Here is a 115,343-nt window from a genome sequence, read left to right on the forward strand (position 1 = left end):
TTTGCTTATGGAGCTTGGTATTTACAGGCTCCTGGAAGAGACTCTGGGCATTTTTTCGCTTATCGCCATGGCGTGGTTATGCGCCATTTCTGCGGATCTGTTTGTCAATAAACGGCTCGGGCTCGCCCCACCCGGCATCGAATTCAAGCGTGCTCATCTTTTCGACATCAATCCGGTAGGCGTCGGAACAATGGCCTTGGCAACATTGATTTCACTGATAGCTCACTTCGGGTTTTTTGGAGAAATGGCATCCGCTCTTGCGCCGTTCATAGCTTTGATCGTCGCCTTTGTTGTTTCGCCACTGCTTGCTTGGCAAACCAAAGGAAAATATTATCTGGCTCGCAAACCACGCCAAGCCTGGAAGGCCCTGCCCATGCTTAAATGCTCGATCTGCGAGCATGATTTTGAACCGGAAGATATGGCGTGGTGCCCGGCTTACAGTGCCCCTATTTGCTCACTATGCTGCTCCTTGGATAGTCGCTGCCATGATATGTGCAAACCAAATGCCAATCTGAACGCACAAGTGGCGACTGTTGCCCGCTCCTTTTTGCCGCAACAGATAATTCAGGCGCTTGCCACGCGACTGGGACGCTATGGAACGTCCTTGGTGGTGGCGCTGACGGCCATCGGAACAATCCTGGCAATGATCGCTTATCAGGCCGGTGGGCCTGCCGAAACATCTGGTGTCGTTGACCGGACGCTATTGATCGTTTTCTTTGTGTTCGCCGTGATGACCGGTATTGTCTGCTGGTTCTACGTGCTGGCACACGATAGTCGCGTTGTTGCTGAAGAAGAATCCTCGCGCCAAAACACTTTACTCCTGAAAGAAATAGCCGCTCACAAGAAAACAGATGCAGCGCTTCAGGAAGCAAAAGATACTGCCGAAGCCGCCAACCGCGCCAAAAGCCGTTACGTCGTTGGCCTGAGCCATGAATTGCGTACACCTCTAAACGCCGTACTTGGATACGCTCAAATTCTGGAACGGGATGAAACCATTCCTGCTCCACGACAATCTGCGATCCGCGTTATTAGACGCAGCGCAGATCATCTTTCGGGCCTCATAGATGGCTTGCTCGATATTTCGCGCATTGAAGCCGGTCGTCTGCAAGTCTTCTCTGATGAGATCAATCTCACCGACTTTCTGGACCAGATCGTGCAAATGTTTCAGCCACAGGCCGATGCAAAACAACTTATTTTCAAACACACACGGCCAGACAATTTGCCGACCTACGTCCGGACTGATGAAAAGCGGTTTCGTCAAATTCTGGTAAACCTGCTGTCAAATGCGATCAAATTTACCACCAAAGGCAGCGTCCTTTTCGATTTGGCATATCGCAGCCAAGTTGCGACGTTCACAATCTCAGATACCGGCCGGGGAATTTCTGAAGCCGATCTTCCGCGAATTTTCGAACCCTTTCAACGCGGGGAAGCAGAAAGCATTCGCCCGATGCCAGGCCTTGGGCTTGGCCTGACGATTACGCGTCTTCTAACCGAAACATTGGGTGGCGATATTCAGGTTTCGAGTGTCTACGGGGAGGGGTCTACATTCCGAGTCAGATTGATGCTGTCGACCGTCAACCGCCCATCCATCCAGCAGCCACTGCCACGGAAAATTCACGGCTACGCCGGACGGCGGCGCACCATCGTGGTTGTCGACGACAACGAGGATCATCGCGAACTCGTGCGGCAGGTTCTCGTGCCACTTGATTTCGTCGTGCTGACAGCTGGTAGTGGCCCTGAGTGTCTAACGCTCATCGAGGGTGTCACGCCGGACCTCTTTCTTATCGATATTTCCATGCCCGAAATGGATGGTTGGCAACTGGTAATGCGACTGCGCGAGATTGGTGAGATTTCACCTATCATCATGCTCTCTGCAAATATAGGCGACGCTGCGCCAACAGGCGGCCCCACGGGCCATAATGATACTCTCGCAAAGCCTTTCGACCTTCGACAGCTGCAAAACAAAATTGCTCAGTTGCTGGCGCTCGATTGGATTTACGAGGATGAGAGGCCATCTCCCGCTGCGACATCTTTTGGGAAACTGGTCAGTCCTGGCGAGATGCATGTGCGTGAGCTGATCAGCCTCGGCGAAATTGGATACATACGCGGTATAGAAACCAAGATCGCTGAGATAGCCAAAGAAGAAGATAATCGGGCATTCACAGATGCGCTGGGTCAATTCGTTCGGGCATTTGATCTTGCCGGATATGATAAATTTCTTCGTAGCTTTACAAATGAGGAAGGAACTGATCCCAAGTGAATGATCCGGCCACCCCGCGCGACATTGTCTTGATTGTCGATGACTCGCCACAAGCCCTCGGATTTTTAACCGACGCACTTGAGCAATCTGGATTCTCGGTGTTAATCGCAACGTCTGGGCATGCCGCGCTTAAAGTGGTCGAACGCATAACTCCCGACATCGTTCTGATGGATGCCGTTATGCCGGAGATGGATGGCTTCGAAACCTGTACCCGGATCAAAACAACAGCCTCGGTCACACAAGTACCAGTTATTTTCATGACGGGGCTTTCGGAGACGGAGCATATCATCCACGCACTTGAAGCTGGCGGCGTCGACTATCTGACCAAACCGATCAATATTGACGAGTTGCAAGCGCGCATTAGGGTTCACCTTGCCAATGCCCGCGCCGCTCAAAGCGCTCGTATAGCGTTGGATGCCGCAGGGCGCCACCTGCTTGCTATCGGCAAAGACGGTTATTTACGTTGGTCTACTCCTCAGGCAAACAATCTCATCGAACTCACAATGGGCACAACGAAAGCGGGATACTCAGCAATTTCGACGTCGGTTGCAGAATGGATGAGCGAGCGGGATACGCATAAGGATGGCGCTGCCATTATCATTCCGGGCGACCAAGGCGGATTGCAACTTGGTTACCTCGGCGCCCTTACTGCTGATGAGTATCTTTTTCGGCTGACACTCGCCAATCAAGCCAGCCCCAATGATTTGCTTCGCCAGAACTTTGGCTTAACGACGAGAGAGGCTGAGGTATTGATCTGGATTGCAAAGGGCAAATCCAATCGTGATATCGGCGAAATACTTGGACTAAGTGCTCGAACCGTCAATAAACATCTCGAGCAGGTTTATATTAAGATGGGCGTCGAAAACCGCGCAACGGCGGCCGTCAAAGCTGCAGGCTTGTTGCACGGCATTTGAAAAAGTTCTCAGCTGAGAACTTTTTGGCCTATAACCCACCATCTGAGCCCAGCCATAAGAAAAGTTCTCAGCTGAGAACTTTTGATATGCATCACGTTGCCGTCGCAAGAATAAGCGTACACTAGCTGTTCATCTCGAATACGCTTTAAAACTAGCGGCTAGTTGGATCAACGACCCATGCTGATATATTTTCCAGGCACTGGATCGAAATTCAGGATGTAGCGGAAGCTAACAGGATTTTTACTGCTGTTATGCCGTATGGTTAATGCTTTCTCAACAACTTACTATATATCAGCAGTTGTCCTGTGGCGGCTCTTATTTCCAGATTTGGGCATATACCACGTACTCCCTAAATGTCGATCACAGACACTTCCGCGTGTAACATTCGCTTACTTGCAATCACTGGATGAAAGAGCCATTCTCGCCGGGCAATGCCACCATTGATCGCAGAACGGGCCTTTTTGATGCTTGAAAGACGATCCAACGCTATGTTGATCCGTGAACCCGTAATGGCATCAAGTTTGTCCCTGAATATTCTCAGCCACAATCTCAATAGGGCAGTGCAGCTCGGCATGCGTGGTGCAAGCCGGGGAAAACCACAACACATATGTCAAGGAACAGGACGATGAACCAGTTTCGTTTCAATAGCTTTGCCACTGCATTGGTTGCTGGCGCAGGACTGGCATTTCTAACATTGCCGGTCACCATGACAACTGCGCAAGCGCAATCCACAACGAAGCAATGTAGCACGCAATATCAAGCGGCCAAGGAAGCTGGCACACTTAATGGGCAAAAATGGCCGCAATTTCTTTCGGAGTGCAGTGCAAAGTTGAAGGGCGATGATGACGCCGAGGCCACGGCACCTGCAAAGAAAGCTACAAAAAAGGAAGCTAAAGAAACCCCTGCCAAGCCGAAGAAAACCGAGACAGCGGCAGCCTCAAAAAGTGGCATGTCTGGCAAAGCTGTAACCAAGGAGTGCAGTTCGCAATATCAGGCAGCTAAAGAAGCGGGAACACTAAACGGCCAGAAGTGGCCACAGTTTTTGTCTGAATGCAGCGCCAGTTTAAAAGCAGATAATTCCGATGACGCAACGCCTGATGAGCCAGTCGCTGCTCCCAAGAAAACAACTGCCAGCAAACCTGCGAAAACGCAGACTGTGGCAAAGACGACTTCCGCTGATGGCAAACCTTTGTCCCCGGCACAGATCGCGTTTCGCGCCCGCATCAGCGAGTGCGGTGATCAGTGGCAACAAGCCAAGGCCAGCAACAGGACTGGTGGCAAGACTTGGCCCCAATACTGGAGTGCTTGCAACACGCGTCTCAAATCCGAATAATAACTACGTCTGATATGAGAGATCCCGATGACCGCCCCAGGGTCGTGTTATCGGGGTCTTCGTAATTTCTGTTTCTGGCAGGAAGTGCTAACCGCAGAGTGCCGTGATGATCGGTTAGTCAACGCGCTGCCAAACGGAAGTCTTGCAAAGAAGCCCGCCAAGAATGCATCCCGACAATTCAACGTCCTTATCAGAAAACTTTGCCTTGCCTGAATAGGTTTTGCCGCTTTCGGTATCATAAAGCGAACCCGCATAGGTCGATTCACCTGTCGATTTCAAACTCACGGCCTGTATACCGACAACGGGGCGATCCCTCTTGGAAGCATCCGGATTATTGACGTCATTTACTGGCGTTTTCATCCAGATAACTGTTCCACAAAGACCCGCGCCACAATGCGCCAGTTCAACCTTCGTGCCTCCTGACTTGTTGATATATGTCCCGACTACCTCCTGCACTTGCGCTATCGCGGCCGTCGACAATGTTGCCGCCAGAAAAAGAGGAACGCCAAGTTTTAGATAATTAGCCAAATGGTTTCTCCGCAAGAATAATCCGATCGCGCATGACGCGCGCAAGAATCTGATGTGTTGTTTTGGTGCTTAAATCTGAAATTGGACAAGATTAGGGGCAAGCCGGCTATTTATCTATCTCATTAACAGACGTGCAATTTTCGCTTTCTCTCGATAGCGCTTGCGAATCACATAAGTGTATGCTTATGTATTAGACATGAGCGAAACAGAACTATTCAGGGCACTTGCCGACCCGACGCGACGGGCCGTTTTTGAACGCCTCGCAGACGGTGAGATGAATGCCACGGAATTGCGGCAGGGTTTTGAGATGTCTCAACCCGCCATGTCGCAGCACCTGGCTGTTCTGCGCGGGGCAGGATTGATTGCAGAGCAAAAGCTTGGCCGCAATGTACTATACAGGATCAATCCCGCCGGAGTTGCGCAAATGCATACATGGCTAAGCCGCTACAACGCATTCTGGCCGAAGCGAATCGACGAGCTGAAAAAACTTCTCAGGGAGATGGATCAATGACACACAAAAACGATGAGCGCATCAGTTTGACATATGAACTTGATGCCTCACCAGCCAAGGTGTGGCGTGCATTGACCATTCCTGAATATGTGTCGCAATGGCTGAGCAAGCCTACCGATACAGACAATGACGAGAAGCAAAAGGAAAACACCTTTGAGCTAAGGCTCATATCAGCGGAACCGGGCACTCGCGTGCGTTACAGTATCAGGGACAATGACGCAGTAAGCACTGTCACATTTCAAATCGGTGCAAACAGCAACGGCGGCACCACCTTTCATATTGTACATGAACATTCGATGGTTGCTGCCAACCTCAATATACCGAGGCGGCTTCTAGCCGCCTGACACGACCTTCCGACATCACAAACAGGAGTTCGCCTTATGCGCGACATGATGCAACTTGTCCCTATGGTAGTGGAGCAATCAAGCCGTGGAGAGCGATCCTTTGACATATATTCCCGGCTGTTACGCGAGCGCATCGTTTTTCTTAATGGCCAAGTGGAAGACGGGATGGCAGCACTAATCTGTGCACAGTTGCTGTTCCTTGAATCGGAGAGCCCCACCAAACCAATCTCCATGTATATCAACTCCCCCGGCGGCGTCATTACCAGTGGCCTCGCCATATATGATACAATGCAATTCATCACCTGTCCGGTGGCTACACTGTGCATGGGCACAGCACGATCCATGGGGTCGTTTCTCCTCATGGCGGGAGAACCAGGCCATCGAACCGCTCTGGCAAACTCCAGCCTTCATGTGCACCAACCGCTTGGCGGCTTCCAAGGACAAGCTTCAGATATTTTCATTCATGCCGAAGAGATGCAGCAAACCAAGCATCGCATTACAACGCTTTATGCTCAGCACTGCGGAAGGTCTTTTGAAGATGTCGAGCGCACGTTGGACCGTGATCATTTCATGACTGCTGAAGAAGCAAAAGAATGGGGGCTGGTCGATACAGTACTGTCGAAAAGGGGAGGGCAGCAAGCACTACTTCCGAGCGTAAGTTAGACGAGTGCAAATCCCCTGACATCGCCTGCAAAAACATGTAGACCGTTCTCAACTATAAAGTGAGCCGGAAAGCTGCGGTATGAACAAGACGAAGCGGACGATTTATTTCGTATTGGGCTGGGTGATGGTCGCACTCGGTTTCATTGGCGCGCTTCTACCGGTCATGCCTACAACGATCTTTCTCATTCTTGCGGCCTGGTGTTTTGGGCGTTCCTCGCCGCGGTTTGAAAAATGGCTTCTCGAACACCCGGTGTTCGGGCCTACATTGGTCAAATGGCGCGAACAGGGCGCCATACCGCTCCGCATAAAGGCGATTGCTTGCGGCGGCATGGCTTTCGGCTATGCATCATTCTATTATTTTGCCCGGCCTTCGCCACTGCTGGCTGGGTTCGTTGCTATATTTTTCATCGCGAGCGCGGCTTATGTTCTTAGCCGCCCCAGCATCTAGATTCTCTTTTCCGTGGCCCTGTCAAACACGTGCAAGGCATCGGCATCAATAGCGAAGCGTTGGCTCGTTCCTGCGGTGACTTGTGACCGGGGCGGCAGGCTGGCTGTGAGCCGTTGTTTGCCAACTGTTGCACTGACGACAAGTTCCGGTCCCGTAAGCTCAACCACTTCAATTTTGGCATCTATGGCAAAGCCAGTTTCTTCTTCATTGGAGAGAGTCAGGCCCTCCGGGCGGATTCCGACAGTGATATCGCGGGCCAGGCTGGCAGCCTTATGCAATTCCGGAGGCAGGGGAATACCACTCAATGTCCCATCGATATGGGCGATCCCATCGGCAAAAGTGGCATCCAGCATATTCATGGGTGGGGAACCGACGAAACTGGCGACATAACGCGTGGCTGGCCGATTATAGATTTCGTCTGGCGTGGCAAGCTGTTCGATCTGGCCGTTCCGCATAACAGCAATACGCGTCGCCAAGGTCATGGCTTCAATCTGGTCATGCGTCACATACACAATTGTCGTGCCAAGCATCTGATGCAATCGCTTCAGTTCGGTTCGCATTTCCATCCGCAGTTTCGCGTCCAGATTTGAAAGCGGCTCATTGAACAGGAATATTTGCGGATCGCGTACCAGTGCGCGACCAATGGCTACACGCTGACGCTGGCCACCGGAAAGCTCCGATGGTTTCCGCCCCAGAAGATTCTCGATCTGAAGTATTTTCGCTGTCTTTTGCACGGCGACATTTCGTTCCGCCTCAGCAACTTTGCGCATTTCAAGACCGAAGCCTATATTGCGGGCGACCGACATATTTGGATAAAGCGCATAAGACTGGAACACCATCGCGATATCCCGGTTCTTCGGATGAACTCCGGTTACAGAGCGGTCTCCGATGCGCACATCGCCACCTGTTGCCTCGGCAAGCCCGGCAATGATGTTCAAGAGCGTAGATTTGCCACAACCCGAAGAACCGAGCAGTACAAGAAATTCCCCGTCGGCAAGCGATAGATCAATCCCTTTTAAAGTCTCGACGGTGCCGTAGCGTTTGCGGATATCAACAAGCTCAAGAGCGCTCATTACGCTTTCTCCGACATTACTTTTAAGTCCTCACCGTCATAACGGCGAGGAACAGTTGATATGGCCATGGAGGCAATCCGTACCCCGGCGCGCAGGCTCTCTTCGATGCTCTGTCCGCTGGCTTGCGCCGCGACGAAAGCCGCATTGAAAACATCGCCGGCACCAATAGTGTCAACAACCGCAACCAAAGGAGCTTCCGCCGAGACAATGATATTGTCTGGACCTACGGCAAGAGCCCCTTCCGGACCCCGCTTTACCACCACGATTGCGCCCTCGGGCATCAAGGTCTTGAGCTTATGCGCGGCTTCAACCGGATCGGTGGTGTGGGTCAGGCGTGTCGTCTCAACTTCATTGAACAGAGCAATGTGACAGCGGCTCAGCCAATACCGTGCGCGCGAGCGATTTTCTTCCGTCCACCCATCAATCGGCCAACCGGTGTCCAGAGCGATTTTGATATCATGTGCATCGGCCCAATCGAATAGAGCGTCGTAGTCATTGACCAAGACGTCTGTAAGAAATGCCCCGCAAAGAATGACTATCCCCGTCTTGAGACGTTCAGCGTCAAGCATAGTACGTACTTCAGACCATGAGAGTTGAGCAATGTGCCCCCGTGTCGTGAAGAATGTACGCTCCCCATTCGGGTGAGTTATGCCGACGGAAAGGGTCGTGCCCATTGCCTCTACAGGCCAGTGGGTAGCGTGCACGCCAAAACCCTGCCGCAGCCACTCGCCAAATTGATCATTGCCGACATTGGCCGCGATCTGGAAATCTATGCCCAAGCCCAGCAAGGTCAGTGCTGCATTGCCTGCCGAGCCACCAACCCGAAGTTCATCGTGATCGACCATGATCTCGGTTCCCGGCGTTGGCCATGGATCCGCAGGACCAAGGATAAGATCAACATTTACGTTACCGATAACGGCTAGGGGCCGAAGCGTCATCTCATTCGCTCCGCGTGATCTTGGTTGACCGGACAGGCGTACCGAGATCCGATACGCGTGCCCCCGCAAAGCTGAGCATGAAATGTTGCGCGGCGGGCAAGATAGCGAAGACGGCAGCAATATCGCTGGCGGGTTCAGCATTGACCATCACTGCGCCATCGATTGGCTCTTCACCAGACGCATCGAAAATCACCACCGGCGAACCAGCTTCAAGTGCGGAAACAGCCATACGACTTACGAATTCTGACGTACCATCTTTGGCTCGAAACAACACAACGCCAACATCTGCGCCAAGCATCTCCATCGGCCCATGCCGTAGTTGACCGCCTTCCAGCGAGAAGCAGGGAATACGCGACAGCTCGGTGAGGCCCAGCGCAATGGCTTCTGCAACCCCCTGCATTTGCCGTCCGGATGTGACGACTGCTTTCACTTTGGAAAGGGCGGCAGACGCTTCATTGATGTCTGTATTGCCCGTCCCTCTGAGAATGCGTAGTGCGTCAGCGGTGTCACCTCCCAACGCTCCGATGATTGCAAGATGCAACGCGAAGCTGATCGTTAAACTGCGTGTTGCGGCAAAAGCTTTTTCAGTTCCTCCAGCGCCAACAAGTGAAGGGACTGTGCGGGCAAGCGTCGAGCCTTCTTCCAGCGTAAGACCGAACGTATCTGCCGGAACGCCTGCTTCATCAAACCAGCGCAAAACCTCGGCACTTTCGCCTGATTGTGAGGTAACAAGAATGCTTCTGCCATCTACCGACAAGGGTTGGCCCAGTTGCTCGGACAAGGGAACCGCAATAGCATCGATACCAAGGCTTCTGTAGAACGGCTCAACCGCACGACCGACGGCATGAGAACCACCCATTCCAAGCAGCAGTAATTGACCGGTTTTTCGCAATGATTGTGCAATAGTGAAAGCTCGTCCCGACGCGTTTTCAAATGAGGCAATAGCATCAGCATTCTGCCGGGCCATTTCTTTCTCAATAGCAACAAGTCCGATGGGTTTACTGGTTTCAGATAGCATGTTCATCCTTTAACGCCGCCGCTTGTCAGGCCCGAAATCAGGGCGCGTTGCATAAAAAGACCGATCAGCAGCGGGGGGAGGGCAGCCAGCACGCCCGCTGTTGCGATCAATCCGTAATCCGAAACGCGTCCGCCAGCCAGATCAGCAATTGCTACAGTCAATGTCTTGGCGCGCTGGTCCGAGGTAAACAGCAGCGCATAAAAGAACTCATCCCAAGCAAGCAGAAACGCAAATAGCGCAGCGGTGGCCACGACAGGGGCAGCAAGCGGCAGCGTAATAAGGCGCAATATCTGGTCCAGACGCGCCCCATCCATGACGGCGGCGCTTTCGATCTCGCGCGGGATCGAGTCGAAGCCCGATTTCAGCAACCACGTGGTGAAGGGTGCCAGTATTGTCAGGTAAACCAATGCGAGGCCGAAGACATTGTTGAGCAGGCCGAACCATGCGAGCGCCATGTAGAGCGGAACGGCAAGGGCAACTGGCGGAAGCATGTAAGTCGCAATGACCGCATAAAGCGACCAGCCAACCGAAGGTGTGCGCGAAACAGCCCACGCCGATGGAATTGCCACCGCAATAGCAGCAACTGTCGCCATGCCTGCTACTTTCAAACTGTTGAAAAGCGATGCGACAAAAGCCTCGCCCGCGCTATTGGCTGCCGAGGAAAGTAGCACGCCATATCGCGAAAGATCGACGGTTTCCGGCCACCAATGCAAGGGTTTTGCAATGAGGTCCGGCGTCGACGAAATGCTCATGATGAACAACCATACTACTGGAGCAAGAATGATGATCGCCAGAAGCAAAGCTGCAATGTGAACGAATATGGCTGCTGTTAAACTGCGACGTTCCATTATGACGTTCCTGCCGTTTTTCGAATAAGCGCAGTATAGGCCACAGCAAGCACTGTTACGAGCAAGGTAACGATAAGCGCCAGCGACGCCCCCGATCCGGCACGCTGGAATGAAAAGGCTTCCTGATAGACGAGGATTGAAAGAGTGCGCGTGCTGTTTGCGGGACCACCACGCGTCATCACCCAGATGATATCGAAAACCTTGAATGCCTCGATCGTGCGCAGAACCAGCGCAACCACCAAGGGGCCTGCCAGATAGGGTAAAGTAACGAACCGGAACCGCGACCAGACACCAGCCCCATCCACCATGGAAGCAGCGGTGATATCTCGCGGCACCGCCTGCAACGCAGCAAGTGCAATAAGGGCAACCAAGGGGAAATTTTTCCAGCAATCGGCCAGGATCAACGACGCAAGCGCCGTGCCGGGTTCGCCAAGCCATGACCGATAGGAATCCAGCATTCCAACCTGCACAAGCAGAGCATTCAGGGCACCATATTCCGGATTATATATGAGCCGCCACAAAGTAGCATTGACCACCGTTGGAAGCGCCCAAGGCAAGATCATCAAAGCGCGCAGAACTGAACGGCCATAGAATTTTTGATTGAGAAGTAATGCTGCCAGAACACCGATAACCATCTCAGCAGAGACTGACAGAACCGCAAACCAGAAAGTGGTTACAAGCGACCGCTGGAAACCGGAACCGGAAATGACCTTCACATAATTGTCCAACCCGACAAAACTTCCCTGAGTGCCGACAAGCTTTGCATCCGTGAAGGACAGCCGGATCGTGTCGACCAGCGGCCAACCAATAACCGCGATCATGACGACAAGCAGAGGTAGCATCAACAGCCACGCCCGGGTGGTAATCCAATTGCTCGTCATGAAATATTGCCCACTATACCAACAACAATACAACTATAGTGAAGGAAAGGCGGCAGACAAAGCAGCCGCCTTTTCGATCAAATCATAGCCCGCTATTTTCAGCGGCTGTCTTCAATGCCGCTTCCGGTTCTTCTTGGCCTAGAAGCGACTCCTGAACCGCTTGCTGTAATGCCGTGGACAGTTCCTGATATTTTGGCGTTGTTGGCCGTGGATACATTGCAGCAAGTCCGATCTTGGCTGCCGCAATCAATTCTTCCTGATCCTTGGAAACAGTGGGATCGTCATAGGAAGACGTCCAGATCGGCAGACTCAATTTTGCGTACTGGTTCTGAGTTGCCTGCGACGTCATGAAGGCAATATATTTCCATGCTTCATCCGGGTGTTTGCTCGTTGACGTAATACCGAGGCCCATCGAGCCATTGACTGCTGACACAGTACTTTTTCCATCAACTCCGGGCGCTGGAACCACGCCTACCTTGCCGGCAACCTTGCTGTCCTTCGGGTTGTTGGCCATGTTATACATGTAGGTCCAATTTAAAGCGAAGGCTGCCTCGCCATTCTGGAATACCCGGCGTACGTCCTCTTCAAGAAACTCTTTCGAGTTGGGATTCGTCAGGCCAGACTTATAGCTTTCAACCATATAATTAAGTGCGTCCAGGCCACCACCCGTCTGGAATACCGGTTTACCGTCTTTTATGAAGCTACCGCCATAGGCGCTGACAAGCGTCGTATAATCGCAAATTGCAGCCTCAGCCTGTGACCAGCTCCATGCTATTGGAGTTGCCAGTAAGCCTTTATCCTTGATGGTCTTGGCTTGTTCAGAAAGCTCGGCCCAAGTCTTGGGAGGATTCTTGATGCCTGCTTTTTCAAGGATTTCCTTATTGTAGAACAAATATTTGGTATCCAGAATCCACGGAAGACCATAGCGTTTGCTCTCGTACTCCACAGTTGTCCATGCACCAGGAAGAACGCCTGATTTCATTTCGGGAGTAATCTTGTCCGAAACATCGAGCAGCACTTTGTTCGATGCATATTCGGCAGGCCAGATTACGTCAAACAACACAACATCGTATCCTCCGCCTGACCCTTGCGCCAGGACAGTCTTGTCGTGCAAGCCTTCATAAGGAACAAATTCAAGATTTACCGAAACATCCGGGTTTGCCTTCGTAAATGACTCTGTCATGGCACGTACATCAGCTTCGCTGTAAGCGGCCTGTGCCATAAACAATGCATTAATCTTGGTTTCAGCGTGAGCGGGCGCAGATAGCGCTGCCGCCAGAAGTGTTGCGCTCAGAAGCGCTGTGGTCACGGATTTCAACATTCTTACCTCCTATTTAGCTCTGGCAGTTCTGAACGCCGCCCGTTATGGACAGAGTTCGATGATCGTTACAGATCGAGAGCTTCTGCTCACGTTCCCCTGGAGACGATTTTTCGGCAACTCTTTCGGTTGGCTATTAAATCAATTCTCTTGACTTATTAGTCGATCAATATTCTTCTGCTGTCAAGAGGGCTCACGCATGGATGACAGACCGTCGATACGGGCAAAAAGCGGTACCAATCTTGGTGGCGCAAGCGCGCATAACCGCCGCATCATGATTGATGCGTTGCGGGTCAACGGAGCTTTGTCACGTGCTGACTTGGCGAGGGCAACCGGGCTAACTCCCCAGACGGTATCCAACATCATCGAAGAGCTCGCCGGAGAAGGTCTCGTACGATCGCAGGCAAGTGTTCGTAAGGGCAGGGGACAGCCCGCAACTCCATATCAACTTGTACCCGAGGGTGCCTTTGCGATTGGCCTGCAGATTGACCGTCATGTAACCCGCACCGTTATCGTTAATCTGGTTGGCGACGTATTGGTGCAAATCGAAGCAATCCTGCCGCCGGGCGGACCGGAAACAGGCGTTGTCGTTGTGCTCGAACTTGTGGCAAGAGCAAGGGCAATATTAGCCAAGCAAATCTCCGGTGCGGAAGACCGCCTGGTTGGCTTGGGGATCGCGATGCCGGGACCTTTTGGGATCAACACACTTTATGATGATCCATGGATGATGACCGCATGGCAAAGCTTTCCGCTTGTGGAACGCATTGCAGAAGGTACAAGCCTTGAGGTTGCGCTCCAGAACGATGCATCAGCCGCTGCAACCGCAGAGCGATTGCTCGGTGCAGCCCATGGACTCGATCACGCTATCTGTATCTATTTTGGATACGGATTGGGCACTGGCCTCATTCTCAATGGAGAGCTATACGGCGGCGCTTATTCCAATGCTGGCGAGATCGGCATGATGCTGACTTTGGTGCCGGGCGATGGGGCGGATGTAGAGCCACTGGAACATTATGCTTCGATGGCAGCGCTGTGCAAATTGCTGGAACTCGATCCATCCGCACCTGATCTTTTTGCCATGATCACTGACGCCGTGATACTTGGCGGGCCAAAGCTTGAGCGCTGGATGGATGATGTTGCCGAGCGATTGCGCCGTGCAGTCCAGATGCTCGAACTGGTTTTCGATCCCCAGACAATCATTCTTTGTGGTGGAGCTCCACGCATTTTGATTGACCGTCTTGTGGAGAAGATTGAACCTTTGCTACCGTCAATTGCCGAGCGGGCCAGCCGATATCCACAACCACGACTGCAAGCCGGACTTGCAGATCCTTGGTCCGCGGCTTTAGGCGCCGCTGCCGAACCCATTGCCCGGGCATTTGACCCACGGTTCTCGGCAATTCTCAAGAACGGGTGAGTTATAGAAAAAGCTTGCTATAACTCATATATCGAACGATAGTGAGCTATAGAGAGGCATTCTATAACTCATGACATGGAACTGGCAGCAGGCTGACTGGCCCAACTTTACCTATGACAGCGCAAAACTGGAGCCGCTGGAGCGCGAGTTCCTTTTGCACTCAGGCGAGTTCTTTGGAGCGTTCCGTCACGTCAATGACGATGATCGGGATATGCTGCGGGTCGAACTGATCAGCGACGAGGCATTAAAGACCTCGGAAATAGAAGGTGAATTCCTCAACCGAGACAGTCTGCAGACATCCCTACGCCAGCAATTCGGATTGGCATACGATACTCAAGCCATCCCGGCTGCTGAACGCGGCATCTCTGAAATGATGGTAAACCTCTATCGGTCTTTTGCGGCCCCTCTTGACCACGAAACACTCTTTGCCTGGCATAAAATGCTGATGACAAGCAGCACCGACCGTATCCAGGTTGTTGGTGGATTCCGGACACATAGCGAGCCAATGCGAGTGGTGTCCGGGCGGGTCGAAAAACCAACAATTCACTTTGAGGCACCTCCATCGGTACAAATGAACCGGGAAATGGATTTGTTTTCGCAATGGTTTAACGAGACATCTCCGAATGGGCCAAGACCATTGCCCGCCTTAACCCGTGCCGGTCTGGCACATCTCTATTTTGTCAGCATCCACCCTTTTGAAGACGGTAACGGTCGTATCGGGCGGGCAATTGCGGAAAAATCCCTTGCACAAAATTTGGGGCAGCCAAGCCTTATTGCACTCGCCTATACAATCCAGAGAGCACGCAAGGCGTATTACGACATGCTGGAAATCAGCAATAAATCCAATGAGATTACGGAATGGCTCATTTACTTCGCGCAGACCATACTTGAGGCGCAACGCACCACATTGGAACGTGTGGAATTCTACATAATCAAAGCAAAATTCTACGATCACTTCCGTGGGCAATTGAATCCCCGACAGGAAAAAGTCATCGCACGGGTGTTCCGTGAAGGTATAGGCGGTTTTAAAGGCGGGCTGAGTGCCGAGAACTATATCAGTATTGCCAAGACATCACGCGCGACAGCAACAAGAGACCTGCAAGACCTTGTTGCAAAAGGGGCATTGAGCAAAACCGGCGAGCGTCGCCACACCCGGTATCATCTTGATTTGAAATCACAGATATAGGCGAACCTTTGATTGGTGCCTTTTGCAGATTTCCGGGAATTACTTGTCTTGCCAGAATCCTGATGCTAACTTTTTTCACAATGAGGAAACAAATGCACAGACATGCTGGCATCTTCAGCAGCTAGAGTAGCGTTGTGCAATCCACATCTGGGAGGATGAAATATGGAACGCCGTCAATTTCTTGCTGGTGCAGCAGCGCTTTCCCTGCTTGGCATGTCAACAGTTAAAGCAGGCGCCCAAACAGCTGGTGCATTGGAAAAGACCAGCCTTACCTTGGGCGTCGGCGGCAAACCCCTTCTTTATTATCTCCCACTGACAATTGCCGAGCGAAAAGGCTTTTTCAAGGAAGAGGGCCTCGACGTAACGGTCAACGATTTTGGTGGCGGCGCCAAATCCTTGCAGGCCTTGATTGGCGGCTCTGTTGATGTTGTGACCGGAGCCTACGAGCACACTATTCGTATGCAGGCTAAAGGGCAGGACGTCCGTGCCCTATGTGAACTCGGGCGGTTTCCTGCCATTGTGATTGCAGTTCGTAAGGAACTCTCTGAAAAGGTCAAATCTCCGGCGGATTTCACAGGGTTGAAAATTGGCGTAACAGCACCTGGATCATCGACTGCGCTGACTGCACAATATGCAATGGTCAAAGCCGGTCTCAAAGCCAATGCTGCGCCGCTGATCGGTATCGGTGGTGGGGCCAGTGCCGTGGCTGCCATCAAGCAGGGCCAAGTTGATGTGATCTCCCATCTGGACCCGGTGATCGCCAAGCTTGAGTCAGACGGCGATATCAAGGTGATCATAGATACACGCACTGAGGAGGGGACGCGGGCACTGTTTGGCGGGTCAAATCCAGCAGCAGTCCTCTACGTCAAAAAAGAATTTGCTGACGCAAACCCCAACACATCGAAAGCTTTGGTCAATGCCTTTGTAAAATCATTGAAGTGGCTACACAGTGCCTCCACAGAGGAGATTGCCGATGCCGTTCCGGCAGAATATCAGCTGGGCGACAAACCCCTTTACCTGAAGGCAATTGCCAATTCGCTCCCCACTTACTCGCTCAATGGCGTTTTGACGATGGAGGGTATGCAATCAGTTCTCAACACCCTGAAGGTACTGGACCCGGAGTTTGCCAAAGCCGATATCGATCTTGCTGCCACCTTCGATGATCGTTTCATCAAAGGATAAGCACAGAGCCGATGACCGAACTGAAAATTGAGACAGCCAGCCGCGCAGACGCTGTAGAACTGCAAGGCATTGCAATCGCCTTCCCTGTGGCCAATGGAGCGACTTACGAAGCGGTAGGCACTACCCAGCTAAGTGTTCGCGATCGTGAATTTGTCGCTATCGTAGGACCAACAGGCTGCGGGAAATCCACCTTGTTAAACGCAACGGCCGGGCTGCTCAAACCGGCGCGTGGCCAGATTAAAATATTCGGCAAAACACATAGCGGGATCAATGGGCATGCAGGGTATCTCTTCCAGCAGGACTCGCTCATGCCCTGGAAGACATCCCTCGACAATGTTGCAATAGGGCTCGAGGTAGCAGGTGTTTCGCGGCGAGAAGCCTTGGAATGCGCCCGATTATGGCTCGAAAGAGTCGGCCTGTCTGCCTTTTGCGATCGCTACCCGCACATGCTTTCCGGTGGGCAACGCAAGCGCGTAGGATTGGCCCAGGTTCTTATACGCGACCCGAAAATTATATTGATGGATGAACCTTTCGGGCCTCTTGATGCACAAACCCGCCTTATTATGGGGGATCTGTTGCTCGATTTATGGTCGGCGGACCGCAAGGCAGTGATGTTCGTGACCCACGACCTCGACGAGGCAATCGGGCTTGCGGACCGGGTTGTAATCATGTCGGCAGGGCCGTCGTCACGCATCATCGGCGATTATACAATTCCGCTCGCCCGCCCACGCAACATGGCCGACATCAAATCCGAACCACAATTCCATGAGGTGCATCGGGAAATCTGGAATGCCTTGAAAGAAGAAGTGCTCAAGGGTTACCGGCAGACGGAAAAAACATCATGAATCGAGGCATTCTTTTTCTCCTGCAAATTCTCGTAGCGGTTATTGTTCTCGTCGTCTGGCACATTGCTTCGACAACAACACTTATCGGCAATCCTAAGACCATCAGCTTTTTCTTTGCCGAACCGCTGGCTGTCGGTGCACGTATCGTTGACTGGTTTGCCGATGGATCTATCTGGTATCACCTTGGGATCACGCTAACAGAAGCCGCGCTGGCATTCGTAATTGGCTCGTTAGGTGGCGTGATTATTGGCTTCTGGTTCGCGCGTAAACCCCTGCTTGCAGCGGTGTTTGATCCCTACGTGAAGGCAGCCAATGCTTTGCCGCGTGTTGTCCTTGCTCCAATCTTTGCACTTTGGTTGGGACTTGGCATCTGGTCGAAAGTGGCCCTTGGCGTGACACTCGTTTTCTTTATCGTGTTCTTCAACGTCTATCAGGGTGTCAAAGAAGTCAGCCCTGCTGTCCTGTCCAACGCGCGCATGCTTGGCATGAACGGACGCCAATTATTGCGCCACGTTTATATGCCTTCGGCGTTGTCCTGGATGTTCTCATCACTCCATACTTCGGTTGGCTTTGCTGTAGTCGGCGCAGTGGTTGGAGAATATTTGGGCTCGGCCGCGGGGCTTGGTTATCTGATCCATGAGGCAGAAAGCGTATTTGATGTTACCGGCGTGTTTGCAGGAATGTTTGTGCTGACTTTTTTCGTCATTCTCGTCGATTGGCTGGTAACGCTGGTTGAAAATCGACTGCTCGTCTGGAGACCCAAAAGCGCTGCCTCTTTCTAATCAACGCAGACTTGAGAACCACGCAATAAGTTCGGCACTGTTACGGAGCGCGTGGGCGCGCATGAGGCGTGCGCGATGCGCTTCGACAGTGCGTTTAGACAAGCCGATTTCAAGCGCGATCTGCGCATTGGTCTTACCCTGTGAAACCAAAGTCAGAACCTGTTTCTGTCGGTCGGAAATCAGACCGATATCACCTGCAACCGCACGGTTCGTTGGTTCAAAACAATATAGTGCTTCGGCAAATGGATCAGTCTGATTACGGCTGCGTCCGCGAACACGGCACCAGAAGCTGCTTCCATCCCGGCGGCGCATGAGACGCTCGTCGTAGTACACTTTGCCTCCTCCAAGATTGCCTCGCCACATCTCGCCGGTGCGAACGAAATCCCTTATCTTGGGATAGAGCCGGCTGAAACTCTGGTCCAACAGCTCTGCCCGCTCATAACCGAACATTTCAGCGAATTCGGAATTGCAATCCCTTATGATACGGTGTGTCGCGTAAACCATCGGGACTGGCAGCTCCGTTAACTGGAAGCGTTTGCCGCTTGCAGCATTCACAATGTCGGGACTGGAAAACTCCGGTGCTATCATACCGTATTAATACGACTATCTGTAGTACCGGCACAAGTCCTACCGTTGAGACAGAGGAGTAGACAAATGGGAGACTATTCTTGAAAAAAGTTCAATCAAACGTCAGTGACGCGCTGGCAGGCGTATTGTTCGACGGCATGACAATCATGGCTGGCGGGTTCGGTCTATGCGGTATTCCCGAAGCGCTGATTTACGCCATACGAGATTCCGGCGTCAAAGACCTTACCGTGATATCCAACAACGCCGGTGTCGATGGCATTGGCCTCGGTGTGTTGCTGGAAACCAAGCAAATCCGGAAAATGATCTCGTCTTATGTGGGCGAAAATAAACTCTTTGCGCAACAATATCTTTCGGGTGAGCTGGAACTCGAGTTCAATCCACAGGGCACACTTGCCGAGCGTATCCGTGCAGGGGGTGCGGGCATTCCAGCCTTCTTCACCAAAACCGGCGTCGGCACCATCATTGCTGAAGGCAAAGACGTTCGCGAATTTGATGGCGAATCCTATGTCATGGAACGCGGCCTTTTCGCCGATCTCTCCATCGTCCATGCCTATAAAGGGGATACCGAAGGCAATCTCGTTTATCGGAAAACCGCTCGTAACTTCAATCCGATCATGGCAACGGCTTCAAAGTTCACGGTAGCAGAAGTCGAACATCTGGTAGATGCGGGCACGATTGATGGCGATCATATTCATACGCCCGGCATTTTCGTAAAGCGGATCGTACATGTGCCAAATCCGACCAAACATATTGAACAAAGGACGACCCGACCGCGGCTCGTCGCTGCAAGCGGAGTGAACTGAAATGGCTTGGACACGCGATCAAATGGCTGAGCGGGCAGCACAGGAGCTAGAAGACGGGTTCTACGTCAACCTCGGGATCGGTATTCCCACATTGGTTGCCAATTACATCCCGACTGGCATGAGTGTACAGCTCCAAAGCGAGAATGGCATGCTTGGTATGGGGCCATTTCCTTACGAAGGCGAAGAGGATGCGGACCTCATAAATGCGGGTAAGCAAACGATCACCCAATTGCCTACGACCAGCTATTTTAACGGTGCTGACAGTTTTGGAATGATCCGTGGTGGACACATCGACCTTTCCATCCTTGGCGCGATGCAGGTTGCCCGCAATGGTGATCTGGCAAATTGGATGGTGCCTGGCAAGATGGTCAAGGGCATGGGCGGCGCCATGGACCTGGTCGCAGGCGTCAAGAAAGTCGTTGTGGTTATGGAGCATGAGGCAAAGGGCGAAGCCAAACTGCTTGAAGAATGCACGCTACCCCTGACGGGCCAGCGCGTAACGGACCTTGTTATTACTGATCTTGGTGTTTTCACCATTGAAAGGCGCGGAGCCCCCAAAATGACTTTGATCGAAATTGCACCCGGCGTGACTGTGGAAGAAATTAAAGCAAAAACCCAAGCCACACTCGACGTTTCTGTCTGAATCCAGAGCGGAGATGGCCCGGGAACCGGGCTATCTCGTCCTCTTCACTTTGCAAACCACGTCATCATTGACTGGACGATCCATGCAATTGGCCTCATAGCGAAAGGTGCCGTAATAGACTTGAGCGCAACCAGAAAGCATTGAGGCAAATGTTACAAAGCTAACAATCAAACCTGTGAAATAAATCTGACCAAAAGCCTTCTTTTTCATAGCGTTCTACCTATATATATCGAGCTGCAAGTGACACAGCGGCGTTACAATCCACTGATATTCTTCAGCAATTGGTCAAGTCAACGATCGGCATATTTGTCATCTTACCGAAATTTGGTGCCACTTTAAGGCAAGCTTTCAACATAGTTTTTCGATCACGTTTTATGTGAACAGACATAAAAGGGTTGATCCAGAACGATGGACGTATAAGTTCTGCCTTCCGATTTGTTAACCAAACCATTCACGTTAGGAGCAAAGCGATGAACAAAACCATCGATAACTATTCATTGCCAGAAACGATTACGACGGCGTTAGCCAATGGAATTAATATTGTCAGGGCGTTTCGCGAACAATTCGGGTACTCAATTGAAGATCTGGCCGTTTCGTGCGGTCTGACATCTCTTGAAATCGAGACCATTGAAAGTGGTCAAAATTCCGATCCGAGCAAGCTTGAGCGCATTGCTCACGCGCTCGGTTTGCCGAGCAATGCGATGATAATTGAGGATTCAAAGCGTCTTAGCGCCTGATCCCTCAATTGCAATAAATCGGTAAAAAGGCTGCCAGGATGATATCCCAATCCTGGCAGCCTTTTTGTTAAAGGCAAAGCAGGCTGCGTGTGAGCGGATGATCCGGCTCTGTCAGGCCTTCAATAATATTGGCGTGGTGTTTTTCGGATTCCTCAACTGCATTGATGCTACAATCGAACCCTGACCAAATATTAGCAAGCAATGCGTTCTGCCTGACAAACTCCGGGCGTTCTGCCGCCCCGACCCATGCAGTAACATCAATTCCCTCCTGAGGCTCAAGTAGTGAAGGGCTTTCCAGGCGTGCCTCGATAGCGTCCAGATGAAGAGTCTCGTTCATTTTCGTCTTCATTAAGGGCCGCAGATCAGTAAGGGCCGAAATCGGTACTGTCTTGCGAATGCGCTGCCGGATCGCCTGAGGCAGCGGTGACGTTGCCGTAACCATCCGTGCCACCAGGTGCCCACCTGCCGAATGCCCAGTCAAATGGATTGGCCCGGCTATTTCAGCAGCAGCTCTGCTAATAGCAAGGCCGACTTGCACAGTTATGTCGCTGATGCGGACTTGTGGGCAAAGCACATAGGAAGGAATTGCGACTGCAAAGCCGTGCGCATGAGCGCCTTTTGCCAGATGTGACCACACAGTTTTATCGAAATCCTCTTTCCAATAGCCCCCATGGATAAAAACAACGAGTCCCTGGAGACCACCCCATGGCATGAAAAGATCGAGGCGGTTACGAAGATCAGGGCCATAGGCGATATCGGCTCTCAGCAGGCCTTTATCATCCATTTCCGCTCGGAAATTAGTTGCTTCCTTGCGCCATTTATCCGGATAGCTGGCACCATCCGGAATATAGGCAAAATTTGAATAGGCATCATCCCAGTCGATAGCATCCGTCACGATCGTCCCCCCGATTTGCGGATTACTCCCTTATTTTCTCACGAATCTGACTACTGCCACCTGATTTACGAAGGTTTGGCAGGGCCAGCATCAATAGTACAAAGGCACCTGTAGCGAATTTAAGATCTGCAGGAGCAAGCCCGAGCGTCAAGCAGAACGAAATCAGCTGATAATAAATCAACGAACCAACAACCGGAGCCAGTATCTGGCGCAGGATTGTCTGGCGACCAGTGATGGCTTCACCTATGATAAGCGCCGCAAGGCCGTTGATCAGAATGCCAAATCCCATATTGACGTCCGCAAACCCTTGGGTCTGCACCATGATACTTCCGCCAGTTGCCGAAAGCGCGCTGGCCGCACCAACACCTATGATCGTCGCCGTGCTGACGTTGATACCTTGTGCTTCGGCCATATCCGGACTGGCACCAACCGCCCGCATTGAAGTGCCTTTCTCTGACATAAAGAAGTACAGCATCGCTGCAACAACGAGTGCGATCAAAGCGCCCACAATGGCAATTTTGACCCAAGCAAAATTGGCGGCTGGACCTGCCAGAAGCGTGAACGTCGTATCATAGGTGAAAAGGGGAATATTGGTGCGGCCCATAATGCGCAAATTGATGCTGTAAAGCATCGTCATTACCAAGATACCGGCAAGCAGCGTGTTGATCTTGAAGCGCAAGTGAATGAATGCCGTTGTGCATCCCGCGGCAAATCCACAAAGCAGCGCGACAAAAACCGCCAGGAAGGGGTTTATGCCGGCCGCGATCAATGTACCGCAGACACAACCGCCGAGTGGAAATGCGCCCTCAGAGGTAAGATCGGGAAAGTTCAGTATTCGGAAAGGCAGCATAACGCCAAGTACAACGAAGGATACTATAAGGCTCTGCGCAATCGTGACGGGAATTAGCCCATAGAAACTGTTGAAAACATCCAGCATTTCAGGCCCCTTGCAACGCGATTGCATCAGATTTCGTATGAAACCTGTCTATAAGGCTGGGCACTGTAATGCCCCGCTTTTCTTCCGGGCCTATATCCACGAGGACCTTTCCGGCATCCATCATGATGATCCTGTTGCCGTAGTTGATGGCATGCTCCATGTTGTGCGTGACCATCATTGTCGTGAGCTTCAGTTCATCGACTGCCCGCACGGTCGTATCCATCACGAGCTTGGCTGTGCGCGGGTCCAGAGCAGCGGTATGTTCGTCAAGCAACAGTAACTTGGGATGCGTTGAAACAGCCATCACCAGCGAAAGCGACTGACGCTGCCCTCCAGAAAGCAATCCGACCTGCATATCGAGACGATTCTCCAGCCCAAGATTCAGCTCGGCCAATTGCTGGCTGTATCGCGCACGACGGGCCGCTGTAAGTCCGTAAGAAAACCCTCGCGGTTTCCCTCGCAACTCGGCTAGAAGCATATTCTCACCAATGGTCATGGTAGGCGCCGTGCCTATCATCGGATCCTGAAAGACCCGAGCGATAAATTGGGCGCGGCGATGAGCATTCAGTTTCGTAACATCTTGACCATCAATGGAAATTCTGCCGGAATCCAGCGGTAACTTACCGGAGACGGCATTGAGGAAACTCGACTTTCCTGCCCCATTGCTGCCAATGACGATACAAAAATCACCGGATTTCAGCGTTACGTTCAAACCGTCGAGCGCGCGGCGTTCGTCCTGCGTGCCACGATAGAAGATTTTGGTGCCGTCCTTGACGGAGAGCATATCGGTCATGTGAGCCCCTTGATGCTGAGCCGCTATAATATGATAGTTCCCGCTACTGAAGCGGGAACTATATGCATATGGCGTGCAAGAGAAGGCTTATTTAACGAAACAACCGCAATCCTTGAGACTATCCGGAACTTTTTGACCCGTTTTTGCCAAAACGGCTTCATTTATGGCAGCTGCGTGATCTTCATAAGCCGGCTTGATTGGTGCCAGGCTTTCTGTCGATTTTCCTGCCAGTATCTCAGAAGCAAGTTTCGCTGCATTCTGGCCAACCTTTGTGTACGAAACCTCAAAGGCAGCTGCGACGAGGCCATCCCGCACTGCTTGCGCTGACGCATTTACGACAGGGATATTGATACTGAGCGCTGCAGCAGCAACTGCAGGAACAGCTGGCTGCACCAAATTCGAGCCCGGTACATAGATAACGTCAGCCTTGCCGGCCAGTGAGCCGACGCGGATCGGAATGTCGTTCGTGTTGTCGAGGCCCACCTCAACGAGTTCCATGCCCTGCGCCTTGGTGATTTCCTGCATCAGCTTCAGAACCGCAACGTCATTGTCTTCGCCAGGGTTGTAAAGATAAGCGACGCGCTTTGCATCCGGCAGCAGCTTTTTGATGAAAGTAATTACCGAAGCAACATCCTGTAGATCAGACGCCCCGGTCATGGCTTTGTCGCCCGCTTCCCATGAAGGGGTCAGCTTGGCAGCGACCGGGTCGGTGACGGCAGCAAAAACGACCGGCGTATTGGTACTTCCGACAATCTGGCGTGCACCCTGTGCAACCGGCGTGGTCACAGCAAGAATGAGTTTAGGACTGTTGGATGCAAGCTTTGTCACCATCTGGGGGATCAACGTTGCATCAAAGTTTACCTGCAATTCGTCGTAAACTGCATCAGTCACACCCAGCTTGGTCATTTCGGCCTTGAAGGCTGTAACCGTTTCATCCAGCTGAGGATGCTTGCCGAATTGAGCAATGCCAATGCGTGTTTCCGCTGCCGCAGCGCCCAGTCCCAAAGCCAACCCCAATGCCGTTCCGATAGCCAAACGGGCCAGTTTGTTTGCCGAAATCATCCGATTCTCCCTTTTTTGTATGTTCCGCTCTGTAAAGCTTGAAAATAGTATAACAAACGTGAAATGATATACAATACGAGAATTGTTGACGGCACCACAAAGGGAAATGATGGCCGATAGCGTAAAATCTGATGGCCTATACGCAGTACTCCGATCCCGCATTCTCAATGGGGAACTGCGACCCGGACAGTCACTGCGTTTGCGGACTATCGCCCAAGAACTTGGCACCAGTGCCACACCCATGCGCGAGGCGCTAAATCGCCTTCATGCCGAAAACTTTGTCACAACTGAAGCCAATAAGGGTTTCCGTGTCGCGACAATGACCTTGGAAGAACTGGAGGATCTCGAAACAGCCAGATCTGTGATTGAAACTCAATTACTCACACGCTCCATTGAGGAAGGCAACCGTGATTGGGAAGCAAATCTGGTCAGCGCACATTATCGCCTGACCACCTGCACGACACCAAACTCCTTTTCCCAATCTGAAGCCATTGATGCGTGGGATATGGCCCATGCGGAATTTCATCTGGCATTGATCGCGGGCACATCGTCAAAATGGCTTATGAATTTCGCACAGCAAACGACAGCGCAGCTACAGCGTTATCGTCGCCACATTATCCTACGGATAGATCATCTCAACCGTACCGCCGAGGGACGAGGAGATGGAGAGCAAATCCTTTCCCGCGAAGCGTTGGGGATAGACGCGCACACGGCTTTGCTTGAGGCTGCTCTCGCCCGGGACAAGGCAAAAGCAGAAAGACTAATGATTGATCATGTTCGCCTCGCGAAAGAAGCTTTTTTGAAACTGGCACGCGCAAGTGGAATAACCACCGTCGATACAGCAGCTTGATGGAACAACAATACTCATGAAAAATCCCAAAGCCAATTTGGCTGACCAATCCGATCCGTTGAAGTCATTTCGTGACAGGTTCGAACTGCCAACTGACGTGATTTACCTTGATGGAAATTCACTCGGCGCGCTGCCAAAGAGCGTGAAACAGCGGGTAGCAAAAACCATTAGTGAGGAATGGGGCGAACAACTTATCCGCAGCTGGAACACTGCTGATTGGGTGCATCTTCCACAACGCGTTGGAAATAAGATCGCCCGTCTGGTTGGAGCACCGCAAGACTCGGTCGTTGCCGCTGACAGCACATCCATAAATCTTTTCAAGGTCCTATCAGCTGCGCTCGGTCTTAACCCCGGTCGCGGCAAAATTGTTTCAGAAAAAGAGAACTTTCCAACGGACCTTTACATCGCCGAAGGTGTTGCAAAACAGATCGGTAAAGGTCACCAGTTGGTTCTCATCGACGGGCCGAATGACGTTTTAGACGCGCTTGATCGCGACGTGGCTGTTCTCATGCTAACTCATGTCAATTATCGTACGGGTTATCGCCACGACATGGCAGCGATAACAAAGGCAGCGCACGATAATGGCATTCTCGTGGTGTGGGATCTCGCCCACTCGGCGGGTGCGATGCCTGTCGATCTGAGTGGGGCGGACGCCGATTTTGCTATCGGATGCGGATATAAGTACCTAAATGGGGGGCCCGGTGCTCCGGCTTTTCTATACGTCAATCCACGCCATCAGGGAGCTTTTAACCAGCCGCTATCAGGTTGGTTTGGACACCGTGCACCGTTCAACTTCGAGACGGCATACTCACCATCCAATGGCATAGAACAATATCTCTGTGGCACACCGCAAGTTCTGGGCATGGTTGCCTTGGATGAGGCACTGTCACTATGGGACGATGTCGACATGAACGCTCTGCGCGCCAAATCGGTAGCGCTGTGCGACTATTTCATCGAAGGCATTGATAAATTCGCGGGTGATTATGGCTTGTCGTTGGTCACGCCCCGTGAAGCAGATCAACGTGGCAGTCAGGTTTCTTATTCCTGCCAGAATGGCTATGCCATCATGCAAGCATTGATCGCTCGTGGCGTGATCGGTGATTTCCGGGCACCCGACATTATACGCTTCGGATTTACACCTCTTTATCTGAGCTTTGCCGATGCCGAACAAGCGATCGCTATTCTCGAGGATATTCTGGCGACGCGAAGCTGGGATTCTGACGAGTATCGCGTGCTTGGAGCAGTCACATGACGCGCACTCCCTACGATCCTTCGGGTGAAGGTGCGCAAATGTCATTTGACGGTCGCATGTCCTACGGGGACTATCTGCGGCTCGATACTATTTTGACCGCGCAGGCCCCTCTTTCCGACGCACATGACGAGATGCTCTTTATCGTACAGCATCAGGCATCAGAAATTTGGATGCGCCTCGTTATTCACGAACTGACATCAGTCTGCGATCATATTGCCAAAGACGACCTTGCGCCTTCATTCAAAATGCTTGCCCGCGTTTCGCGCATTCTCGATCAATTGAACTCGGCATGGGACGTGCTCCGCACAATGACGCCCAGCGAATACACGACATTTCGAGAGGCGCTCGGCATGTCCTCGGGGTTTCAGTCGTTCCAATATCGAGCAATCGAATTTTTGGCAGGCAATAAAAACGCAGCGATGATGCGTCCCCATGCACATAAAGCGGACATTCATACCTGGCTTACGGGAATTTTGAATGCACCAAGCATCTACGACCAATCAATCCGATTCTTGGCCAGAAAAGGGTTCTCAATCGATCCATCGGTAGTGACCCGTGATTATTCACTCTCCTACGAGCCAAATGAAAGCGTCCGCACAGCATGGCTAACGATCTACCGCGATCCGGAAGCATATTGGCCGCTTTATGAGCTTGCTGAAAAGCTGGTCGATTTCGAAGATTATTTCCGACGTTGGCGTTTCAATCATGTCACGACCGTCGAGCGTATTATCGGATTTAAAACGGGGACGGGCGGAACGTCCGGGGTAAATTATTTGCGGAAGATGCTGGACGTTGTGCTCTTCCCCGAGCTATGGGCTGTGCGGACTGATCTTTGATCAGGCCGCGTATTTGTCAATCGCAACGCAATCCATCGCCGACTTGGCATGAATATGGTTGCTATGCGTGAAGCCATGCTTTGCAATAGCTGCAAGGTCATCATCGGGCTTGATCGGACGCGACCACCAGTTATCATCAAGCTTCCAGCCATGTGCGGTGGCACTTTCCACCTCAGAACTATCCGGGCGAAGTGTGCAAGCCTCATGCACTATACGGGCAGCGGGCGAGCGTTTACTCATAAGCTCGCGACCCTGTGCAAGAGCGCTCGCTTCATCATCAGCAATAACCAATTGGTGAAACAGATGGCGAGACTGCTTGTATTTTGTCAGATAAGCAAACTTCACTTGATAGGCTGGCACGGCACGCTCCTGCATCAAAGACTCAGTCGTTAACCAATTATTAATATTGGTACTTGACACGTCTTTTGCAAGATTATCGGCCGATTTATACACGCTTAACACAAGCTAGGCGCGAGAATAATCCCCGCCTAACTACCTGTTATTTAAATGAAAGTTTCGCTCGTTACGATAGCGAAATAAAACTTGATCTAATTGCCATAGACGAGCTTGTCTTGACGGGCCCGCAGCTCGACAATCTTGGATCCCGGAACTGGCGCCGCATTGGCACTAGTTATCAGTTCACCTTTCTTGATCGAGGCAGTGACCGTTCCACCTTGCAACAATCCGCAAGGAATCGCGCCAGCTGAGCGAGCTTCCGGTGCAGTCATGATCCAAGCGCGATAGCAATATTCGCCAATGGCATCGAGCTTGTCGCCAGGTCTCAAATCTTTTTTGGCTACAGCACAAACTTCTGCAACAGGTTTTGCCAATGGAACCATATCTGCCTTGCCGTACAAAACCACGCGAGCGCAAGTGAGAGGCACTTCAAGAGAGGTCAGATGATAGGGGCGGTGGAATGTAAAATATGGACCTTTGCCCATCTTCAAATCTTCCATGCGCTCCGATATGCGGGGATGAGACATATCGGCAATAACAAAAACGCCTGGTGCCACTCCCTTACCAATGGAGTAGTCAACGACGCCCACCCGAGACAGTACGCCCCCATCTTTCTCCGGCACGAGCACTTTGGAAAGCTGGTCAAGCGTAGCGGCTGGACCATGCATACCCGGCTTATCCGGCACAAGGCCGGTGGCATTTGCAATCGCTGCCATTTCAACCATAGTCTTTGAGCCATCGACGAACTCGACGAGCATACGCACATTCATATGACGTCGAGCTGCTTCTTCCTCGTAATCATCAGGAATCGCATCAATGTTCAGCGGGTTGTTTTTGCCCTTTCCAGCAGCAACGATAGGGTGCCCCATTGCCGAGACAAACTCGATCAATTCCATGCAAGATGAAGGCTCATCGCCAGCACCGAGCGAATAGGTCACTCCAAGGCGGTCGGCCTCGCTTTTCAGATAGGCCCCAATGGTGACATCAGCTTCGACATTCATCATCACCAGATGCTTGCCATGCTCCATTGCACGCAGGCCGATCTCCGCTCCCACAGCCGGCACACCCGTCGCATCAATAACGACGTCAATCAAACCGTTCTCAAGAATAAGATTCGCGTCATTCGTTACAGCGATCTTTCCTGCTTCCATTGCCTCAGTCAGCGCAGAAGAATTGGAGACTTCGCGGGAATGCCCTTCTTCGCGATAGGCAATATCAACTGCCTTCAAAGCGTTTGGCGTATTCAGTTCGGAAATAGCGCCGATTTCAATACCCGGCATATGGGCAACGCGGGTAACGATATCTGTCCCCATTTCGCCAGAGCCGATCAGACCGATGCGTATAGGGCGACCTGTATCAGCGCGCGCCTGCATGTCCCGCGCCAAACCCGTCAATGCAACATTTGTGCTCATAATTCCTCCAGTGTTCTATAATTGGAATAGGACGAGAACCTGCAGTTGGCAACTGACTACAAAGCTTTGAAGCGGAATTCCGTGGTTTGCCGGTAAATTTCATCCGGCATAAGCAACCCGCTTGGAAAGTTGAGCTGGTTTGGCCCATCTGGAAAATTCTGAGCCTCAAGGCAGAGTCCAGCATGTAAATCGTAATGTACGCCGCCAAGACCTCTGAGAGCAGGGATCATTGCTCCATCGTAAAACTGGAGGCCAGGTTCACTGGTGTGGATTTCCATCGAAAGCCCATTATTTCCGGTGAGCAACGCAGCTTGGCGCAAACCGCTGTTCAAAGGATACGAGAGAACGAAATTATGATCAAAAGTAATTCCTTGCTCGCTCCTTATCTTGCGCTGCTTGCAAAAATCAAACGGGGTTCCAGCAACCAGAGAGATCTCGCCTGTTGGTATGAGATCTGAATCTACCGGTGTATAGGCTTCCGAAAAGATGCGCAGATCATGATCGCGAACATCGCTCGATCCATCCAGGTTGAAATATGAGTGCTGAGCGAAATTTGCTATTGTTGTTGCGTCACTCGTAGCCTCAACCGACACTCTCAAAGTGGCGTCGCCCACAAAGGAGTAGGTGCATTGCACGTCCATATTACCGGGAAACCCTTGATCACCATCGGGTAAGTGGATGCCCAAAGTGACCGACGAGGCATTCCAGTCAACTATCCTCCATAGCTTCTGGGAAACACCTCCACTTCCACCGTGAAGAGTCTGTTTTCCGTTCTCATTTCGGTCAAGCTCTACGGTCTTGCCACCCAATGTGAACTGGCCATTCGATATCCTGTTGGCATAGCGTCCTACAAGTGCTCCAAAATAAGGTGATTTTGTCAAATAGGAATCAAAGTCATCAAAACCGAGCACCACCCGCTGCAAGCTTCCATCCTTCAGTGGTACCTTCAAGTCCCGAATGACAGCACCCCAGTTCAGGATGTTTGCAACCGCGCCCGCTGGTGAGAGTATGGTGGCTTGCAGCACAGGCTGACCTTCAAACGTGCCAAAAGTCTGCGGAGCGGCGAGGGCACGCAAATCAATGATCCTTGGCAGCTACGCCGCCTCGCGAGGCAAGTTTAGCCTGCAGGATCACGACAACCAGCAGAAACAAGCCGCGAATAACAGACTGCCAGTACGCGGACAGGGATATCCAGCCTTTCCCGTTTTCGAAATTCAGGACATTAAACAGAATACCGAGCAACAGCACACCAGCCAATGTCGCACCGACAGAACCCACACCGCCCGTAAGCAGCGTTCCGCCAACAACAACAGCAGCAATCGCAAACAATTCCCAGCCGACGCCCTCAATAGGTTGTCCGGCACCAAACTGCGATGCGAGAATGACACCTGCCATTCCCGCCAGGCCACCACTTGCAAGGTAAACGAGAAATTTGATGCGGTCGGCAGGAAGACCCATGAGACGCGTAGCATCTTCATTTCCGCCTACGGCGAGAACACCGCGACCTGTGCTTGTGAAATTCAATATGACCCAGCCTACAATATAGGCAAACAATGCAATCCAGGCAGGTATGGGAAAACCAAGAAAATTGTCCTGCCCCAGTGTGGTAAAACCACTCTCATAAGAAACGGAAACTGATTGATTGTCTGCAAGGAGCAGGGCTGTGCCGCTTGCAGCCAACATCATCGCTAATGTCGCGACAAACGGCATAATCCGCAATCGCGTAACAAGGATCGCGTTGATGAGCCCAACGCAAAGCCCCGCACCTACACCAGCGCCCAAACCTATCCAGACTCCATGGGGACTGGCCAGTGCGGCAACCACGCTTCCAAGCGCAGCCGTGGACCCCACAGACAGATCAATACCACCTGTCATGATGACAAAGCACATACCGAGTGCGACCAGCGCGAACATTGAATTGTATCGCAGTACGCTTGTAATGTTGAAAAGACCCAAGAAATAATCATAGCGCGCCCAGCCAAACAGGATCAGCAAAAGCAGGGCAATAACAACGCCATAACTTCCGAGTATTTTGATAAGTTTAACTTGGGTCATGCATGTCTGCCTTGCTGCTGTATCCACACGGCAAGTACAATTATTCCTGCTTTGACAACCAGCGCAGCAGCATCCGGTACGCCATTGGAAAGAAGCGTGTAGCGTACCAGCTGAATTGTCATGGCACCCAAGAGTGTGCCGATAATTGTGGCTTTACCCCCGCTGAGAAGGGTACCGCCGACAGCGACGGCAGCAATGGCGTCAAGCTCCATTCCGAGACCAACAAGATTTGCATCACTGGATGAGTTGATTGCTATAACAATCAACCCTGCAATACCTGCGCAAAGACCACTAATGCCGTAAACGATGAGCTTGACTTTCGAGACAGCTATTCCGGACAATTCTGCGGCACGTTCATTGCCACCAATAGCGATGATCTGGCGCCCAAATACCGTGCGTTTTAACACCCACGCGGCAATGATGACGATGATTGCCATCAATATGACTTGCACCGGGACGCCGAGAATTCGTCCAAGTCCAATAAACTGGAATTCCGGCACCCGGAATGTCTGGAGATTGCCATTTGTCATGACCTGCGCGATGCCACGACCTGCTATAAACAGGACCAGCGTGGCAACGATCGGCTGGATTCTGAAACGCGCAATCAGCCAACCATTAAAGAGCCCGAATATACCAGCAATCAACACCGCAATGATCATCGCCGCCGCTACTGCAAGATAGATGTTCCCGATTGGAAGAATCTTTCCCAGAAAGATCATGGGTGCCAAGGCACCGGAAATAGCCATAAGAGAACCGACTGACAAATCAATGCCGCCGGTGCCGATAACCAGCGTCATGCCGACTGCAACGATTACAATCGTACAAACCTGGGTAAGATTGACGTTCACAGTCTGCATTGACGCAAAGTTACGCGTGAAAATCAGATTGAAAACAATCAGTAAGGCCAGAGCAATCAATGTTCCGTAGCGTGCCAGGAATTCGAAAGGATCAAAAAGACGTTGCTTCGGCTGGGCCGTAAGATCGGTCATGCTGGAGTTTCCTCGATCCGAGGAGCACTGCCTTCTGCCATGGCAGACATCAGCGCCTCCTCTGTTGCCTGATCCCGATCAAACTCCGCAACACTTACACCTTCTCTCAACACAAATACCCGATCAGCCCCCTCCGTTACTTCTTCCAGCTCGGAAGAAATCATCAGCACAGCAAGACCCTGATCAGCCAAAGACTTTACAAGAGACTGAATTTCACCCTTAGCGCCAACGTCAATTCCACGCGTGGGTTCATCCAATATGAGCAGCCGCGGATTCATTGCGAGCCAACGTGCCAACAATACCTTCTGCTGGTTTCCACCGGACAATTCACGAACCTTCTGATCCGGCCCGGAACACTTTATACCGAGCTGTCTGATGAATTTTTCAACGATCTCCCGTTGGGCTTTTTCATCAATGATGCCGGATTTCGCCAACTTGGGCATGAGCGCCAGCATCATGTTCTCGGAAACACTCATCTCCGGCACAATACCTTCGCTTTTCCTGTCTTCAGTACAAAAACCCATGCCAGCGGCAATCGCATCCGCAGGTTTTCTCGGGTCATAGGCTTTGCCATTGAATTGCATTGATCCGGCACTTGGGCGGTCAATTCCGAATACCATGCGTGCAGTTTCCGTCCGCCCCGCGCCTAACAATCCGGCAAAACCCGCGATTTCACCGCTGCGGACATTGAATGTCACATCCTGGACGGACTGGTTCACCGCAAGATTATCTGCAGCAAGCAGAACCTTTCCAATGTTCTTTTTGTCTCTGTCACCGAAAGCAGTAGCATGACCGTCAGTTCTTTCAATGGAACGTCCAAGCATTGAAGAAACAAGACTGATCTTGTCGATCTCGTTCATGGCTGCAGTCGTAATGGTTCTGCCATCACGCATGATCGTAACACGATCGCAAACCGCATAGAGCTCATCAAGCTTGTGGCTCACGAATACCACTGACACGCCTTCATTTTTGAGTTGGCGGATGACATCAAAGAGTACGGAGACTTCCCGCTCATCAAGCGATGAAGTCGGCTCGTCCATAATGACAAGCTTCGCCGAAAATCCGATAGCTCGAGCTATTGCCACCATTTGCTGCGTAGCAGTGTTAAATTCCATCAGCGGACGGCGCACGTCCAGACGCACGTTAAAGCGCTGCAGCAAAGCTTCTGCTTCTTTGTGCATCCGTCGCCAATCGAGTAATCCATAGCGGCGAGCTTCCCGGCCAAGACAAATATTTTCTGTTATGGATCGGTAAGGGACGAGATTGATTTCCTGATAAATTGTACTAATTCCACTGGCCTGCGCCTGCTGCGGCGAGGAAACCTCAAACGGCTTGCCCTCAAATGTAACCTCCCCGGAATCGCGTTTGTGATAGCCGGTAAGCACTTTGATAAGAGTTGATTTTCCTGCACCGTTCTGACCGATCAACGCGTGCACTTCACCGTGTTGTACAGAAAAACTGGCTTCGGAAAGCGCAGGAATTCCGGCGAAACGTTTATCAATGCCGGTCATCGACAGAAGGGCAGTCATGTCAAATGATCTCCAAGCGCAAGGAACGCCAGCGCCCTCAATTAGAGCGCTGGCTGAAGGGCAATATCAATAGGCCGTGCCAAGTAGTTCTTTTGCGTTCTTGGAATCGTAGAACTGATCCGGGTTAATGATCTTCTCCGGAATTTTATCGCCATTCGCGTAAGCGACTGCCGTGTCAAAAGCCTTAGGTCCGAAACGAGGATTACACTCGACGACCGCTGCAATCTTGCCGTCCACTACACCTTGCACAGCTTCTTTGCCGCCATCGATTGAAAGTACAAGAATATCCTTGCCTGGCACCTTGCCGGCAGCCTCAATCGCGGAAATCGCACCGATCGCCATTTCATCATTGTGGGCGTAGATCACGTCTGCATCCGGATGCGCCTGAAGCAGTGTTTCGGCAACCTGGCGCCCTTTATCACGAGCAAAATCACCCGTCTGCGACGCCAGTATTTTGAAATCAGAGTGTTTTGCAATCACATCATCAAAGCCCTTCTTGCGATCATTTGCGGGCGATGATCCCGTGCTGCCTTCCAGCTCGATGATTTTGGTTTTTCCGTTGCCATTGGCCACGAGCCAGTCAGCGACCCGTTGACCTTCTTCAATAAAGTCAGAGCCAATGAAGGTCACATAATCTTCACCCGCCTTCGCAAGCGAAGGATCAACACTACGGTCAAGCAGGATCACCGGAATACCGGCATTTTTCGCGGCCTTGATAGCCGGGATCAATGGCTTTTCCTCGCGCGGCGCCAAGAAAATGAGATCCACTCCCTGAGCGATCATCGAGTTTACGTCAGCGACCTGCTTGGCAGCAGAACTTGCAGCATCCGTATAGACGAGCTGCCAGCCACGTTTCTTGGCTTCTTCCTGCATGCTGGCGGTCTGCGCCAACCGCCATGGATTGTTGCTCTCAGTTTGAGCAAAGCCAACCTTGTATGTGTCTTTCTTTTTGAGCGGTGGTGACGCAGCAAATGCGCTGCCCGCAACCATTGTCGCGGCTAGTCCGATAGCCGACGTCAATAACAGTGTGCGACGGGTAACATTCATTGAAATTTCCTCCCAGAAATTTAGAGCAAGTTTAAGCTCGTGGCGATCCCACTACAACGATCATCGTCATTTATAAAAATTAGTCAATAATTATTTATGTTGATTAGTCGAACAATCTCCTCCTACTATCGGCACGTAGAATTTGATCCTGTTTATGCAGAGGCGGTGTTGCAGATGAATAATACAGTGGAGAAAAAGACCACTGGAAAACCCGAGCGCGCAAACGATGCGAAACGGCGTAAACGCATTGGTAAACGCGTTACGATGACAGATATTGCACGCGTCGCTGGATGCTCTCAAGCGACAGTCTCTTTTGTTCTTAACAAGACGCCCGGCATCAAACTGGCCGCCGAGACGCGTGAGCGCGTTATTGAAGCAGCTCGTTCACTCGGTTATGCAGCTCCCAATTTTGCGCATCTCGATATAGTCAATGCATCTGCACCAACGACAGACGGGAAAATAGGGTTTGTTGTCGACCAGTTGGCTACGAGCCCTGAGGCCGTCGTTGCCATAGAGGGTGCCCGTCAAGCCTCATGGAGTGCTGGCAATATCATTCTGGTCGCCCAAACGCTCAATGATCCCGAGATGGAACCGCGTACAATTCGGGCTCTTGCAGAACAGGGCATATCTGCTCTCATCTACATGGCAATCTTCACGCGCGAAGTAACGTTGCCTCAGGCCGTTTACGACCTTGATGTGCCGGTCATTCTGTTGAACTGCTACAGCACAGATCACGCATTTCCTGCAGTTGTCCCGAGTGAAATTGCAGGAGGGCAACATTCGACCCGCCATCTAATTCAGCACGGCCATCGCCGTATAGGTACGATCACTGGTGAACCTTGGATGGAAGCTGCAAAGGATCGTTTGAAAGGCTATCGTCGCGCTCTGGCAACCGCTGACATTCCTTTCGATCCAACCTTGGTCATAGAAGGAGATTGGTCTGCAAGTGCGGGATACGAAGCGACAAAAAAACTACTCATGTTGAAAGAACGGCCAACAGCCATTTTTTGCCAGAACGACCGGACAGCGATTGGTTGCTATGAAGCGTTGAAGGAAGCCGGAATGCGTATTCCGGAAGATATTTCAGTCATTGGTTATGATGACGAAGAAATTTCCCGGCACCTTCATCCGCAACTGACAACCTCCGTTCTCCCGCATCGCGCTATGGGACGCTGGGCAATTGAACAGCTCGAAAGTCCCATAAACTTCACGGGGGCACGCCATTCGATCACCAAGCTGGAATGTCCATTGGTTGAGCGTCTTTCAGTAAGTGCATGCACTGATCCGATAGCGCGTTTCGCGTAATATTCTTACTTGTCTGCAACATAGTCTGAACGATCGATGCCATGGCGCTGCAGTTTGTCGTAAAAGGTTTTGCGGGGAATCCCCAGCGCTTCGATTGTCGAACGCACATCCCCGTTGGTTGCCGACAGTGCACCACGGATAAGCTTTGCTTCATATTGTTCCATAGCTTTTGGCAAGCTGGACGTATCATTTAACGGGTTTTCATCAGGCTGCGTTATCTCGACTGTTTGTAACCCCAAAGCTGTACGTTCGGCAAAATGCGACAACTCCCGCACGTTACCTGGCCAGTCATGCTCAACAAGATAGGCGCGGAGTGCTGCCGTAATCGCAGGTGGCTCCGATTTGAACCGTGCGGCGGCACGGTGCAAAAAATGGGTGAACAGGAGCATTATGTCATCGCGGCGCTCGCGGAGGGGAGGGATTGAAACAGTAACAACGTTAAGCCGGTAAAAAAGATCTTCCCTAAAATTGGCACGCTGCTCCGCGCTGCCCAAGTCAACCTTCGCTGCAGCAACGACACGCAGATCTACTTGCCGGTGATCGTTGGTTCCCAGCGGTGTAATTTCGCGAGTCTCCAAAACCCGAAGAAGCTTTACCTGTGTGGAAAGCGGCATGCTCTCGATTTCATCGAGGAACAAGGTGCCACCACTTGCATGCTCGATCCGGCCTACACGCTTCTTTTGAGCACCTGTAAATGCACCGGCCTCATGCCCGAAAAGCTCACTTTCGATGACAGTTTCAGGCAATGCTCCACAATTAAGGGCAACAAAGTTTCCTGTTTTGCGCCTGCTCCACTCATGCAAGAGACCAGCCACCACTTCTTTGCCTGTACCTGTCTCACCGGCAATCAAAACATCTACATCGGCGCTTGCCACGTGGCGTAATGTTTTCCGAAGATTCTGCATGACAGGCGTCTGACCGATCAGCGGCAAGGTTTCGTCAGAGCTCTCCATTGCCAGCCTCAACTCGCGATTTTCCATGACAAGCCGACGTTTTTCCAACGCTCGCAATATGCTTTGTACGAGTCGATCCGCCGGATAAGGCTTGGCGATAAAGTCGTAGGCACCTTTATGGATCGCTTCCACGGCCATATCGATATCGCCGTGTCCGGTGATAAGAATGATGGGCAAATCCGAGTCTGTTTCTCGTAAACGGCGGAAAAATTCGAGCCCGTCAATGTGGGGCATCCTGACATCGGTAACGACCACACCCGGAAACTCCGGCGTTAAAGCCCGCAACGCAGCGATCGCATCTGAAAATGGGTGTACCGTAAAACCTGCAAGCTCGAGCGTTTGGCAATTTGCAGTACGAAGATCGTTATCGTCATCAACAAAGGCAACATGATTTACATCCATTTTCAGACCACCTTTCTCAGATGCACTGTAAACTCCGCTCCAGCAGAACTGCTTTCAACTTCAATGTGCCCTCCATATTCGGCAACAATGTCATGGCATATCACCAACCCAAGCCCCAATCCCCGGTCTTTCGATGTATTGAACGGTGTGAAAAGCATCTGCATGATCGAATCCGGTATTCCCGGTCCGTTATCAGCAATGGTCAACCGCACTTCCTCATCATCAATCGCGCAACGCACGCTGATCCTGCTCGCGGGACCACCCTCTGTAGCCTCAAGGGCGTTCTGCATCAGGTTGATCAAAACCTGCTCAAGCCGAATACGATTGCCATAAACCTTGACATCGGCAGGCGGCATTTCGGTCAGTATTTGTCCCGCACGCTGGCGAAATCTGCTCCCTAAAAGCAGCATTGCGCCTTCAATGATGTCTACCACATTAACTGGCCCTGACTCTCCCGTGCCTTTGCGTGAAAACGTTCTAAGCTCGTCGGTAATACTTCCTATCCGCTCCGTAAGACCAGCGATCGTCTTGAGATTATCCCTTACCGATGCAACTTGATGCCGATCCAAAAACGTTGCGGCATTATCCGCATAGGATCGAATTGCGGCGACAGGCTGATTGATCTCATGGGCGACACCTGCAGTCACCTGACCAAGGATTGCCAAGCGGTTGGCCTGCACAAGCTCCAGTTGCACCGTCTGAAGTTTTGTTTCCGTTTTTTGCCTCTCTTCGGCTTGCATAACCAGTTCCGCATGCGCTGTGCTTAGATCGGCGGTACGCGCCTCGACACGACGCTCAAGTTCAAGCCTTGCCGCTTCCTGTTCGCGCGCGCGCCGCAGAGCCAATCCACGGCGGCGCAGGAAAAAAGCCGTCAGTGATAATAGCGGAGCGAGAAAGAGCAACGTCACAACCTGTGCGTTACGGACTGACTCTGTTACTGCTGGCGTCGCCGGTGTCAGTGACTGAAGTTTCCAGCTTGTGGTGGGGACTTGGGTTTGAACCCTCACGAATTCCCTTCTAGACGTCGCACCCGGCAAACGTGCCCTGACGATATCCGGTTCCGCCTGTGAGGTTGAGGGAACAATATCCAATGGCGTCAGCGACGCACCACCGAATTGCAGACTTTCGCGAAGCGGACCCATGCGATCAGCCGGAATTACGCCCTCGGTCATAAACCGCCAATCGGGAAAACTGGTAACAAGCACGATGCCACGCTGATCAACTACAAATGTTGGATCGCTGTTACGACGCCAGTCAGCCTCAATCTCATCGAATTCCAGTTTGACGACGATGACGCCAAGAACCCCAGTTGGACCGTCAATGCGTCTTGAAATGTAGAGGCCGGGCCGCTTGCTCACAGTTCCAAGTGCATAATGTTCCGCACTGCCGTTTCTTACCGCACGCGTATAATATGGCCGGAAACTGTAATTGGTTCCTACGAAGCTTATCGGTTCATTCCAGTTGCTTGCTGCTATGGCCAAACCACCTGCATCAAGCAGATAGATAACGGCCGAGCCTGTTCCCCCAATAAGACTTTCCAATTTGCGATTAAGAAGCTGCAGCACGCTCTCGCTTCGTGTTGAGAGGGCACTTATGACATCGCGATCCTGGGAGAGAACAAATGGAATTGATCTCTGCTTTTCGAGAACCGTACGCAGAAGCACGGCATTGAGTTCGGCGGTATTTCGGGCCCGATCAGTGACGGTCTGGTATCCCCGCTGGCGCCCGTAATCTGCAGCTGCGAAAAGCGCTGCAATGATAATTACCGCCGCTACAGCAACCAATGCGACATTGATTGCCCAACCAGATCGAAGGGCTCGATAGGATGTTCGGGGCAAATTTTCTGTTTCTTCTCCCATACGTTAAGTGTGCATATATCCGCACAAAACTCAACATGATTGAGCGGCATACCGCACAAACAGTCGCCTTTCAAATCTGACACTATATAAAATAGTAAAGTATTTTCAATAGCTTAAAAAGAAAAATATCAACTGGCACACGCCTTGCAAATACCGGAGCAAAGGACGGTAGGCCCGCCCTTGCAACTGAGCCTGGGAGGCTAACAGGTTGAACCTGTCAGACGAGGCTCGCATCATGGAGGAAGTCATGAGTCCGGTGACAATAAATACAAGCACTGCTAGCCCGCAGCCATCAAAGAAAATTCCAATCTACAGCCATCTCTACTTTCAGGTGCTTGTTGCGATAGCCATTGGTATCGCGCTTGGACATTACTATCCCGATATTGGTACCAGCATGAAGCCACTCGGCGATGCTTTCATCAAGCTGGTGAAAATGATCATCGCTCCAGTAATCTTTCTTACAGTATCTACCGGCATCGCCGGAATGAGCGATCTCAAAAAAGTTGGCAGGGTCGCCGGCAAGGCGATGATCTACTTCCTGACATTTTCTACACTCGCTTTGATTGTCGGGCTCGTCGTTGCCAATGTGGTGCAGCCAGGCGCCGGTATGAACATTGATCCCGCATCACTCGATCCGAAAGCTGTGGCGACCTATACACAACAGGCGCATGAACAGAGCATCATCGGTTTCCTGAACAACATCATTCCGACTACGATTGTCGGCGCTTTTGCCTCGGGCGATATCCTGCAGGTCCTGTTCTTCTCCGTATTGTTCGGCCTATCATTGGCTATGGTCGGCGAAAAGGCTGAACCTGTCACCAACTTCCTGCTGCTGCTTTCAGCCCCGATCTTCAAGTTGGTCGCCATTTTGATGAAGGCCGCACCTATCGGTGCATTTGGAGCGATGGCATTCACCATTGGTAAGTATGGTATCGGTTCCGTTGCTAATTTGATCATGTTGATTGGCACATTCTATCTGACGTCTCTGCTGTTCGTCCTTATCATTCTTGGTGCCGTCGCCTGGTATAACGGCTTTTCCATCTTAGCGCTCATCCGTTACATTAAGGAAGAATTGTTGCTTGTGCTTGGCACAAGCTCTTCAGAGGCGGCGTTGCCGACCCTGATGGCAAAAATGGAAAAGGCAGGCTGCAAGAAATCTGTCGTAGGTCTTGTCATCCCAACCGGCTATTCGTTCAATCTCGATGGCACGAATATCTATATGACGTTGGCGGCTCTGTTCATTGCACAGGCAACAAATATTGATCTTAGCCTGTCGGACCAAGTTCTTCTTCTGCTTGTAGCAATGTTAAGCTCCAAGGGTGCCGCAGGTATCACTGGTGCCGGCTTTATTACTCTTGCAGCAACGCTGTCTGTCGTACCCGCCGTCCCTGTTGCAGGTATGGCGTTGATCCTCGGTATCGACCGCTTCATGTCCGAATGCCGTGCATTGACCAATCTTGTTGGCAATGCCGTAGCAACAATTGTTGTAGCCCGTTGGGAAGGCGAGCTGGACAAGGACAAGTTGGCTCAGGCTCTCAATGGCGATTTTGCCGATGACGACGCCTTGGCTTTGGCGAGCTGATCATTCTGATCGCAAATCTAACAGACAGTTCTGCGGAGCACCAAATTTTCTGTAGTCTGGTGTCTCCGCAGACATTGGGAGGTATTCATGAAAAAGATTCTTTACGCACTGACATTCGCTGCGGCGATGAATAGTGGTGTAGTACTTGCTGCAGAGAAAACCCAAAGGGATGAATTCTTCTGGTTGGGGATGATCAATAAGGCAACTATTGTCATTAACTCCGAGGAAGGTCTGCTCGATAAAGCTCTCACTCCCAAGATCGCTGCCGGCCTTGAAAAGGTGCTAGTGGACGGCAATGCCGCGGGAGGAAAGCGGCCATCAACCGTAATATCGTTCGAACCATTACTTATTGATGCGGCGGGCCCGGAAGTTACGTTGATCCATGCCGGCCGCTCAAGCCAGGATATGCATGCTACATTCAGGGCAGCCATCCTGCGGGATGATCTGCTGAGACTCGCGCGCCAGTTGGATAAGACAACGAGTGTTATGGTTGACCTCGCAGAGCGTCACGTCGATACGATTGTACCCAACTATACCAATGGCGTCGCAGCACAGCCAAATAGTTTCGGGCATTACCTGCTTGGTCATGCTGCAGGTCTTGAACGTGATGCCCAGCGCATCAGGGAAACCTATGCCCGGATTGACAGAAGCCCTATGGGTACAACTGTGCTCAATGGAACGAGCTGGCCCCTTAATCGAGCCCGCATGGCTGATTATTTGGGTTTCTCTGGCATCGTTGACAACGCCTATGATGCCTCGCAAATCTCGTCGGTAGATGAACCGGTAGAAGTAGGAGCGATTGTTACAAGCATAGCGCTCCATACGGGACAGTTCATCGAAGATATCATGACGCAGTACGCGCAGCCGCGCCCGTGGATATTGTTGCAGGAGGGTGGAAACAACACTTATGTATCCAGTGCAATGCCTCAAAAGCGTAACCCTGGAATTCTGAATTCCACGAGACAGGATGCGTCAACGGCTGTAACTTTGGCCTTGGGACCTGTCATCCAGGCGCACAACATCACCCCCGGCATGTCTGACCCAAAAGACGTGGACGCCAATACCGAGGTTGTCGAAAGCGCGATCAAAGCTTTGAAGGGTTGGGAGAAAATACTCGGTTCACTTGTCATAGATCCAGACCGCTCGCTGGAAGAACTGAACAGCGATTGGACCGCCTCGCAAGAACTGGCCGATGTTTTGATGCGTAAATACAAACTGCCATTCCGGGTCGGACATCACTTCGCGTCTGAGGTTGTAGACTTCGCCAAATCGAAGAATATCAAACCACTCGATTTTCCATATGCGGAAGCAAAAAAGATATACTCCGAAGCGGTCAAGGGTACTGACTTTGCAACAGAGCTACCTATGAGCGAAGAAGAGTTTCGCTCAACACTCGATCCTGTCGCAATCGTGAGAAACCGAGCTACCGTCGGAGGTCCACAGCCAAAAGAAATGGCGCGTATGATTAAGGCTGCCAAGGACAAAATCGCGAATCAGGATGCTTGGGTGAATGATAAGCAACAAGTAATCTCAACCGCCCTAGAGCGCTTGGATAACGATTTCAACAAACTGTCGGCGAAATAGCTACGCGAACTTAAGGAATAAGACCCGTTCGTAAACAGGATTGCTGTTTACATCGAAATCAGGGAGGGCGCTTTCGTCCTCCTTGATCTATTTGATAGATAGGTCTGATACAGATTATAACAGTTTTATTGATGCCGCTTTTACTGCACCCTTTGAGCATTCTCCGTTGTGAATGAATCAAAGGTATGTCTATGGAAAAACGGACGGGGCAGCCGGGCCGAAATTGGCTATATGTCTTCATCGTCTTTATTGCCGGTATCGTCGCGGCCATGCAAGTTATCAAGCCCTCGATAGCCGCTCCTTTCCTGCAAACCTCCCTCGCAATTGATCTGCCTTCAGTTGGATGGTTAATCTCAGTATTCGCATTGTTGGGAGTGGTGGGTGGCATTCCAGCGGGGGCATTTGTAAGCGCCATGGGTGACCGCCGCATATTGTTGTGCGGCCTTTCGGCAATCACATTGGCTGCTGGTGTTGGCGCTGCAGCACCAAGTTTTGAACTGCTCCTTGCGACACGTATTATCGAGGGTATGGGCTTCACTCTGGTTATTGTAGCTGGACCCGCGCTGATCACGCGATTAGCACCGGAGAATAGCAAATCAATGGCGTTCGGATTGTGGAGTTGCTTTATGCCAACCGGTATAGCTCTCTCGATGTTATGCGGGCCATTGTTGCCAAATTGGCAAGCGGTATGGGGTACCAGTGCCGTAACAGTCGCTGCAGCTTTGATAATTTCCATGATTGTTTTGCCGCCGTCTCAAAAAGGCTCTTTTTCATGGAAAGAACTTCGCGCCGATACACGGGCAACATTCAGATCGAGCGGCCCTATCATATTGGCCATAACCTTTGCCCTCTACAGTCTGCAGTTTTTCACCATTTTCAGTTTTCTGCCGGTCTTGCTGACGGAGCGCATGTCCGTTTCGTTGCAGACAGCCGGTATGCTGAGCGCGGCAGCAACAGCAATGAACATTTTGGGCAACCTTACCGCAGGGTTTCTTATCGGGCAGGGTTTGCAGCGATGGAAACTTATTGCTGTTGCAACGCTGGTCATGGGCATGTGCAGCATTGGCATACTGCTGCCCATTTTGCCAAATTCAGCTGTATTGGCGTTATGCATGCTGTTTTCTGCTGTCGGCGGCTTGATCCCCGCCACACTGCTCGCCACGGCTCCAGTGCTTTCTTCGGAACCTCGGCTGGCCCCATACACTGTCGGTCTTGTCATGCAGGGCAGCAATCTTGGCCAGGTTGTCGGGCCAATCGCTGTCGGCAGTGTGATCAACGCATTTGGTTGGTCGTCAGTCGTGGGTATCTCGGTACTGGCCGCAGCACTCTGCGTTGGTGCGTCTGTACTGCTGCGGCAAGTCCTTTGCACTAAGTGATGTTGTCCCACCAGTGTTTTGCATAAAGATCAAAATCCGGACCCAGCGGGAATATTGTTTCGCCACCAGACTGCGAAGGAAATAATGTACCCGCCAGCAGCGCTGCCCCAAGACTCGTACCGGTTGAGCCCTCAGTAGCGATGACTTCACGTGTGGTGAGCGACCGCAACGCGGAAAGATAAATCCAATTGCGGGCAAATGGCCCCTCAACGATCGTCGGGCCGGACGCACCTATCAGGCGGAGGCTGGTTTCGGTCATCATCGCAGCATACAGGGAAGCAGCAGCATACCGTTCCGGCGCTGCCCTTGGCTCACCATTAATCCAAACTGCCTGCCGGTCCGGGAAAGGGCCCGAACCTTGAACGATGCTGGGGAGGACCATAATCTGGTCGGCCATAACCCGTGCAAGCGTTGCAGCATCTGGAGCAGCAGAATTGCCGAGCGTTAGCTGGTCGAATTCCCTGCCTCCCATAAAGCGTGCTGATGGAACGGCCTTGCCGTAGGCATCGACGTTTGCCAAGGTATCGCGTGCCGGATCAAGCCCATCAAGCGCACCTCCGGCCGCAAATGCCACTACCCATGTGCCCGTGGAAATCACGGAAAAAGGGGCGCTCCGCGTCATGAGGTGTGGAAGCAATGAGGCGTTCGAATCGTGAATGCCGCAATAAACCTGAACCGCACTATCAACACCAATTCGCGCTGCCAACTGTGGCAAAAGTCCACCGATAGCGTCAAATGCTGAAGCGATCGGCGCAAGCAATGGTCGCAGTTCAAGCGTATCGACAAGACTAGAATATTCGCCTGTTTGGGGATTCCACAGATCAGTATGGCAACCCAGAGAAGTAACCTCGTTTCTGGCAATTCCTGTCAATAGCCAAACCCAGTATTGTGCGTAGGTCACGATTGTTTTTACATTGGCAAATTCAGTCGGGAATTGCGTTTTCTGATAATGGATTTGTGCGCCGACATTCAGTCCACCAGATTGCAGTGGAGAATGCGTTTCGGAAAAACTTGGACGAAGTGCAGCATAGGCTAAGCGCACCTCTTCAGGATAGATGTACTCATAGTCGATCACCGGCATTGCAAGTCCCTGCTCATCCAGCAGGACTGCAGCAGCGCCATGGGCGGTGACTGAGATAGCGTCAAAACCGGGCGCAGCGGCAAATTCAGTTAATGCATCAATACAAAACGTCCAAAGAGCTCCAACATCGTAGTGCGGGTATAGACCGTTCTTCAAAACTTTGTTCGGCGTACTACGTCGTGCAATTTCCATACCCGTATTCGTGTCAACAACAACCACCTTTGCATTGGTCTTGCCGATATCCAGAACTGCCACACGATGGACGGCACTCATGGTAACTGGAACACGCAAACAAGTTCGGTTTGTACGGGCGAGTTATCCGGGTTGGTTACCATGATATCAGCCATGTAGCCCCACCATTTCTTCATAACGGGATGCTCCGCGAGCGTCTGCATTTTATGATCTGCAGGTCGGCTCAACATCCCAAAAAGAGTATTGGTAGACCGGTCGAGATGAATTGAATACTCCTTGACACCGGCCCCACGCAGGACAGCCACCAGCTCCGGCCATATCTCCAGATGACGGCGCTGATACTCATCTTCCATACCCGGATTGAGCGTCATCGTGAACGCATGTTTCTCAACTGGACTCACGATGCTCTACCATATCTGAAACGCCGGATAAGGATTGGCAAGGTGATTGTGGCAATCAGCAACAATCCGATAAAGATCGACATGACGATCCCGGGCACGTTCAGCAGGCCAAGGCCAAATGTAACTAGCCCCATTACAAATCCCGCAATAACAACGCCTCCAACACGGCCGGAACCACCAAGAATTGAGATGCCGCCAAGAACAACCATTGTTACGACTTCCAGCTCCCAGCCCTGCGCAATGGACGGCCGTGTAGAGCCCAGGCGGGAAGTCAGGCAAACGGCGGCAATTCCAGACATCAGACCGGTCAACATAAACAGTATGAATTTGATACGCTCTACGTGGATACCAGAAAACCGTGCTGCAAATTCATTATTGCCTATTGCGTAAATGCGGCGGCCAAAATTCGTTGCATGCAGCAAAACTGCAAAAATACAAGCTGAAACCGCGAACAGGACAAACTCAAAGGAAATAACCCAGAAAACATACCCTTGTCCGAAATAAGCGAATGACGCGGGATATCCACCGTAGGCTTTGTCACCCAAAACAATATAAGAAATACCTCGAAACAAACTCATCGTGCCAATCGTAACGACGATCGAAGGAAGGCGAAGGCCTGCAACGAGAATGGCATTTACTGTACCGCATCCAAGCCCAACACCGATGCCAATCAAGACAATGCCGAATGTGCCGACACCCGTCTGGGCGGCGGCTCCCATTGCCGTCGACGCAAGTGCAATAATGGCAGCAACAGAAAGATCTATTTCACCGGCAATGATCAACAGTGCCATTGCAAAAGCTATAAGTGCCTTCTCGGTGAAATTGAAAGTGGCGTCAGAAAGGTTCCACGCATTCAAAAAGTACGGTGATGCAAGACTGTTGGCGATAAAGATCAGTACAGCAACACAGAGTAAGAAGGTTTCCCAGCTCGCAAACAAGCGCGATGCGGATGTACCAAGCTGATCGGGAATATGACGCTTTTCCGACACTGTGCTCATACCACCACCTCGATCTGTTCCGATGCGCCGCGATCCCGCAGGATGATCCGCCCGCGTCGACGTTCTTGCCGTGCGTTAAAAATAACTGCTGCTATGATTACCGCCCCTGAAATCGCCATTTGCGAAAAAGGTGAAATGTTGATGACTGGCAGGGCATTCTTGATGACACCAAGAAACAAGGCACCAAGAACAGCACCTGCGACTGAGCCTATGCCTCCCAAGGTGGAAATCCCGCCAATTACACAGGCAGCAACACTATCAAGCTCGAAGCCGGCAGCAATATCTACATAGGCGACGGCATACCGGGAAACCCAAAGATAGCCGCATAACCCGGCCAGTGTACCGGAAATGACAAATGCGAAGAACCGTGTCCGCCCTACGTCGATACCAGCATAAACTGCTGCAGTCGGATTCCCGCCCGACGCGTATATCGCACGTCCAAGAAATGTACGTGACATAACAAGATACATCACGGTGACGATGATGATAGCCGCCCAGCCGAGAACCGGCAGCCCAAGAAACAGATGGCGCGGTGCCTGAAGGAAAGGTTCAGTCATTTGATGCGCATTAACCCAAGCACCCCCGGATAGAACAAATGCCATGCCTCGATAGATTGTTAGCGTGCCAAGCGTAACCACGATTGAGGGAATGTTGAGCTTCCAGACAAAGAGGCCATTGATCGCTCCCAGTATTGCACCAATGAAGAGGGCAACAAGGATAATGGCTGGCAACGGCACATCTGGGTAGGTCGCGTTCAGCATACCGACAATCATGCCGGTAAAGGCAACATTTGCTGCAACCGACAAATCGATGGACTTGGTCAGAATAACGGTCATCTGCCCCAGTGCCAGAATGATCAGAATTGAGCTGTCGTTAAAGATGTTTGCCAGATTGCCGGGCTTGGCAAATCCCGGTGCGCGTGTGGAAAAGACGGCAAGGAGGATTGCAATGATAATAACCAGCAACATCTCCCGGAATCTGAAGATCAGTTTGATCATGACTTGCTCGCATTGCCAGTTGCCGCTCGAACCAAGGTTTCGGCGCTTAGTGTTTCTCGTTCGTAGATGCCCGCTGACAGACCCTCGCGCATGACGAGTACCCGATCCGACATGCCCATGATTTCGGGTAGTTCGGAGGAAACCATAATGATGCTGAGACCTTCACCCGCCAGTTCGCTGATGAAGGCGTGGACAGCAGCTTTTGATCCAATATCAATGCCCTTGGTCGGCTCATCAAGAATAAGAATATTAGGCTGTGTCGCCAGCCATTTGCCAATGACCACTTTTTGTTGGTTGCCACCCGACAATGTTCCAACAGGAACTGAGAGTGCCGCAGCACGCAGATCGAACCGTTCCGCATATTTGCGAGCCAACGCGAATTCTTCTGCAGCGCGCAAAAACCCGGAGCGTGACGTGCGCGTCAAAGAGGGTAGGGAGATGTTCTGGTAAATTGGTAACTGCAGCACTGCGCCATGGCGTCCCCGCTCTTCGGGAACATAAACGATGCCGGCGCTGATCGCTTCTCCGGGACTCCCTATTGCGATCTCTTTACCGTTCAGCCTCACCTTGCCACCGGTTGGTTTGGTGACACCAAACAACGATTGGCAAAGCTCCGAGCGGCCAGCCCCTACAAGACCGTAGATCCCTAAAATTTCACCTTTCCTCAGTTCAAAAGATATATCTCGAAACTCTGTGGGATGGGTGTAGCTCTCGACCGCGAATACGGTTTCGCCCAAAGCGATATCCACTTTGGGGAAGGCATGTTCAACAGAACGTCCAACCATAAGCTTGACGATCTCGTCTTGGCCCACCTCTGCAAGCTCACCGCTGCCGACGGCTTTCCCATCACGAAACACCGCATAATGGTCGGCAATTTCGTAGACCTCATCAAACTTGTGACTAATGAAAAGGATCGCCTTACCGTTTGTCTTCAGCCGGTTGATTATCTGGAAGAGGTCATCAACTTCCTTACGCGATAAAGCCGCAGTCGGCTCGTCCATAATGACTATACGTGCATCGACTGACAGTGCGCGGGCAATTGCAACAAGATGACGCTGCGCAATTGATAAGTCCTTGAGACGAATACGCGGGTCGATATTGCTTTCCAGGGAATGCAACAACGCAAGAGCCCGCGCATTAACAGCCTTCCAATTTACCAATCCAAATCGTGACTTTGGCGCATGACCCAGGAAAATGTTTTCAGCAACTGACAATTCATCGAAAAGTACGGTTTCTTGATGGATCGCAGTCACGCCGGCGTCTATGGCATCTTGTGCATTGGCGAATACAGTTGGATTGCCGTCGACCAAGATTTCACCTTCGTCACAGGCATAAATGCCTGTGAGAATTTTGACGAGTGTCGATTTCCCCGCACCGTTCTCACCAATAAGAGCGGTAACCTTACCGGGATACAGGGTAATGTCGACGTTATTCAACGCTTTGACACCGGGAAACGACTTCGAAATCCCACGCATCTCCAGAAGCGGCATCTCAGGTGACTGCTCTAGCGCAACAGTTTGGGTCATTGATTTTACCGTGAGAAAATGCCCGGCAGATTATCTGCCGGGCCAACAATGATTGATCCCGCTCAAAAAATCTTGGAGAATTCATCAATGTTCTTGGCGTCGTAAACGAATGGATCTGCCATGGCAGCCTCACCATTGTCGCCAATCTTTATCTTACCCATTCGTCCGGCCTCGATTTCGCTGCCGGGCGCACCATCTGTCTCTTCTTTCACGAGGCGATATGCAATCTGTGTTGCCGAATACCCCAAGTCGATCGGATTCCAGATAGCAAATTCCTTGGTAGCGCCCGACTTGATTGCGCCCGCCATTTCAGAGGGCAAGCCAAGACCTGTCACATATACTTCACCGATTTTCTTGGCATCGGCCACCGCTTGAGAAGCAGCGAGCACACCCACTGTCGTGGGAGCTACGATGACCTTAACGTTGGGTTGGGATGTCAGAAGCCCTTGCGCCTCGCGATAACTCTTATCAGCGAGATCATCGCCATAGACCGTTGTGACAAGGTTAAGGCCTGCAAAATTCGGCAACTGCTTCTTCATTTCCTCAATCCAGGTATTCTGGTTTGTCGAGGTCGTTGTGGCGGACAGGATAGCGAAATCGCCCTTGCCATCCTGCAGGTGAGCGGCTGCCAATTGCAGGCACATCTTTCCAATCAATTCGTTGGACGAAGGGTTCAAATGAACAATGCGCCCATCCTTGCCAACCGCAGAATCCCATGAGATGACCTTGATCCCACGAGCCATCGCCTTCTTCAAAGCAGGCACAACCGCATCCGGATCATTTGCTGAAATAGCGATTGCGTTAACATTCTGCGCAATCAGCGAATTGATTACTTCAATCTGGCCTTCCGCCGTTGTCGATGTTGGACCGGTATAGATTACCTCGACGCCACCCAATTCCTTAGCGGCTTCCTGTGCGCCCTTGTTGGCGGCTTCAAAGAAACCGTTACCAAGGGATTTTGCCACGAGACCGATCTTGATCGTATCAGCGGCTTGAGCATGTGATGCAAACATGGCAACGGCAAGTGCCGAGCCCAATGCGATTTTCTTCAAAAGCTTCATTTCATCCTCCCAGATAATGAATGTTGATTGTTCTCCGTTCGGCAGCTAAGCAACCGAAGCGGAATCTTTCGATCTCTCCTGCGCATTTACCGTAGCAACGATAAGATGAACCCCGGCATCCTCGATCATTTTTCTGTCTGTCTCGGAAATACCGTCGTCTGTTATGATCGTATTAACACGTTGCAAAGGGCAGATAATCAGCCTTGAACGTTTGGAGAACTTTGTTGAATCGACAAGCAGAACAAGCTCATCAGCTTGGTTTATCAGCTTCTGCTCGCCCTGGATCATAAGTGGGTCAGCCTCCATTACACCAAATGGTCCAACACCGGGCGACCCCATAAACATACGCCTGCCATAGAAATTTCGCGTAACGTCATTATCAAATGGCGAAAGGATCATGCTCTGTTCGCGATAGATGGTTCCGCCCGGGACGGTCACTGAACTCTTTGAGTTTTTGACAAGGTGCTCTGCAATCGCGAATGAATTCGTCATCACATGCAGACGGCGGGCCGAAAGATAGTGCACCATTTGGAATGTCGTGGTGCCACCATTGATTATGATAGCATCACCTTCTTCACAAAGAGCGACAGCCTCTCGGGCAATAGCGCGCTTCTTGTCAGCATTTTCGGATTCGGAAACATAAAAATGGCGACCTGAGAGCGGCGCGAGTTGCGGTGGATGTACCGCCTCCGCACCGCCCCGAACCCGCCGTAGCTTGCCTTGAACATGGAGAGAGGCAATGTCGCGACGGATCGTTGCTTCCGACGCTTCCGTCAGTTCTGCTATATCTTGGATCGTTATCACCGGCTTTTCCTGAACAGCACTCAGGATAATGCGGTGGCGCTCACGCTCATGCATATATTGCTCCTCTTGTTTTAATTTATTGCTCAAATTCAAACTCAATGTCAATCAACTTCAGTCAAATAGTTTCATATTGCAGTGCACAATGAAATTTTATGATTGAATCTGACTGTTTATGATTGACAGCCAAGCTTTACCTGCCGCATAGCTAGCATAAATCAAGGACCTCGGTGGAAGGTCCAGTATTGAATCTACGGGAGGCCAATATGGCAGATACGATTCAGCTTCTGGATAATCGTTGGAATGATCAAAAAGCAGCTGGGCTGGATGAGCCGGGAAAATTGCTTTATCGCTCCAATCTGCTGGGCTCAGATAAACGCATAACCAATTACGGTGGTGGTAACACATCTGCAAAAGTTCTGGAAACTGACCCGCTAACAGGCCAGCCTGTCGAAGTTCTGTGGGTTAAGGGCTCAGGCGGCGACGTAGGCACGATCAAACTCGATGGTTTCGCCACTCTCTACATGGAAAAGCTCAATTCGCTGAAATCCATTTACAAGGGTATCTACGATGAAGATCGGATGGTTGGATTTCTACCGCACTGCACCTTCAATTTGAACGGCCGTGCTGCATCCATTGATACGCCACTTCATGGCTTCGTGCCTTTCAGGCATGTCGATCATATGCATCCCGACGCAATCATAGCCATTGCCGCTTCGAAGAACTCCCGTGAGCTGACAAGGCAAATCTTTGGTGACGAAATTGGCTGGTTGCCATGGCGGCGTCCCGGTTTCCAACTCGGACTTGATCTAGGTGCTTATGTAGCAGCGAACCCGAACTCCAAGGGAGTTGTGCTCGAAAGCCATGGACTTTTCACTTGGGCGGATGATGCCAAGGATTGCTATGAGTTGACGTTGCAAATCATCAATAAGGCAATCAGTTGGTTTGACCAACAAACTGCAGGAAAGCCAGCTTTTGGAGGAGAGGCCACAAACAGCCGGAGCGCTTCAGAAAGGCGCGCCATTGCTGCAAAGCTGATGCCGGAAATTCGCGGCAAAATTGGTATTGCCGAACGTAAACTGGGTCATTTTGACGATCAGCCTGCCGTGTTGGAGTTCGTCAACTCGAATGATCTGCGGCCTTTGGCTGCGCTTGGCACCAGCTGCCCGGACCATTTCCTGCGGACGAAAATCCGGCCGCTCGTTCTCGATTTCGATCCGGAAAAGTCCAATGCTGAAACGATCATTGCCGCATTGGATTCCGCGCTTGAAGCATATCGGACCGACTATGCGCGCTACTACAATGATTGCAAGCACGACAATTCACCGGCTATGCGTGATCCAAATCCGGTGATTTTCCTCATCCCGGGTGTCGGCATGCTTTCATTTGCCAAGGACAAAGCGACTGCCCGCATTGCCGCAGAATTCTATGTTAATGCAATAAATGTGATGCGCGGTGCATCCTCAGTATCGGAATATCAGGGGCTTCCGGAGCAAGAAGCATTTGATATCGAGTACTGGTTGCTCGAAGAAGCCAAACTGCAACGTATGCCCAAGCCGAAGTCACTGGCGGGTCGTATTGCTTTTGTCACGGGTGGGGCAGGAGGTATCGGCCGTGCGACTGCCGAACGGTTGCTGGGCGAGGGGGCGTGCGTCGTACTGGCGGATATTGATGCCGAAGCCCTGAAGAGTACTTACGAAAGCTTCAGCAAGCGCTACACTTCAGATAATGTGCGAAGCGTTCAGTTGAACGTAACAGATGAAGCCGGCGTTATTGCCAGTTATGCGGAAGCTAGCGTTGAATTTGGCGGAATTGACCTGCTGGTTTCAAATGCCGGAATTGCTTCTTCGGCGCCGATCGAAACGACCGAGCTTTCGACCTGGAGCCGCAATATCGATATTCTGGCCACTGGTTACTTCCTTGTATCACGGGAAGCTTTCCGTTTGTTCCGGCGACAGGGTATCGGCGGCAACGTAGTCTTCGTCGCTTCCAAGAACGGCCTTGCCGCTTCACCAAATGCGAGCGCCTACTGTGCTGCCAAAGCGGCTGAAATTCATCTCGCCCGCTGTTTGGCACTGGAAGGGGCGGACGCAGGTATTCGCGTCAATACGGTTAATCCCGATGCAGTACTGCGTGGCTCCAAAATCTGGAACGGCGAGTGGAGAGAACAGCGCGCAGCGTCGTCAAATTTGCAGGTGGACGAACTTGAGGAGCATTATCGCAAGCGCTCCATGTTAAAGCTCAACGTCTTCCCGGAAGATATTGCTGAAGCAATCTATTTCCTTGCCTCCGATGCATCTGCCAAATCCACTGGCAATATTATCAATGTCGATGCGGGAAATGCGCAGAGTTTTACGCGCTAGTCGGTCTGGGAGGACATTATGGCTGAACTGAAAATTTCCAGCGATCTTATCGCCGTTGAAAACGATAAATTGCGCAATGCACATAAGAGCGACTACGAAGCTTTGGGCGCGCAACTCGCGCGTCGTAATATAAACATTGAACACATCACCCAAAAAGCCGCAGATTTTTTTGTGGCCGTGCCATCATGGGGGGTGGGCACAGGTGGAACCCGTTTTGCGCGTTTCCCCGGAACGGGAGAGCCCCGTGGCATTTTCGATAAACTCGACGATTGCGCAGTAATCCACCAGCTGACACGATCTACCCCAAATGTTTCACTGCACATCCCTTGGGACAAGGCAGAGCCACAGCAGTTGAAAGACCATGCCGCCGCACTTGGTCTTGGCTTTGATGCCATGAATTCCAATACATTCTCCGACACGCCAGACCAGCAGCACTCCTACAAGTATGGGTCGCTCAGTCATACCGATAGGGCGACGCGCAATCAGGCCATCGAACACAATATCGAATGTATCGAGATCGGTGCTGCCATTGGTTCAAAGGCGCTGACTGTATGGGTTGGTGACGGTTCCAATTTTCCGGGACAAAGCAATTTCGCCAAGTCCTTCGACCGATATCTTGTTTCAATGGCCGAGATATATAAATCGCTGCCCGATGACTGGCGTATCTTTTCCGAACATAAAATGTACGAGCCCGCCTTCTATTCCACTGTTGTACAGGACTGGGGCACCAACTATCTCATTGCTCAAACTCTTGGACCCAAAGCCTTTTGCCTGGTTGATCTTGGTCACCATGCACCAAATACCAACATCGAGATGATCGTCTCGCGGCTTATTCAGTTCAAGAAACTTGGCGGCTTTCATTTCAACGATTCGAAATATGGCGACGATGATCTTGATGCAGGTTCAATAGAGCCATACCGGCTATTTCTCGTCTTCAATGAATTGGTTGACGCGGAACATCGCGGCCTAAAAGATTTCCATCCGTCGCATATGATTGATCAATCGCATAATGTCACGGATCCTATTGAGAGCCTGATTTCAAGCGCCAATGAAATCCGCCGCGCCTACACGCAGGCGTTGCTAGTCGATCGCGAAGCACTTGGCCACTATCAGGATGATAATGATGCAATGATGGCTTCCGATGCCCTGAAACGAGCTTACAGGACAGATGTCGAGCCTATCCTTGCCGAAGCACGGAGACAGGCAGGCGGTGCTATCGATCCCATCGCTACTTATCGCACTAGCCAATATCGCCAAAAGATCAGCAATGAACGACCTGCAAGCAAGGCAGGTGGAGGCGGCATTATCTGATTCAACCCCTCATTGCTTCGATAAAGGCAGCGCCACCTCAGCGCTGCCTTTATTTTTTGAATTGACAGCACTCCCTACATTTGTTCTTATTCTACTATAAGGAATTATAATCCATAATAATAGAATAACAAAGGGAACGACGATGAAAACATTAAAGCTTGCTCTGCTTCTTGGTTCGGCACTGATTGCGTTGACCCCATCTGCCTTCGCTCAGACAAAGGGGGGAGTGATCAATGTTGCCACAATTGGCGAACCACCAACGCTTGATGCGATGGCCTCCACTGCTGATCTGGTAGGTATTGTTTCGCAGCACATCTTTGAGACGCTTTACACATTCGACAAAAGCTGGAATGTGACGCCACTACTGGCCGCGGCTCTACCTGAAGTATCCCCTGACGGTAAGGTTTATACAATCAAGTTGCGCGCTGGCGTCAAATTCCATGATGGCACAGATATGGATGCAACAGATGTCGTTGCCTCTCTCAAGCGTTGGACGGAAATCGCATCCCGCGGGAAGCAGGTCGCTTCGTTGATCACTGCGATTGATGCTGTTGATCCAACAACCGTCAAAATTAGCCTTAACGCACCCCATGCTCCTCTTCTTTCTCTATTGGCATTCAACAATGCGGCTGCAATCATCCTCCCAAGCGAAAAGCAGCAGAATCCCATGACCGAGCCGGTTGGCACAGGTCCCTACAAACTGAAGGAACGAAAAGCTGACCAATATATCCAGCTTTCCCGCTTCGATGACTACAAGTCACCTGAAGGCGAAGAGACCGGATATGGTGGCGCACGACACCAGTACCTTGATGAAATCCGGTTTGTGCCTGTTCCAGATGCCAATACACGCGTGGAAGGCGCAGTTGCCGGCCAGTTCGATTATGTAGATAGTTTGCCGGTAGAGGCTTACGCCCGCTTGAAAGATCAAAAGACAACCGAGGCCGTTCTGCTCAAGCCTTTTGGCTGGCCGGTCTTTGTGATGAATACAAGTGCGGGCATCACCAAAAATCAGGATATACGTCTGGCAATCCGCGACTCTCTCAGTATGGAAGATATGCTGGCAGCAGCCTTCGGAAGCACCGACTTCTATTCCCTTGATGCTTCGCTTTATCCTGACGGGTATAGCTGGAAGACCGATGCCGGAACCGAAGGGGCATACAATGTCGCCGACCCGGAAAAAGCCGCAGAACTCATGAAAAAAGCAGGCTACAACAGCGAACCCATTCGCATTTTGACCAGCCGTCAGTATGAGTTTCACTACAAGATGGCGCAGGTCGCTGCCGAGTACCTGAAGGCCGCCGGCTTTACTGTCGATATGCAGGTAGTCGACTGGGCTACCCTCACACAACGCCGTGCTGACCCCAAGCTCTGGGATATCTATATTAGCCACAGCCCCTTTTTGCCAGAACCAGCCCTCATAGGTGCCATGTCCACCAGCGCGCCCGGCAATTGGGACACCCCAGCGCGAAAGGTAGCCGTTGACGCATTCAATTCCGAAGTTGATCCGGCAAAACGTGTAGCGCTTTGGGCAGAAGTTCAAAAGGTGATTTACGCAGAAGTGCCTATCATCAAGATTGGTGACTTCAATGCCCTGTCCGCTAAATCACCAAAATTGGAAGGCTTTAAACCGGCACCTTGGCCTTATTTCTGGAACGTCTCGCTAAAGCAGTAAGACAGTCAATTCGGCAGCGGAAAGAACCCCGTTCCGCTGCCATTCCAGATTTTGCCACTCCAACAGGACGGCTAGATGCTTCGTTATATTATCCAACGCTTTATCGGCATGATCATCGTGATGTTTCTGGTGGTGACGATTGTATTTGTCATCGTCCGTGTCACGCCGGGTGATCCTGCTGCTGTAATGCTCGGCCCCGAAGCAACCGCCGCCGATGTCGCTGCTCTACGGCAACAACTGGGACTCGATCAATCGATCCCGCTGCAATATCTCTATTTTATCGGTAACCTGCTTAAGGGAGACCTTGGGCAATCGATTTTTCTCAATCAGCCGGTGTTGCAAGCGCTTGCTCAGCGTGCAGAGCCCACGTTCTTCCTGACGATTTTCTCGCTGCTCATTGCCAGCGTCATCGCCATACCCATTGGGATTTATGCAGCCTATCGTCGTGGCTCGGTTTTCGATCAGGCCGCAACTGCTCTTGCCATGCTTGCCGCAAGCATTCCCAGCTTCTGGCTGGGTCTCATATTGATGCAAATTTTTGCAGTGCGCTTCGGGCTTTTTCCGGTTTCCGGTTATGGCGGCCCCGGAACATCGCTTGTAGAGCGGCTTGGATATCTTGTCCTGCCTGCCTTTGCGTTGGGTATTGTGTCTTCTGCCTTGATCATGCGATTTACAAGAGCGTCCATGCTGGATGTGCTTGGCGATGATTACATTCGAACCGCACGTGCCAAGGGCGTTAATGAGCGGCGAGTGGTTCTGAGGCATGCTTTCAAAAATGCGCTCATTCCAATCCTCACTGTTATAGGCTTGACTGCAGCCGTGCTTATTTCCGGAGCTGTTGTCACGGAAACAGTTTTCGGCCTACCGGGCGTCGGTAGCCTTGTTGTGTCAGCCGTACTTCGTCGCGATTACCCAGTTATTCAAGGCGCGCTTCTGATCATCGCGGCACTCTACGTGCTCATCAATTTCGCCATAGACATGCTCTATCTGGTTGTGGATCCGAGGGTACGCTACTGATGACTGAGATCGTATCAAACGTGGCACCGAGCGAGCGCTCCAAGTTCTTCCGGATCCTGATCAGGCGCAAGACCGTGCTTTTCGGTCTGATTGTTCTGGCAATCTTTCTGGCGCTGGCAATTTTCGCGCCTTTGATCACGCCCTATGCGCCTAACAAGCTTTCAATCGTCAACAGGTTAAAGCCACCTGACGCGCGATGGTTCTTCGGCACCGACGAGTTCGGTCGAGACGTCTTTTCCCGCACGATCTTTTCAGCAAGATTATCTCTCTTGGTCGGGTTTGCCGTAGTTATCCTAGCGTCGGTGATCGGCGTTACACTTGGCATTCTAGCCGGATTCTTCCAAAGGCTTGATGCGCCGATAACACGGCTTATCGATGCCATGATGGCATTCCCTGATATCCTGCTGGCAATTGCTCTTGTAGCAGCGCTTGGCCCATCACTAACTACGGTGATAGTTGCGCTAAGCATCGTTTATGCACCGCGATTGGCACGCGTTGTCCGTGCGTCGACATTGGTAATTCGTGAACTGCCATATGTGGAAGCGGCCACGTCTCTGGGTATCTCCAAATGGCATATTATGAGCCGTCATATTCTGCGTAACCTGCTGTCGCCCATTCTTGTTCAGGGAACATTCCTTTTTGCCAACGCCATGCTGGCTGAAGCGGGGTTGTCCTTCCTTGGTCTTGGCGTAAGTCCCGAAGTTCCCACTTGGGGGACAATGATCGCATCAGGTCGCCAGTACATCGGTACCGCCGACTGGATGACCCTGTTTCCCGGCATAGCAATCGTGCTCGCCGTTCTCTCCCTGCAAATGGTCGGCGACGGATTCCGCGACCTTCTAGACCCCCGCCTCAGAAAGGACCTCTGATCATGCCTGCCACTTCCGCAACCGCTGCTTCTTCTCCCAAGGAAGGGCGCTTGCTGCTGACGAACGTAAATCCGGTAGCATTCGGCCCTAATACTCCATCTGCGAAAATCGACATTCTGATTGATGCCAGCGGCAACATCGCTGCATTCGGTCCATCACTGAACGTTGCTGGTGATGTCCAGCGTGTAGATGCGAATGGTTCATGGATTTCTCCGGGCTGGGTCGATCTGCATGCTCATATCTGGCATGGTGGCACGGACATTTCGGTTCGCCCGCAAGTGTGTGGCGTTGAGCGTGGCGTTACCACCATCGTCGATGCCGGTTCTGCGGGTGAGGCCAACTTCCACGGTTTTCGCGAGTATATCATTGATCCCGCGAAAGAACGCATTAAGGCATTTCTCAATCTTGGCTCTATCGGCCTGGTAGCTTGCAACCGCGTTAGTGAGCTGAGCGATATTCGCTCCATTGATATCGACCGGACTGTCGCCTGCGTGAATGAAAACCGCGACCACATTGTGGGGCTAAAAGTCCGGGCAAGCCATGTCATCACTGGCTCTTGGGGTGTTACGCCAGTAAAACTCGGCAAAAAGATTGCCAAGATTCTCAAAATACCAATGATGGTACATGTCGGTGAGCCTCCAGCACTATATGAAGAAGTGTTGGAGATTCTAGGGCCCGGCGATATCATAACCCATTGCTTCAATGGGAAGGTTGGTAGCAGCATCATCGAAGATGATGACCTGTTTGAGCTGGCTGAACGCTGTGCAGGAGAGGGTATACGCCTCGACATCGGGCATGGCGGCGCTTCGTTCTCTTTCCGCGTTGCCGAGGTCGCCATCCAGCGGGGGCTTCTGCCCTTTTCCATATCGACCGATATTCACTTGCGCAGCCTGAATTTTTCGGTGTGGGATCTCGGTACGACCATGTCGAAATTGTTGAGCGTGGGCATGCCATTCGACAAGGTGGTTGAGGCTGTTACTCTTTCGCCTGCATCAGCCATCGGCTTGCCAACTGAAAATCTGCTCTCTGTAGGCAAACGCGCCGACTTCACAATATTTGATCTTGCTGATTCAGACCTCAAAGTCATCGATTCGATGGGATATGAGGCCAAACTCACCAAACTGTTTGAACCACGAATGGTAGTTCTTGGCACCGAGACGATTGCCGCGAGCCGCTATCAACCCGCAGTACCGGAAACATCCGGCGCTATCGCACCTTATTCATATCGTTAGGATCTCGTCTTGAGCCATAACATCAGTACAGCTGCAAAAGCTGAAACGTCGCCCTACGACCGTTTGCGCGCGCTTGGCATAATATTGCCACCTGCACCAAGCCCCATAGCGAACTTCGTTACCCATATCCAGGAAGGCAATCTGCTTTATCTTTCGGGACAGGGCCCGCGCGAAGATGATGGCTTCATGCATACGGGTAAGGTCGGCGGCAATGTGTCTGTTGAAGACGCTTATAAGCACGCACGGCTGACAGCCATCAATCTGCTCGCTGTCATGCATTCTGCACTGGGTGATCTCAACCGGGTCAAACGGGTCGTGAAACTACTTGGAATGGTGAATGCAACATCGGAATTCGGTGACCATCCACTCGTTATAAATGGCTGCTCGGATCTGTTAATCGATGTTTTCGGTGAAGCAGGCAATCACGCGCGTTCAGCCGTCGGCTTCGGATCACTTCCCGGCAACATCACCGTAGAGATCGAGGCGATTATCGCCTTGAAAGACTAGGAATCAAGAATGGCTGCGCCAACCCATAATCGTTTCGATTCTTTCCGCCGATGCTTGGACCTCGGTGGTGTAACGATCGGGGTTTCCTGCAATCTTCTGCTCGGCAAGGACGATGGAAATCGTAGCAATACAGGCACCTTTGTCATCGCAGATCGGCGATGCAATACAAGCTACCGCATAATCAGACTCGCCCGCTTGAATCGAGATGCGCGCTTTCAGCGCTTCGCCTGCAGCCACCGAAAGAGCGCCCGGATCAACCACGGCACGCCCAGTTGGAGAAGACTTTGCACAATGCTCAAACAGGTCCAATCGCTCCTTTTCAGGAAGGTGCCCGACCAGCAACCGGCCAGATGCAGTCCAATTGAGGGGCACTCGCGTACCGACCCGAGAGGTGACCTGGAAATGTCCGGGGCCATCAGCCATCGCCAGTACCATCATGTGATCGCCATCGCGGCCGCATACCTGGACTGTCTCGCCCGATACACGGCTCAAACTATGCATCTCGTGATTTGCCACATTGAGAAAATCCAGCGAACGAGCATAGGCAAGACCGTAATGGTAAAGGCGGGCTCCAAGCCAGACGGTACTGTCGCTGTTGCGGGACAGCATGTTCTTTTCAACCAGATCATCAATGATCACATAAACGGTCGAAAGTGGCGCACCGATCGCCTTGGCAATTGCGTAAATTCCGGCAGGAGAACCCGTTTCGTAGAGATAATCGAGCACCTGCAGAGCGCGATCCATGCCACTTACGCGAGAGCGTTTGGGCCCGGAGCCAGCCTTCTCATGACCGCCAGGTGCATCGATGTCTGATATTTTGGCGTTCAAGTCGTGGCTCCTACTGAATCGGCATCATCTGCTGAGGTCTTTATTACATTATAACGGCATACATGCCAAGCAAATGGAATGCACTGCAAGGAGAATAACATGACTGATATTCGCGCGTCGCGAGGATTGCGACCGGTGATCAACGTTTCAGGGACAATGACTGCACTTGGTGCATCGATCGTTGTTCGCGAAGCGGTGGCTGCCATGACTGCCATACTGCCGGAATTTGTTGAAATCAACGATCTGCACAAAATTGCCAGCCCCGTTATTGCGCGCTTAACCGGAGGGGAGGCGGGCTTCATAACCGCTTCTTGCTCAGCAGGAATTACACTCGCAGTTGCGGCAGCGATGACTGGAAACGACTTGGCTGCCATTGAACGCCTGCCTGACGCTACAGGTCTCAAGAACGAGGTCATCATTCAAACCGGTCACGTTGTCAGCTATGGAGCACCTGTTGATCAGGGCATTCGCATGGCTGGCGCAAAGGCTATTCTGATTGGCCAAGCGACCTCTTGCTACCCTTACCATCTGGACGGCGCAATTAATGAACACACCGCAGCAGCAGTATTTGTCGTTTCGCATCACACTGTACAATATGGCCTGATTGCATTGAAGCAGTTCGCGGAAGTCTGCCACGCACGTGGAGTTCCGGTCATTGTTGATGCTGCCTCCGAGTATGATCTCAAAATATTCCTGGAGCAGGGGGCAGACATCGCGCTCTATTCCTCGCACAAATTCCTTGGCGGCCCAACCGGTGGCATTGTTGCCGGTAAAAAGCAGCTCGTGCGCGATGCCTTCCTGCAAAATCGTGGCATCGGTCGCGGCATGAAAATCGGGAAGGAAAGTATTCTCGGTACAATTGCAGCGCTTGAGGCTTGGGAAAAGCGAGACCATGCAGCTATTCGTGAGCGGGAAACTGGCTATCTCAACCTATGGAAACAAACACTGACCGGAAAGCCCGGCGTGACCGCGCAGATTGAGGCTGACCCTACGCATAATCCTCTCGATAGGCTCCGTGTAACGATCAATCCACAGGAAACCCATATCACCGCTTGGGATTTCGCAGATGCACTTGCAGGAGGATCGCGCCCTGTAATCGTTCGTGATCACGAAGCCGAGCATGGGTATTTTTATCTGGACCCATGCAATCTGCACCCGGGCGAAGAGGCCATTGTCGCAAGTCGCCTTGAAGAAGAACTGAACAAGGCCCGCGCTTCCAATGCAATCATCGCATCTCCTTACGAGGAACGTTATCAGGCCCGTATTGATGCGTTGATGCGTTGGCCCGATTGATCAACTAACTCTGCCTGAAAGGATCGACTCATGGAAAGAACCACTCCTCCCGTTTTGTCGGTTTCAAACCTGACGACGTCCTTTCTGGCTGATGGTAAATGGCGGCCCGTAGTCCGCAATGTTTCATTCGATGTTGCGCCTGGAGAGACAGTGGCAATAGTCGGCGAATCCGGTTCCGGCAAAAGTGTAACCTCATTATCGATCATGCGGCTTCTTCAGAGGGATAAAAGCCGTATTGAAGGCAAGATATTGCTGGATGGCAAGGATATCCTCAGCTTGCCCGAAAATCAGATGCGCTCAGTGCGCGGCAACGATGTTGCAATGATTTTTCAGGAGCCCATGACGAGTCTCAACCCGCTGTTTACGATAGGCCAGCAGATTGGCGAGGCTCTGCATTGCCATCACGATATATCACGCGCCGATGCGCGGGCAGAAACAATAAGACTGCTGGAAAAAGTTCGCATTCCAGCCGCCAAATCGCGCTTTGACGACTATCCTCATCGTTTTTCAGGGGGTATGCGCCAACGTGTGATGATTGCCATGGCGCTCGCCAGCAAGCCCAAACTTCTCATTGCTGATGAGCCAACGACTGCCTTGGACGTTACGATTCAGGGGCAGATTCTGGACCTTATCAAACTGCTGCAAGACGAAGAAGGCACATCGGTTCTTTTCATTACCCACGACATGGGCGTCGTGGCGGAAATCGCAGACCGGACGGTTGTCATGTATAATGGCGAAGCGGTCGAAACTGGTCCGACAGAAGACATTTTTGCCAAACCCAAGCACCCCTATACGCGCTCACTGCTGTCGGCCGTACCAATTCTTGGCTCTATGAAGGGGCGTGATCGCCCATTGCGCTTTCCAGTTGTTGATCGGAATACAGGCACGTCGGACATCCCGGTTGAAGCAGCCGATACAGTTCAAAGCGAAAAACCGCCATTGCTGGAAGTACGCAATCTTACAACACGGTTCAATATTCACTCCGGCATGTTTGGTCAGTTGGAGGGAAGAGTGCATGCTGTCGAGAACCTGTCTTTCAGTCTCCAACCCGGCGAAACATTGTCTTTGGTTGGTGAGTCTGGCTGCGGCAAGTCGACCACCGGCCGGTCCATCATGCGGCTCGTACAACCTCAAGCAGGAGAAGTTCTGCTGAATGGCCAAGATGTCCTTACTATGGATCCAAAGCAGCTGCGTGACATGAGACGGAATATGCAGATGATCTTTCAGGATCCCTTCGCAAGTCTCAATCCGCGCATGACCGTCGGTTCGGCAATCGCCGAACCATATCTCGAACACAAACTTGGAACGCGCACGCAAGCCAAGGATCGAGTAGCCGATCTTTTGGAGCGCGTCGGTCTGAGCGCAGACATGGCGTCACGGTATCCGCATGAATTTTCCGGTGGCCAGCGGCAACGTGTCTGCATTGCCCGCGCGCTCGCACTTGACCCGAAGATCATCGTTGCGGATGAATCTGTCTCTGCCCTGGACGTATCGATTAAAGCGCAGGTAATCAACTTGCTGCTTGATCTGCAGGCAAGCCTAAATCTTGCCTATCTGTTCATCTCGCATGACATCGCCGTAGTCGAGAGAGTGAGCCATCGCATAGCGGTCATGTATCTTGGCGAGATCGTCGAGATTGGTCCCCGTAGTGCGATATTCGAGAACCCGCAGCACCCATACACCCAAAAACTTATTGCCGCTGTTCCGGTACCAGACCCGGCCCGGCGCGGTATCAAGCGAATTGTATCCAATGACGAGATCAAAAGCCCAGTTCGGACACCCGGCTTTATTGTGCCCGCAAGGCAATATACAGAAATTTCTGCTGGCCATTTAGTTCAGGTTGCATAACTCAATTCGGCAAATTACCGGGCATATGAGCATTTTATAAGAATTATTGCTGACAGGTGGAAGAAACCATTCCCTTTCGTGCGGTTTTTGCCGCCTTTCACTGGGGGGCTTGAGACATTTGTCTGATCGTGAGAAGACACTGGCAACATCAGGCCAGAGCAGGATCCGTCATGACCAAACCATTTATCGATCATCTTGTCGCCGAACTCGACGGACTTAAAAAGTCCGGTCTCTATAAATCTGAACGCGTTATCACATCGAAGCAGGCAGGCCAGATTGAAGTGGCTTCCGGCGCAAAGGTACTCAATTTCTGCGCGAACAATTACCTTGGCCTCGCCAACAATGAGGAGCTAGCAGAAGCCGCAAAAGCGGCATTGGACCGCTATGGCTATGGCATGGCCTCCGTACGGTTCATCTGTGGCACGCAAGAAGAACACAAGCAACTTGAGGCACGTATCTCCAGCTTTCTCGGCTTGGAAGACACCATTCTTTATTCAAGTTGTTTCGATGCCAATGGCGGCCTGTTCGAAACATTACTGGGTGAAGATGATGCCATCATCTCCGATGCGCTCAATCACGCCTCTATCATAGACGGTGTCCGACTGTCGAAAGCCAAACGCTTCCGCTACGCCAATAACGATATGGCTGCACTTGAAGAAGAATTGAAGAAGGCGGAAGGCAGCCGCTTCAAATTGATTGCCACGGATGGTGTGTTCTCGATGGATGGCATCATTGCAAACCTGCAAGGCGTCTGCGACCTTGCCGAAAAATACAACGCAATGGTTATGGTTGATGATAGTCATGCCGTTGGCTTTGTTGGTAAAAATGGCCGCGGTTCGGCAGAACATTGTGGTGTCGAGGGCCGGGTTGATATTATCACCGGCACGCTTGGCAAGGCCCTTGGTGGCGCATCAGGCGGCTACACTTCCGGCAAGGCAGAAGTTATAGACTGGTTACGCCAACGCTCACGCCCTTACCTGTTTTCGAATACACTCGCACCTGTCATCGCGGCGGCATCGTTAAAGGTTTTCGACCTTATCGAACAAGGCGACGAGCTTCGTGACCGTCTTACTGCCAACGCAGCACATTTCCGTCGCGACATGACAAAGCTGGGTTTCACACTGGCCGGCGCAGATCATGCCATCATTCCGGTAATGCTCGGTGAAGCAACACTGGCTCAGGAAATGGCCTCCCGTATGCTTGAAAAAGGCGTATATGTTGTCGGCTTTGCATTCCCCGTTGTGCCAAAAGGCCAAGCACGGATACGCACCCAAATGTCTGCAGCGCACACAACAGAAGACGTCAGCCGTGTCATCGAAGTCTTTGCCGAAGTCGGGCGCGAACTCGGTATCATTGGAGCGTAACGACCATGTCAAACATGATGAAAGCATTGGTGAAGGCTAAAGCAGAACCCGGCATCTGGATGGAACGCGTGCCGGTACCTGAACCAGGTCCGAACGATGTTTTGATAAAAGTCAAAAAATCAGCGATTTGCGGCACGGACGTCCACATCTACAATTGGGATCAGTGGGCGCAGGCGACGATACCAGTACCCATGGTTGTCGGCCATGAATTCTGCGGAGAGATTGCAGAAATCGGCTCTGCTGTAACAAAATACAAAGTTGGACAACGCGTCTCGGGCGAAGGCCATATCGTCTGTGGAGTCTGCCGCAACTGTCGCGCCGGACGTGGGCATCTTTGCCGAAATACACTTGGTGTTGGTGTGCATCGCCCGGGTTCATTTGGTGAGTATGTCTGTATTCCGGAAGATAACGTCGTTCCTATACCCGACGATGTGCCAGATGAGATTGCTGCCATCTTTGATCCGTTCGGCAATGCGGTTCATACTGCTTTGAGTTTTGATCTTGTCGGTGAAGACGTACTCGTTACCGGCGCTGGTCCTATCGGCATCATGGGCGCACTCGTTGCAAAGCGTTCGGGCGCACGGAAGGTGGTTATTACTGACATCAATCCATCGCGGTTGGCGCTGGCCAGCGCGCTCGGCATTGATTATGTCGTTGATGCATCCAAGCAAAACCTAACTGACGTCATGCGCGAAATCGGCATGACGGAAGGGTTTGATGTGGGCCTCGAAATGTCTGGGGCAGCGCCCGCGTTTCGTGACATGATCGACAAAATGAACAATGGTGGAAAGATCGCCATTCTCGGCATTGCTCCGACTGGGTTTGAAATCGACTGGAACAAAGTGATCTTCAAGATGCTCAATCTCAAAGGCATCTACGGGCGCGAAATGTTTGAAACATGGTACAAGATGATCGCTTTTGTTCAGGGTGGACTTGATCTGAAACCCATTATCACACACCGGCTCCCGATTGATGATTTTCAAGCTGGCTTTGATGCGATGCGTTCAGGCAGTTCCGGAAAAGTCGTGCTCAGCTGGTAATGAATGCTTCTCGGTTGACCAATATTAGTTCCATAAGCTGTCTTATGCGATTAGTTCTGCACGGCAGGGTGGGTTAAAGGATGAACTCACGACCGAATGGATAGACATGCAGGTGTGTCATATACACCGTGAGTCTTATCAACCTCACCACGTAAGGCAGAAGCTATCGATTCTGGATAATCGATAGCTTTGATCATTATGAAACCGCATTAAAAACTTCCGGTTCATATTCGCGCTCGCCACTCTCTTTCGAGAAAAGAACACATGGGCCATAGGAGCCGCGAGGATCATATGCGTATCCTTTTCCGGCCAAAGCCAATGTGATGTCACGTACGCCTTGCAGGCCATAAAGGTGGTCGTGAAGTTCAAGAAAAACACGCTCCACTCCGGGTAGCTCGGCTCCTTGAACAAGGTCCCGCTCAGCCCCTTCAATATCCATGACAAGAACGTTTATGCCATGATCAACAATGAAGTCATCGATATTGGTTGATTTGAGCGATATTTCATCCTCATAAGGACCTTGGTCGCGATCCATGGAAGACATCCAAAGGTCTTTACGAACATAGAACTGAAAAGTCCGGGGGTCACCAGCTGCCAGTATGCCTTGCTGCAGGGTCACGTTGTCGAGATCGTTGGCATTAATTACCCGCTTGGCAAGGGCTGCGGTTAACGGGTTTGCCTCGAACGACCAAACCTGAACATCGGCAATTTTGGCAATAAGCGATGTGATCACCCCAAGACCAGTTCCCAGTTCCAGAACGCGGTCACTGCTTCTTATAGCCTTGAAAATCCACCGCGCTTCTTTTGCTTCGTAACTGCCGCTGGCGAGTGCACGCCAGATCGTTGGAGATACCTCTTCCGGCGTGAGAGGTATCTTAATTCCGTGCACGGTAAACAAGCCAAAACTCCATTGATTGTTGTTGATTTATCAAAGGAGCTATTCCCAGGACTGTGAAGTTGTCCAGATCAGAGGAAGCGATTGCTTTACTTTGCCGACATGAGGTTGATTAAAATGATCCAAAGTGCTGAAAAGTGAACTCCCATCAGGATGCTCGGCTATCAATCAGTCCGTTTGCGCGGAATTCTGGCCTATTATGCTCGAGCTCTGTTGCGGGCAGCGGCATTCCAATCAGATAGCCTTGTACCTGATCACAGCCGACCTGTTTTATGACTTCAAACTGCTCTTCAGTCTCAATACCCTCTGCGATAGTCGTCATACCAAGGCTGCGCCCGACACCCGTGACCAGTTTTACGATGGCGAATGCATCTTCGCGGGAAGTCACATCACGAATGAAAGAGCGATCAATTTTTATTTTGTCGAAAGGGAAGCCTTGGAGACTGCCAAGCGATGAATATCCCGTTCCAAAATCATCCATCGCGATCTGAATGCCAACAGCTTTAAGTTGCGTCAAAGTCTCCAAAGTCTGCTCATTCTTGTCCAACAGAACAGATTCTGTGATTTCAAGCTCCAGCCGATCCGGGCCGAGACCGCTTTGAGCGAGCGTGGAGAGAACACTCTTGATCAGATCGCGACTTCTGAATTGCACCGGTGAAAGATTGACTGCCACCTTGAGCGACTTTGGCCAACTGGCTGCATCAATGCAGGCAGTCTTCAGAACCCAATCTCCCAGCTCATGGATAAAGCCGATCCGCTCGGCAACAGGAACGAATTCCGAAGGGGATACTTGTCCCCGCGTTGGGTGAAACCAACGCAGGAGGGCTTCATAACCACAGATCTCTCGTGTTACCGTGTTCGCTTGAGGCTGGTAATACACTTCCATTTCGCCATTTTGCAGGGCCTGCAAAAGGTCTGTTTCAAACGATTTTTTCAATATCAGGTTGGTTTGCATCTGCGATTGGAAAACGCAAGCGTGCCCCGGACCAAGGGCCTTGGCCTCATAAAGCGCCAGATCAGCATGTTTGAACAGTTCTTCGGTATCTGATTCCATTTCCGATATGGCGACGCCGATACAGGTACCGATCTTGATTTCTCGCCCGCTCACACGATAAGGAAAACTGACCTCATTCATCAGCCGGTGGGCAAAATCAAACGCCTGTTTTGCTGCAAGACCCGCGGTCAAAACAGCAAACTCATCGCCACCCAGTCTGCAGATCAGGCTACCGTGGTGACCCGCCTGTGTTAGCCGGCTTGCAACGGCTTGTAAAAGTCTGTCTCCGACATCATGGCCCAATGTATCATTGACATCCTTGAACCCGTCCAGATCAAGAAGAAGGATAACCGCGGACGGGCCCCCTGCCCTAGCAGATTTCAGCCTTGCCTCCAAATCCTGCCGGAACAGGATACGGTTAGGCAGACCGGTAAGCGCGTCGTGGTGTGCAACATGCTCCAAACGGTTATTCTGAGTTTGCAGTTCCTTTGTTGCCTGACGAAGTTCATCGGTCAGACGCTGCATCTTACGGTGAGCGCTATCCAATAGATTGTTATGGCGAAGCAGCAAAATGACCAATCCCATTCCACAGAAGATGAGGCCGCCTGTGAGACCGGTATAGATGAAATGAAGCTGCTGCAATTCTGCCTGAGCATTTGCAATCAAAGCGACATCGAATTCCACGGAGGCAGATGCCAGAGCAGTCATTGACCCGTCTAAAGCAGCCATGGATCGGAGTGTCGCCTTGAGACCGTCCGCGTCCAGGGTGTCGAACTGCTGATCCAACGTCTCCAGAACATTGCGGAGCTTTATGATCAGCTCACGGCGTTGAATATCCCGTTGAATAAACTCATCGAGATTGCCTTGTTGCAGCAACTCCAAACGGCCCAGCATGATATCGAGACGGAGGCGAACCTCGTCGCGATCCACGTCGTTCAGCCCTAGAGTAAATGCCGCCAAACGATGCTCAAGCCGCATATACTCGGAGACTGTCTGACCCACAGCCCAGGAATCATTGTAACGGGCAAACTTTTGAAGCGCGGTTTGGCGCTCGGCAATATCATAGGATATATAGCCCGTAGCTAACATAAAGCAGCAGATGACGATCCCTAGAACCCGTCTCACGCTTGTTCTACTCAATGATCAGCTTGGCAACCTGCCATGCGGATCGGGTGTAATAGGTCTGGGTTTGAAGTTGCGGATCACTGTCGTAAGGATAGACGATAAACAGCGGTCCTTTATCCCGAACAGGCATATAGTTGCCATTACGCTTCATAGCCAGGATGACTTTGAACTTCTTGAAGTCTTCGATGGGAATAGTTGTTACATAATCGTTCAACGCTACAGCGGTAACCTTTGTACCGGAGGCTCCGACCAGCTCCATAAGCTTATCGAGTGGAACGCCCTCGAACCGCATTCGCGTTTCGTACCATGGAGTAGCCGTTTCGATAGTCTGCAGGCCAGTATTTTCCAGCATCGCTCGATCGAAGTCCGCACCCGATTCCGTGTTCTTATTGGTAATATTCCCGGATATTGTGAGTATCGGTTTGCCAACAGGCTTTGACAGGGAGCCAGCGGCAGCGCTCGAGACAGATAGCATCAACAAGGCCAGGCAAACAAACAACTTGCGAAAACTCATCATACATCTCCCCGTGGTATACTAATGTCATAAACCAAATTAGTTAGGTCAGCACACAAAAAATCACATTACTCGCAGGAACGTGCGTATCTGATTTTTCTGGGTGCATTGTTCCTGCATCAAGGTGGGACGTTAAGCGGATATGGGTTCCCTTCCAGCAGGAGAGTGCTCTTAAAATGCTATCACGTAAAGATATAAACATTTCTTTATGTGATCTTGACAATATTTCTCACTTGCCCGAAATTGGTAGCGTCATGGTTCTTTGAGCGTCTCACAAGATGCATCAGAGCTAAGAGGGAAGCCGGTGCGCAAATGCAATGCCGGAGCTGCCCCCGCAACTGTAAGTGGTGAGCCAACATCCATTATGTCACTGGAGCAAACCTCTGGGAAGACGGATGAAGGTGTTGACCCACGAGCCAGGAGACCTGCCACGACGAAATAACGTCCACGGGCGGGGTGTCCCGGTGTGTCGCAGCAACAGTTCGCGTCTCTGCGCCCTGTTATTGCACGCGTTCGCCAACCCATGCCCCCAACTTATGTCGGGGTTACAACTATGTCTAAATCTAAAATTTCCATCGCCACACTCGGCGTGCCTCGCATCGGGCGGCGCCGCGAACTGAAATTTGCCCTTGAGGCTTACTGGGCGAAAAAGTCTTCCCACAGCGAGCTCCTCAAGACGGCACAAAAATTACGCGCCGCCAACTGGATGGAACAACGCGATCGTGGGATCACGAAAATCGCGTCAAACGATTTCTCATTATATGATCATGTTCTTGATACGGCCGTTATGGTCGGCGCTATTCCTGTATCTTACGGATGGAGTGGTGGAGAGGTTTCATTGGAAACATACTTTGCCATGGCCCGCGGCAGCCAGGGAGATTCTGCAGGCGGATGTAGCCACCCTCATCACGGGCATAGTCACGGCGTTACAGCGCTCGAAATGACAAAATGGTTTGACACCAACTATCACTACATGGTGCCGGAACTCGCCGACGATCAAACTTTCGCCCTATCATCCACCAAACCAGTAGATCACTTTCTTGAAGCGAAGGCACTGGGCATTCATACACGTCCAGTCATTCTCGGTCCGGTCACTTTCCTTAAGCTTGCCAAGTCGCATGAAGAGGGTTTTGATCCGATCGCGCTGTTGCAGAAGCTGCTACCTGTCTATGAAGAACTCTTGAACAGATTGGCACAGGCAGGTGCTGATTGGGTCCAGATTGATGAGCCAGCTTTGGTGCTCGATCTGGTTCCCAATGAACGCTATGCGTTCAAATTCGCTTATGACAAGCTGGTAGCAGCCTCGCCGAGCCTGAAAATCCTACTCGCAACCTACTTCGGTGCACTGGGTGACAACCTTGATACAGCAATTGCCCTACCTGTTCATGGTCTGCATGTCGATCTGGTTCGTGCTCCAGAGCAGCTCGCCAACTTAGTATCGAAGGCTCGCAAAGATCTTGTGCTCTCGCTTGGCGTTATAGATGGCCGCAATATCTGGCGTTCCAATCTCAACGCGATTGTCGATCGCGTGGAGCAACTTGTTGCGCAACGTGGAACAGACCTCATCGAAATCGCACCATCGTGTTCACTGCTGCATGTGCCGATTGATCTGGAACTCGAAACCAAACTGGAGAGTGATCTTAAAAACTGGCTGGCTTTCTCAGTTCAAAAAATGGATGAGCTTTCCATTCTTGGCCATGCCTTATCTGAGGGGAAAAATAGTGTTGCAGCTGAGCTAAGAGAGGCGGGAGATGCAATTGCTTCCCGTCGCGCTTCGACAAAAGTACATAGTCCATTGGTGCAAGAACGTATCGCCGGAATTGGCGATGCCATAAAAAACCGTAAAAGCCTGTTCTGGCAGCGTCAGAAGTTGCAAATTGACAAGCTTGGCCTTCCGGCATTTCCCACAACGACCATAGGCTCCTTCCCTCAGACATCGGAGGTGCGTAAAGTACGTTCTTCCCATGCCAAGGGTGAAATTACCTATATTGAATATGAAGGCTTCCTGCGAAAGGAAACCGAGGCAGCTATCCGGTGGCAGGAAGAAATTGGTCTCGACGTATTGGTTCACGGCGAATTCGAACGTAATGACATGGTGCAATATTTCGGCGAACAGCTATCAGGTTTTGCCTTTACGCAGCATGCCTGGGTGCAGAGTTACGGTTCGCGGTATGTCCGCCCGCCAATCATCTTCGGTGACGTCTCCCGCCCTCGCCCGATGACAGTGGGCTGGTGGAAATATGCACAATCCCTCACGGACAAACCGGTCAAGGGTATGCTTACAGGTCCGGTGACCATTCTCAATTGGTCCTTTGTGCGTGATGACCTACCCCGTTCTGCCACATGCCGACAGATCGCACTCGCTATCCGTGATGAAGTGACCGATCTTGAAAAAGCTGGCGCAGCGATGATCCAGATCGATGAAGCTGCCCTTCGGGAAGGACTGCCTTTGCGTAAGGCTGATTGGAAAACCTACCTCGATTGGGCTGTGGAAAGCTTCCGGTTATGCTCGACCGGCGTCGCGGATGATACTCAAATACACACCCATATGTGCTATTCAGAGTTCAATGACATTATCGATGCCATCGCTGCAATGGATGCGGACGTGATTTCCATCGAAACATCGCGGTCGAAGATGGAACTTCTGGATGCTTTCAAAACGTACAAGTATCCAAATGAAATCGGACCTGGCGTCTATGATATCCACTCGCCGCGGGTTCCCGAGGTTGGGGAGATGATGAATTTGTTGAAGCTCGCCCGTAAACGGCTGTCAGACGGTCAGCTCTGGGTAAATCCGGACTGCGGCCTGAAGACACGGAAGTGGGAGGAAGTTCGGCCTGCTCTCGTCAACATGGTTTCGGCCGCGAGGGAGCTGCGAGCTTTAGCTGTTTAAAACAACAAGGAGCCGTCAAAAACTTGGCGGCTCCTGCCGACTTACTTTAAAAATCCCAGTCTTCGTCTTCAGTCGCAATCGCCTTGCCTATGACATAGGATGAGCCGGAACCAGAGAAGAAGTCGTGGTTTTCATCAGCATTGGGTGACAATGCCGACAGGATTGCCGGGTTCACCTTGCAAGCTTCTGCCGGGAAGAGTGCCTCATATCCAAGGTTCATCAATGCTTTGTTGGCATTATAGTGCAGAAACTTTTTCACATCTTCGGTCAGGCCTACACCGTCATAAAGCGTCTCGGTATATTTCGCTTCATTATCATAAAGCTCAAGCAACAAGTCGAAAGCGAAATCCTTGATTTCAAGGCGGCGCTCCTCGCCAAGCCCCTCCAGACCACGCTGGAACTTGTAGCCGATGTAATAACCATGCACTGCCTCGTCACGTATAATGAGGCGGATCATGTCGGCTGTGTTTGTCAGCTTGGCCCGGCTCGACCAGAACATTGGCAGATAGAAACCGGAATAGAACAGGAAGCTTTCAAGAAATACACTGGCAATCTTGCGCTTTAGCGGATCGGGATTGCGATACTGCTCCAGAACAAGCGCAGACTTCTTCTGCAGATGCTCGTTTTCCTCTGACCAGCGATAGGCATCATCGACATCCGGAGTCGAGCACAAGGTCGAGAAGATCGACGAATAGGACCGGGCATGTACGGCTTCCATAAAGGAAATATTGGAGTAGACCGCCTCCTCGTGAGGAGTGATCGAATCTTCCATCAGTTTCGGTGCACCCACGCTTGTCTGGATTGTATCGAGGAGAGTCAAGCCCGTGAAAACACGAATGGTGAGCTGCTGTTCTTCAGGCCGTAAGGCTGCCCAAGAAGGAATATCATTTGATAGCGGTACCTTTTCCGGTAGCCAGAAATTACCGGTAAGCCGATTCCATACTTCCAGATCCTTATCGTCCTCAATACGGTTCCAATTAATGGCACGCACCGGTGCGGGGAGCTTTGCAGCCTTGTTCTTGACTTGAATGTTCATTTGTTTCCCCAGAATATCAAAGCGTGCAGGATACGCAGCCCTGCACTTCCGTGCCTGACAAAGCCATTTGACGAAGACGGATGTAGTAGATCGTCTTAATACCCTTCTTCCAGGCGTAAATTTGCGCCTTGTTGATATCGCGCGTGGTTGCCGTATCGCGGAAGAACAATGTCAGTGACAGACCCTGATCGACATGCTGCGTTGCCGCGGCATAGGTATCAATAATTTTTTCCGGCCCGATTTCATAGGCGTCCTGATAATAATCAAGGTTATCGTTGGTCAAGAAGGCAGCCGGATAGTAAACGCGACCGATCTTGCCTTCCTTACGAATTTCGATCTTCGAGACGATCGGATGGATAGATGAGGTCGAGTGATTGATGTAGGAGATCGATCCTGTTGGCGGCACAGCCTGCAGGTTTTGATTATAGAGACCGGAAGCCATCACCGCCTGTTTAAGTGCGATCCAGTCTTCCTGCGTAGGAATTTCGATGCCTGCTGTTTCAAACAACTCACGGACACGCTCGGTTGCCGGCACCCACTCCTGCTCCGTATATTTGTCAAAATATTCGCCGGATGCGTATTTGGAGTTTTCAAAGCCCTTGAAGCTTTGACCACGCTCCACGGCCAAACGGTTGGATGCGCGAACAGCGTGATAGGTGACCGTGTAGAAATAGATATTGGTGAAATCTACACCTTCTTCAGAGCCATAATATATCCGCTCACGGGCCAGATAGCCGTGCAGATTCATCTGGCCAAGGCCAATAGCATGGCTATCGTCGTTGCCTTTCTCGATTGAAGGCACCGAAGAGATGTGGCTCATATCCGAAACAGCGGTCAACGATCGGATTGCCGTTTCGATGGTCTTGCCGAAATCAGCAGAATCCATGGCAGCAGCGATATTCAACGAGCCAAGATTGCAAGAAATATCCTTGCCCATATGTTCGTAGGACAAGTCGGCATTGTATTCGCTGGCTTCGCTAACCTGAAGAATTTCAGAACATAAATTGCTCATGGTGATGCGGCCAGCGATTGGATTGGCGCGGTTCACCGTGTCTTCAAACATGATGTAGGGATAGCCGCTTTCGAACTGGATTTCTGCAATCACCTGAAAGAAATCACGTGCCTTGATCTTCTTCTTGCGGATACGGGAATCCGCAACCATTTCGCGGTACTTTTCTGTTACCGATATTTCCGTAAAGGCAACCCCATAGACGCGCTCGACGTCATAAGGCGAAAACAGATACATGTCCTCATTATTCTTTGCCAGCTCAAAGGTAATGTCCGGTACGACAACCCCGAGCGACAATGTCTTGATGCGAATCTTCTCGTCAGCGTTTTCACGCTTCGTATCCAGAAAACGCATGATGTCAGGGTGGTGTGCATTCAGGTAGACAGCACCGGCACCCTGCCGTGCGCCAAGCTGATTGGCGTATGAGAAGCTATCCTCCAGCAATTTCATGACTGGAATAATACCTGAAGACTGGTTTTCGATCTGTTTGATCGGTGCTCCGGCTTCGCGAATATTCGTCAGCGATAAGGCGACGCCGCCACCACGCTTGGAAAGTTGCAGCGCCGAGTTAATGCCGCGCGCAATCGATTCCATATTGTCTTCGACTCTCAGCAGAAAGCATGAGACGAGTTCGCCGCGCTGTTTCTTTCCCGCATTGAGGAAGGTTGGGGTCGCAGGTTGAAAACGCCCGGAAATGATCTCGTCCACCATATCCCGCGCCAGAGCTTCGTTGCCTTGTGCCAGCGCCAGAGCCACCATACAGATACGGTCTTCGTAGCGCTCAAGATAGCGTTTGCCATCGAAGGTTTTCAGCGTGTAGCTGGTATAATACTTGAAAGCGCCCAGAAACGTTGGAAATCGGAATTTCTTTTCATAGGCGTAGTCAAACAGGTCCCGCACATAATTGAAGGAATATTGATCAAGTACCTCGCGCTCGTAATAGCCCTCGGTGACCAGATAATCGAGTTTCTCGCGCAAATTATGAAAGAATACTGTGTTCTGGTTTACATGCTGCAGAAAATACTGCTTCGCCGCCATACGATCCTGATCGAGCTGGATCTTCCCCTCCTCGTCATAGAGGTTCAACATAGCGTTGAGTGCGTGATAGTCCAGCACCGGCTCGGCGACTTTCACTGGCCTTTCAAGGGTGAGGGTGTCCAAAATCGTTCCAATCCATGTTTCACGTTTACGACATCCTCCTGCGTGCCGATGAGCTCAAACCTGTAAAGGTAAGGCACCTGGCATTTGGCGGAGATGATGTCGCCGGCAATCCCGAAAGTCTTGCCGAAGTTGCTGTTTCCCGCAGAAATGACCCCGCGGAGGTTTGATCGGTTTCCCGCCTCGTTAAGGAAGCGGATTACCTGTTTTGGAACGGCACCCTTGCCGCCATCGCCGCTATATGTCGGCACAATCAGAATATAGGGACTGTCTGTTTTCAGCTCCTCACGGGAGCTGATGGGTATCCGTTGCAAGGCAAGGCCCAGCTTGGTGACGAACCGGTGGGTATTTTCCGACTTGCTGGAAAAATAAACGATCCCACCCATCACGCCTGCCCCTGCTAAGCGAGTGCGTTGATCATATCCGGGCGGAAACCAGCCCAATGCTGCTCGCCAGCAATTACAACCGGCACCTGGCGGTAACCGAGGCTTTGAACCAGTTCAAAAGCATCCGGGTCGCTTGATACATCAATAACGTCATACTCCACGCCGTGACGATCCAAAGCGCGGGTAGTTGCAGTGCACTGAACACAGGCAGGCTTGCTGTAGACGATAATGCTCATTTTTTCCTCGTATGGCTCTAGTCGTGGGAACATGCCCCGGCAATTGAATTGCCGCAGGCTCAATAGGTCTGGGAAATGCGTATGAGGGCGTTTACATATCGGACCAAATCCGAACCACTGGCATTCAATGCACTGGAAAGATTGCTCATTGATATCACCCCGTCACTTGCTTATGGCGAGGTCAGGGGAAGCGGCACGTGCGGCGTCATCGCCTCACATCACGTTCGCAACCCTCCCGGCACCCCGCCGGTGGACTTGTTCGATCGAGGCAGGTCTCCTGGCTTGCGGATCATTGCACCCATTCTACCTTCCCGGCATATCGCGCCAGTGGCATTGTCGAATGAATACTCGCCGCTTACAGTTGCGGGGGCAGCTCCGGCATTACGGCGCCCTTAAAAGGCACCACTCACCAAATTCCCGTCTTAGCTTCCCAGTCTTGCGAATCGAAAGAACCTCGAACACTATATATAGTAGACCAGGTTAAAATTGCGTCAACAGCTAGTTCACAGAAACTTCAAAATCTTGACACGAATCATCTGCAGCTGTGGATATCGGGCACTTGTTATTCAGCGAAGCAAGCATGCCTTGACGGCCTATTTGCAGAATCAAATCATCTTAGGCAAAGCGCCTGCCAGTGCATCTACAGCAACCCTTACCTTTAACGACAAGTGAGGTGTCTGCAGCCACATCGCGTAGCAGTCGTAAAGCAGTCCCGGCTGATCTGGCACCAAATGAACGAGCAAGCCTTGCTGAAGACGTTCGCGCACCAACCAGCTTGGGAGCCAAGCCAACCCCATCCCGCTGACTGCCGCATCAGCAATCGCGTCGAGATCATCGAGACGTATCCGGTTTCTTGGCAACAGAGCCTCGCCGTCCGGAAATACCCATTGGCGTATACGGCCTGACCGCCGATATATTATTGCCTGATGTTGGCTAAAATCACTTACCTGTTCGGGCTTGCCATGTTTTGCAAGATAGGATGGCGATGCACAGACAATCATATGCTGGCGTGCAACTCGGCGGGCGGTAATCCCTGCCCTGTCTTCCGGATCGCCAGTTCTGATGGCCAGATCAAATCCGTCCTCTGCAAGATCGGAAAAACCATCGCTATAGGATAAATCCAGCTCCAATGAAGGATATTGCTGGGCAAGTTTGAGCAAAATTGGCGTAACGCAGTGCCGCCCGAAATGCACGGGCATGGTAACCCGTAACTTTCCGCGCGGCTCCAAAAGCTGATCCGCGGCAAAAGCATCAGCCGATTCTACTTCCGCAAGAATCAAACGGCAGCTTTCATAATATGCGTGGCCAAAATCTGTCAGGCTTTGGCGGCGGGTTGTCCGGTTAAGGAGACGCAGACCAAGGCGCTCTTCGAGAAAGCGGACATGCTTGCCAACCATAGGTGCGGATAAACCCAGATGATCCGCGGCAGCAGCAAATGAACCTAAATCCACCGCTTTCACAAACACAGTCATACTTAGAAGACGATCCATATTCAAAACTCCTGGTTTTGACTGCACTGCTCATAAGCTAATTTATCCAAATTTCTATTCCTGTCATAGGCTATTGAGTTCAAATAGTTTGGAGTTATGACATGACACGCATAGTTCGCCTTCACGAGTTTGGTGCACCGGAGGTTCTCCATATTGAGAATGTTGATCTCCCCGCTCTCGGTCAGCAAGACGTACGAATACGGGTAAAAGCGCTTGGTCTCAATCGAGCGGAAGCGCTGTTCCGGTCAGGAACCTACATCGAAACACCGGCTCTGCCGTCCGGTTTGGGATTGGAAGCGGCGGGCATAGTCGAGGCTATTGGTGAGGGCGTGCGTGACTTCGCACTGGGCGATATTGTAAGTGTTGTACCCCCTGTTTCGATGGCTCGCTGGCCTGCCTATGGTGAAGCCGCAATCTTTCCTGCAAGACTGCTGGTTAAACACCCTCCATCCCTCGGTTGGGTAGAAGCCGCAGCTTTGTGGATGCAGTATCTCACTGCTTACGGCGCCTTGATTGACATAGCACAGTTGCGCAAAGACGACTTCCTTGTCATCACCGCAGCATCCAGCAGTGTTGGACTTGCCGCCATACAGATTGGAAACATGGTTGGAGCAAACACAATCGCTGTCACGCGCACATCCGCCAAGAAAGACGCACTGCTTGAGCATGGCGCGCAACATGTAATCATTTCAGACGAAGAAGACTTGGAGCAGAAGCTGAAGGAGATTTCCGGTTCGTCAGGTATCAGAGTGGTGTTCGACGCTGTTGGCGGGCCAATGTTCGAGGCATTCACTGGTTCTATGTCCGAGGGTGGGATTCTTATTGAGTATGGTGGCCTAAGCAAGGAACCAACGCCATTTCCCTTGTTCAATGTGCTGAGCCGAAGACTGACGCTACGCGGCTATCTCGTCCATGAAGTTATTACTGACGACAAAAAACTGGCTGACGCCAAAAGATTCATTCTGGCCGGGTTGGAGTCTGGTGAACTCAAACCAGTGATCGATAGAACATTCCCCTTTGAGAACATCGTCGAAGCTCATCGCTTTCTTGAATCAAACCAACAGTTTGGCAAGATTGTCGTGACGATATAGGGACTGTTGCCCAATGCTTGCCATATAGGGGCTAGGGTTTTCTGTCATCCTAGCCTGCCTGTCACTATTTACCGTGACAGTATGACATAGTGTTTATTTTTCAGCTTCCGCTTCAGGCTCAGCAAGCAAATGCTGAAATGAAGCTCGAACTGCGTTGACATTACATCTGGACAGGGATTGAATTGCAGTGCGCGATTTCTGCGCCAAGATTCCCGTCGCCAACAAAGCTCACTATCAGGAACGAATTATTGGAGTGCTGGCTGCCTGGCCGGCGAATGCCGCCGTTCTCGAGAAAACGTCAGAAGAAATCATCATGATCGATAAAGTTTCCAAAACGAACCGCCCATTGGTTATCGTATCGATCGTGCTGGCGACCTTTATGGTTGCTATAGAGGCAACGATTGTCGCGACAGCCATGCCTCATATTGTCGGCGAGCTTGGTGGGTTTACCTACTACAGTTGGGTATTCTCGGCATTTCTTCTGGCGCAATCAACGACCACTATTATCTATGGCAAACTATCCGACACCTTTGGACGCAAGCCCATATTGGTAGTGGGCATTATCATATTTCTTATCGCTTCCACACTTGCAGGTTTTGCCTGGTCAATGGCATCCCTCATCGGATTCCGCTTGTTGCAGGGTATTGGTGCCGGAGCAATTACGCCCGTAGCGATGACGGTGGTTGGTGATCTCTACACGCTTGAGAAACGCGCAAAAGTACAAGGCGGCCTTGCAACCGTTTGGGCGTTCTCCGCAGTGGTGGGTCCGCTCGCAGGTGGCCTAATCGTCGACTACGTTTCGTGGGGATGGATTTTCTGGATCAACATTCCCTTGGGCATACTCACAATACTTGGCTTCGTGCTTTTTCTGCATGAAACAATCGAACATAGGCAGGTGAAAATTGATTATCTCGGAACGGTGCTTTTCTCGATAGCAATTGTGTCGCTCCTGATCATGCTTACCGAGACTGATGCGGGTTTCGTGGTACTTACGGCACTCGCCGTACTGGTAGTTGTCGCCGGCTATCTCTTTCTCCTGCAAGAGCGCCGGGCTCCTGAACCGATAATATCGTTGGAACTCTGGAGTCGCAGACTGATCGCAACGAGCAATACTGTTGTCCTTCTGGCTGGCATGGCTCTTATCGGCCTGACCACCATGCTGCCCATTTATGTGCAAGGTGTACTCGGGCGTTCACCGCTGGTCGCTGGTTTTACGTTGACGATGCTCATTGTAGGATGGCCATTAGCCGTAATGCTCTCTGGTCGCTTGTTCAGTACTTTTGGAATTCGAAACACCTTACGCGTCGGAAGTTGCATGTTCCCCCTCGGTGCCGCACTTTTGCCTTTCCTGCACATCGACAGCAGCCCGGTCGTTGCCGGGATAGGTGCTTTCATGATGGGTTTTGGGATGGGCCTGATCAATTTTACCAGTATCATTCTGGTTCAAGAGAGCGTTGACTGGTCAATGCGCGGCAGTGCAACCGCATCTATAATTTTCTCACGAAGCCTCGGCAATACACTTGGCGCGACAGCACTCGGTGCAATCCTGAATGTCGGCATATTACACTTTGGCAGCGGAGAACTTGCGGATCAGTTGCACAACATGTTGAACCAGCCCGCAGGCTTGATCAACCTTTCCTCAAACCCCGCAATTCAGTCGGTCTTCTATTCTGCACTGCATTGGACGTTCTGGGGAGTGTTCGTGGTCGCGGTTCTTACATTCATCACAACCTGGCTAGTCCCGGTCTCAACCGATGCCGGTCGGAAAAACGCGCAACCAACAACCGAACAGAAGATTGAGAGCATTGATCCTGCTCTTGTGTCATTGGACGAGAAACAATCATGAAGACGCGTTTTTTGCCATTAGGCTTTCTCATATTATTGCAGTTGGCATTATCAGTCTCCGTGCGCGCCGAGGACTGCGAGACAAACGCATCCAACATGGCCGAGGTGCGCGCCTGTTTGGATGATAAACTGGAAGCCGACCTCTCCACAGCAATTGACAGCATGCATGATTTCGTCCAACCGCAGAATGCCGAGGCAGCAAAGCTATTATTGACTGCCCAGACAAGCTGGCGGAAATTTGCCGAGGACTCCTGCAACTACTCGGTCGCTGCACGTCAGACAGCTGAACTGGAAAACGATGCACGCTTGGCGTGTTGGAGCACTTTTGTTCGTGCACGTATCAAGGTGCTCAATGCGTATCGCCGGAATTTTGGCAAAGCCGATTTTTAACGCTTCCCCACCCAAGCTCTCAGCCGTGATTGATCATGATGTGGCGCACGGCGGTATAATCCTCCAAGGCATAAACAGACATGTCTTTCCCATAGCCTGATTGTTTGACACCACCATGGGGCATTTCATTGGTCAGCATGAAATGCGTATTGATCCACGTACAACCATATTGCAGTCTCGATGCAGCCTTCATCGCTTTGGAGATATCCTTTGTCCATACTGAAGATGCCAGCCCATAATCACTGTCGTTTGCCCAGTTTACGGCTTCATCATCTGCGCGAAAACGAGTAACCGAAACAACCGGGCCAAAAACCTCACGCCGGACAATTTCGTCCTCCTGAGTTGCTCCGGCGACAACGGTAGGCTGAAAAAAGAAACCTTCGGCACTCCCTGCACGACCGCCCGTTGTAATCTCTATATGTTTTTGCTCTGTTGCGCGCTCGACAAAGCTGGCGACGCGATCACGCTGTCGGCCAGAGATCAATGGCCCGATCTCATTTACCGTATCGTCTGAATCATTGTAACGAATGGTTGAAACAGCCGATGTCAGGTCAGCAACAAGCTTTTCATAAATACCGTCCTGCGCATATATCCGGCAAGCCGCAGTGCAGTCCTGCCCCGCATTGTAATAGCCAAAAGTACGGATGCCATTAACCACGGCTTCAAGATCGGCATCGTTGTAAACAATGACAGGTGCCTTACCGCCAAGCTCCAAATGAGTGCGCTTCACCGTCTTTGCTGCCGCCTGCAGCACTTTCTTTCCCGTCGCAATGTCACCGGTAATCGATACCATGCCGATTTTAGGGTGGTTGATCAGGGCATTACCCACCGTATCGCCACGGCCAAGAATGACATTCACTACACCCTCAGGCAGTATTTCAGCGAGCAGTCGGGCCATCTTCAAAGCCGTAAGTGGTGTCTGTTCAGAGGGTTTGAATACCACTGTGTTGCCGCCCGCAATGGCTGGGGCCAGCTTCCATGCCATCATCATTAGCGGGTAGTTCCAAGGCGCAATGGAGCCAACAATACCAATGGCGTCACGACGAACCATAGAGGTATGCCCGGGAAGATACTCGCCTGCAACGGGCGCTTGCATGGATCGGACGGCACCTGCGAAAAAACGCCAGCAATCGATTATTGCTGGCAACTCATCATTGCGTACCGCATTGATGGGTTTTCCGCAGTTGAGGGCCTCTAGTGCAGCAAAATCGTCCGCATGTTGCTCTATGGCGTCTGCAATTTTCAGAAGGTAACCTGACCGCTCGGCTGGTGTCGTCTGCGACCATGAAACGAAGGCACGTTCAGCAGCATCTACCGCCGCGTCAATCTGACTATGGGAGGCCTCTGCCAGATCTATGATCTTTGCGCCTGTTCGGGGATTGAGAATCTGTTCTTCAACCTCTGTCCCGGCTTCGAATTTCGAACCGATCAGCAATTGCGTGTCCATTCTTCTTTCTCCCATGATTATTTGCCGGAACCAGCGATCTGGTCGCCGTCGCGTGTAAGATAGTAGGCAGCAAGGATCGGCAGAAACGTCACGAGGACAACGACCATCGCTACAACATTCGTAACGGGCCGCTGACGTGGCCGGATCAACTCTTGCAACATCCAGATTGGCAAAGTCGACTGCTGCCCTCCTGTGAATGTAGTGACAATCACCTCGTCAAATGACAGGGCAAAAGCCAGCATTCCGCCTGCCAGAAGCGCGGTGCCGATGTTGGGCAGGATGACATGGCGGAAGGTCTGAAAGCCATTCGCCCCAAGGTCCATTGAAGCTTCGACAAGCGATCCCGAAATACGCCGGAAGCGCGCAATCGCATTGTTGTAGACGACCACGACGCAAAAGGTGGCGTGACCAAGCACAATGGTCCAGATTGAGAATGGAATTTCCGCCATGCTGAATGCTGAGCGGAGAGCGATACCAGTGATAATCCCCGGTAGAGCAATCGGCAGAATGACCAGCAGCGATATTGTTTCACGCCCAAAAAACCGGGTCTGGCTCACTGCTGCTGCACACAACGTTCCCAGAACCAGCGCGATGGCAGTAGCAATCGACGCAACGCGAACCGAAAGGCTTAGTGCCTCCCATACATCCGGCCGATTCCACGTCACGGCAAACCATTGTAGGGTCAGGCCCGGGGGTGGAAACTGATAGCTTTTTTCCTCGGTGGTAAAAGCATAAAGGAAAATCAGCAAAATTGGCACATGCAAGAAAACCAGACCGCCAGCAGCGGCAATCTTCAGGCCAAGTGGCGCAGAGGCGGAACGATCAGAGCGCATCGAAAGCCCCCATACGTCGTGCCATCCATAGATAAAGGCCCATGATGATAATCGGGACCACAGTGAAAGCTGCAGCCAATGGAATGTTCCCGGCAGTTCCCTGTTGCGCATAAACTGCCTGACCGATGAATAATCGCGACGAGCCGATGATCTGCGGGATGATGTAGTCGCCAAGCGTCAATGAAAAAGTGAAAATTGATCCGGCCACGATTCCGGGCAAAGCCAATGGCAACAGCACGTGGCGGAATGTCTGCTGTGGTGTGCTGCCAAGATCAGATGATGCTTCGATCAGGTTGACGGGTACACGTTCCAGCGACGCCTGTATGGGCAGAATCATGAATGGAAGCCAAACATAGACGAATACAATGAAGGTGCCCGTGTAACTGACTGACAGGGAATTGCCGCCGATAACAGGAAGAGACAGCCAGGCATCAAGTAGCCAAAGGAGGTTCAGTTTTGTCAGGAGCCAAGTCAGTATTCCTTCTTTGGCTAAAATAAGCTTCCACGCATATATCTTGACGAGATAGCTCGACCACAGGGGCAGCATGACGCCCAGATAGAAAAATGCTTTCCATTTCCCCTTAGCGTATCGCGCTGCGTAATAAGCGATGGGGAAGGCTATAAGAGCGGAGAAAAGCGTGACAATCACCGCCATCGAAACGGTGCGGATGATGATATCGAGATTGGTCTCGTTCAACAATTGCCCGTAGGTGGACAAGGTGAACTCATAATTCACCAATCCTGAATAATCGTCGATCGAGAAGAAACTTTGCAGCAGAAGTGCAAGAAGCGATCCAAGGTAAATGATGCCCAGCCAAAGCAGTGGCGGAGCCAGCATCAGGGCCAGGAATACATGTGGATGCTTCCAGAAGAAATCCGATATACGCCCTACAAGTCCGGCTTCCTTCGCCAGCATGACTCGTTGGCTGGTCACCGTGCTCATGTCGTTGTCTCCATGAGATGGAGATCGTTTGGCGCAAAACTCAATGAGACAGTGCTACCCTCCTCCGGCACGGGCTGAGTGGCAGGACTGGTAATATGCAGCTTTGTATCGCCAACAATGACAATGATACGATTGGAGGCACCAAGGAAACTGCGTGAAATTACAGTACCGGAAATTGAGAGCTGCCCTGCCCGCTTGTTATTCAGCTCTATTGCCTCCGGACGCAGGCTGGCAAGTCCCGCCTTGCCGCCCAGCTTCTTGACAAACTCCGGCTCCAAAATATTCGATGAGCCGACGAAATCTGCTACAAATCGGGTAGATGGTCGCTTGTAGACCTCTTCAGGAGTGCCAAGTTGTTGTATTTTGCCTTCATTGAATACGGCGATACGGTCAGCCATGGACAACGCCTCGCCTTGATCGTGAGTAACAAAGACAAATGTAATGCCGAGCGACTTTTGCAAGGATTTCAATTCGTCCTGCATCTGTTCGCGCAACTTCAAGTCGAGCGCGCCCAAGGGCTCATCCAAAAGCAGAACCTTTGGTTTGTTGACAAGTGCCCGGGCCAGCGCAACGCGTTGTCGTTGACCACCGGATAGCTGACCCGGCCGCCTCGCTCCATAGCCGGGCAGTTTCACCATAGCCAAGGCATCTTCCGCTGCCTTCCGGCGTTCTTCCCGGGCAACACCTTTTACCATCAGCCCATAGGCAACATTGTCGAGAATGGTCAGATGCGGAAACAGCGCGTAATCCTGAAACACCGTGTTGACGTTACGCCGGTATGGCGGGATGCCTTCTGCGGTCTCGCCAAAAATCTCGATATGCCCGCCGGTTGGTTGTTCGAAACCCGCCATCAGGCGCAGGCAAGTCGTCTTGCCTGAGCCTGAGGGGCCAAGCATGGCAAAGAACTCACCCTCTTCGACTGCAAGGTCAACAGAATCTACAGCCCGGACAGCACCAAAAAAGCGCGATACTTTTTCGAACAGGACAGCGGCGTTCATGTCTCGCTCCAGTTTGCCAGATCATTCGGGGGGTCCCTGTGTTCCATATGCATGCCTCAATACGCCACGCATATGGAACAGGAATCAGCGGCCACCGATCACGCCGATATAGTCGGAAACCCAGCGATGATAGGGAACGCACTCGCTCTGGCTCTCACATTTGGAAACTGGAGTCCGCCAAAACTTGATCTTGTCGAAATCGTTGTAGCCGTTGGTGGCGCAGCCTTCGTCAGTGAGGAGTTCGTTGCCCTTGCACGCAGCCCCCACAGAGGGATTAGCGCCAAACCAGGCAGACACATCACCCTGCACTTTTGCTGAAAGGCTGTGCTCCATCCACATATAAGCACAGTTCGGATGAGAGCTCTCCGCGTGTAGCATCGTGGTATCAGCCCAGCCTGTCGTGCCTTCTTCCGGAAACTCCGAGGCAACGGGCTGCTTTTCCGACTTCAGCAAATTGACCTGAAACGGCCATGAACCGGAAGCGACGACACCTTCGTTCTTAAAGTCATCTACCTGGATCATGGCATCGTGCCAGTAGCGGCCTGCAAGTTTGCGCTGGCCACGCAGCACATCAAGCGCAGCCTTGTACTGGTCTTCATTCAGTTCATAAGGGCTTTTGATCCCCAGTTCCGGTTTGTGAAACATCAGATAGTTGGCAGCATCCGCAATGTGGATAGGGCCGTCATAAGCTTGAATACGCCCCTTGTTGGACTTGCCGTCCGGCAGGTTCATCTCTTCAAAAACAACGTTCCAGCTCTTTGGCGGCTTGTCCTTGAAAACTTCCGTATTGTACATCAGTACGTTCGGCCCCCAAACATAAGGCACGCCGTAATGTACCCCTTTGACCGTGTACCATGGAGCTTCCTGCAATCGCTTATCGACATTCTTCCAGCTTGGAATGAGGTTCGTATTGATCGGCTGTACACGTTTGCCGGCAACAAGGCGTAGCGATGCATCACCTGAGGCAGTGACAAGGTCAAAGCCGCCCTCGTTCATGAGCGCAACCATTTCATCAGAAGTCGCTGCGGTTTTGACGCTCACCTTGCAGCCAGTTTCCTTTTCGAAACTCGAGACCCAATCATATGCCTTATCGGTGTCGCCGCGCTCGATATATCCGGCCCAGGCCACAATTGAGAGCTCGCCCTCACCTTTGCCAAGTTCCTTCAAGGCTTCTTGAGCGATGACCTGAGTGCAGAACGCAAGTGAAAGGGTAAGTGCGGTACAGGATTTCAGAATCTGCTTCATCTTGAGTCTCCCGATTGCGCCGGCTTCGCGGCAAATGTTCCCGGGAGAAAGCGTGCCTCGAAATCGCCGCTTTCGCAAATTCATTTATCAAAACGCCGTTATCGGTTTTTCCGATATCAACGACTGCGTCCGCTGCGTGATGCTTCAGCAATGCCAACGAAATCACGGGCGGCCTGTGGCAGGCTGGACCCCTTTCGCCAAACCATGCCGACCTGAACGACAGGTAAAGAGCCGGATACATCCCGGCTTTCAATGCGATCTCCTTCAAGTGACCAAGGGCGGTAAACAAGATCAGGCAGCAGCGCGAGCCCTGCACCTGTTGCGACCAGACTGCGAACAGCTTCGACAGAACGTGTTCGAAACGCCACATGCGGTCGTGCGCCGAGTGCGGTAAGAAGCTTACCCGTATTCTCTTCGATTTCATCCACTGTCAGCATGATCAGTGGTTCGCTTGTAATGTCATTGATCGAGATAATGTCTGCGCTTACGAGCGGATGGCCAAGGGGTAACCATAGCCGGTAGGGAGATGTTTCAATAATTTCCGCCTGCAGGGCCATGCGATCACGCAGATTGGAGATTACCATAACGGCGACGTCCAATTCTCCGCCAACGAGCAAATGTTCAAGATAGGAACCATTGTCTTCAATGGCGCTGATTTCGACACCGGGATGTGCCCGGCGATAGCGTGCCAAAAGATCGGACAGGACGTAGCCCGCAACCAATGATGTAACGCCTAAATGCAGCTTGCCTGCATTTGATGCTTTTTCATCCGAGAATGAACGTCTCGCGTCGGAAACATCTGCCAATATCTTGGTTGCGTGACGTAGAAACTGATGGCCGTTATAGGTTATGTGCAGACCGCGTGGATGCCGCTCGAAAAGTTCGACACCCAGATCCGTTTCCAGTTCCTTGATGGCTTCCGTGATCGACGACTGTGAGATCGACAGGCTCTGTGCGGTGCGGGTGATTGAACCCTGTTCCGCAACGGCGACGAAATATTGTAACTGCCGAAGTGTGAATGCCATGGTGTGATTAATAACGCCAAACTGTTTACTGACAAGCTACAGACTTCAGCTGATTTGCTGACTGGTAATAAGCCCAAGCCTGCCAAGTTACGGTCTTAAATGATATCTTGCCTGCCACCTTGAGATATGCAGAGTGGTGCAGCAAACCAGTGCGGAGGATGGCGTTGCAATACAGTGTGAATGAGCGAATTCATTCCGCATCGGAGCTGACCTCGCTTGTCGAGTTGTTGGCCGGAGATGGTACGAACGATCCCTGGTGCTCCGTGATACCGGGATTGAGGTGAGTGAGTTGAGCAAGCCCGAGACACTTGTTTCGGTTTCGCAAATGACATCTGCAATTCGCAATGCATTAAACCTTTCAAACGATCCGCACATCGGGCTCAGACTGGGCCTCGGCATGAGAATTACAACTTATGGAGTGTATGGATTTGCTTTGCTGAGCAGTCCGACCTGCCGGGCTGCATGTCAGTTCGCACAGAAATACCATGCCTTGACGCTGCCAATGAGCGATCAGCTTTTTACCGAAACCAACACTCATGGAATTTGGTCAACAGAACCCAATGCGAGCATGGTCTCGGACCTCCAACTTTACATCTTTAAAGTGGAGCACATCCTCGGCACCATCATTGCTTTCGCCAAGGATATTATCGGGGATTTTCAGGTGGCGGCAATCAGGCTGCGATACCCGGAACCGTCCGACAGCTCGACCTATCGTCAGGTGTTCAACTGTCCCATCCTGTACGGTCAGCCGGCCAATGAATTGATGATCGACACTGCCCTTTTGGATAGAACACCCCGGCACGCCCATGAGAGTACATTCTCTGCGGTACAGCGTCTTTGCGATGACATGCTTGGAAAAATGGCCACATCCAGCGGGGTTGCGGGACGTCTGCGTGAAATATTCATGGAAAGCGCGGGCCGGTTTCCTCCGATTGAGATGGCATGTGAGCATCTGGGAATTAGCGCACGAACCTTACGGCGCAGACTCGCCAGTGAGGGCGTATCATATCAAACGGTGTTGGATGAAACGCGGCTCAACCTTGCGAAAAGATACCTGTTGGAAACTGGTTTGACCATGGAGGAGATCGCAAGCCGTTTGAACTACAGCGATGCCTCCAACTTCCGTCACGCATTTCGACGTTGGACGGGCAAAAGCCCGGTGGAATTCCGTACGGGATAGAACCTCCCCAACTCTGTTCGCTGCACGAGGGCGCTGCCGTGAAATGGCTGAAAAGCAGAACCGTGGCCCACAATGACCGTAATTCACCTTCGCGTGGCCGTAGCTAACCTGTAACGAACCAATAAAATACGTCACTCTTACACAAGAGGGGTCGGCTTTGCCGAGGGAATGGCTGGGGGGCTATTGATGAATCATAAAGCACTGATTGTTGCAGTTGCATTGGCGGGCTGCGCATCCAACGCCTATGCGGGCGGTTTCTCTTGGGGTGTCGCCGACACCGATATCCTCTATGAAGAGGGTGATATCAACATGCGCTCCGGCGTAACGTTTGTTCGTCCCAACCAAAAATACTCAAAAAATGGCAATACGGATCTTGTTGGTACAAGCCAGTACGAGACTTACGTCATCCCGTCCTTCGCAATCAAACTGAGGTTGACTGAAGGGCTGAGTTGCGCAGGCACCTACACCAAGCCGTGGGGTGCTGAAAAGAAATACGATGCTCCGACCGTACGGGGCGACCTTTCTGAACGATTTCATGTTGACGAGTTCGGTGCGACCTGCGCCGTCAAACTGAGCGTAGGCAAAGGCAATGTCTATTTTCTCGGCGGGATGTTCATTGAACAGTTTGACTATGAACGTGAAATTTTTGGTGGCGCCAATCTGACCCTTGAAGGGCAGGATACTGGCTACAGGGTCGGAGTGGCCTATGACATTCCCGAAATCGCGTTTCGCACGCAACTGAAATACAGATCAGGGACATCTTATGGCGCGGATGGCACCTTATCTCTACCGGGAGGACTGGTAGGCGCACCGGTACCCTTTGTTGACTTTGCAGCCAAAGGCGAAGGAAGCCTGCCCCAGAGCGTTCAATTTGACATCCAAAGCGGGATTGCACCGGGTTGGCTGGTTTTCGGTACGGTACAATGGACTGACTGGAGCGTACTGAAAACACTCCGAGTGACATCTGACATAGACAAAACGGCGGATCAGTATAATTGGCGCGATGGCTGGACTGTAACAGCAGGTGTAGCCCACGAATTCAGCAAAGACATTGCTGCCAATATAAGCCTGACGTGGGATCAAGGCGTGTCGACTGGTTGGGACCTGACCGGCGAAACGTGGATGCTGGCCGTAGGCGGTTTGGCCAAAGACAAGTTTGGTGGCGAATTGCGTGGCGGAGTTGGCGCAGTCTACATGCCTGGCTTGAAGGAGACAAAATACGGCCCTGCCAATGCTGAGGTAGATGATGGATGGGCTTTCGTTGCCAATGTCGGATACGCCATCAAATGGTGATCCGCAAATGAGTCCGGTCAGCACTCACCCGAACTGGCTGGTTGGGAACCCTACCCTTGTGCAGCAATGGGCGGCATTGTGGATCGGTTCTGCCGGCCTGCTTGTCCTGGGTCTACAACCCATATTGCTCGGCGCCCTGTTCTCTGAGCAGCGGGTGAACTTCGACGAGTTGGCCTTAATTGCAACGGCCGAGTTTATCATGATCGCGTTGGGATCAATCCTCGCCGCAACAGTGATCTCAACAAAACATTTACGTATAAAATCAGCTACGTTGATGCTTTTGCTAGGAGTATTGAACTACGCAGTTTCTTTTGCCACCACAGCCAATGAGCTGCTGCTCGTGCGTTCGATTGCAGGTCTGGTTGAAGGGGGAACGGTCGCGGTTTCCATCGAGTTGATAACACGTTGCCGTCACACCGAGCGGATGGGCGGCTATTTCATTTCATTGCAGACATTGGCGCAATGCGCACTTGCCGCGTTGTTGGCACTATGGATCGTCCCGTTATCGGGCTCAAATGGTGGCTTCAACGTGCTTGCCATAGTTTGTTTTGCTTCAATTACCGTGGCTTTGCTGGTTCCTGCCGAGTATGAAAAATTAATCAAGCAAAAAGACAATCTGGATGGCGTATTCACCCTTCGCTCGGCCCTGGCTTTACTGGCAATCTTTTCATTCTTTCTGTTCATCGGCTCTCTCTGGGCATTTCTGGAACCGCTCGGTGCGCAATATGGCATTGACGCCAGACATGTCGGAATGCTGGTTTCCATCAGTCTTGGTGTTCAGGTGGCTGGCGCAATCTGCGCAACATTGATTGATCGCCGACTTGATTATCGGGTGGCAATGATCGCGAGCGTCATAGCGGCGGCGGGTGCCGCGCTCACTCTCGGCAACCAACCCTCCATGTTAGGGTTCTGGGTAAGCGCACTCGTTGTCGCTTTCCTCTGGATGTTCATTACGCCCTATCAAATCGCTTTGACGGTAGCGGCAGACAAGTCACGTGCAACAGCGCTTTTACTTCCCGCAGCACAGCTGCTTGGAGCTGCGCTAGGGCCAATTGGAGCTTCCCTCTTTATTATCAACGATGATGTCGGTGCAGTACCTTATTTCGGCGTAGCGGCACTGAGCTGCAGCCTAAGCGCATCTTGTGTCCTGCTCATTTTACTCGCTGGAAATACCGTTACTCTCGATACAAAGGACAAACCATATTGAACATGGCGATTGGCAATTCCTGGCAGAATTGGGCTGGCTCAGTTACGGCAACCCCACAACTGAAATCCACCCCGCAGACCATTGATCAACTCTCTGCAGCAATCCGATCATCTCCAGGGCCAATCCGCATCGTGGGCACTGGCCATTCTTTTACGCCACTTGTCAAAAGTGATGGCACCATTCTTTCGCTGGATAATTTCAGCGGGCTGATTTCCCATGATAAGGAGACCCTGCAGGCACGCGTTGGAACCGGCACCAAAATCGGGGCGCTCGCTAAATTGCTTCATGGTGTTGGTCAGGCACTGCCCAATATGGGCGACATCGATAAGCAGGCATTCGGTGGTGGTTTGGGCACTGCAACCCATGGCTCAGGCATTAGGCTCGGTGCTTATCATACGCAGTTGACGGCCATGCAAGTCGTGGATGGACGGGGCAAGGTTCACGAGTTCAGCAAAGAAACCACTCCAGATCTCATGAACGCTATGGGGGCTTCACTGGGCGCATTTGGCGCCGTCACAGCGGTAACAATTCAAAACATGGAGAACTACCGGCTGCATCGCCGACGCTGGGTCGAACCCATCGCCAACGTTCTTGACCAGTTCGAAAAGCGAATGACGGCTTATCGGTCTTCCGAGTTTTACTATATTCCGTTTTCCGGACAGGCATTATTTCTATCGAGCGATATTACTCGTGCAGTATCAACTGTTCGCCCGCCGGAAGAGGACGACAGTGCGCTTGTCACGTTGAAAAGACTTCGCTCGTATCTGCTGCATTTTCCATGGTTGCGTCGCAAACTCATAGGATCAGCCCTCGCACGGTTTCCGGTTGAGGATTACGTGGAAGATTGGCTGCGGGTCTACACTTCGGAACGAAATGTGAAGTTTAACGAGATGGAGTATCACCTTCCTTTTGAAGAAGGAGCTGGAACTCTTCGAAAGATTATTACGTTACTTGAACGGAATTTCCCCAACGTCTATTTCCCTATAGAAGTGCGCGTTGTTGCAGCCGATGATGTCTGGCTCAGTCCGTTTTATAAGCGCCCGACCTGCTCGATTGCCATCCATCACGATTCCCGCGAAGACCCTCAGCCTTATTTCAAAGCCGCAGAGGCGATATTCCGGGCCGCGGGTGGCAGACCTCATTGGGGAAAGATGCATAATCTGACCGCCGCGGAGTTGAGCAAAATTTACCCTCGCTGGGCTGATGCAATGGCAGTCCGTAAAGAAATGGACCCCGAAAACCGTTTCGTTTCGCCCTACATTGCCCAGCTTTTAGGTATATCTCTGTGATAGAGGAACAATACTTCTCAAGCATGACGCATGCGCTTCGTGAGGCCGGATTTCATCAGCCTTGCATGGTCCTCGACATGGATCGATTGGATCACAACATTGCAGCAATCAAGCACAGCCTTGCGCCCGGACTTTCTTTGCGTTTGGTCGACAAGTCACTTCCCTGCCTTCCCTTATTGGAACGCATAAGCAAGGCATTCGATTGCAAACAATTAATGACATTCCATTTACCCGTCACTGCGGCAGTTTTGGACAGTTTTCCCGACGTAACCGTACTTCTCGGAAAACCAATGCCCGTTGAAGCTGCAAAAAAGGCGCTTATGGATGGAGTTTTGACCAGAACACATGGTTCTGAAACACGGATTTCGTGGCTCATCGACTCGAATGAACGGCTGGCGGCTTACGGCGAGTTAAGCAAAGAAACAGGTCTGAATCTGCAGCTGTGTTTCGAGGTTGATGTCGGACTTCACCGCGGCGGTTACAAAGACAAGACATCATTAAGATCGGCACTGAACCTTTTATCAAATTATCCCAAGCTCAAGTGCAATGGCATTATGGGCTATGAAGCACATATAAATCGCATACCTGCTCTTATCGGCGGCCCAAAACGTGCCTTCGAGAAAGCACGCAGCCTCTATATGGAATTTGCGTCCTGTCTTCGCCCCGACCAACGTTCCATTCTGAACATTGGCGGTAGTTCGACAGCGCTGCTCTATTCGTCGGAACAAACGGCTAACGAGCTTTCCATCGGGTCGGCATTTCTGTTGCCCGGTGATTTTGATGTCCCAAGTTTAAGTGCGTTGCAGCCAGCGATTTTCATTGCCACGCCCATCCTGAAGGTATTGGAACCCAGCCTGCCGGGGCTGGATGGGAAGTCCAGATTATTGCAGAAAATCGGTTTGTTTCCGCGGCATGGCTGCTTCATCTATGGGGGGAAGTGGATGGCTAATCCCGTTTATCCTGTCGGTATGAAGACAAACAGCGCGATGGGATTATCGACAAACCAGCAGTTCATGAGTCTGCCAGACAATACAGATATCCAACCCGGCGATTATGCATTCCTGCGACCGACACAAAGCGAGTTCGTGCTTCAGCAGTTCGGCTCGATCTTGATGTACCAACGAAAAAAGATTGTTGGGGTGTGGCCCGCTTTGCCGATGTCCTAAAGGACTAGCGGACAAACAATCGGACAATCAAGTTCGCCAGACCCTTATAAGGAGGCTTGAGCCTGTCACTCAAAGGCATTCTGGCCTGATGCAGCACCGGCATCGCTTTTGAAAAAGTCCGAAAGCCCTCACGCCCGTGATAGTGTCCCATCCCGCTTGCACCCACTCCGCCGAATGGCAGGTCATTACATACAATGTGCAGCAAGGTCTCATTGACGCAAACACCACCCGCAACAATGTTCGACAAAAGCTTCTCGGTCTCAAACTTATCGTCACTGAAACAGTAGAAAGCCAAGGGACGTTCATGCGCATTGATATAGTCGATTGCCTCATCAACTGTCGTGTAAGTTTTGATCGGAAGAATGGGACCGAAGATTTCCTCCTGCATGATCCGGGAATCGTCGCTGGGATTTAGTACCAGCGTCGGCGGCAAAAGGCGTTTGATTTCAGCAGCGCCCGCATCTCGCGGCTCAGCCAGAGTAATCACTTCATGGCCACGATTGACCGCATCGTCCAAGAGACTTCTCAGCCGCCGGTACTGACCCTCATTAACAATGTGCGTATAATCCGGCGTTGTGTCGATCTGTGTGTACCGGGAGGTTACTTCACGACGTACCGCTTCGACAAACTCATCCTTGCGTGCATGTGGAACCAGCGCGTAGTCCGGGGCAATACAGGTTTGACCGGCATTATACAGCTTTCCCGTTATCAGGCGCGTGACAGCCTTCTTTACCGGAGCAGTCTCCCCAAGAAATACGGGGGATTTGCCGCCCAACTCAAGCGTTACGGGTGTCAGATTGGGTGCAGCAGCAGCCATCACCTTCTTGCCAACAGCTGTAGACCCGGTAAAAAGCAAATGATCGAAGGCAAGTCCGGCAAAAGCACCACCCACTTCCGGACCGCCCAGAGCAACCGCCACCCGGGAAGCAGGAAAAACATCTGCTAAAAGTGCTGCCAGAAACTCGCTTGTGCGCGGTGTATGTTCAGAGGGCTTAAGATAGACGTGATTGCCTGCAGCAATGGCCGTTGCCAATGGAGTGAGAGCAAGATTGACAGGATAGTTCCAGGGAGAAATCACCCCTACAACCCCGACGGGCACATAGCGCACCTCTGCTTTTGCAGGCCACATGCGCCAGCCAGCAGAGCGCTTTTCGGGTTTCATCCATGATTTCAGATGCGAGAGCATATGATCGATCTCGCTAAAGACCGTCATCCCTTCTCCCAGCAGACTCTCATGGCGTGAACGGTGGCCGAAGTCAGCGCTGATCACGTCAACCATGAGCTCCAGGCGATCCTTCAACGCGCTGCGCAATCGCTTGAGGTCATCATAGCGTTGCTCGTAGTCTGGACGGTTGGAAAGCCATGCCGTGCGCAGCTCTGCAAGCGTCATGCTCATTTGATCAATTGCAGGTGTATTGCTTTTCATCGTCGCACGTTCCCAAAGTCTGTCGGCTCATAGAACAAGACACTTCCTGGGGAAAGTTACAAGGTTGTATCGGGCCACATCGAGGTGAATAGTGGTCACACCATCGATCACTTCCCTTGGTATGCATGCAAACAAGGACGGATCGCACAAGACTGGTGGCTATACATCCTGCGGGTCGGTTTGGCGATTCAAACCAAGCGCGATGAGCGTACAAACGGCACCGGACAGCAAATAACCGCCTGCCGCTATCAACCCGAAATGACTGGATAATAGCAGCGCCACAAGTGGCGCAAAACCTGCACCAAACAACCATGCCAGATCGCTTGTCAAAGCAGAACCGGTATAGCGGAATTTCTTGGAGAAGCGCGAGGCAACCGAACCCGAGGACTGACCGAAAGACAGGCCAAGCAAGGTAAATCCAAGGATCATGAAGATCAACTCGCCAATATCACCACCGTCGAGCAATTGTGGAGCGAAGCCACTGAAAACCGCAATGGCTATTGCAGTGCCGCCAAGGAGATTCCGTCGTCCTACACGATCGGCGATGGTGCCTGACGCAAATACGGCCACGACGCCGACTGCCGCACCGAAGGCTTCAATCAGCAGGAACCGCGCCGGACCCTGTTCGGTAAACAGGAATACCCATGATAGGGGAAACACAGTTACCATGTGGAACAGCGCAAAGCTTGCTAGAGGAGCAAATGCGCCAACAACAACGTGACGCCCCTCATGCTGTAAAGTGTTCGCCACGGTTGTGGGTTGCAATTCACGGCTCTCATAAAGCTTGGCATATTGCGGAGTAACGACCATACGAAGACGTGCAAAAAGTGCGACGACATTGATGGCGAAAGCGACAAAGAAAGGATAGCGCCAGCCCCAACCAAGGAAGTCCTCCGCGGAAAGGTTCGCCACGAAGAATGCAAATAGACCGGCCGCAACCATAAGACCGAGGGGCGCACCAAGCTGCGGTATCATTGCATACCACCCGCGCCGCTGCTTGGGAGCGTTCAAGGCCAGCAGTGAAGCAAGACCGTCCCATTCACCACCCAGTGCCAAGCCCTGCCCTATCCGGAACAGTGCAAGCAACGCAGCAGAAGCCCATCCCACCTGCTCATAACCCGGCAAAAAAGCTACCGCGACTGTCGAACAGCCTAAAAGGAAAAGGGCAATCGTCAACTTCACGCCACGACCATAAGTCCGGTCAATCTGCATGAATATGATGGTGCCTATAGGGCGGGCAATGAAGGCCAACGCAAAGATGCCAAAAGAATAGACCGTTCCCGTCAGTGCATCCACGTGGGGGAATACCAGTTTTGGAAACACGAGAACTGAGGCAATCGCATAGACGAAGAAATCGAAAAACTCGGATGTTCTGCCTATGATGACGCCAATCGCAATTTCACCGACATTGACATCGTCGTGGCGCGAATGAAGACGCTTGGCGTCCTCCTCAAGCGCCGTCGAAGAAACCGCTCCTGTTTTCGCGCTCATTGCCCGGTGCGCTCCTCGATCCAATACTGAAACAGCTCAGCACCGCCCATTCGCGGTGACTGCTGGCTTATCCTTTATCATTGTGACACACTACGGGAGGATTGGGCAAATTGTCCAATGTCGCTCTGACTATGGTGCAGCTAGTGAAGGCGCAACTAGGCGCTGTTTCCATTGACAGGAAGTCTCTTGAACCGTTTTTTTGCCATAGCCCTGCTTCCGCTTCTCGCATTGCTCACCGCATGCAATGCCGTCGTCATGAGTCCGTCCGGTGACGTCGCTGCCCAGCAGCGCGATCTCGTCGTTGTCTCGACAATCCTGATGCTGATCATCATTATCCCGGTAATGGTGCTCACCGTATTTTTCGCGTGGAAGTATCGCCAATCGAACACTGACGCCCCTTATGATCCCGAATGGGATCACTCCACCCAGCTGGAACTGATCATCTGGGCGGCGCCCCTGCTGATCATCATATGCCTTGGTGCCGTTACCTGGATGGCGACCCACCTGCTCGATCCATACAGGCCTCTTGGCCGCATATCTCCCGGCAAAGCTGTCTCGCAGACAGTTAAACCATTGCAGGTCGAAGTGGTCGCACTCGATTGGAAGTGGCTCTTCATTTATCCGGAATACGGCATTGCCAGCGTCAATGAGATGGCTGCACCTGTCGACAGGCCAATCGACTTCCGCCTGACATCATCCGCCGTAATGAATTCATTCTATATCCCGGCACTCGCAGGACAGATTTATACCATGCCGGGGATGCAGACCAAGCTCAGCGCGGTGATCAACCATCCCGGCGCATATCAGGGCTTTTCAGCCAATTATAGTGGTGCCGGATTTTCTGGCATGCGGTTCACTTTTCATGGACTGGCAGACGACGCGTTTGACACATGGGTTGCTGATGTGAAGGCAAAGGGTACAGCGCTGGATCGCATGACCTATCTTCAGCTCGAACGGCCAAGTGAAAATGTGCCTGTGCAGCACTATGCCAATGTTGATCCGGAACTATTCAGTGCGGTTCTTAATCGCTGCGTTGAGCGCGGCAAGATGTGCATGAGCGAAATGGATGAGATCGATGCCAAGGGCGGCTTGGGCATGGCCGGCATCTACAATATCCGTTCTCTGGAGTATGACAAATATACCCGACGCGGTGCGGTATTCGGCCCAGAGCCCACATTTGTCGTGGGGATTTGCACCACGGAAGAAGCGTTGCAATCAAGCATGAACCTGCAAACCCTGCCGCCTCTGAACACTGCCCCCTTTACCGGTGCGGGCCTTCCCCGCCCATCATCCACCCAATTATTCGGTCTTCAGCGCCGTCCTTCGAATACCTGAACGAAACGAGCCCGATATGTTTGACAATCCCGAACTTATAAAGCTGGTTTTCGGTAGGCTCACGCTGGAGTCTTTTCCGCTTCACGAGCCTATTCTTGTTGCCACATTCATCGTAGTCGCACTTGGCGGCATAGCGCTTGTCGGCGCACTTACTTACTTCCGGCTTTGGGGTTATCTCTGGCGCGAGTGGTTCACCACTGTCGATCATAAACGCATCGGCATCATGTACATGATCCTCGGCATCGTCATGCTGTTGCGCGGCTTCGCTGATGCCATAATGATCCGCCTCCAGCAGGCAATGGCATTCAACGGGTCCGAAGGATATCTGAACGCCCATCATTTCGATCAGGTGTTCACCGCCCACGGCGTGATCATGATTTTCTTCGTGGCAATGCCGCTTGTTACGGGTTTAATGAACTTCGTGGTTCCTTTGCAAATTGGTGCACGCGACGTATCATTCCCGTTCCTCAACAATTTCAGTTTCTGGATGACCACCGCTGGTGCAGTCCTGGTGATGATGTCGCTGTTTGTCGGCGAATTCGCCAAAACCGGCTGGTTGGCCTACCCCCCCTTATCCGGCATCGGATACAGTCCGGACCCGGGCATGGATTATTATATATGGGCGCTACAGATAGCGGGTGTCGGCACGCTTTTGTCAGGCGTCAACCTGCTCGCCACCATTGTGAAAATGCGCGCGCCGGGCATGACTATGATGAAGCTGCCCATCTTTACCTGGACAGCGCTTTGCACCAACGTGCTGATCGTTGCAGCCTTCCCTGTTCTGACCGCTGTGCTCGCTCTTCTGACACTTGACCGCTACATCGGCACCAACTTCTTTACCAATGATTTTGGTGGCAACCCGATGATGTATGTAAACCTCATCTGGATCTGGGGTCATCCAGAGGTCTATATTCTCATCCTGCCTGCCTTTGGCATCTTCTCCGAAGTAACTTCCACCTTCTCGAGAAAGCGTCTTTTTGGTTATACGTCGATGGTCTACGCGACTGTCGTTATTACCATTCTTGCCTATCTCGTATGGCTGCACCACTTCTTCACCATGGGCTCGGGTGCGAGCGTAAACTCGTTCTTTGGCATCACAACGATGATTATTTCGATCCCCACGGGAGCGAAAATATTCAATTGGTTGTTCACAATGTATCGCGGCCGCATCCGTTTCGAGCTTCCCATGATGTGGACTATAGCATTCATGCTCACCTTTGTTATCGGCGGCATGACGGGAGTGCTACTCGCCGTACCTCCAGCCGATTTCGTGCTCCATAACAGCCTGTTCCTTGTCGCACATTTCCACAATGTCATCATCGGCGGCGTGCTTTTCGGCCTCTTTGCCGGAATCTATTACTGGTTCCCCAAGGCATTCGGATTCAGGCTTGATCCATTCTGGGGCAAGATGTCGTTCTGGTTCTGGGTGGTCGGTTTTTACTTTGCCTTCATGCCACTGTACATATTGGGCCTTATGGGTGTGACCCGCCGCCTACGCACATTTGAGGACCCATCCCTGCAAATCTGGTTCACCATTGCTGGCTTCGGTGCGTTTCTCGTCGCTATTGGTATCCTGTCATTCCTCATTCAGATTTTCGTTAGCATCCGCAATCGCGAGTCACTGCGCGATCTGACGGGTGATCCATGGGATGGACGGACATTGGAATGGTCCACGGCATCGCCGCCTCCAGCCTATAATTTCGCTTTCACGCCGGTAATTCACGATCTCGACAGCTGGTACGATATGAAAAAACGAGGTTACAAGCGTCCTGAAAAGGGGTTCCGCGCAATTCATATGCCAAGCAATACCGGTTCGGGAGTGATCTTGTCCGGGCTGAGCCTCGTCTTTGGCTTCGCGATGATCTGGTATATCTGGTGGCTTGCAGCGGTATCATTCGTCGCTCTCCTGGCATGGTCGATAGGCCACACATTCAACTACAAGCGTGATTTCCACATATCGACTGATGAGGTTGTTGCCAGCGAAAACGCCCGTACTGAACTTCTTGCGACGGGGTTGAAATAATGAGCAGCAAATCCGCTACAGTTTCTGCAAATGCAGAAGGACCAGTGTTTTATCTGGAAGACGAACATGATCACGCCGAAGGCGGGAGCACCATGTTCGGCTTCTGGATTTACCTGATGAGCGATTGCCTCATCTTTGCCGTTCTATTTGCCACTTACGGTGTTTTGGGAGGAAATTACGCAGCAGGTCCTGCTCCGAAAGACCTGTTCGATTTGCCATTGGTGGCGATCAATACTTCCATGCTGCTTTTTTCCTCCATCACCTATGGTTTTGCCATGTTGGCAATGGCAAAGGGGCGAGTGGGAGCAACCCAGGGCTGGCTTGCTCTAACGGGTCTATTCGGTGCCGCTTTCATTTGTATCGAACTCTATGAATTCGCGCATTTGATTCATATCGGTGCCACACCACAGCGCAGTGCTTTCCTTTCCTCCTTCTTTACGCTGGTTGGAACACATGGTCTGCACGTTACAATCGGGTTGATCTGGTTGGTTACGTTGATGGTGCAAGTTGCACGCTACGGCCTGATCCAGGCAAATATGCGCCGCCTGATGTGCTTGAGCATGTTCTGGCATTTTCTCGACGTAATCTGGATCGGCGTATTCACCTTCGTTTACCTGATGGGAGTGTTGCGATGAGTGCGAAATCCAAGGTTGAGCACAACAGCCATGGTCATGACGACGGACACGCACATGGTTCACTCAAATCCTATCTGATCGGTTTCGGACTGTCCGTTGTCCTGACCGCCGTTCCTTTCTGGCTTGTCATGAGCGGTGCCTTGGACTCAAAGCAAGCCACTGGTCTGATCATCATGGCATTTGCCGTCGTGCAAATTGTCGTGCACATGATTTTCTTCCTGCATATGAATGTCCGATCCGAGAATGGCTGGACGATTTTGGCGTTGATTTTCACACTTGTGCTTGTGATCATCACCCTTACGGGGTCGCTTTGGGTCATGTATCATTTGAACACCAATATGATGCCTTCCATGGATATGAGTCAGATGCCATGAAAGCAGGCCGAACCGCGCGCGGACTTGCCGCAAGCGGCGAACGGGCCGATCAGCTACCCACTATAAGCGACGACGAGGGGGATATCCAACATCGTCACCCGATCAAACTTACATTGATCGGCTGCCTGATAGTTTTCTGTATTATTGTTCTTACCGCACTTGGTATCTGGCAATTGGAACGCCGGACGTGGAAACTTGATTTGATCAATCAGGTTGATCAAAGAGTGCATGCTCCGGTCAAGCAGGCACCCGGCCCTGATCTTTGGGCCGAAATTAATGCCAAAGACTTCGCATATCTCCACGTTACCGCAAGTGGAAGATTTCTGGACAAGCCTGCAACCCTCGTACAGGCAGTGACTGCACGAGGCAGCGGATTTTGGGTACTAAGCCCTTTTCAAAGCAACAGCGGATTTACCGTTCTCATCAACCGCGGTTTTATTCCCACAGAGAAAGCAGCGGATGGATGGCGACCTAACAATCTATCCTTCACCAGCGTCAGCGGCCTTTTACGCATAACAGAGCCTGCCGGTGGTTTCCTGCGCAACAACGATCCCACATCCAACCGCTGGTACTCGCGTGACGTTGCCGCAATTGCAACAACCCAGAGCCTTGACGTTTCCGCACCTTATTTTATCGATGCCGAAGCCAATGCAGCACACACTCAGCTGCCGATCGGAGGACTGACAGTTGTTGCATTTTCCAACAATCATCTGGTTTATGCGCTTACTTGGTTTGGCATGGCACTATTGTTGGGACTTGCCTTCATCCTTATTGGCCGTAATGAACTGAAGGCACGTCGACGTTTCAAAGCGTAGATTGCGCACGAACCATGAAGCAACCCACAATGTCCTCTTCATCCACACAGCTGCCTCAATCCAGCACTGATAGTTCTCCGGCATTTCCTCCGGCGGACCATACGGCAAACTGGAAGAATATGACCCTGTTGGTCCAGTTGCGCTGGATCGCAGTTATCGGTCAGATTATTACGATTACCGTAGTGCACTCGGGCATGAAGATTGCTCTACCAATTGTCGCTATGATCGTCGTACTTTGCGCTTTGGTCATTCTCAATTTTGTCAGCATTTTGTGGCTGCGTAGTCGTCGAAGTGTTACGGCATCCGCTTTGTTTATTGCGCTGGTTCTCGACGTTGCTGCGTTAACAGCACAGCTTTACTTGAGTGGTGGTGCTACCAATCCATTCATTTTCCTCTATCTGCTTCAGGTGACTCTTGGAGCAGTTCTGCTCGATGCAAAACTCACATCAGCTATTGTCGCTATTGCCTGTGCCAGTTTTGCAGGTCTGACAATATTCTATGAGCCGCTACTTTTGCCCGGTCATGCACCCGACGAGCTATTCCGGCTACATATACTTGGAATGCTCCTGTGCTTCGTTCTTGATGCTGCTCTACTTGTTGTCTTCATCGCGCGGATCAGTCGTAATTTACGCGAACGCGATGCCAATCTCGCCGCGCTCAAACAGCACGCGGCCGAGGAAGATCATATCGTTCGCATGGGGCTTCTCGCATCCGGCGCAGCGCACGAATTGGGCACCCCCCTCTCCTCATTGTCGGTCATACTTGGCGACTGGCGGCGTATGCCAGCCTTGTCGCACGATCCTTCACTGCTGCAGGAAATAGATGAGATGCAAGCTGAGGTTCAACGCTGCAAGTCAATTGTGACCGGCATTCTGTTATCTGCCGGCGAAGCGCGCGGCGAGTCTCCCAAAATCACTACGGTCAATACGTTTCTGGATGAGCTTGTCAGCGAATGGCGAATTGCACGCTCAGGAGCCACCCTGTCTTATGGCAACGCATTTGGACTTGATGTCGCCATCGTATCGGACTCCGCGTTGAAACAGGTTATTTATAACGTTCTCGACAATGCCTTCGATGCCTCGCCCTCCTGGATAGGCTTCATGGCCGAGCGCGATGGTGATACGCTGGTGCTACGGATCAGCGATGCTGGACCCGGATTTGCTACCGAAATGCTGGCCCAGTTTGGCAAGCCCTATCAATCAAGCAAGGGCAGACTTGGTGGAGGGCTTGGTCTTTTCCTTGTGGTGAATGCAGTAAGGAAGTTGGGCGGTGTGGTCTCTGCTAAAAACCTGCCGCAAGGGGGTGCTGCGGTAACGATGAATCTGCCTCTTGCTTCGCTAGCGATTGGAGCGCGTTCTAATGACGGATAAACGCCTGCTGATCATAGTCGAGGACGACATTGCCTTTGCAAAGACGTTGAGGCGGTCCTTCGAACGTCGCGACTATGATGTATTGCTTGCGTCCAGTTTGGAAGAACTTGTCCAGGCGCTGAACGACCACTCACCCGGATATGCGGTTGTGGATCTCAAATTGGCTGGCGCTTCCGGCCTTGCCTGCGTTGAAGCCTTGCACGCACACGATTCCTCAATGCTGATCGTTGTTCTGACAGGCTTCGCCAGCATTGCGACGGCAGTGGAAGCAATCAAACTTGGCGCATGCCATTATCTCGCCAAGCCGTCCAACACGGATGACATTGAAGAAGCCTTCACCAAGGCGGCAGGGAATACCCAAATCGCACTTACCGCCCGCCCTACTTCGATAAAAACGCTCGAATGGGAACGCATCCATCAGATGCTTGTCGAGACGGATTTCAATATTTCCGAAACGGCCAGACGATTGGGCATGCACAGGCGAACCCTTGCCCGTAAACTTGAAAAACGCCGAGTGAACTGAAGAGGCTAGAACCGTCGCATCCAAATCCGTACAGTTACCCTACCTGCAACAACGCAAATCTATTAAATATGGCAGCAGTAGGGTACGAGATTACTCGCTTACGTGAAATAAGCATTTGCGACTTCTACAGCGTCGCCATCCATTCGAACCTTGCCGTGTTCAAGCCAGATAATACGTTGGCAATTCTCAAGCAGCAATTCCTTAGAATGGCTGGCGATAACTAGGATTTTTGTATTGCCAATCAAGGTACGTAAGCGTTCATTCGCTTTCTCTTTAAAACCCTCATCTCCAGTTGATAGCCATTCATCCATGATAAGAATTTCGGGCTGGATTACAGTTGATATCGAGAAAGCCAAACGAAGCTGCATACCCGTCGAGTAAGTTCTAACTGGCATTTCAAGAAAACTGCCCAGCTCTGAGAATTCTTCTATTTCTTTTCGCCGTAGCTTGAGTGCACGCTTTTCGAACCCCAGCAATGCTCCTCTCAAAGCTATATTTTGCCGACCAGTGGCTTCCGGATCAATACCCAGAGAAATATTGATGAGCGAAGCGCTTTTCCCCTTAACGTTTATCTTTCCTTCAGAAGGCGTGTAGACACCACTCATTACGCGGAGCAGCGTTGTTTTGCCCGAACCATTATGTCCGATCAAACCCACACGTTCTCCCTCTTTCAAAATAATGTTCACTTTCTCCAAGCCACGAATTGTAACGTGGCCTTCCGCGTCAGCGTTGATCGCACCGCCAGTAGCATAGCTTATCATTCGGTTTTTTAACGACCGTCCGCGCGCATTGAAAATGGGGAAATCTACTGTCACATTTTCTAATTCTATCGAAGTCATCAGTATCGCTATCCACTACGCGAAAGAAGCTCTTTTAAAGCCAATAATTTATTCGTTGCCGGTATTTACCAAAAAGAAAAAGGGCAACTGTCCAACCCAAAATTGCCATGAGAGCGGGGACATACCAGTTGATCGGTATAGGCGATCGCCCTTGAAGGGGTTCTCTAATGATACTCAGCAAATGAAAAAATGGATTTATGTTCAACATCAATGGAGAGGTGCCCGTCGGCAAATGACTGGGCATCCACATAACTGGTGTGACATACATTCCGACTTGCATAATGTTTTGGATAATTTGAGCCAAATCTCTATATCGCGTGCATAGAATAGCAAGAATGAGCATCATCCAAAGGAGGTTTATAGATAAAAGGATAAAACCAGGAACCACCAACAGGACGTCAGTATCCACCAATGCTCCGAAAAAAATCAAAACTACTGGATATATTACCAGATTGTGCAGCAGAATAATGGTGTTACGCCACCAAGTACGTAGCACAAAGGTGAAGAATGGTATCGGAAGCTGCAACAAAGTTTCACTATTGGTGATGAAACTCGTGGAGCCCTCATTAATAAGCTGGTTGAAATACCCCCAGAATATTAGTCCAATGCAAATAAACGGCAAGAATTCTGACATCTTGCTATCAAAAATTGTTCCGAAGACGAACCCTAAGGCAGCTATCAACACGCCCATATTGATGGTTAGCCAAAACGCTCCAATACTGGACCTGCGATAACGCTGGACAACATCCTGCCAACCCAATAGGGCGGCCAATTGAAAATTACGTATGGAACGCAGTATATCATCTCGAGCAATAGCACCGTACGAGTGTTCTTTATGCATTAAACGTAATCTTCAAATTTCAACTCGTGACTTAAAGAGAATTCAAAAAGCATCTGCACCTGACACTATTTTACCAATAATATTAGCCACCCATACTACTCTCAACACAATATACACCTCTTGCCGTTTGGATCATATTAGACATTAGTATACATTCCCTTTTCCCCTTTTTATCGATAAGAACTGCACACTTTAATTATCCCAAACGGTCAATGGATGTGTTAAGTATTTCAATTAGAATACGATTAAAATCAATTACCCAACTTTTATATGATTCTGCACTCTTTACATTGACCGAGTGGTTTCCCGCAAAGAAACGCGCGTATTTAAAATTTGAAGATATAGAACTGGTTCAAAATAACTTATCCTATATAAGGAATAGTGATATTATTCTGTTCTGTACAATAAGGAACGAATCTTTTCGCATACCTTCCTTTCTGGAATACTACAGAAAAATCGGTGTCAATCATTTTATATTTATTGACAATGGATCTACCGATAATTTTATGGAGGTAGTTCGCCCTTCAGGTGACATTTCTGTATGGCACACGACTCACAGCTATAAACAGTCCAACTTTGGTGTTGACTGGATTAACGCACTCTTGCGCAAGTATGGCAGTAATCATTGGTGTATTGTTGTAGACGCTGATGAGTATTTGGTTTTTCCGTATATGGAGAGCAGGAGCCTCCACGAACTTACTGACCATCTTTACGCTCAAGGACTTGCAACACTACCGTGCCTGCTGGTTGACATGTATGCCGCAGCCGGTCCTGATGCTGCAATTATAACAAACAATACCAATCCGATAGAAGTCTGCCCGTTTTTTGATGATCGGGGGTATCGTTTCCAACAAAGCAAGTATCTCGGTTACCACATTCAGGGAGGAGTCCGGGAACGAGTCTATTTCCGCGACCAGCCCGACAAAAGCCCGGCTCTGAACAAGCTTCCATTGGTTTACTGGCGACCAAGCTACAATTATCTGAGCTCAACTCATACACTTGCGCCACGCCGACTAAATATATGGCATGCCGAAGGTCAACCATCCAGAGTAACGGGCGCTTTATTACATTTCAAATTTGTAAGCAACTTTAGTGAAAAGGCGGTAGAAGAGCTTTCCCGAAAACAACATTACAAGAACGGCATTGAATATGAACGCTATGTCAACTCAAGTAAATTAGATGCCGATTGGACCTTTGCCGGAACTCGAAAATATTACTCGTCCAAAAGCCTTGTCGAAAACAAACTAATAAGTCCTGGAACATGGTTTTGAAAATAAAGATCACTGCCATCGTAATGATTCACGATCAACCTGTATTGGCAAAGCAATTAATCCATACCTTGCTGGCTGAAGACATCAAAGTTATTGTCCATTTAGACGGCGATTCTGATCCTGCGGTTCGAGATCAGCTAAAAAATTCATTTCAAGGCAAGATTGAATTTTCACCCAGTTTCAAGTGCAGCTGGGGAACATATTCCCTGGTTAAAGCCACTCTGGAGGCGTTGTTATCTATTCGGCGACTTGATTGGAATCCAGACTATGTCCTCTTGCTGTCTGGTTCTGATTTTCCAATCAAAAGCCACCATGCATTGTGCGCTTTTCTTGAAAACAACCACGGTCGGCAATTTATTCAATCCAAGCCAATTTCAGAAAAATGGGTAAAAGGTGGCCTTCAAGAGGAGCGTTTTCAATACTACTTTCCCTTCAACTGGCGCAGCCAGCCCTTGCTTTTTGATTGGGCTTTTAAGGCTCAATCAACATTGGCGCACTTTATTGGTACGCGGCGAATTCCTACAGATATTGATCTGCATATTGGTTCACAGTGGTGGGCTCTCACGTGGGATGCTTGTACTGCCATACTCGACCTTGTTGCTAAGCGGCCGGAAATTGAGAAGTATTTCAAGCTAACGTGGATACCGGACGAAAGTTTCTTTCAAACGCTCATCCGATGTGTTGTCGCCGAGGATGAAATAATCTGTGATACTGGTCTGACTTATTTTGAGTTTGATGAGAAAGGCCGCCCTCTCGTCTTCTATGACGATCATTTTGATCATTTAAGACGCCAACCATTCTTCTTTGCCCGAAAAATATCTAATCACTGTCAGCGGCTTCGTGAAAACCTCCATCACGTTTGGCAGGAAAAAACCACGTGTTCCTCTACGCCAATATCGCCAAACGATCTAGTTGTGACCAAGCACTATCAGGATTTCTTGCAAAAAACTAAAGTCTAATTGTGGGATTTTTGTACCATCGCTATTAATCTGACATGAAAATTCGAACGATGGCCTACGATGCACTTCGGAGAATGCCGTTGCTGATCTCAGCAGTGCGATTGGCAAGAGAGTCTGCTCGAGTTGTGAAAAGACGTATCAGATATCATCAAATTGTCCGCGAAAGTCGAACTTCAACATTAACCCTTGTGCGTAGCCACCGAACTGTAGCGGAACGTAAGCCAGTCATTGTAATAATGACTGTTCGCAACGAAATAATACGGATACGAGCAAGCCTCACTTTCTATCGGTCACTCGGAATCAACGAATTCTATATAGTAGATAATGGCTCCACGGATGGAACCAAGGCTTTCCTAGAGCAGCAATCAGATGTCACGCTTTATGAAACTTCTCAAAGCTATAAACGCGCTTGTTACGGCATTCTTTGGACAAACTGGCTTATGCATAAGCACGCCAAAGGCAGGTGGGTTTTATTTGTAGATGCAGACGAATTATTTCACTTCGACACCAGTATTCACGCGACTATTTTTGATTTGATAAATGATTTGGAGGGCAGTAAGCAAACCTACTTTTTCGCCCCCCTTATCGACCTTTATGGTTTCAGCGATCTGGCAATTGCAACGGTCGTTGATATATCGGATCTTTATGCTGTTATTGAGGCTGCTTGGTACGATACACAGACTTATAAATCCGGCGGAATATTGCCGAACGGGTATCGCGCGCTTCTGGGAGGACCTCGGACGCGGTTATCTATGAATGGCCCCCTGTCAAACTTAACTAAATATCCACTGATACAACATCAATCAGACCGATATTTTACAGCATCATCGCACGAGTTTGCCCCTCAGCGCAGAGAAGCACATCAGTTTGCAGGCTGTCTTTTGCATCTAAAACTTGGAAATCGCACTAGTTTGCAGCACAGCGATCCATCTATAGAAAAAGAACATTATCGCAATGGAGCAGAGCGAAAATCCATAGCACTTTCAAAAAACAGCGATGATCTGCTTTATCCGTCATCATCTAAGTTCAACTTCAACTATATAATTAAAAATACATTGGAAATAATAACAAACCCACAAGACTAAGCACTATAATCCACTAGTCATAATAATTATAAAAAATATATTTCAGCAAGGTTTATCGTATGAAATTTTCGGTACTGATGGCCGTTTATGGCGGCGAAAAACCTGAGTATCTCTCCAAATCCCTCACGAGTATATGGGACGAGCAAAGTCTGCAACCGGATGAGATTGTTCTTGTGAGAGATGGACCGCTAAGCGAGTCTTTAGAAGAAATAATAACACACTGGAAAATAAAACTTGCTTCGCAAATTAAGATCATCGCATTTCCAATCAACTTAGGACTTGCGGTTGCTCTTAATCAGGGCCTGCTGAAATGCTCTAATGAAATCATAGCGCGGATGGATTCTGACGATATCTCTGCACCTTCACGATTCAAGGAACAAATAGAATTCTTGGTTACACACGAAGAGGTGGATATTCTAGGCTCGTTTGCTCGAAATATCGATGAATATGGAACTAAGAAGGACATACGGCAGGTTCCGGAACAGCACCAGGACGTACTTTCCAATATATGGGCATGTCCGCTTATACACCCTTCAATAATGTTCAGGAAATCGGCGATAATTCGCGTCGGCTCCTACAAAACCACTGTTTCCTCCCGTCAGGAGGATTATGAGCTATGGATTCGATCCGCACGTTATGGCTTGATCTTTCACAACCTGCCGACAGAACTGCTGTATTACCGGATTGACGAGGCCGTTCGAAAGAACACAGCCTGGGTTGGCTTGAACAGATTGAGAATTGGATGGCACGCTGTAACGCAGTTTAATCCTCGGCTTCGATCTTATTTGGCTATCAGTTACCCACTTTTACGAAGCTTATTACCCGCTCCTATGAAAAACAGACTGCACCTGTTTGCACAGCGATACGATCCCAGAAAACAAAAACGACCTTCATAGGGGCTAGCGCGAAAGTCGCTACTCTTGGCCTTGTCAAATTGGCGTAGTTGAGCTCGATGCTTCAAGAAATAGCGTGTTTGGTAAAACAGCCAAACATGCTTTTCTTATTTTGGCTCAAAAAATAATGTGTAGCAATGTCGAATCGGACCTTCGCCAAACGATTATGGGTGTTCAACAAGCTAACTGAAGGAAACCAGATTATGCGTTACGCCTGTCTCATCTACTACAATGCCAAGACGCTCTTCGGCGGAAGCCCTGAAGCCAATGCTGTACTTTCCGAGTGTGCCAACTATGACGATAAACTGAAGGAAAGCGGTCACTTCGTCATGGGCGAAGCGCTCGAACTCCCCGAAAATGGCATGACCTTGCAGGTTCGGGATGGCAAAATGTCCGCCGTCGATGGCCCGTTCATGGAAACCAGGGAAATGCTCGGCGGCATTATCCTGATCGAAGCACACGACCTGAATGACGCTGTGCGCGCCGCGTCGGGGCACCCGTTGGCTAAAATCGGTTCGATCGAAGTCCGGCCCGTTGTCGACTTCAGCACGCCACCGCCAGAGCTGTGAGCCGATCTGATACCGATGCGGCCTTCGAGGCAATCTATCGTTCTGAGAAGCGCCGCGTCCTTGCAACATTGATCCGCCTTTTGGGTGGGTTTGAAGTGGCGGAGGAGGCTTTGCAAGAGGCCTTCACCGCCGCCGCGGAACGTTGGGCGCACGATGGTGTCCCCCAAAATCCCTATGCGTGGCTTGTCTCCACCGGCCGGTTCAAAGCTATTGATCGCTGGCGCAAGCAGGCTCGGCTTGCTGCCGCATTACCCGAGCTTACCGCGCTGGCGGATGAGTTGTACGAGCCTGCAATTCCGGAAGACATCAATGATGATGAGTTGCGGCTGATCTTCACATGTTGCCATCCGGCACTCGGTCCAGATGCGCGTATTGCGCTGACCTTACGCGAGGTTGCCGGACTAACCACAGAGGAAATTGCGCGGGCTTATCTTGCACCCGCACCGACGATCGCCCAGCGTATTGTGCGAGCCAAGACGAAAATACGTGATGATGGCATCCCTTATGAGGTACCGGACCGCACCCAGCTTCCAGAGCGCCTCGAAAGCGTCCTGCGTGTGATTTACCTCATTTTCAATGAAGGTTATGCCGCAACAGAAGGGCCTGCGCTGACACGCGCCGATCTATGTGCAGAAGCGATTCGTCTTGGGCGTCTCATAACGGGCCTCTTACCCGAGCCCGAGGCTTTAGGCTTGCTCGCTCTCATGCTTTTGCATGAAGCCCGGCACCATACCCGCACAGATCAGGCGGGAGATATTATACTGCTTGAGGATCAGGATAGGTCCTTATGGAACCAAACCCTGATCGATGAAGCCGGGGCCTTGGTGAACCAAGCTTTTGCTTCGCGCAATGTCGGTCCCTATGTTCTGCAAGCGGCCATCGCCACCATTCATGCCAATGCCCGGTCGGCAGGAGATACGGATTGGTCACAAATCGTAGCGCTATATGATGTGCTGCTGCGTGTCGACCCATCACCAGTCGTGTCTTTGAACCGTGCGGCAGCACTATCAAAGCGTGATGGTGCTGCCGTTGGACTTGCTGCAATTGAAGCGGTTATTCAGCAAGGTAGCCTCAAGACATATCCGCTGGCCTATGCGGCTCGCGCTGATATGGAGCGGCAGCTTGGGATGACCGAGGCGGCTACAGATTCTTACCAGCGTGCAATATCCATGACACGCCAACCTGCAGAACTGCGTTTCCTCAAATCGCGCCTCGCCAGCCTGACCGCAATCAATTCAGAAACCAAATGACTGCTGCGCCGGTGGAACAGGGTTAAGCTCGACACCCTCCAGTTCAAGCATATGCGCTTTGGCAACAGAACCACCTGGAGCTGAAAATCCACCTATCTTGCCTCCGGCCGCCAGTACCCTGTGACAGGGAATAATCAAAGGCACAGGATTTTTGGCCATGGCCTGCCCTACGTCTCTGGCAGCTTCTGGGCCAGCGCCAAGCTCTTTTGCTATTGTTCCATAGGTTGTCGTATGGCCCCAGCCGAGTTGCCTCGCTGCTGCATAAATCTTTGTGAAGAATGGTTCCTGAATACCGATATCGATAGCGACATCGGAGAAATCCATTTCTTCTCCATCAAAATAGCGCTTCACCGCAGCAATCGTTTTTGCAACATCCGGTGTCGGTGTACCGGGTAACGCGTCAGGTAAACGGCGACGCAAAACGCGTTCTGTTGCCTCTGTAGTCTTTGTTGGCAGCTGGAACCGGCTTATGCCAATGCTGTTCCACGCGATGCCGCAGAACCCGCCTGCGGTTTCGAAGATAGTATAGTGATGTATTATCTCGCTCATGAGGCAACCCTCGGATTACGTTCTGTCTAGAGAATCGTGCACCCAGACAGAAAATTCAATCCGATTCTTGCTCTTGATGTCAGCAGATTAAATCAGTCGGTAGCGGACATCACGATATCGCAAAGGCCTTTACGTACGACCTTTTCAGATGTGACCTGTCCCTGCTGAATATTGAACATGGCATCAACGCGTGTGCCAGTGCCTTTCTTGCGAGCAACGATCCTCAAGGTCTGTTCCCGGCCGGAACCTGTCGTCTCCTGATAGGCGTCAATTGCGCCAAGAGACTTATTTACCTGTATTCCCAGGAAGCCTTCCGCGGCCACAGCCTGTGCCAATGCTTTCAAAACCTGATCTGCCTTGACCTTTGGAAAATCATAGGAGGTCTTGTATGTCATCGCTGTAATCAACGGTACTCCTGTCACCTTGAAGTTACCCTCGCAGCTCTGAGCATGACCTGCTGAAACACCTGCAACGACAAAAAGAAAAGCTAGAATAACCTGTTTTTTCAACAATATGACTCCCCGAGTTTGACCGAAATGCTTTTAGTCCCAATCCGGTAACATTCCACTAGAGTAAATGAACTAGTCCCTCACAGCTCAAGAAACAGGCCAGCCCGCACTGGCCTGTCATTTGCATAACACTACCGAAGCCTCTGAAAGGTCATCGACTGGCACTCGCCGGTCTAAGTAGATCTTCCAGGCCGATCCGCCGGAACATTTCGGCGCGCACCCTATCGGCAACTCCGTTGACTATTTCAGCTCCATCCTGAGAAGGATCTATATGAGTCCGGAATGGACGGCTGCCAAAAGGCATTGCCACAACATCGACAATGGCCATAGCAACTGCACTTGCATCGGCATCCGCCGGTTCAAGCGCGGCCAATCCCTGCAGAGCTTGCTCCGGCACCCCTTTGTAAGGACCGTTGTCGTACTCGGCAGCACGCTCCCTGTCTGCGGGTGCGCCGGAATGGGCAAAATGATTGGTGCCTTTTGTGAATGCTCCGGGTACGATAATTGCAGTCTCTATACCCCATCTCGCAAGCTCTGCAGCGTATGACACTGCAAGGGAATCCATGGCTGCCTTGGCCGCAAAATACGGCGAAAGATATGGAGGCGTACCACCCCTCGTGCTCGACGAAGAGACCCATACCACAAGTCCCTTTCCTTGTTTGCGCATGTGAGGAAGTGCAGCCCGGTTGACCCGCTGCGTGGAGAGAACATTTATATCGAAAAGCTCAGCGAATTGTTCCGGCGTGAAGGCTTCGGCTGGACCAAATGACATGTGACCGGCATTGTGAATGACAACATCAATTCGCCCTCGATCAGCGATGATGCTCGCTATTCCTGTTTTGACCGAGGCTTCATTTGCTACATCCAACTCAACCGGAAACAGGTCGACCCCATGTTCTCTAGCGAACGCATTGGTATCAGCTGATGCCGGGGCGTTCCGGCCTTGGGTGTCACGTATTCCGGCGTAAACGATGTGGCTTTTCCTGGCGAGTGCCCGAGCCGTAAGCGCTCCAAATCCACTGGATGCCCCAGTGATTACAATGACTTGTCTGTTCATGATCTTGATACTCTCGTGGTGGCGTTGATGTTGGTCACGCGATGCCGCCATTGGCACGCAGTATCTGGCCGTTAACCCAGCCAGCATCGGACCCAACAAGAAACGATACTACATTCGCTATATCGTCCGGCTGGCCGAGGCGCTCGAGTGGTGGCATTTTCGCAAACTGGGCCACCTGTTCATTGCTTTTGCCTTGCAGAAAGAGTTCCGTCTCAACCGGACCCGGTGCCACTGCATTCACCGTGATATTACGGCCACGCAGTTCTTTGGCGAACACGTGTGTAAATGCCTCAACGGCTGCCTTTGTGCCGTTATAAATCGCGTATCCTGGCATGTTGAGCGCCAAAGTGGTGCTGGAGAAATTCACGATTCTCCCGTCATTCCTCAAGCGCTTTGCAGCCTCACGCAGCGTGTTGAAGGTGCCCTTTGCATTAATGGCAAAGTGCCGATCAAATTCCTCGTCCGAAGTGTCAGCCAACGGAATGGTTTTCAGGATACCTGCATTGTTGACCAGAATATCAACACCGCCGAACGCCGTTTCCGCAGCGTCGAACATACGGGATACGGCGTTCGCATCACTTACATCCGCTTTGGCAGTAAGAGCTTTGCCACCTTCAGCTTCGATCTTTTTGGCCAGCGCCTCTGCAGGTGCTGTATCGCCGGAGTAATTGATAACGATGATAAAGCCTTCGCTGGCTAGCCTCTCCGCAATTGCTGCGCCAATGCCGCGCGAAGCGCCTGTTACAATCGCTACTCTTTTTTCGTTCTGTGTCATGCTTTTCTCCATCATTTTGCGCAATGCGCCATTGATGAAGTGAGCATGCCCTATTTTTCTTTTCGGATAATCATGCAAGAATTGGCATCACTGTTTTGGATTTTCGAATAATGGACACTTTGAATGCCATGCGGGTTTTTACCCGCGTTGTTGAACGCCGCAGCTTTACCTTGGCCGCTGAGGATGTCGGCTTGCCAAGGTCAACGGTTACGAACGCAGTTCAGCGACTGGAA

General features: G+C 51.3%; 107 protein-coding genes and 2 riboswitches (2 of these 109 cut by a window edge). Of the genes, 56 read left to right on the top strand and 51 right to left on the bottom strand.

Annotated elements, in window-relative coordinates:
* The 3 genes from PMI41_RS01495 to PMI41_RS01510 form a co-directional block, all read left to right on the top strand.
* Window positions 1–2,260: the 3' portion of an ATP-binding protein gene (locus tag PMI41_RS01495; protein WP_008121028.1), read on the top strand. 1,124 nt of this gene lie to the left of the window's left edge; only the last 2,260 of its 3,384 coding nucleotides appear in the window; its start codon lies beyond the left edge, outside the window; its stop codon occupies window positions 2,258–2,260.
* Complete coding sequence (locus PMI41_RS01500) at window positions 2,257–3,174, top strand: DNA-binding response regulator (RefSeq protein ID WP_008121030.1); 918 nt, start codon at window positions 2,257–2,259, stop codon at window positions 3,172–3,174. Before PMI41_RS01495 ends, PMI41_RS01500 begins: the two co-directional genes overlap by 4 nt.
* A 625-nt stretch (window positions 3,175–3,799) precedes the next feature.
* On the top strand, window positions 3,800–4,507 hold the full coding sequence (locus PMI41_RS01510; RefSeq protein ID WP_008121031.1) for a hypothetical protein: 708 nt from the start codon (window positions 3,800–3,802) through the stop codon (window positions 4,505–4,507).
* Between the two features lie 114 nt (window positions 4,508–4,621).
* Here the strand turns inward: PMI41_RS01510 and PMI41_RS01515 are convergent, their stop codons facing one another.
* Window positions 4,622–5,035: a DUF2147 domain-containing protein gene (locus PMI41_RS01515; RefSeq protein ID WP_008121033.1), complete on the bottom strand. Its 414-nt coding sequence runs from the start codon at window positions 5,033–5,035 to the stop codon at window positions 4,622–4,624.
* A gap of 196 nt (window positions 5,036–5,231) precedes the next feature.
* Between PMI41_RS01515 and PMI41_RS01520 the strand changes: the two genes are divergently transcribed.
* From PMI41_RS01520 to PMI41_RS01535, 4 genes are all read left to right on the top strand, one after another.
* A complete protein-coding gene (locus tag PMI41_RS01520; RefSeq protein ID WP_008121035.1) occupies window positions 5,232–5,546 on the top strand; it encodes a metalloregulator ArsR/SmtB family transcription factor in 315 nt (104 codons plus the stop codon).
* A complete protein-coding gene (locus tag PMI41_RS01525; RefSeq protein WP_008121037.1) occupies window positions 5,543–5,890 on the top strand; it encodes an SRPBCC domain-containing protein in 348 nt (115 codons plus the stop codon). The genes PMI41_RS01520 and PMI41_RS01525 overlap by 4 nt, the downstream gene beginning before the upstream one ends.
* Window positions 5,891–5,926: 36 nt before the next feature.
* Complete coding sequence (locus tag PMI41_RS01530) at window positions 5,927–6,553, top strand: ATP-dependent Clp protease proteolytic subunit (protein ID WP_008121040.1); 627 nt, start codon at window positions 5,927–5,929, stop codon at window positions 6,551–6,553.
* A 79-nt stretch (window positions 6,554–6,632) separates the two neighbouring features.
* The gene (locus tag PMI41_RS01535) at window positions 6,633–7,001 is read left to right on the top strand and encodes a YbaN family protein (protein WP_008121042.1); all 369 of its coding nucleotides are present in this window, start codon (window positions 6,633–6,635) and stop codon (window positions 6,999–7,001) included.
* On the opposite strand, the gene ugpC is transcribed toward PMI41_RS01535, so the two are convergent.
* From ugpC to PMI41_RS01565, 6 genes are all read right to left on the bottom strand, one after another.
* The gene (gene ugpC, locus PMI41_RS01540; protein ID WP_008121044.1) at window positions 6,998–8,074 is read right to left on the bottom strand and encodes a sn-glycerol-3-phosphate ABC transporter ATP-binding protein UgpC; all 1,077 of its coding nucleotides are present in this window, start codon (window positions 8,072–8,074) and stop codon (window positions 6,998–7,000) included. The two genes, PMI41_RS01535 and ugpC, sit on opposite strands and share 4 nt — an antisense overlap.
* Entirely contained in the window at window positions 8,074–9,012 is a 939-nt protein-coding gene (locus PMI41_RS01545) for a carbohydrate kinase family protein (RefSeq protein WP_008121045.1), read from the bottom strand. The genes ugpC and PMI41_RS01545 overlap by 1 nt, the downstream gene beginning before the upstream one ends.
* Window position 9,013: 1 nt before the next feature.
* The gene (locus tag PMI41_RS01550; RefSeq protein WP_008121047.1) at window positions 9,014–10,030 is read right to left on the bottom strand and encodes an SIS domain-containing protein; all 1,017 of its coding nucleotides are present in this window, start codon (window positions 10,028–10,030) and stop codon (window positions 9,014–9,016) included.
* A 2-nt stretch (window positions 10,031–10,032) separates the two neighbouring features.
* On the bottom strand, window positions 10,033–10,878 hold the full coding sequence (locus tag PMI41_RS01555) for a carbohydrate ABC transporter permease (protein WP_008121050.1): 846 nt from the start codon (window positions 10,876–10,878) through the stop codon (window positions 10,033–10,035).
* Window positions 10,878–11,759: a sugar ABC transporter permease gene (locus tag PMI41_RS01560; protein ID WP_008121052.1), complete on the bottom strand. Its 882-nt coding sequence runs from the start codon at window positions 11,757–11,759 to the stop codon at window positions 10,878–10,880. Before PMI41_RS01560 ends, PMI41_RS01555 begins: the two co-directional genes overlap by 1 nt.
* Before the next feature lie 82 nt (window positions 11,760–11,841).
* Complete coding sequence (locus PMI41_RS01565; RefSeq protein ID WP_008121054.1) at window positions 11,842–13,080, bottom strand: extracellular solute-binding protein; 1,239 nt, start codon at window positions 13,078–13,080, stop codon at window positions 11,842–11,844.
* A gap of 196 nt (window positions 13,081–13,276) precedes the next feature.
* On the opposite strand from PMI41_RS01565, the gene PMI41_RS01570 reads away from it, so the two are divergent.
* The 5 genes from PMI41_RS01570 to PMI41_RS01590 all read left to right on the top strand — a co-directional run bounded on the left by PMI41_RS01570 (window position 13,277) and on the right by PMI41_RS01590 (window position 18,486).
* Window positions 13,277–14,491 carry an ROK family transcriptional regulator gene (locus PMI41_RS01570; protein ID WP_008121056.1) on the top strand — a complete coding sequence of 405 codons (1,215 nt, stop codon included), beginning with the start codon at window positions 13,277–13,279 and terminating at the stop codon, window positions 14,489–14,491.
* Between the two features lie 70 nt (window positions 14,492–14,561).
* Window positions 14,562–15,677 carry a Fic family protein gene (locus tag PMI41_RS01575; RefSeq protein WP_008121058.1) on the top strand — a complete coding sequence of 372 codons (1,116 nt, stop codon included), beginning with the start codon at window positions 14,562–14,564 and terminating at the stop codon, window positions 15,675–15,677.
* Between the two features lie 162 nt (window positions 15,678–15,839).
* Window positions 15,840–16,859 carry an ABC transporter substrate-binding protein gene (locus tag PMI41_RS01580; protein ID WP_008121060.1) on the top strand — a complete coding sequence of 340 codons (1,020 nt, stop codon included), beginning with the start codon at window positions 15,840–15,842 and terminating at the stop codon, window positions 16,857–16,859.
* An 11-nt stretch (window positions 16,860–16,870) separates the two neighbouring features.
* Window positions 16,871–17,704 (top strand): ABC transporter ATP-binding protein, encoded by an 834-nt coding sequence (locus PMI41_RS01585; protein WP_008121061.1) that lies wholly within the window; start codon window positions 16,871–16,873, stop codon window positions 17,702–17,704.
* Window positions 17,701–18,486, top strand: a complete 786-nt coding sequence (locus PMI41_RS01590; RefSeq protein WP_008121063.1) for an ABC transporter permease — start codon at window positions 17,701–17,703, stop codon at window positions 18,484–18,486. The genes PMI41_RS01585 and PMI41_RS01590 overlap by 4 nt, the downstream gene beginning before the upstream one ends.
* Here the strand turns inward: PMI41_RS01590 and PMI41_RS01595 are convergent, their stop codons facing one another.
* Window positions 18,487–19,074, bottom strand: a complete 588-nt coding sequence (locus PMI41_RS01595; protein ID WP_081497083.1) for a PAS and helix-turn-helix domain-containing protein — start codon at window positions 19,072–19,074, stop codon at window positions 18,487–18,489. It lies immediately after the preceding gene.
* Between the two features lie 80 nt (window positions 19,075–19,154).
* Between PMI41_RS01595 and PMI41_RS01600 the strand changes: the two genes are divergently transcribed.
* From PMI41_RS01600 to PMI41_RS01615, 3 genes are all read left to right on the top strand, one after another.
* Complete coding sequence (locus PMI41_RS01600) at window positions 19,155–19,877, top strand: CoA transferase subunit A (protein WP_008121067.1); 723 nt, start codon at window positions 19,155–19,157, stop codon at window positions 19,875–19,877.
* Between the two features lies 1 nt (window position 19,878).
* Window positions 19,879–20,520: a 3-oxoacid CoA-transferase subunit B gene (locus PMI41_RS01605; RefSeq protein ID WP_008121069.1), complete on the top strand. Its 642-nt coding sequence runs from the start codon at window positions 19,879–19,881 to the stop codon at window positions 20,518–20,520.
* 470 nt (window positions 20,521–20,990) lie between these two features.
* Complete coding sequence (locus PMI41_RS01615) at window positions 20,991–21,257, top strand: helix-turn-helix transcriptional regulator (RefSeq protein WP_008121075.1); 267 nt, start codon at window positions 20,991–20,993, stop codon at window positions 21,255–21,257.
* A 67-nt stretch (window positions 21,258–21,324) separates the two neighbouring features.
* On the opposite strand, the gene PMI41_RS01620 is transcribed toward PMI41_RS01615, so the two are convergent.
* The 4 genes from PMI41_RS01620 to PMI41_RS01635 all read right to left on the bottom strand — a co-directional run bounded on the left by PMI41_RS01620 (window position 21,325) and on the right by PMI41_RS01635 (window position 24,944).
* Window positions 21,325–22,152 carry an alpha/beta hydrolase gene (locus PMI41_RS01620; protein ID WP_008121078.1) on the bottom strand — a complete coding sequence of 276 codons (828 nt, stop codon included), beginning with the start codon at window positions 22,150–22,152 and terminating at the stop codon, window positions 21,325–21,327.
* 22 nt (window positions 22,153–22,174) lie between these two features.
* The gene (locus PMI41_RS01625; protein WP_008121080.1) at window positions 22,175–23,089 is read right to left on the bottom strand and encodes an ABC transporter permease; all 915 of its coding nucleotides are present in this window, start codon (window positions 23,087–23,089) and stop codon (window positions 22,175–22,177) included.
* Window position 23,090: 1 nt separating this feature from the next.
* On the bottom strand, window positions 23,091–23,873 hold the full coding sequence (locus PMI41_RS01630; RefSeq protein ID WP_040853462.1) for an ABC transporter ATP-binding protein: 783 nt from the start codon (window positions 23,871–23,873) through the stop codon (window positions 23,091–23,093).
* Window positions 23,874–23,969: 96 nt separating this feature from the next.
* A complete protein-coding gene (locus tag PMI41_RS01635; protein ID WP_008121083.1) occupies window positions 23,970–24,944 on the bottom strand; it encodes an ABC transporter substrate-binding protein in 975 nt (324 codons plus the stop codon).
* 85 nt (window positions 24,945–25,029) lie between these two features.
* Between PMI41_RS01635 and PMI41_RS01640 the strand changes: the two genes are divergently transcribed.
* From PMI41_RS01640 to kynA, 3 genes are read left to right on the top strand one after another with little or no spacing between them, the layout of a single operon-like run.
* Window positions 25,030–25,794, top strand: coding sequence for a GntR family transcriptional regulator (locus PMI41_RS01640; RefSeq protein WP_157179269.1), 765 nt, complete (start codon window positions 25,030–25,032; stop codon window positions 25,792–25,794).
* A 16-nt stretch (window positions 25,795–25,810) separates the two neighbouring features.
* Entirely contained in the window at window positions 25,811–27,046 is a 1,236-nt protein-coding gene (gene kynU, locus PMI41_RS01645; RefSeq protein ID WP_008121087.1) for a kynureninase, read from the top strand.
* Window positions 27,043–27,882, top strand: coding sequence for a tryptophan 2,3-dioxygenase (gene kynA / locus PMI41_RS01650; RefSeq protein ID WP_008121089.1), 840 nt, complete (start codon window positions 27,043–27,045; stop codon window positions 27,880–27,882). The genes kynU and kynA overlap by 4 nt, the downstream gene beginning before the upstream one ends.
* Here the strand turns inward: kynA and PMI41_RS01655 are convergent, their stop codons facing one another.
* The 7 genes from PMI41_RS01655 to PMI41_RS01685 form a co-directional block, all read right to left on the bottom strand.
* Window positions 27,883–28,242 (bottom strand): hypothetical protein, encoded by a 360-nt coding sequence (locus PMI41_RS01655; RefSeq protein WP_008121092.1) that lies wholly within the window; start codon window positions 28,240–28,242, stop codon window positions 27,883–27,885. It lies immediately after the preceding gene.
* 188 nt (window positions 28,243–28,430) lie between these two features.
* Entirely contained in the window at window positions 28,431–29,750 is a 1,320-nt protein-coding gene (locus PMI41_RS01660) for an NAD(P)H-dependent oxidoreductase (RefSeq protein WP_008121094.1), read from the bottom strand.
* A 56-nt stretch (window positions 29,751–29,806) separates the two neighbouring features.
* Window positions 29,807–30,826, bottom strand: coding sequence for an aldose epimerase family protein (locus tag PMI41_RS01665; RefSeq protein ID WP_008121096.1), 1,020 nt, complete (start codon window positions 30,824–30,826; stop codon window positions 29,807–29,809).
* Between the two features lies 1 nt (window position 30,827).
* Window positions 30,828–31,805 carry an ABC transporter permease gene (locus PMI41_RS01670; protein ID WP_008121097.1) on the bottom strand — a complete coding sequence of 326 codons (978 nt, stop codon included), beginning with the start codon at window positions 31,803–31,805 and terminating at the stop codon, window positions 30,828–30,830.
* A complete protein-coding gene (locus PMI41_RS01675; protein WP_008121100.1) occupies window positions 31,802–32,794 on the bottom strand; it encodes an ABC transporter permease in 993 nt (330 codons plus the stop codon). The genes PMI41_RS01670 and PMI41_RS01675 overlap by 4 nt, the downstream gene beginning before the upstream one ends.
* Window positions 32,791–34,323, bottom strand: coding sequence for a sugar ABC transporter ATP-binding protein (locus PMI41_RS01680; RefSeq protein WP_008121101.1), 1,533 nt, complete (start codon window positions 34,321–34,323; stop codon window positions 32,791–32,793). The genes PMI41_RS01675 and PMI41_RS01680 overlap by 4 nt, the downstream gene beginning before the upstream one ends.
* Before the next feature lie 66 nt (window positions 34,324–34,389).
* A complete protein-coding gene (locus PMI41_RS01685; protein WP_008121103.1) occupies window positions 34,390–35,370 on the bottom strand; it encodes an ABC transporter substrate-binding protein in 981 nt (326 codons plus the stop codon).
* A gap of 264 nt (window positions 35,371–35,634) precedes the next feature.
* Here PMI41_RS01685 and PMI41_RS01690 point away from each other — a divergent pair, with 264 nt between their 5' ends.
* Window positions 35,635–36,675 carry a LacI family DNA-binding transcriptional regulator gene (locus tag PMI41_RS01690; RefSeq protein ID WP_040853465.1) on the top strand — a complete coding sequence of 347 codons (1,041 nt, stop codon included), beginning with the start codon at window positions 35,635–35,637 and terminating at the stop codon, window positions 36,673–36,675.
* Between the two features lie 5 nt (window positions 36,676–36,680).
* Here the strand turns inward: PMI41_RS01690 and PMI41_RS01695 are convergent, their stop codons facing one another.
* Both PMI41_RS01695 and PMI41_RS01700 read right to left on the bottom strand, forming a co-directional pair.
* Window positions 36,681–38,030, bottom strand: a complete 1,350-nt coding sequence (locus PMI41_RS01695) for a sigma-54 dependent transcriptional regulator (protein ID WP_008121107.1) — start codon at window positions 38,028–38,030, stop codon at window positions 36,681–36,683.
* A 2-nt stretch (window positions 38,031–38,032) separates the two neighbouring features.
* Window positions 38,033–39,868, bottom strand: coding sequence for an ATP-binding protein (locus PMI41_RS01700; protein ID WP_162130111.1), 1,836 nt, complete (start codon window positions 39,866–39,868; stop codon window positions 38,033–38,035).
* 268 nt (window positions 39,869–40,136) lie between these two features.
* Here PMI41_RS01700 and PMI41_RS01705 point away from each other — a divergent pair, with 268 nt between their 5' ends.
* The 3 genes from PMI41_RS01705 (at window position 40,137) to PMI41_RS01715 (ending at window position 44,431) form a co-directional block, all read left to right on the top strand.
* The gene (locus tag PMI41_RS01705; RefSeq protein WP_008121112.1) at window positions 40,137–41,471 is read left to right on the top strand and encodes a dicarboxylate/amino acid:cation symporter; all 1,335 of its coding nucleotides are present in this window, start codon (window positions 40,137–40,139) and stop codon (window positions 41,469–41,471) included.
* An 87-nt stretch (window positions 41,472–41,558) separates the two neighbouring features.
* The gene (locus tag PMI41_RS01710) at window positions 41,559–43,055 is read left to right on the top strand and encodes an argininosuccinate lyase (protein WP_008121113.1); all 1,497 of its coding nucleotides are present in this window, start codon (window positions 41,559–41,561) and stop codon (window positions 43,053–43,055) included.
* 185 nt (window positions 43,056–43,240) lie between these two features.
* Window positions 43,241–44,431, top strand: a complete 1,191-nt coding sequence (locus tag PMI41_RS01715) for an MFS transporter (RefSeq protein ID WP_202949284.1) — start codon at window positions 43,241–43,243, stop codon at window positions 44,429–44,431.
* Here PMI41_RS01715 and PMI41_RS01720 read toward each other — a convergent pair.
* The 7 genes from PMI41_RS01720 to PMI41_RS01750 form a co-directional block, all read right to left on the bottom strand.
* Window positions 44,424–45,785, bottom strand: a complete 1,362-nt coding sequence (locus tag PMI41_RS01720; RefSeq protein WP_008121118.1) for an FGGY-family carbohydrate kinase — start codon at window positions 45,783–45,785, stop codon at window positions 44,424–44,426. The two genes, PMI41_RS01715 and PMI41_RS01720, sit on opposite strands and share 8 nt — an antisense overlap.
* On the bottom strand, window positions 45,782–46,075 hold the full coding sequence (gene rhaM, locus PMI41_RS01725; protein ID WP_008121121.1) for an L-rhamnose mutarotase: 294 nt from the start codon (window positions 46,073–46,075) through the stop codon (window positions 45,782–45,784). Before rhaM ends, PMI41_RS01720 begins: the two co-directional genes overlap by 4 nt.
* A gap of 26 nt (window positions 46,076–46,101) precedes the next feature.
* The gene (locus tag PMI41_RS01730) at window positions 46,102–47,103 is read right to left on the bottom strand and encodes an ABC transporter permease (protein WP_008121122.1); all 1,002 of its coding nucleotides are present in this window, start codon (window positions 47,101–47,103) and stop codon (window positions 46,102–46,104) included.
* Window positions 47,100–48,098, bottom strand: a complete 999-nt coding sequence (locus tag PMI41_RS01735) for an ABC transporter permease (protein ID WP_081497088.1) — start codon at window positions 48,096–48,098, stop codon at window positions 47,100–47,102. Before PMI41_RS01735 ends, PMI41_RS01730 begins: the two co-directional genes overlap by 4 nt.
* On the bottom strand, window positions 48,098–49,627 hold the full coding sequence (locus tag PMI41_RS01740; protein WP_008121128.1) for a sugar ABC transporter ATP-binding protein: 1,530 nt from the start codon (window positions 49,625–49,627) through the stop codon (window positions 48,098–48,100). Before PMI41_RS01740 ends, PMI41_RS01735 begins: the two co-directional genes overlap by 1 nt.
* Before the next feature lie 62 nt (window positions 49,628–49,689).
* Window positions 49,690–50,688: a rhamnose ABC transporter substrate-binding protein gene (gene rhaS / locus PMI41_RS01745; protein ID WP_008121130.1), complete on the bottom strand. Its 999-nt coding sequence runs from the start codon at window positions 50,686–50,688 to the stop codon at window positions 49,690–49,692.
* 45 nt (window positions 50,689–50,733) lie between these two features.
* Window positions 50,734–51,546 (bottom strand): DeoR/GlpR family DNA-binding transcription regulator, encoded by an 813-nt coding sequence (locus tag PMI41_RS01750; protein ID WP_008121131.1) that lies wholly within the window; start codon window positions 51,544–51,546, stop codon window positions 50,734–50,736.
* A 209-nt stretch (window positions 51,547–51,755) separates the two neighbouring features.
* Between PMI41_RS01750 and PMI41_RS01755 the strand changes: the two genes are divergently transcribed.
* From PMI41_RS01755 to PMI41_RS01785, 7 genes are all read left to right on the top strand, one after another.
* Window positions 51,756–53,852: a bifunctional rhamnulose-1-phosphate aldolase/short-chain dehydrogenase gene (locus PMI41_RS01755; protein WP_008121133.1), complete on the top strand. Its 2,097-nt coding sequence runs from the start codon at window positions 51,756–51,758 to the stop codon at window positions 53,850–53,852.
* A gap of 18 nt (window positions 53,853–53,870) precedes the next feature.
* Window positions 53,871–55,163: an L-rhamnose catabolism isomerase gene (rhaI, locus tag PMI41_RS01760; protein ID WP_008121134.1), complete on the top strand. Its 1,293-nt coding sequence runs from the start codon at window positions 53,871–53,873 to the stop codon at window positions 55,161–55,163.
* Between the two features lie 142 nt (window positions 55,164–55,305).
* Window positions 55,306–56,835, top strand: coding sequence for an ABC transporter substrate-binding protein (locus PMI41_RS01765; RefSeq protein ID WP_008121136.1), 1,530 nt, complete (start codon window positions 55,306–55,308; stop codon window positions 56,833–56,835).
* Between the two features lie 75 nt (window positions 56,836–56,910).
* Entirely contained in the window at window positions 56,911–57,852 is a 942-nt protein-coding gene (locus PMI41_RS01770) for an ABC transporter permease (RefSeq protein WP_008121137.1), read from the top strand.
* Window positions 57,852–58,721, top strand: a complete 870-nt coding sequence (locus tag PMI41_RS01775) for an ABC transporter permease (protein ID WP_008121139.1) — start codon at window positions 57,852–57,854, stop codon at window positions 58,719–58,721. The genes PMI41_RS01770 and PMI41_RS01775 overlap by 1 nt, the downstream gene beginning before the upstream one ends.
* A 2-nt stretch (window positions 58,722–58,723) precedes the next feature.
* Window positions 58,724–59,953: an amidohydrolase/deacetylase family metallohydrolase gene (locus PMI41_RS01780; protein WP_008121141.1), complete on the top strand. Its 1,230-nt coding sequence runs from the start codon at window positions 58,724–58,726 to the stop codon at window positions 59,951–59,953.
* Between the two features lie 9 nt (window positions 59,954–59,962).
* Entirely contained in the window at window positions 59,963–60,460 is a 498-nt protein-coding gene (locus PMI41_RS01785) for a RidA family protein (RefSeq protein WP_008121143.1), read from the top strand.
* A 3-nt stretch (window positions 60,461–60,463) separates the two neighbouring features.
* On the opposite strand, the gene PMI41_RS01790 is transcribed toward PMI41_RS01785, so the two are convergent.
* Entirely contained in the window at window positions 60,464–61,276 is an 813-nt protein-coding gene (locus tag PMI41_RS01790) for an IclR family transcriptional regulator (protein ID WP_040853470.1), read from the bottom strand.
* Window positions 61,277–61,387: 111 nt separating this feature from the next.
* Here PMI41_RS01790 and PMI41_RS01795 point away from each other — a divergent pair, with 111 nt between their 5' ends.
* The 4 genes from PMI41_RS01795 to tdh all read left to right on the top strand — a co-directional run bounded on the left by PMI41_RS01795 (window position 61,388) and on the right by tdh (window position 66,833).
* Window positions 61,388–62,581 carry an aminotransferase class V-fold PLP-dependent enzyme gene (locus PMI41_RS01795; protein ID WP_008121146.1) on the top strand — a complete coding sequence of 398 codons (1,194 nt, stop codon included), beginning with the start codon at window positions 61,388–61,390 and terminating at the stop codon, window positions 62,579–62,581.
* A gap of 30 nt (window positions 62,582–62,611) precedes the next feature.
* Window positions 62,612–64,429 (top strand): ABC transporter ATP-binding protein, encoded by a 1,818-nt coding sequence (locus tag PMI41_RS01800; RefSeq protein ID WP_008121148.1) that lies wholly within the window; start codon window positions 62,612–62,614, stop codon window positions 64,427–64,429.
* 170 nt (window positions 64,430–64,599) lie between these two features.
* Window positions 64,600–65,793 (top strand): glycine C-acetyltransferase, encoded by a 1,194-nt coding sequence (locus PMI41_RS01805; RefSeq protein ID WP_008121149.1) that lies wholly within the window; start codon window positions 64,600–64,602, stop codon window positions 65,791–65,793.
* A gap of 5 nt (window positions 65,794–65,798) precedes the next feature.
* Window positions 65,799–66,833, top strand: coding sequence for an L-threonine 3-dehydrogenase (tdh, locus tag PMI41_RS01810; protein WP_008121152.1), 1,035 nt, complete (start codon window positions 65,799–65,801; stop codon window positions 66,831–66,833).
* A gap of 196 nt (window positions 66,834–67,029) precedes the next feature.
* On the opposite strand, the gene PMI41_RS01815 is transcribed toward tdh, so the two are convergent.
* The 3 genes from PMI41_RS01815 to PMI41_RS01825 form a co-directional block, all read right to left on the bottom strand.
* The gene (locus PMI41_RS01815; RefSeq protein WP_008121154.1) at window positions 67,030–67,731 is read right to left on the bottom strand and encodes an FkbM family methyltransferase; all 702 of its coding nucleotides are present in this window, start codon (window positions 67,729–67,731) and stop codon (window positions 67,030–67,032) included.
* A gap of 145 nt (window positions 67,732–67,876) precedes the next feature.
* Window positions 67,877–69,847 (bottom strand): EAL domain-containing protein, encoded by a 1,971-nt coding sequence (locus PMI41_RS01820; RefSeq protein ID WP_008121156.1) that lies wholly within the window; start codon window positions 69,845–69,847, stop codon window positions 67,877–67,879.
* Between the two features lie 7 nt (window positions 69,848–69,854).
* Entirely contained in the window at window positions 69,855–70,361 is a 507-nt protein-coding gene (locus tag PMI41_RS01825) for a molybdopterin-dependent oxidoreductase (protein ID WP_008121158.1), read from the bottom strand.
* Between the two features lie 238 nt (window positions 70,362–70,599).
* A riboswitch (cobalamin riboswitch) is annotated at window positions 70,600–70,809 on the top strand.
* Between the two features lie 126 nt (window positions 70,810–70,935).
* Between PMI41_RS01825 and metE the strand changes: the two genes are divergently transcribed.
* Entirely contained in the window at window positions 70,936–73,254 is a 2,319-nt protein-coding gene (gene metE / locus PMI41_RS01830; RefSeq protein WP_040853472.1) for a 5-methyltetrahydropteroyltriglutamate--homocysteine S-methyltransferase, read from the top strand.
* A 46-nt stretch (window positions 73,255–73,300) separates the two neighbouring features.
* Here the strand turns inward: metE and nrdF are convergent, their stop codons facing one another.
* From nrdF to PMI41_RS01860, 5 genes are all read right to left on the bottom strand, one after another.
* On the bottom strand, window positions 73,301–74,290 hold the full coding sequence (nrdF, locus tag PMI41_RS01835; protein ID WP_008121162.1) for a class 1b ribonucleoside-diphosphate reductase subunit beta: 990 nt from the start codon (window positions 74,288–74,290) through the stop codon (window positions 73,301–73,303).
* A 16-nt stretch (window positions 74,291–74,306) separates the two neighbouring features.
* A complete protein-coding gene (nrdE, locus tag PMI41_RS01840; RefSeq protein WP_008121164.1) occupies window positions 74,307–76,460 on the bottom strand; it encodes a class 1b ribonucleoside-diphosphate reductase subunit alpha in 2,154 nt (717 codons plus the stop codon).
* The gene (gene nrdI, locus PMI41_RS01845) at window positions 76,430–76,843 is read right to left on the bottom strand and encodes a class Ib ribonucleoside-diphosphate reductase assembly flavoprotein NrdI (protein ID WP_008121165.1); all 414 of its coding nucleotides are present in this window, start codon (window positions 76,841–76,843) and stop codon (window positions 76,430–76,432) included. The genes nrdE and nrdI overlap by 31 nt, the downstream gene beginning before the upstream one ends.
* Before the next feature lie 14 nt (window positions 76,844–76,857).
* Window positions 76,858–77,079, bottom strand: a complete 222-nt coding sequence (gene nrdH, locus PMI41_RS01850; protein WP_008121167.1) for a glutaredoxin-like protein NrdH — start codon at window positions 77,077–77,079, stop codon at window positions 76,858–76,860.
* Window positions 77,080–77,328: 249 nt separating this feature from the next.
* A riboswitch (cobalamin riboswitch) is annotated at window positions 77,329–77,551 on the bottom strand.
* Window positions 77,552–77,684: 133 nt separating this feature from the next.
* The gene (locus tag PMI41_RS01860; RefSeq protein ID WP_008121171.1) at window positions 77,685–78,569 is read right to left on the bottom strand and encodes a LysR family transcriptional regulator; all 885 of its coding nucleotides are present in this window, start codon (window positions 78,567–78,569) and stop codon (window positions 77,685–77,687) included.
* 101 nt (window positions 78,570–78,670) lie between these two features.
* On the opposite strand from PMI41_RS01860, the gene PMI41_RS01865 reads away from it, so the two are divergent.
* The 3 genes from PMI41_RS01865 (at window position 78,671) to PMI41_RS01875 (ending at window position 81,895) form a co-directional block, all read left to right on the top strand.
* Window positions 78,671–79,660 carry a zinc-dependent alcohol dehydrogenase family protein gene (locus PMI41_RS01865; protein WP_008121174.1) on the top strand — a complete coding sequence of 330 codons (990 nt, stop codon included), beginning with the start codon at window positions 78,671–78,673 and terminating at the stop codon, window positions 79,658–79,660.
* 313 nt (window positions 79,661–79,973) lie between these two features.
* On the top strand, window positions 79,974–81,506 hold the full coding sequence (locus tag PMI41_RS01870) for an MDR family MFS transporter (RefSeq protein ID WP_081497090.1): 1,533 nt from the start codon (window positions 79,974–79,976) through the stop codon (window positions 81,504–81,506).
* Complete coding sequence (locus PMI41_RS01875; protein WP_008121179.1) at window positions 81,503–81,895, top strand: lysozyme inhibitor LprI family protein; 393 nt, start codon at window positions 81,503–81,505, stop codon at window positions 81,893–81,895. The genes PMI41_RS01870 and PMI41_RS01875 overlap by 4 nt, the downstream gene beginning before the upstream one ends.
* A 19-nt stretch (window positions 81,896–81,914) precedes the next feature.
* On the opposite strand, the gene PMI41_RS01880 is transcribed toward PMI41_RS01875, so the two are convergent.
* The 6 genes from PMI41_RS01880 to PMI41_RS01905 form a co-directional block, all read right to left on the bottom strand.
* Window positions 81,915–83,342: a gamma-aminobutyraldehyde dehydrogenase gene (locus PMI41_RS01880; RefSeq protein ID WP_008121180.1), complete on the bottom strand. Its 1,428-nt coding sequence runs from the start codon at window positions 83,340–83,342 to the stop codon at window positions 81,915–81,917.
* 17 nt (window positions 83,343–83,359) lie between these two features.
* Window positions 83,360–84,175: an ABC transporter permease gene (locus PMI41_RS01885; protein WP_008121182.1), complete on the bottom strand. Its 816-nt coding sequence runs from the start codon at window positions 84,173–84,175 to the stop codon at window positions 83,360–83,362.
* Window positions 84,165–85,118: an ABC transporter permease gene (locus PMI41_RS01890; protein ID WP_008121184.1), complete on the bottom strand. Its 954-nt coding sequence runs from the start codon at window positions 85,116–85,118 to the stop codon at window positions 84,165–84,167. The genes PMI41_RS01885 and PMI41_RS01890 overlap by 11 nt, the downstream gene beginning before the upstream one ends.
* Window positions 85,115–86,116 carry an ABC transporter ATP-binding protein gene (locus tag PMI41_RS01895; RefSeq protein ID WP_008121185.1) on the bottom strand — a complete coding sequence of 334 codons (1,002 nt, stop codon included), beginning with the start codon at window positions 86,114–86,116 and terminating at the stop codon, window positions 85,115–85,117. The genes PMI41_RS01890 and PMI41_RS01895 overlap by 4 nt, the downstream gene beginning before the upstream one ends.
* Window positions 86,117–86,200: 84 nt before the next feature.
* Entirely contained in the window at window positions 86,201–87,361 is a 1,161-nt protein-coding gene (locus PMI41_RS01900) for an ABC transporter substrate-binding protein (RefSeq protein ID WP_008121187.1), read from the bottom strand.
* 116 nt (window positions 87,362–87,477) lie between these two features.
* Complete coding sequence (locus PMI41_RS01905) at window positions 87,478–88,386, bottom strand: LysR family transcriptional regulator (RefSeq protein WP_008121189.1); 909 nt, start codon at window positions 88,384–88,386, stop codon at window positions 87,478–87,480.
* A gap of 256 nt (window positions 88,387–88,642) precedes the next feature.
* On the opposite strand from PMI41_RS01905, the gene PMI41_RS01910 reads away from it, so the two are divergent.
* The 5 genes from PMI41_RS01910 to PMI41_RS01930 all read left to right on the top strand — a co-directional run bounded on the left by PMI41_RS01910 (window position 88,643) and on the right by PMI41_RS01930 (window position 94,521).
* Window positions 88,643–89,566: an AraC family transcriptional regulator gene (locus PMI41_RS01910; RefSeq protein WP_081497085.1), complete on the top strand. Its 924-nt coding sequence runs from the start codon at window positions 88,643–88,645 to the stop codon at window positions 89,564–89,566.
* A 186-nt stretch (window positions 89,567–89,752) separates the two neighbouring features.
* Window positions 89,753–90,859: an outer membrane protein transport protein gene (locus PMI41_RS01915; protein WP_008121194.1), complete on the top strand. Its 1,107-nt coding sequence runs from the start codon at window positions 89,753–89,755 to the stop codon at window positions 90,857–90,859.
* Complete coding sequence (locus tag PMI41_RS01920) at window positions 90,810–92,066, top strand: MFS transporter (RefSeq protein ID WP_157179270.1); 1,257 nt, start codon at window positions 90,810–90,812, stop codon at window positions 92,064–92,066. The genes PMI41_RS01915 and PMI41_RS01920 overlap by 50 nt, the downstream gene beginning before the upstream one ends.
* Before the next feature lie 2 nt (window positions 92,067–92,068).
* The gene (locus PMI41_RS01925) at window positions 92,069–93,355 is read left to right on the top strand and encodes a D-arabinono-1,4-lactone oxidase (RefSeq protein ID WP_008121198.1); all 1,287 of its coding nucleotides are present in this window, start codon (window positions 92,069–92,071) and stop codon (window positions 93,353–93,355) included.
* Window positions 93,356–93,378: 23 nt separating this feature from the next.
* Window positions 93,379–94,521, top strand: coding sequence for an alanine racemase (locus PMI41_RS01930; RefSeq protein WP_040853444.1), 1,143 nt, complete (start codon window positions 93,379–93,381; stop codon window positions 94,519–94,521).
* Window positions 94,522–94,525: 4 nt separating this feature from the next.
* Here PMI41_RS01930 and PMI41_RS01935 read toward each other — a convergent pair whose 3' ends face one another.
* Entirely contained in the window at window positions 94,526–95,947 is a 1,422-nt protein-coding gene (locus PMI41_RS01935) for a coniferyl aldehyde dehydrogenase (protein ID WP_008121202.1), read from the bottom strand.
* 159 nt (window positions 95,948–96,106) lie between these two features.
* Window positions 96,107–97,438 carry an MFS transporter gene (locus PMI41_RS01940; protein ID WP_008121204.1) on the bottom strand — a complete coding sequence of 444 codons (1,332 nt, stop codon included), beginning with the start codon at window positions 97,436–97,438 and terminating at the stop codon, window positions 96,107–96,109.
* A 186-nt stretch (window positions 97,439–97,624) separates the two neighbouring features.
* On the opposite strand from PMI41_RS01940, the gene cyoA reads away from it, so the two are divergent.
* Genes cyoA through PMI41_RS01975 form a run of 7 tightly spaced genes read left to right on the top strand, consistent with a single transcriptional unit; the run spans window position 97,625 to window position 104,513 of the window.
* The gene (gene cyoA / locus PMI41_RS01945; protein ID WP_008121206.1) at window positions 97,625–98,773 is read left to right on the top strand and encodes a ubiquinol oxidase subunit II; all 1,149 of its coding nucleotides are present in this window, start codon (window positions 97,625–97,627) and stop codon (window positions 98,771–98,773) included.
* A gap of 16 nt (window positions 98,774–98,789) precedes the next feature.
* A complete protein-coding gene (gene cyoB, locus PMI41_RS01950) occupies window positions 98,790–100,796 on the top strand; it encodes a cytochrome o ubiquinol oxidase subunit I (protein ID WP_008121209.1) in 2,007 nt (668 codons plus the stop codon).
* Window positions 100,796–101,431: a cytochrome o ubiquinol oxidase subunit III gene (gene cyoC / locus PMI41_RS01955; RefSeq protein ID WP_008121211.1), complete on the top strand. Its 636-nt coding sequence runs from the start codon at window positions 100,796–100,798 to the stop codon at window positions 101,429–101,431. Before cyoB ends, cyoC begins: the two co-directional genes overlap by 1 nt.
* A complete protein-coding gene (gene cyoD, locus PMI41_RS01960) occupies window positions 101,428–101,805 on the top strand; it encodes a cytochrome o ubiquinol oxidase subunit IV (protein ID WP_008121213.1) in 378 nt (125 codons plus the stop codon). Before cyoC ends, cyoD begins: the two co-directional genes overlap by 4 nt.
* The gene (locus PMI41_RS01965) at window positions 101,802–102,620 is read left to right on the top strand and encodes an SURF1 family protein (protein ID WP_008121215.1); all 819 of its coding nucleotides are present in this window, start codon (window positions 101,802–101,804) and stop codon (window positions 102,618–102,620) included. Before cyoD ends, PMI41_RS01965 begins: the two co-directional genes overlap by 4 nt.
* Before the next feature lie 29 nt (window positions 102,621–102,649).
* Complete coding sequence (locus PMI41_RS01970; protein WP_040853446.1) at window positions 102,650–103,990, top strand: ATP-binding protein; 1,341 nt, start codon at window positions 102,650–102,652, stop codon at window positions 103,988–103,990.
* On the top strand, window positions 103,980–104,513 hold the full coding sequence (locus PMI41_RS01975) for a response regulator transcription factor (RefSeq protein WP_008121219.1): 534 nt from the start codon (window positions 103,980–103,982) through the stop codon (window positions 104,511–104,513). The genes PMI41_RS01970 and PMI41_RS01975 overlap by 11 nt, the downstream gene beginning before the upstream one ends.
* A gap of 98 nt (window positions 104,514–104,611) precedes the next feature.
* Here PMI41_RS01975 and PMI41_RS01980 read toward each other — a convergent pair whose 3' ends face one another.
* Both PMI41_RS01980 and PMI41_RS01985 read right to left on the bottom strand, forming a co-directional pair.
* Window positions 104,612–105,352: an ABC transporter ATP-binding protein gene (locus tag PMI41_RS01980; RefSeq protein ID WP_008121221.1), complete on the bottom strand. Its 741-nt coding sequence runs from the start codon at window positions 105,350–105,352 to the stop codon at window positions 104,612–104,614.
* Between the two features lie 34 nt (window positions 105,353–105,386).
* The gene (locus PMI41_RS01985) at window positions 105,387–106,193 is read right to left on the bottom strand and encodes an ABC transporter permease (RefSeq protein WP_008121223.1); all 807 of its coding nucleotides are present in this window, start codon (window positions 106,191–106,193) and stop codon (window positions 105,387–105,389) included.
* A gap of 212 nt (window positions 106,194–106,405) precedes the next feature.
* Here PMI41_RS01985 and PMI41_RS01990 point away from each other — a divergent pair, with 212 nt between their 5' ends.
* From PMI41_RS01990 to PMI41_RS02015, 6 genes are all read left to right on the top strand, one after another.
* The gene (locus PMI41_RS01990; protein WP_008121225.1) at window positions 106,406–107,464 is read left to right on the top strand and encodes a glycosyltransferase family 2 protein; all 1,059 of its coding nucleotides are present in this window, start codon (window positions 106,406–106,408) and stop codon (window positions 107,462–107,464) included.
* On the top strand, window positions 107,461–108,423 hold the full coding sequence (locus PMI41_RS01995; RefSeq protein WP_157179271.1) for a beta-1,6-N-acetylglucosaminyltransferase: 963 nt from the start codon (window positions 107,461–107,463) through the stop codon (window positions 108,421–108,423). Before PMI41_RS01990 ends, PMI41_RS01995 begins: the two co-directional genes overlap by 4 nt.
* Before the next feature lie 50 nt (window positions 108,424–108,473).
* Window positions 108,474–109,508, top strand: a complete 1,035-nt coding sequence (locus tag PMI41_RS02000; RefSeq protein WP_157179272.1) for a glycosyltransferase family 2 protein — start codon at window positions 108,474–108,476, stop codon at window positions 109,506–109,508.
* A 59-nt stretch (window positions 109,509–109,567) separates the two neighbouring features.
* Window positions 109,568–110,404 carry a glycosyltransferase gene (locus PMI41_RS02005; protein ID WP_008121232.1) on the top strand — a complete coding sequence of 279 codons (837 nt, stop codon included), beginning with the start codon at window positions 109,568–109,570 and terminating at the stop codon, window positions 110,402–110,404.
* Window positions 110,405–110,604: 200 nt separating this feature from the next.
* Window positions 110,605–110,970: a YciI family protein gene (locus tag PMI41_RS02010; RefSeq protein ID WP_008121235.1), complete on the top strand. Its 366-nt coding sequence runs from the start codon at window positions 110,605–110,607 to the stop codon at window positions 110,968–110,970.
* Window positions 110,967–112,220, top strand: coding sequence for an RNA polymerase sigma factor (locus PMI41_RS02015; RefSeq protein WP_008121237.1), 1,254 nt, complete (start codon window positions 110,967–110,969; stop codon window positions 112,218–112,220). Before PMI41_RS02010 ends, PMI41_RS02015 begins: the two co-directional genes overlap by 4 nt.
* On the opposite strand, the gene PMI41_RS02020 is transcribed toward PMI41_RS02015, so the two are convergent.
* From PMI41_RS02020 to PMI41_RS02035, 4 genes are all read right to left on the bottom strand, one after another.
* Window positions 112,206–112,769: a methylated-DNA--[protein]-cysteine S-methyltransferase gene (locus tag PMI41_RS02020; protein WP_008121239.1), complete on the bottom strand. Its 564-nt coding sequence runs from the start codon at window positions 112,767–112,769 to the stop codon at window positions 112,206–112,208. The genes PMI41_RS02015 and PMI41_RS02020 overlap by 15 nt on opposite strands.
* A 92-nt stretch (window positions 112,770–112,861) precedes the next feature.
* Window positions 112,862–113,278, bottom strand: coding sequence for a hypothetical protein (locus PMI41_RS02025; protein WP_040853450.1), 417 nt, complete (start codon window positions 113,276–113,278; stop codon window positions 112,862–112,864).
* A gap of 151 nt (window positions 113,279–113,429) precedes the next feature.
* Window positions 113,430–114,335 carry an SDR family oxidoreductase gene (locus tag PMI41_RS02030; RefSeq protein WP_008121243.1) on the bottom strand — a complete coding sequence of 302 codons (906 nt, stop codon included), beginning with the start codon at window positions 114,333–114,335 and terminating at the stop codon, window positions 113,430–113,432.
* A 34-nt stretch (window positions 114,336–114,369) separates the two neighbouring features.
* The gene (locus tag PMI41_RS02035; RefSeq protein ID WP_008121245.1) at window positions 114,370–115,110 is read right to left on the bottom strand and encodes an SDR family oxidoreductase; all 741 of its coding nucleotides are present in this window, start codon (window positions 115,108–115,110) and stop codon (window positions 114,370–114,372) included.
* A 110-nt stretch (window positions 115,111–115,220) separates the two neighbouring features.
* Here PMI41_RS02035 and PMI41_RS02040 point away from each other — a divergent pair, with 110 nt between their 5' ends.
* A protein-coding gene (locus PMI41_RS02040; RefSeq protein ID WP_008121248.1) for a LysR family transcriptional regulator crosses the window boundary here: on the top strand, window positions 115,221–115,343 show its start. The gene runs 783 nt beyond the window's last position; only the first 123 of its 906 coding nucleotides appear in the window; its start codon is at window positions 115,221–115,223; its stop codon lies off the right edge, out of view.

Source organism: Phyllobacterium sp. YR531, assembly GCF_000282595.1.
In the GTDB taxonomy this organism is placed as follows: Bacteria; Pseudomonadota; Alphaproteobacteria; order Rhizobiales; family Rhizobiaceae; genus Phyllobacterium.

What these genes read in the sequence shown, in the direction of transcription:
- PMI41_RS01510 (WP_008121031.1), top strand. Translation starts at nt 3,800, where the DNA reads ATGAACCAGTTTCGTTTCAATAGCTTTGCCACTGCATTGGTTGCTGGC.
- PMI41_RS01520 (WP_008121035.1), top strand. Translation starts at nt 5,232, where the DNA reads ATGAGCGAAACAGAACTATTCAGGGCACTTGCCGACCCGACGCGACGG.
- PMI41_RS01525 (WP_008121037.1), top strand. Translation starts at nt 5,543, where the DNA reads ATGACACACAAAAACGATGAGCGCATCAGTTTGACATATGAACTTGAT.
- PMI41_RS01530 (WP_008121040.1), top strand. Translation starts at nt 5,927, where the DNA reads ATGCGCGACATGATGCAACTTGTCCCTATGGTAGTGGAGCAATCAAGC.
- PMI41_RS01535 (WP_008121042.1), top strand. Translation starts at nt 6,633, where the DNA reads ATGAACAAGACGAAGCGGACGATTTATTTCGTATTGGGCTGGGTGATG.
- ugpC (WP_008121044.1), bottom strand. Translation starts at nt 8,074, where the DNA reads ATGAGCGCTCTTGAGCTTGTTGATATCCGCAAACGCTACGGCACCGTC.
- PMI41_RS01545 (WP_008121045.1), bottom strand. Translation starts at nt 9,012, where the DNA reads ATGACGCTTCGGCCCCTAGCCGTTATCGGTAACGTAAATGTTGATCTT.
- PMI41_RS01550 (WP_008121047.1), bottom strand. Translation starts at nt 10,030, where the DNA reads ATGCTATCTGAAACCAGTAAACCCATCGGACTTGTTGCTATTGAGAAA.
- PMI41_RS01555 (WP_008121050.1), bottom strand. Translation starts at nt 10,878, where the DNA reads ATGGAACGTCGCAGTTTAACAGCAGCCATATTCGTTCACATTGCAGCT.
- PMI41_RS01560 (WP_008121052.1), bottom strand. Translation starts at nt 11,759, where the DNA reads ATGACGAGCAATTGGATTACCACCCGGGCGTGGCTGTTGATGCTACCT.
- PMI41_RS01565 (WP_008121054.1), bottom strand. Translation starts at nt 13,080, where the DNA reads ATGTTGAAATCCGTGACCACAGCGCTTCTGAGCGCAACACTTCTGGCG.
- PMI41_RS01570 (WP_008121056.1), top strand. Translation starts at nt 13,277, where the DNA reads ATGGATGACAGACCGTCGATACGGGCAAAAAGCGGTACCAATCTTGGT.
- PMI41_RS01575 (WP_008121058.1), top strand. Translation starts at nt 14,562, where the DNA reads ATGACATGGAACTGGCAGCAGGCTGACTGGCCCAACTTTACCTATGAC.
- PMI41_RS01580 (WP_008121060.1), top strand. Translation starts at nt 15,840, where the DNA reads ATGGAACGCCGTCAATTTCTTGCTGGTGCAGCAGCGCTTTCCCTGCTT.
- PMI41_RS01585 (WP_008121061.1), top strand. Translation starts at nt 16,871, where the DNA reads ATGACCGAACTGAAAATTGAGACAGCCAGCCGCGCAGACGCTGTAGAA.
- PMI41_RS01590 (WP_008121063.1), top strand. Translation starts at nt 17,701, where the DNA reads ATGAATCGAGGCATTCTTTTTCTCCTGCAAATTCTCGTAGCGGTTATT.
- PMI41_RS01595 (WP_081497083.1), bottom strand. Translation starts at nt 19,074, where the DNA reads ATGATAGCACCGGAGTTTTCCAGTCCCGACATTGTGAATGCTGCAAGC.
- PMI41_RS01605 (WP_008121069.1), top strand. Translation starts at nt 19,879, where the DNA reads ATGGCTTGGACACGCGATCAAATGGCTGAGCGGGCAGCACAGGAGCTA.
- PMI41_RS01615 (WP_008121075.1), top strand. Translation starts at nt 20,991, where the DNA reads ATGAACAAAACCATCGATAACTATTCATTGCCAGAAACGATTACGACG.
- PMI41_RS01625 (WP_008121080.1), bottom strand. Translation starts at nt 23,089, where the DNA reads ATGCTGGATGTTTTCAACAGTTTCTATGGGCTAATTCCCGTCACGATT.
- PMI41_RS01630 (WP_040853462.1), bottom strand. Translation starts at nt 23,873, where the DNA reads ATGCTCTCCGTCAAGGACGGCACCAAAATCTTCTATCGTGGCACGCAG.
- PMI41_RS01635 (WP_008121083.1), bottom strand. Translation starts at nt 24,944, where the DNA reads ATGATTTCGGCAAACAAACTGGCCCGTTTGGCTATCGGAACGGCATTG.
- kynU (WP_008121087.1), top strand. Translation starts at nt 25,811, where the DNA reads ATGAAAAATCCCAAAGCCAATTTGGCTGACCAATCCGATCCGTTGAAG.
- kynA (WP_008121089.1), top strand. Translation starts at nt 27,043, where the DNA reads ATGACGCGCACTCCCTACGATCCTTCGGGTGAAGGTGCGCAAATGTCA.
- PMI41_RS01660 (WP_008121094.1), bottom strand. Translation starts at nt 29,750, where the DNA reads ATGAGCACAAATGTTGCATTGACGGGTTTGGCGCGGGACATGCAGGCG.
- PMI41_RS01670 (WP_008121097.1), bottom strand. Translation starts at nt 31,805, where the DNA reads ATGACCCAAGTTAAACTTATCAAAATACTCGGAAGTTATGGCGTTGTT.
- PMI41_RS01675 (WP_008121100.1), bottom strand. Translation starts at nt 32,794, where the DNA reads ATGACCGATCTTACGGCCCAGCCGAAGCAACGTCTTTTTGATCCTTTC.
- PMI41_RS01680 (WP_008121101.1), bottom strand. Translation starts at nt 34,323, where the DNA reads ATGACTGCCCTTCTGTCGATGACCGGCATTGATAAACGTTTCGCCGGA.
- PMI41_RS01685 (WP_008121103.1), bottom strand. Translation starts at nt 35,370, where the DNA reads ATGAATGTTACCCGTCGCACACTGTTATTGACGTCGGCTATCGGACTA.
- PMI41_RS01690 (WP_040853465.1), top strand. Translation starts at nt 35,635, where the DNA reads ATGACAGATATTGCACGCGTCGCTGGATGCTCTCAAGCGACAGTCTCT.
- PMI41_RS01695 (WP_008121107.1), bottom strand. Translation starts at nt 38,030, where the DNA reads ATGGATGTAAATCATGTTGCCTTTGTTGATGACGATAACGATCTTCGT.
- PMI41_RS01705 (WP_008121112.1), top strand. Translation starts at nt 40,137, where the DNA reads ATGAGTCCGGTGACAATAAATACAAGCACTGCTAGCCCGCAGCCATCA.
- PMI41_RS01710 (WP_008121113.1), top strand. Translation starts at nt 41,559, where the DNA reads ATGAAAAAGATTCTTTACGCACTGACATTCGCTGCGGCGATGAATAGT.
- PMI41_RS01715 (WP_202949284.1), top strand. Translation starts at nt 43,241, where the DNA reads ATGTCTATGGAAAAACGGACGGGGCAGCCGGGCCGAAATTGGCTATAT.
- PMI41_RS01720 (WP_008121118.1), bottom strand. Translation starts at nt 45,785, where the DNA reads ATGAGTGCCGTCCATCGTGTGGCAGTTCTGGATATCGGCAAGACCAAT.
- rhaM (WP_008121121.1), bottom strand. Translation starts at nt 46,075, where the DNA reads ATGACGCTCAATCCGGGTATGGAAGATGAGTATCAGCGCCGTCATCTG.
- PMI41_RS01730 (WP_008121122.1), bottom strand. Translation starts at nt 47,103, where the DNA reads ATGAGCACAGTGTCGGAAAAGCGTCATATTCCCGATCAGCTTGGTACA.
- PMI41_RS01740 (WP_008121128.1), bottom strand. Translation starts at nt 49,627, where the DNA reads ATGACCCAAACTGTTGCGCTAGAGCAGTCACCTGAGATGCCGCTTCTG.
- rhaS (WP_008121130.1), bottom strand. Translation starts at nt 50,688, where the DNA reads ATGAAGCTTTTGAAGAAAATCGCATTGGGCTCGGCACTTGCCGTTGCC.
- PMI41_RS01750 (WP_008121131.1), bottom strand. Translation starts at nt 51,546, where the DNA reads ATGCATGAGCGTGAGCGCCACCGCATTATCCTGAGTGCTGTTCAGGAA.
- PMI41_RS01755 (WP_008121133.1), top strand. Translation starts at nt 51,756, where the DNA reads ATGGCAGATACGATTCAGCTTCTGGATAATCGTTGGAATGATCAAAAA.
- rhaI (WP_008121134.1), top strand. Translation starts at nt 53,871, where the DNA reads ATGGCTGAACTGAAAATTTCCAGCGATCTTATCGCCGTTGAAAACGAT.
- PMI41_RS01765 (WP_008121136.1), top strand. Translation starts at nt 55,306, where the DNA reads ATGAAAACATTAAAGCTTGCTCTGCTTCTTGGTTCGGCACTGATTGCG.
- PMI41_RS01770 (WP_008121137.1), top strand. Translation starts at nt 56,911, where the DNA reads ATGCTTCGTTATATTATCCAACGCTTTATCGGCATGATCATCGTGATG.
- PMI41_RS01775 (WP_008121139.1), top strand. Translation starts at nt 57,852, where the DNA reads ATGACTGAGATCGTATCAAACGTGGCACCGAGCGAGCGCTCCAAGTTC.
- PMI41_RS01780 (WP_008121141.1), top strand. Translation starts at nt 58,724, where the DNA reads ATGCCTGCCACTTCCGCAACCGCTGCTTCTTCTCCCAAGGAAGGGCGC.
- PMI41_RS01795 (WP_008121146.1), top strand. Translation starts at nt 61,388, where the DNA reads ATGACTGATATTCGCGCGTCGCGAGGATTGCGACCGGTGATCAACGTT.
- PMI41_RS01800 (WP_008121148.1), top strand. Translation starts at nt 62,612, where the DNA reads ATGGAAAGAACCACTCCTCCCGTTTTGTCGGTTTCAAACCTGACGACG.
- PMI41_RS01805 (WP_008121149.1), top strand. Translation starts at nt 64,600, where the DNA reads ATGACCAAACCATTTATCGATCATCTTGTCGCCGAACTCGACGGACTT.
- tdh (WP_008121152.1), top strand. Translation starts at nt 65,799, where the DNA reads ATGTCAAACATGATGAAAGCATTGGTGAAGGCTAAAGCAGAACCCGGC.
- PMI41_RS01825 (WP_008121158.1), bottom strand. Translation starts at nt 70,361, where the DNA reads ATGAGTTTTCGCAAGTTGTTTGTTTGCCTGGCCTTGTTGATGCTATCT.
- nrdF (WP_008121162.1), bottom strand. Translation starts at nt 74,290, where the DNA reads ATGAACATTCAAGTCAAGAACAAGGCTGCAAAGCTCCCCGCACCGGTG.
- nrdI (WP_008121165.1), bottom strand. Translation starts at nt 76,843, where the DNA reads ATGGGTGGGATCGTTTATTTTTCCAGCAAGTCGGAAAATACCCACCGG.
- nrdH (WP_008121167.1), bottom strand. Translation starts at nt 77,079, where the DNA reads ATGAGCATTATCGTCTACAGCAAGCCTGCCTGTGTTCAGTGCACTGCA.
- PMI41_RS01860 (WP_008121171.1), bottom strand. Translation starts at nt 78,569, where the DNA reads ATGGATCGTCTTCTAAGTATGACTGTGTTTGTGAAAGCGGTGGATTTA.
- PMI41_RS01865 (WP_008121174.1), top strand. Translation starts at nt 78,671, where the DNA reads ATGACACGCATAGTTCGCCTTCACGAGTTTGGTGCACCGGAGGTTCTC.
- PMI41_RS01870 (WP_081497090.1), top strand. Translation starts at nt 79,974, where the DNA reads ATGATCGATAAAGTTTCCAAAACGAACCGCCCATTGGTTATCGTATCG.
- PMI41_RS01875 (WP_008121179.1), top strand. Translation starts at nt 81,503, where the DNA reads ATGAAGACGCGTTTTTTGCCATTAGGCTTTCTCATATTATTGCAGTTG.
- PMI41_RS01880 (WP_008121180.1), bottom strand. Translation starts at nt 83,342, where the DNA reads ATGGACACGCAATTGCTGATCGGTTCGAAATTCGAAGCCGGGACAGAG.
- PMI41_RS01885 (WP_008121182.1), bottom strand. Translation starts at nt 84,175, where the DNA reads ATGCGCTCTGATCGTTCCGCCTCTGCGCCACTTGGCCTGAAGATTGCC.
- PMI41_RS01890 (WP_008121184.1), bottom strand. Translation starts at nt 85,118, where the DNA reads ATGAGCACGGTGACCAGCCAACGAGTCATGCTGGCGAAGGAAGCCGGA.
- PMI41_RS01895 (WP_008121185.1), bottom strand. Translation starts at nt 86,116, where the DNA reads ATGAACGCCGCTGTCCTGTTCGAAAAAGTATCGCGCTTTTTTGGTGCT.
- PMI41_RS01900 (WP_008121187.1), bottom strand. Translation starts at nt 87,361, where the DNA reads ATGAAGCAGATTCTGAAATCCTGTACCGCACTTACCCTTTCACTTGCG.
- PMI41_RS01905 (WP_008121189.1), bottom strand. Translation starts at nt 88,386, where the DNA reads ATGGCATTCACACTTCGGCAGTTACAATATTTCGTCGCCGTTGCGGAA.
- PMI41_RS01915 (WP_008121194.1), top strand. Translation starts at nt 89,753, where the DNA reads ATGAATCATAAAGCACTGATTGTTGCAGTTGCATTGGCGGGCTGCGCA.
- PMI41_RS01920 (WP_157179270.1), top strand. Translation starts at nt 90,810, where the DNA reads ATGATGGATGGGCTTTCGTTGCCAATGTCGGATACGCCATCAAATGGT.
- PMI41_RS01925 (WP_008121198.1), top strand. Translation starts at nt 92,069, where the DNA reads ATGGCGATTGGCAATTCCTGGCAGAATTGGGCTGGCTCAGTTACGGCA.
- PMI41_RS01930 (WP_040853444.1), top strand. Translation starts at nt 93,379, where the DNA reads ATGACGCATGCGCTTCGTGAGGCCGGATTTCATCAGCCTTGCATGGTC.
- PMI41_RS01935 (WP_008121202.1), bottom strand. Translation starts at nt 95,947, where the DNA reads ATGAAAAGCAATACACCTGCAATTGATCAAATGAGCATGACGCTTGCA.
- PMI41_RS01940 (WP_008121204.1), bottom strand. Translation starts at nt 97,438, where the DNA reads ATGAGCGCGAAAACAGGAGCGGTTTCTTCGACGGCGCTTGAGGAGGAC.
- cyoB (WP_008121209.1), top strand. Translation starts at nt 98,790, where the DNA reads ATGTTTGACAATCCCGAACTTATAAAGCTGGTTTTCGGTAGGCTCACG.
- cyoC (WP_008121211.1), top strand. Translation starts at nt 100,796, where the DNA reads ATGAGCAGCAAATCCGCTACAGTTTCTGCAAATGCAGAAGGACCAGTG.
- cyoD (WP_008121213.1), top strand. Translation starts at nt 101,428, where the DNA reads ATGAGTGCGAAATCCAAGGTTGAGCACAACAGCCATGGTCATGACGAC.
- PMI41_RS01965 (WP_008121215.1), top strand. Translation starts at nt 101,802, where the DNA reads ATGAAAGCAGGCCGAACCGCGCGCGGACTTGCCGCAAGCGGCGAACGG.
- PMI41_RS01970 (WP_040853446.1), top strand. Translation starts at nt 102,650, where the DNA reads ATGTCCTCTTCATCCACACAGCTGCCTCAATCCAGCACTGATAGTTCT.
- PMI41_RS01975 (WP_008121219.1), top strand. Translation starts at nt 103,980, where the DNA reads ATGACGGATAAACGCCTGCTGATCATAGTCGAGGACGACATTGCCTTT.
- PMI41_RS01980 (WP_008121221.1), bottom strand. Translation starts at nt 105,352, where the DNA reads ATGACTTCGATAGAATTAGAAAATGTGACAGTAGATTTCCCCATTTTC.
- PMI41_RS01985 (WP_008121223.1), bottom strand. Translation starts at nt 106,193, where the DNA reads ATGCATAAAGAACACTCGTACGGTGCTATTGCTCGAGATGATATACTG.
- PMI41_RS01990 (WP_008121225.1), top strand. Translation starts at nt 106,406, where the DNA reads ATGGATGTGTTAAGTATTTCAATTAGAATACGATTAAAATCAATTACC.
- PMI41_RS02000 (WP_157179272.1), top strand. Translation starts at nt 108,474, where the DNA reads ATGGCCTACGATGCACTTCGGAGAATGCCGTTGCTGATCTCAGCAGTG.
- PMI41_RS02005 (WP_008121232.1), top strand. Translation starts at nt 109,568, where the DNA reads ATGAAATTTTCGGTACTGATGGCCGTTTATGGCGGCGAAAAACCTGAG.
- PMI41_RS02010 (WP_008121235.1), top strand. Translation starts at nt 110,605, where the DNA reads ATGCGTTACGCCTGTCTCATCTACTACAATGCCAAGACGCTCTTCGGC.
- PMI41_RS02020 (WP_008121239.1), bottom strand. Translation starts at nt 112,769, where the DNA reads ATGAGCGAGATAATACATCACTATACTATCTTCGAAACCGCAGGCGGG.
- PMI41_RS02030 (WP_008121243.1), bottom strand. Translation starts at nt 114,335, where the DNA reads ATGAACAGACAAGTCATTGTAATCACTGGGGCATCCAGTGGATTTGGA.
- PMI41_RS02035 (WP_008121245.1), bottom strand. Translation starts at nt 115,110, where the DNA reads ATGACACAGAACGAAAAAAGAGTAGCGATTGTAACAGGCGCTTCGCGC.